The 112903-nt window shown below is 71.1% G+C and carries 94 protein-coding genes, 10 pseudogenes and 1 riboswitch (2 of these 105 only partly in view); of the genes and pseudogenes, 60 read left to right on the top strand and 44 right to left on the bottom strand.

What is annotated here, in order from left to right; all coding sequences use genetic code 11:
• The 3 genes and pseudogenes from AC5DRG_RS04100 to AC5DRG_RS04090 form a co-directional block, all read right to left on the bottom strand.
• A pseudogene (locus tag AC5DRG_RS04100) lies at nucleotides 1–290 on the bottom strand (FAD/NAD(P)-binding protein); its annotated part reaches 452 nt to the left of the window's first position; the annotation flags it as partial.
• Entirely contained in the window at nucleotides 287–745 is a 459-nt protein-coding gene (locus AC5DRG_RS04095; protein WP_491808106.1) for a Crp/Fnr family transcriptional regulator, read from the bottom strand. The pseudogene AC5DRG_RS04100 and the gene AC5DRG_RS04095, both read right to left, overlap by 4 nt.
• Nucleotides 742–1856, bottom strand: a pseudogene (locus AC5DRG_RS04090) (4Fe-4S dicluster domain-containing protein). The gene AC5DRG_RS04095 and the pseudogene AC5DRG_RS04090 overlap by 4 nt, the downstream one beginning before the upstream one ends.
• A gap of 248 nt (nucleotides 1857–2104) precedes the next feature.
• On the opposite strand from AC5DRG_RS04090, the pseudogene AC5DRG_RS04085 reads away from it, so the two are divergent.
• From AC5DRG_RS04085 to AC5DRG_RS04075, 3 genes and pseudogenes are all read left to right on the top strand, one after another.
• Nucleotides 2105–2263, top strand: a pseudogene (locus AC5DRG_RS04085) (MBL fold metallo-hydrolase RNA specificity domain-containing protein); the annotation flags it as partial.
• Between the two features lie 223 nt (nucleotides 2264–2486).
• Nucleotides 2487–2693, top strand: a complete 207-nt coding sequence (locus tag AC5DRG_RS04080; RefSeq protein ID WP_491808105.1) for a hypothetical protein — start codon at nucleotides 2487–2489, stop codon at nucleotides 2691–2693.
• Nucleotides 2694–2939: 246 nt separating this feature from the next.
• On the top strand, nucleotides 2940–3230 hold the full coding sequence (locus tag AC5DRG_RS04075; protein ID WP_491808104.1) for a 2-oxo acid dehydrogenase subunit E2: 291 nt from the start codon (nucleotides 2940–2942) through the stop codon (nucleotides 3228–3230).
• Here the strand turns inward: AC5DRG_RS04075 and AC5DRG_RS04070 are convergent.
• The gene (locus AC5DRG_RS04070) at nucleotides 3208–3720 is read right to left on the bottom strand and encodes a universal stress protein (protein ID WP_491808103.1); all 513 of its coding nucleotides are present in this window, start codon (nucleotides 3718–3720) and stop codon (nucleotides 3208–3210) included. The two genes, AC5DRG_RS04075 and AC5DRG_RS04070, sit on opposite strands and share 23 nt — an antisense overlap.
• A gap of 68 nt (nucleotides 3721–3788) precedes the next feature.
• Nucleotides 3789–6476: a bifunctional acetate--CoA ligase family protein/GNAT family N-acetyltransferase gene (locus AC5DRG_RS04065; protein WP_491808102.1), complete on the bottom strand. Its 2688-nt coding sequence runs from the start codon at nucleotides 6474–6476 to the stop codon at nucleotides 3789–3791.
• A 203-nt stretch (nucleotides 6477–6679) separates the two neighbouring features.
• Here AC5DRG_RS04065 and AC5DRG_RS04060 point away from each other — a divergent pair, with 203 nt between their 5' ends.
• From AC5DRG_RS04060 to AC5DRG_RS04050, 3 genes are read left to right on the top strand one after another with little or no spacing between them, the layout of a single operon-like run.
• Nucleotides 6680–7555, top strand: coding sequence for a universal stress protein (locus tag AC5DRG_RS04060; RefSeq protein ID WP_491808101.1), 876 nt, complete (start codon nucleotides 6680–6682; stop codon nucleotides 7553–7555).
• A gap of 43 nt (nucleotides 7556–7598) precedes the next feature.
• A complete protein-coding gene (locus AC5DRG_RS04055; protein WP_491808100.1) occupies nucleotides 7599–8375 on the top strand; it encodes an HAD family hydrolase in 777 nt (258 codons plus the stop codon).
• The gene (locus tag AC5DRG_RS04050) at nucleotides 8372–10741 is read left to right on the top strand and encodes a glycoside hydrolase family 65 protein (protein ID WP_491808099.1); all 2370 of its coding nucleotides are present in this window, start codon (nucleotides 8372–8374) and stop codon (nucleotides 10739–10741) included. The genes AC5DRG_RS04055 and AC5DRG_RS04050 overlap by 4 nt, the downstream gene beginning before the upstream one ends.
• Before the next feature lie 54 nt (nucleotides 10742–10795).
• Here the strand turns inward: AC5DRG_RS04050 and AC5DRG_RS04045 are convergent, their stop codons facing one another.
• From AC5DRG_RS04045 to AC5DRG_RS04025, 5 genes and pseudogenes are all read right to left on the bottom strand, one after another.
• Nucleotides 10796–11971 (bottom strand): ABC transporter permease, encoded by a 1176-nt coding sequence (locus AC5DRG_RS04045; RefSeq protein WP_491808098.1) that lies wholly within the window; start codon nucleotides 11969–11971, stop codon nucleotides 10796–10798.
• The gene (locus tag AC5DRG_RS04040; protein ID WP_491808097.1) at nucleotides 11968–13134 is read right to left on the bottom strand and encodes an ABC transporter permease; all 1167 of its coding nucleotides are present in this window, start codon (nucleotides 13132–13134) and stop codon (nucleotides 11968–11970) included. Before AC5DRG_RS04040 ends, AC5DRG_RS04045 begins: the two co-directional genes overlap by 4 nt.
• Nucleotides 13135–13140: 6 nt before the next feature.
• Nucleotides 13141–14118, bottom strand: coding sequence for an ABC transporter ATP-binding protein (locus AC5DRG_RS04035; protein ID WP_491808096.1), 978 nt, complete (start codon nucleotides 14116–14118; stop codon nucleotides 13141–13143).
• 147 nt (nucleotides 14119–14265) lie between these two features.
• Nucleotides 14266–16541: pseudogene (locus AC5DRG_RS04030) on the bottom strand (heavy metal translocating P-type ATPase).
• An 85-nt stretch (nucleotides 16542–16626) separates the two neighbouring features.
• Nucleotides 16627–17517, bottom strand: coding sequence for a universal stress protein (locus AC5DRG_RS04025; protein ID WP_491808095.1), 891 nt, complete (start codon nucleotides 17515–17517; stop codon nucleotides 16627–16629).
• 308 nt (nucleotides 17518–17825) lie between these two features.
• Between AC5DRG_RS04025 and AC5DRG_RS04020 the strand changes: the two genes are divergently transcribed.
• Entirely contained in the window at nucleotides 17826–18677 is an 852-nt protein-coding gene (locus AC5DRG_RS04020; RefSeq protein ID WP_491808094.1) for a universal stress protein, read from the top strand.
• 151 nt (nucleotides 18678–18828) lie between these two features.
• On the opposite strand, the gene AC5DRG_RS04015 is transcribed toward AC5DRG_RS04020, so the two are convergent.
• Together AC5DRG_RS04015 and AC5DRG_RS04010 are read right to left on the bottom strand one after the other, a co-directional pair.
• Entirely contained in the window at nucleotides 18829–20571 is a 1743-nt protein-coding gene (locus tag AC5DRG_RS04015) for a GAF domain-containing sensor histidine kinase (protein ID WP_491808092.1), read from the bottom strand.
• 272 nt (nucleotides 20572–20843) lie between these two features.
• Nucleotides 20844–21020 (bottom strand): annotated as a pseudogene (locus tag AC5DRG_RS04010) (pyridoxamine 5'-phosphate oxidase family protein); the annotation flags it as partial.
• A 600-nt stretch (nucleotides 21021–21620) separates the two neighbouring features.
• Between AC5DRG_RS04010 and AC5DRG_RS04005 the strand changes: the two are divergent.
• The 3 genes from AC5DRG_RS04005 to pflA all read left to right on the top strand — a co-directional run bounded on the left by AC5DRG_RS04005 (nucleotide 21621) and on the right by pflA (nucleotide 25963).
• Nucleotides 21621–22613, top strand: coding sequence for an Acg family FMN-binding oxidoreductase (locus tag AC5DRG_RS04005; RefSeq protein ID WP_491808091.1), 993 nt, complete (start codon nucleotides 21621–21623; stop codon nucleotides 22611–22613).
• 348 nt (nucleotides 22614–22961) lie between these two features.
• Nucleotides 22962–25220, top strand: coding sequence for a formate C-acetyltransferase (pflB, locus tag AC5DRG_RS04000; protein WP_491808090.1), 2259 nt, complete (start codon nucleotides 22962–22964; stop codon nucleotides 25218–25220).
• On the top strand, nucleotides 25217–25963 hold the full coding sequence (gene pflA, locus AC5DRG_RS03995; protein WP_491808089.1) for a pyruvate formate-lyase-activating protein: 747 nt from the start codon (nucleotides 25217–25219) through the stop codon (nucleotides 25961–25963). Before pflB ends, pflA begins: the two co-directional genes overlap by 4 nt.
• A 388-nt stretch (nucleotides 25964–26351) precedes the next feature.
• Here pflA and AC5DRG_RS03990 read toward each other — a convergent pair whose 3' ends face one another.
• Nucleotides 26352–27074: a CBS domain-containing protein gene (locus tag AC5DRG_RS03990; RefSeq protein ID WP_491808087.1), complete on the bottom strand. Its 723-nt coding sequence runs from the start codon at nucleotides 27072–27074 to the stop codon at nucleotides 26352–26354.
• Nucleotides 27075–27510: 436 nt separating this feature from the next.
• Here AC5DRG_RS03990 and AC5DRG_RS03985 point away from each other — a divergent pair, with 436 nt between their 5' ends.
• The 3 genes from AC5DRG_RS03985 (at nucleotide 27511) to AC5DRG_RS03975 (ending at nucleotide 29873) form a co-directional block, all read left to right on the top strand.
• On the top strand, nucleotides 27511–28206 hold the full coding sequence (locus AC5DRG_RS03985) for a response regulator (RefSeq protein WP_491808085.1): 696 nt from the start codon (nucleotides 27511–27513) through the stop codon (nucleotides 28204–28206).
• Nucleotides 28207–28333: 127 nt separating this feature from the next.
• Nucleotides 28334–29356, top strand: a complete 1023-nt coding sequence (gene gap, locus AC5DRG_RS03980; protein ID WP_491808083.1) for a type I glyceraldehyde-3-phosphate dehydrogenase — start codon at nucleotides 28334–28336, stop codon at nucleotides 29354–29356.
• Between the two features lie 73 nt (nucleotides 29357–29429).
• Nucleotides 29430–29873, top strand: coding sequence for an NAD(P)(+) transhydrogenase (Re/Si-specific) subunit beta (locus tag AC5DRG_RS03975; RefSeq protein ID WP_491808081.1), 444 nt, complete (start codon nucleotides 29430–29432; stop codon nucleotides 29871–29873).
• 159 nt (nucleotides 29874–30032) lie between these two features.
• Here AC5DRG_RS03975 and AC5DRG_RS03970 read toward each other — a convergent pair whose 3' ends face one another.
• The gene (locus AC5DRG_RS03970) at nucleotides 30033–30692 is read right to left on the bottom strand and encodes a CBS domain-containing protein (protein WP_491808079.1); all 660 of its coding nucleotides are present in this window, start codon (nucleotides 30690–30692) and stop codon (nucleotides 30033–30035) included.
• Between the two features lie 44 nt (nucleotides 30693–30736).
• The gene (locus AC5DRG_RS03965) at nucleotides 30737–31201 is read right to left on the bottom strand and encodes a cyclic nucleotide-binding domain-containing protein (protein WP_491808077.1); all 465 of its coding nucleotides are present in this window, start codon (nucleotides 31199–31201) and stop codon (nucleotides 30737–30739) included.
• A gap of 373 nt (nucleotides 31202–31574) precedes the next feature.
• Between AC5DRG_RS03965 and AC5DRG_RS03960 the strand changes: the two genes are divergently transcribed.
• From AC5DRG_RS03960 to AC5DRG_RS03950, 3 genes are read left to right on the top strand one after another with little or no spacing between them, the layout of a single operon-like run.
• Complete coding sequence (locus AC5DRG_RS03960) at nucleotides 31575–34268, top strand: bifunctional acetate--CoA ligase family protein/GNAT family N-acetyltransferase (protein WP_491808075.1); 2694 nt, start codon at nucleotides 31575–31577, stop codon at nucleotides 34266–34268.
• A 12-nt stretch (nucleotides 34269–34280) separates the two neighbouring features.
• Nucleotides 34281–35012, top strand: coding sequence for a CBS domain-containing protein (locus AC5DRG_RS03955; protein WP_491808073.1), 732 nt, complete (start codon nucleotides 34281–34283; stop codon nucleotides 35010–35012).
• Nucleotides 35013–35033: 21 nt separating this feature from the next.
• Nucleotides 35034–35543, top strand: coding sequence for a flavodoxin domain-containing protein (locus AC5DRG_RS03950; RefSeq protein WP_491808071.1), 510 nt, complete (start codon nucleotides 35034–35036; stop codon nucleotides 35541–35543).
• Between the two features lie 111 nt (nucleotides 35544–35654).
• Here AC5DRG_RS03950 and AC5DRG_RS03945 read toward each other — a convergent pair whose 3' ends face one another.
• The 5 genes and pseudogenes from AC5DRG_RS03945 to AC5DRG_RS03925 all read right to left on the bottom strand — a co-directional run.
• Complete coding sequence (locus AC5DRG_RS03945; RefSeq protein WP_491808069.1) at nucleotides 35655–37841, bottom strand: MMPL family transporter; 2187 nt, start codon at nucleotides 37839–37841, stop codon at nucleotides 35655–35657.
• 6 nt (nucleotides 37842–37847) lie between these two features.
• Nucleotides 37848–38009 (bottom strand): hypothetical protein, encoded by a 162-nt coding sequence (locus AC5DRG_RS03940; protein ID WP_491808067.1) that lies wholly within the window; start codon nucleotides 38007–38009, stop codon nucleotides 37848–37850.
• 136 nt (nucleotides 38010–38145) lie between these two features.
• Nucleotides 38146–38814 carry a response regulator gene (locus tag AC5DRG_RS03935; RefSeq protein WP_491808065.1) on the bottom strand — a complete coding sequence of 223 codons (669 nt, stop codon included), beginning with the start codon at nucleotides 38812–38814 and terminating at the stop codon, nucleotides 38146–38148.
• A complete protein-coding gene (locus AC5DRG_RS03930) occupies nucleotides 38811–39971 on the bottom strand; it encodes a sensor histidine kinase (protein WP_491808063.1) in 1161 nt (386 codons plus the stop codon). The genes AC5DRG_RS03935 and AC5DRG_RS03930 overlap by 4 nt, the downstream gene beginning before the upstream one ends.
• Before the next feature lie 70 nt (nucleotides 39972–40041).
• Nucleotides 40042–40353 (bottom strand): annotated as a pseudogene (locus tag AC5DRG_RS03925) (hydrogenase maturation protease); the annotation flags it as partial.
• Between the two features lie 137 nt (nucleotides 40354–40490).
• Here AC5DRG_RS03925 and AC5DRG_RS03920 point away from each other — a divergent pair.
• Together AC5DRG_RS03920 and AC5DRG_RS03915 are read left to right on the top strand one after the other, a co-directional pair.
• Nucleotides 40491–41393: a universal stress protein gene (locus AC5DRG_RS03920; protein WP_491808061.1), complete on the top strand. Its 903-nt coding sequence runs from the start codon at nucleotides 40491–40493 to the stop codon at nucleotides 41391–41393.
• 66 nt (nucleotides 41394–41459) lie between these two features.
• A pseudogene (locus AC5DRG_RS03915) lies at nucleotides 41460–41978 on the top strand (PEP/pyruvate-binding domain-containing protein); the annotation flags it as partial.
• A gap of 57 nt (nucleotides 41979–42035) precedes the next feature.
• Here AC5DRG_RS03915 and AC5DRG_RS03910 read toward each other — a convergent pair.
• Nucleotides 42036–42413, bottom strand: a complete 378-nt coding sequence (locus AC5DRG_RS03910) for a winged helix-turn-helix transcriptional regulator (protein ID WP_491812964.1) — start codon at nucleotides 42411–42413, stop codon at nucleotides 42036–42038.
• Nucleotides 42414–42454: 41 nt separating this feature from the next.
• Here AC5DRG_RS03910 and AC5DRG_RS03905 point away from each other — a divergent pair, with 41 nt between their 5' ends.
• The 5 genes from AC5DRG_RS03905 to AC5DRG_RS03885 all read left to right on the top strand — a co-directional run bounded on the left by AC5DRG_RS03905 (nucleotide 42455) and on the right by AC5DRG_RS03885 (nucleotide 46490).
• On the top strand, nucleotides 42455–42817 hold the full coding sequence (locus AC5DRG_RS03905) for an SDR family oxidoreductase (RefSeq protein ID WP_491808059.1): 363 nt from the start codon (nucleotides 42455–42457) through the stop codon (nucleotides 42815–42817).
• Between the two features lie 34 nt (nucleotides 42818–42851).
• Nucleotides 42852–44264: a dihydrolipoyl dehydrogenase gene (gene lpdA, locus AC5DRG_RS03900; protein WP_491808057.1), complete on the top strand. Its 1413-nt coding sequence runs from the start codon at nucleotides 42852–42854 to the stop codon at nucleotides 44262–44264.
• A gap of 352 nt (nucleotides 44265–44616) precedes the next feature.
• On the top strand, nucleotides 44617–45588 hold the full coding sequence (locus AC5DRG_RS03895; RefSeq protein WP_491808055.1) for an ATP-grasp domain-containing protein: 972 nt from the start codon (nucleotides 44617–44619) through the stop codon (nucleotides 45586–45588).
• 10 nt (nucleotides 45589–45598) lie between these two features.
• The gene (locus AC5DRG_RS03890; RefSeq protein WP_491808053.1) at nucleotides 45599–46042 is read left to right on the top strand and encodes an RpiB/LacA/LacB family sugar-phosphate isomerase; all 444 of its coding nucleotides are present in this window, start codon (nucleotides 45599–45601) and stop codon (nucleotides 46040–46042) included.
• Nucleotides 46043–46121: 79 nt separating this feature from the next.
• A complete protein-coding gene (locus tag AC5DRG_RS03885; RefSeq protein WP_491812963.1) occupies nucleotides 46122–46490 on the top strand; it encodes a four-helix bundle copper-binding protein in 369 nt (122 codons plus the stop codon).
• Nucleotide 46491: 1 nt separating this feature from the next.
• Here the strand turns inward: AC5DRG_RS03885 and AC5DRG_RS03880 are convergent, their stop codons facing one another.
• Nucleotides 46492–47067, bottom strand: a complete 576-nt coding sequence (locus tag AC5DRG_RS03880) for a histidine phosphatase family protein (protein ID WP_491808051.1) — start codon at nucleotides 47065–47067, stop codon at nucleotides 46492–46494.
• 122 nt (nucleotides 47068–47189) lie between these two features.
• Nucleotides 47190–47324, top strand: a riboswitch (cobalamin riboswitch).
• Between the two features lie 35 nt (nucleotides 47325–47359).
• Between AC5DRG_RS03880 and AC5DRG_RS03875 the strand changes: the two genes are divergently transcribed.
• From AC5DRG_RS03875 to AC5DRG_RS03865, 3 genes are all read left to right on the top strand, one after another.
• The gene (locus AC5DRG_RS03875; RefSeq protein ID WP_491808049.1) at nucleotides 47360–47581 is read left to right on the top strand and encodes a CbtB domain-containing protein; all 222 of its coding nucleotides are present in this window, start codon (nucleotides 47360–47362) and stop codon (nucleotides 47579–47581) included.
• Between the two features lie 25 nt (nucleotides 47582–47606).
• The gene (locus tag AC5DRG_RS03870) at nucleotides 47607–48374 is read left to right on the top strand and encodes a CbtA family protein (protein ID WP_491808047.1); all 768 of its coding nucleotides are present in this window, start codon (nucleotides 47607–47609) and stop codon (nucleotides 48372–48374) included.
• Between the two features lie 370 nt (nucleotides 48375–48744).
• Nucleotides 48745–49923 (top strand): acyl-CoA dehydrogenase family protein, encoded by a 1179-nt coding sequence (locus tag AC5DRG_RS03865; RefSeq protein ID WP_491808045.1) that lies wholly within the window; start codon nucleotides 48745–48747, stop codon nucleotides 49921–49923.
• Nucleotides 49924–50146: 223 nt separating this feature from the next.
• On the opposite strand, the gene AC5DRG_RS03860 is transcribed toward AC5DRG_RS03865, so the two are convergent.
• The 3 genes and pseudogenes from AC5DRG_RS03860 to AC5DRG_RS03850 all read right to left on the bottom strand — a co-directional run.
• Nucleotides 50147–51589, bottom strand: coding sequence for a peptidoglycan-binding protein (locus tag AC5DRG_RS03860; RefSeq protein WP_491808043.1), 1443 nt, complete (start codon nucleotides 51587–51589; stop codon nucleotides 50147–50149).
• 539 nt (nucleotides 51590–52128) lie between these two features.
• Nucleotides 52129–52518, bottom strand: coding sequence for a hypothetical protein (locus AC5DRG_RS03855; protein ID WP_491808041.1), 390 nt, complete (start codon nucleotides 52516–52518; stop codon nucleotides 52129–52131).
• 26 nt (nucleotides 52519–52544) lie between these two features.
• Nucleotides 52545–52951, bottom strand: a pseudogene (locus AC5DRG_RS03850) (transposase family protein); the annotation flags it as partial.
• Nucleotides 52952–53194: 243 nt separating this feature from the next.
• On the opposite strand from AC5DRG_RS03850, the gene AC5DRG_RS03845 reads away from it, so the two are divergent.
• The 7 genes from AC5DRG_RS03845 to AC5DRG_RS03815 all read left to right on the top strand — a co-directional run bounded on the left by AC5DRG_RS03845 (nucleotide 53195) and on the right by AC5DRG_RS03815 (nucleotide 62841).
• Nucleotides 53195–54361, top strand: coding sequence for a sensor histidine kinase (locus AC5DRG_RS03845; RefSeq protein WP_491808039.1), 1167 nt, complete (start codon nucleotides 53195–53197; stop codon nucleotides 54359–54361).
• Complete coding sequence (locus AC5DRG_RS03840) at nucleotides 54358–55026, top strand: response regulator (protein WP_491808037.1); 669 nt, start codon at nucleotides 54358–54360, stop codon at nucleotides 55024–55026. The genes AC5DRG_RS03845 and AC5DRG_RS03840 overlap by 4 nt, the downstream gene beginning before the upstream one ends.
• A 225-nt stretch (nucleotides 55027–55251) precedes the next feature.
• Nucleotides 55252–56109, top strand: coding sequence for an oxygenase MpaB family protein (locus AC5DRG_RS03835; RefSeq protein ID WP_491808035.1), 858 nt, complete (start codon nucleotides 55252–55254; stop codon nucleotides 56107–56109).
• 63 nt (nucleotides 56110–56172) lie between these two features.
• Nucleotides 56173–58428, top strand: coding sequence for a serine/threonine-protein kinase (locus tag AC5DRG_RS03830; protein ID WP_491808033.1), 2256 nt, complete (start codon nucleotides 56173–56175; stop codon nucleotides 58426–58428).
• 51 nt (nucleotides 58429–58479) lie between these two features.
• Nucleotides 58480–60048: a phytoene desaturase family protein gene (locus AC5DRG_RS03825; RefSeq protein WP_491808032.1), complete on the top strand. Its 1569-nt coding sequence runs from the start codon at nucleotides 58480–58482 to the stop codon at nucleotides 60046–60048.
• A 103-nt stretch (nucleotides 60049–60151) separates the two neighbouring features.
• A complete protein-coding gene (locus tag AC5DRG_RS03820) occupies nucleotides 60152–61279 on the top strand; it encodes an NAD(P)H-dependent flavin oxidoreductase (protein ID WP_491808031.1) in 1128 nt (375 codons plus the stop codon).
• Complete coding sequence (locus AC5DRG_RS03815; protein WP_491808029.1) at nucleotides 61276–62841, top strand: acyl-CoA synthetase; 1566 nt, start codon at nucleotides 61276–61278, stop codon at nucleotides 62839–62841. The genes AC5DRG_RS03820 and AC5DRG_RS03815 overlap by 4 nt, the downstream gene beginning before the upstream one ends.
• A 92-nt stretch (nucleotides 62842–62933) precedes the next feature.
• Here AC5DRG_RS03815 and AC5DRG_RS03810 read toward each other — a convergent pair whose 3' ends face one another.
• Entirely contained in the window at nucleotides 62934–65369 is a 2436-nt protein-coding gene (locus AC5DRG_RS03810) for a penicillin acylase family protein (RefSeq protein ID WP_491808027.1), read from the bottom strand.
• A gap of 94 nt (nucleotides 65370–65463) precedes the next feature.
• Between AC5DRG_RS03810 and AC5DRG_RS03805 the strand changes: the two genes are divergently transcribed.
• Complete coding sequence (locus tag AC5DRG_RS03805) at nucleotides 65464–66969, top strand: acyl-CoA synthetase (protein WP_491808025.1); 1506 nt, start codon at nucleotides 65464–65466, stop codon at nucleotides 66967–66969.
• A 22-nt stretch (nucleotides 66970–66991) separates the two neighbouring features.
• On the opposite strand, the gene paaK is transcribed toward AC5DRG_RS03805, so the two are convergent.
• On the bottom strand, nucleotides 66992–68296 hold the full coding sequence (paaK, locus tag AC5DRG_RS03800) for a phenylacetate--CoA ligase PaaK (protein ID WP_491808023.1): 1305 nt from the start codon (nucleotides 68294–68296) through the stop codon (nucleotides 66992–66994).
• A gap of 220 nt (nucleotides 68297–68516) precedes the next feature.
• Between paaK and AC5DRG_RS03795 the strand changes: the two genes are divergently transcribed.
• Nucleotides 68517–69242 carry an alpha/beta fold hydrolase gene (locus AC5DRG_RS03795; RefSeq protein WP_491808021.1) on the top strand — a complete coding sequence of 242 codons (726 nt, stop codon included), beginning with the start codon at nucleotides 68517–68519 and terminating at the stop codon, nucleotides 69240–69242.
• 28 nt (nucleotides 69243–69270) lie between these two features.
• On the opposite strand, the gene AC5DRG_RS03790 is transcribed toward AC5DRG_RS03795, so the two are convergent.
• Nucleotides 69271–71052 (bottom strand): alkaline phosphatase family protein, encoded by a 1782-nt coding sequence (locus tag AC5DRG_RS03790; protein WP_491808019.1) that lies wholly within the window; start codon nucleotides 71050–71052, stop codon nucleotides 69271–69273.
• Between the two features lie 187 nt (nucleotides 71053–71239).
• Nucleotides 71240–72859 carry an acyl-CoA synthetase gene (locus tag AC5DRG_RS03785; protein ID WP_491808017.1) on the bottom strand — a complete coding sequence of 540 codons (1620 nt, stop codon included), beginning with the start codon at nucleotides 72857–72859 and terminating at the stop codon, nucleotides 71240–71242.
• A 185-nt stretch (nucleotides 72860–73044) separates the two neighbouring features.
• Here AC5DRG_RS03785 and AC5DRG_RS03780 point away from each other — a divergent pair, with 185 nt between their 5' ends.
• The 7 genes from AC5DRG_RS03780 to AC5DRG_RS03750 all read left to right on the top strand — a co-directional run bounded on the left by AC5DRG_RS03780 (nucleotide 73045) and on the right by AC5DRG_RS03750 (nucleotide 81127).
• Nucleotides 73045–73845, top strand: a complete 801-nt coding sequence (locus tag AC5DRG_RS03780; RefSeq protein ID WP_491808016.1) for a crotonase/enoyl-CoA hydratase family protein — start codon at nucleotides 73045–73047, stop codon at nucleotides 73843–73845.
• Between the two features lie 116 nt (nucleotides 73846–73961).
• Nucleotides 73962–74909 (top strand): Zn-ribbon domain-containing OB-fold protein, encoded by a 948-nt coding sequence (locus AC5DRG_RS03775; protein WP_491808015.1) that lies wholly within the window; start codon nucleotides 73962–73964, stop codon nucleotides 74907–74909.
• Complete coding sequence (locus AC5DRG_RS03770; protein WP_491808014.1) at nucleotides 74910–75989, top strand: thiolase family protein; 1080 nt, start codon at nucleotides 74910–74912, stop codon at nucleotides 75987–75989. It abuts the gene before it with no gap.
• A complete protein-coding gene (locus AC5DRG_RS03765; protein WP_491808013.1) occupies nucleotides 75986–77152 on the top strand; it encodes a thiolase family protein in 1167 nt (388 codons plus the stop codon). Before AC5DRG_RS03770 ends, AC5DRG_RS03765 begins: the two co-directional genes overlap by 4 nt.
• Nucleotides 77153–77234: 82 nt before the next feature.
• Nucleotides 77235–77477, top strand: coding sequence for a DUF397 domain-containing protein (locus AC5DRG_RS03760; RefSeq protein ID WP_030927201.1), 243 nt, complete (start codon nucleotides 77235–77237; stop codon nucleotides 77475–77477).
• Nucleotides 77478–77668: 191 nt separating this feature from the next.
• Nucleotides 77669–80575 (top strand): ATP-binding protein, encoded by a 2907-nt coding sequence (locus AC5DRG_RS03755; protein ID WP_491808012.1) that lies wholly within the window; start codon nucleotides 77669–77671, stop codon nucleotides 80573–80575.
• A gap of 54 nt (nucleotides 80576–80629) precedes the next feature.
• The gene (locus tag AC5DRG_RS03750) at nucleotides 80630–81127 is read left to right on the top strand and encodes a hypothetical protein (RefSeq protein ID WP_491808011.1); all 498 of its coding nucleotides are present in this window, start codon (nucleotides 80630–80632) and stop codon (nucleotides 81125–81127) included.
• On the opposite strand, the gene AC5DRG_RS03745 is transcribed toward AC5DRG_RS03750, so the two are convergent.
• A complete protein-coding gene (locus AC5DRG_RS03745) occupies nucleotides 81066–83078 on the bottom strand; it encodes an N-acetylmuramoyl-L-alanine amidase (RefSeq protein ID WP_491808010.1) in 2013 nt (670 codons plus the stop codon). The genes AC5DRG_RS03750 and AC5DRG_RS03745 overlap by 62 nt on opposite strands.
• Before the next feature lie 270 nt (nucleotides 83079–83348).
• Complete coding sequence (locus AC5DRG_RS03740) at nucleotides 83349–84485, bottom strand: aminoglycoside phosphotransferase family protein (protein ID WP_491808009.1); 1137 nt, start codon at nucleotides 84483–84485, stop codon at nucleotides 83349–83351.
• A 233-nt stretch (nucleotides 84486–84718) separates the two neighbouring features.
• Here AC5DRG_RS03740 and AC5DRG_RS03735 point away from each other — a divergent pair, with 233 nt between their 5' ends.
• The gene (locus AC5DRG_RS03735) at nucleotides 84719–86221 is read left to right on the top strand and encodes a DNA-binding protein NsdB (protein ID WP_491808008.1); all 1503 of its coding nucleotides are present in this window, start codon (nucleotides 84719–84721) and stop codon (nucleotides 86219–86221) included.
• A gap of 57 nt (nucleotides 86222–86278) precedes the next feature.
• Here AC5DRG_RS03735 and AC5DRG_RS03730 read toward each other — a convergent pair whose 3' ends face one another.
• Together AC5DRG_RS03730 and AC5DRG_RS03725 are read right to left on the bottom strand one after the other, a co-directional pair.
• Nucleotides 86279–87712 (bottom strand): PP2C family protein-serine/threonine phosphatase, encoded by a 1434-nt coding sequence (locus tag AC5DRG_RS03730; protein ID WP_491808007.1) that lies wholly within the window; start codon nucleotides 87710–87712, stop codon nucleotides 86279–86281.
• A gap of 265 nt (nucleotides 87713–87977) precedes the next feature.
• A complete protein-coding gene (locus tag AC5DRG_RS03725; RefSeq protein ID WP_491808006.1) occupies nucleotides 87978–88661 on the bottom strand; it encodes a hypothetical protein in 684 nt (227 codons plus the stop codon).
• Between the two features lie 223 nt (nucleotides 88662–88884).
• On the opposite strand from AC5DRG_RS03725, the gene AC5DRG_RS03720 reads away from it, so the two are divergent.
• Both AC5DRG_RS03720 and AC5DRG_RS03715 read left to right on the top strand, forming a co-directional pair.
• Nucleotides 88885–89298, top strand: a complete 414-nt coding sequence (locus AC5DRG_RS03720; RefSeq protein ID WP_491808005.1) for an SsgA family sporulation/cell division regulator — start codon at nucleotides 88885–88887, stop codon at nucleotides 89296–89298.
• 196 nt (nucleotides 89299–89494) lie between these two features.
• A pseudogene (locus AC5DRG_RS03715) lies at nucleotides 89495–90000 on the top strand (alkaline phosphatase family protein); the annotation flags it as partial.
• On the opposite strand, the gene AC5DRG_RS03710 reads toward AC5DRG_RS03715, so the two are convergent.
• Together AC5DRG_RS03710 and AC5DRG_RS03705 are read right to left on the bottom strand one after the other, a co-directional pair.
• Entirely contained in the window at nucleotides 90001–91017 is a 1017-nt protein-coding gene (locus AC5DRG_RS03710) for a Gfo/Idh/MocA family protein (RefSeq protein WP_491808004.1), read from the bottom strand.
• Nucleotides 91018–91089: 72 nt separating this feature from the next.
• Nucleotides 91090–92187: a baeRF3 domain-containing protein gene (locus AC5DRG_RS03705; RefSeq protein ID WP_491808003.1), complete on the bottom strand. Its 1098-nt coding sequence runs from the start codon at nucleotides 92185–92187 to the stop codon at nucleotides 91090–91092.
• A gap of 139 nt (nucleotides 92188–92326) precedes the next feature.
• On the opposite strand from AC5DRG_RS03705, the gene AC5DRG_RS03700 reads away from it, so the two are divergent.
• Nucleotides 92327–92929 carry a GOLPH3/VPS74 family protein gene (locus tag AC5DRG_RS03700; protein ID WP_491808002.1) on the top strand — a complete coding sequence of 201 codons (603 nt, stop codon included), beginning with the start codon at nucleotides 92327–92329 and terminating at the stop codon, nucleotides 92927–92929.
• An 11-nt stretch (nucleotides 92930–92940) separates the two neighbouring features.
• Here AC5DRG_RS03700 and AC5DRG_RS03695 read toward each other — a convergent pair whose 3' ends face one another.
• Nucleotides 92941–94095: a winged helix DNA-binding domain-containing protein gene (locus AC5DRG_RS03695; RefSeq protein ID WP_491808001.1), complete on the bottom strand. Its 1155-nt coding sequence runs from the start codon at nucleotides 94093–94095 to the stop codon at nucleotides 92941–92943.
• Nucleotides 94096–94127: 32 nt separating this feature from the next.
• A complete protein-coding gene (locus AC5DRG_RS03690; protein ID WP_491807999.1) occupies nucleotides 94128–95690 on the bottom strand; it encodes an alpha/beta hydrolase in 1563 nt (520 codons plus the stop codon).
• Nucleotides 95691–95961: 271 nt separating this feature from the next.
• Here AC5DRG_RS03690 and AC5DRG_RS03685 point away from each other — a divergent pair, with 271 nt between their 5' ends.
• Nucleotides 95962–96630: a chaplin gene (locus tag AC5DRG_RS03685; protein WP_491807997.1), complete on the top strand. Its 669-nt coding sequence runs from the start codon at nucleotides 95962–95964 to the stop codon at nucleotides 96628–96630.
• 272 nt (nucleotides 96631–96902) lie between these two features.
• Here AC5DRG_RS03685 and AC5DRG_RS03680 read toward each other — a convergent pair whose 3' ends face one another.
• The gene (locus AC5DRG_RS03680; protein WP_491807996.1) at nucleotides 96903–98102 is read right to left on the bottom strand and encodes an MFS transporter; all 1200 of its coding nucleotides are present in this window, start codon (nucleotides 98100–98102) and stop codon (nucleotides 96903–96905) included.
• Nucleotides 98103–98162: 60 nt separating this feature from the next.
• Between AC5DRG_RS03680 and AC5DRG_RS03675 the strand changes: the two genes are divergently transcribed.
• The 3 genes from AC5DRG_RS03675 to AC5DRG_RS03665 are packed head-to-tail and all read left to right on the top strand — an operon-like array spanning nucleotide 98163 to nucleotide 100334.
• Entirely contained in the window at nucleotides 98163–98543 is a 381-nt protein-coding gene (locus AC5DRG_RS03675; RefSeq protein WP_491807995.1) for a MerR family transcriptional regulator, read from the top strand.
• A gap of 48 nt (nucleotides 98544–98591) precedes the next feature.
• A complete protein-coding gene (locus AC5DRG_RS03670; RefSeq protein WP_491807994.1) occupies nucleotides 98592–99368 on the top strand; it encodes a GNAT family N-acetyltransferase in 777 nt (258 codons plus the stop codon).
• Nucleotides 99369–99407: 39 nt separating this feature from the next.
• The gene (locus AC5DRG_RS03665) at nucleotides 99408–100334 is read left to right on the top strand and encodes an NAD-dependent epimerase/dehydratase family protein (protein ID WP_491807993.1); all 927 of its coding nucleotides are present in this window, start codon (nucleotides 99408–99410) and stop codon (nucleotides 100332–100334) included.
• Nucleotides 100335–100621: 287 nt separating this feature from the next.
• Here AC5DRG_RS03665 and AC5DRG_RS03660 read toward each other — a convergent pair whose 3' ends face one another.
• Entirely contained in the window at nucleotides 100622–101503 is an 882-nt protein-coding gene (locus AC5DRG_RS03660; protein ID WP_491807992.1) for a GNAT family N-acetyltransferase, read from the bottom strand.
• A gap of 114 nt (nucleotides 101504–101617) precedes the next feature.
• On the bottom strand, nucleotides 101618–101893 hold the full coding sequence (locus AC5DRG_RS03655) for a GlsB/YeaQ/YmgE family stress response membrane protein (RefSeq protein ID WP_491807991.1): 276 nt from the start codon (nucleotides 101891–101893) through the stop codon (nucleotides 101618–101620).
• A 218-nt stretch (nucleotides 101894–102111) separates the two neighbouring features.
• Here AC5DRG_RS03655 and AC5DRG_RS03650 point away from each other — a divergent pair, with 218 nt between their 5' ends.
• Complete coding sequence (locus tag AC5DRG_RS03650) at nucleotides 102112–103554, top strand: hydrolase (RefSeq protein WP_491807990.1); 1443 nt, start codon at nucleotides 102112–102114, stop codon at nucleotides 103552–103554.
• On the opposite strand, the gene AC5DRG_RS03645 is transcribed toward AC5DRG_RS03650, so the two are convergent.
• Complete coding sequence (locus tag AC5DRG_RS03645; protein ID WP_491807989.1) at nucleotides 103547–104134, bottom strand: hypothetical protein; 588 nt, start codon at nucleotides 104132–104134, stop codon at nucleotides 103547–103549. The two genes, AC5DRG_RS03650 and AC5DRG_RS03645, sit on opposite strands and share 8 nt — an antisense overlap.
• Before the next feature lie 100 nt (nucleotides 104135–104234).
• Here AC5DRG_RS03645 and AC5DRG_RS03640 point away from each other — a divergent pair, with 100 nt between their 5' ends.
• Together AC5DRG_RS03640 and AC5DRG_RS03635 are read left to right on the top strand one after the other, a co-directional pair.
• A complete protein-coding gene (locus tag AC5DRG_RS03640; protein WP_491807988.1) occupies nucleotides 104235–104972 on the top strand; it encodes a phosphotransferase in 738 nt (245 codons plus the stop codon).
• A gap of 67 nt (nucleotides 104973–105039) precedes the next feature.
• Entirely contained in the window at nucleotides 105040–105801 is a 762-nt protein-coding gene (locus tag AC5DRG_RS03635; protein ID WP_491812962.1) for an ArsR/SmtB family transcription factor, read from the top strand.
• Between the two features lie 71 nt (nucleotides 105802–105872).
• Here AC5DRG_RS03635 and AC5DRG_RS03630 read toward each other — a convergent pair whose 3' ends face one another.
• Nucleotides 105873–106313: an SPW repeat protein gene (locus AC5DRG_RS03630; protein WP_491807987.1), complete on the bottom strand. Its 441-nt coding sequence runs from the start codon at nucleotides 106311–106313 to the stop codon at nucleotides 105873–105875.
• A gap of 225 nt (nucleotides 106314–106538) precedes the next feature.
• On the opposite strand from AC5DRG_RS03630, the gene AC5DRG_RS03625 reads away from it, so the two are divergent.
• The gene (locus AC5DRG_RS03625) at nucleotides 106539–106706 is read left to right on the top strand and encodes a DUF8839 family protein (RefSeq protein WP_491807986.1); all 168 of its coding nucleotides are present in this window, start codon (nucleotides 106539–106541) and stop codon (nucleotides 106704–106706) included.
• A 3-nt stretch (nucleotides 106707–106709) separates the two neighbouring features.
• On the opposite strand, the gene AC5DRG_RS03620 is transcribed toward AC5DRG_RS03625, so the two are convergent.
• Entirely contained in the window at nucleotides 106710–107645 is a 936-nt protein-coding gene (locus tag AC5DRG_RS03620; RefSeq protein WP_491807985.1) for a LysR family transcriptional regulator, read from the bottom strand.
• Nucleotides 107646–107960: 315 nt separating this feature from the next.
• Here AC5DRG_RS03620 and AC5DRG_RS03615 point away from each other — a divergent pair.
• From AC5DRG_RS03615 to AC5DRG_RS03600, 4 genes and pseudogenes are all read left to right on the top strand, one after another.
• A pseudogene (locus AC5DRG_RS03615) lies at nucleotides 107961–108272 on the top strand (hypothetical protein); the annotation flags it as partial.
• A gap of 62 nt (nucleotides 108273–108334) precedes the next feature.
• A complete protein-coding gene (gene ssuE / locus AC5DRG_RS03610) occupies nucleotides 108335–108889 on the top strand; it encodes an NADPH-dependent FMN reductase (RefSeq protein ID WP_491807984.1) in 555 nt (184 codons plus the stop codon).
• Nucleotides 108890–108894: 5 nt separating this feature from the next.
• The gene (locus tag AC5DRG_RS03605) at nucleotides 108895–110079 is read left to right on the top strand and encodes an SfnB family sulfur acquisition oxidoreductase (protein ID WP_491807983.1); all 1185 of its coding nucleotides are present in this window, start codon (nucleotides 108895–108897) and stop codon (nucleotides 110077–110079) included.
• 25 nt (nucleotides 110080–110104) lie between these two features.
• Nucleotides 110105–111250, top strand: a complete 1146-nt coding sequence (locus AC5DRG_RS03600; protein WP_491807982.1) for an LLM class flavin-dependent oxidoreductase — start codon at nucleotides 110105–110107, stop codon at nucleotides 111248–111250.
• Here the strand turns inward: AC5DRG_RS03600 and AC5DRG_RS03595 are convergent.
• On the bottom strand, nucleotides 111247–112281 hold the full coding sequence (locus AC5DRG_RS03595; protein WP_491807981.1) for an acyl-CoA dehydrogenase family protein: 1035 nt from the start codon (nucleotides 112279–112281) through the stop codon (nucleotides 111247–111249). The two genes, AC5DRG_RS03600 and AC5DRG_RS03595, sit on opposite strands and share 4 nt — an antisense overlap.
• A gap of 98 nt (nucleotides 112282–112379) precedes the next feature.
• Between AC5DRG_RS03595 and AC5DRG_RS03590 the strand changes: the two genes are divergently transcribed.
• Together AC5DRG_RS03590 and AC5DRG_RS03585 are read left to right on the top strand one after the other, a co-directional pair.
• Nucleotides 112380–112733, top strand: a complete 354-nt coding sequence (locus AC5DRG_RS03590; protein WP_491812961.1) for a YciI family protein — start codon at nucleotides 112380–112382, stop codon at nucleotides 112731–112733.
• Nucleotides 112733–112903, top strand: partial view of an RNA polymerase sigma factor gene (locus tag AC5DRG_RS03585; protein WP_491807980.1) — the start only. 1044 nt of this gene lie beyond the right edge of the window; 171 of the gene's 1215 nt are visible here — the first part of the coding sequence; it begins with the start codon at nucleotides 112733–112735; its stop codon lies beyond the right edge, outside the window. Before AC5DRG_RS03590 ends, AC5DRG_RS03585 begins: the two co-directional genes overlap by 1 nt.

Genomic DNA, 112903 nt, shown 5'->3' with positions numbered 1-112903 from the left:
AGCCGGTGCCGAAGGGGTCACGGAGCCCGACCGTGGCTCCCGGACTCAGGGCGCACAGCGCCGCCGACACCGCGCCGACGGAGCGGATCGTGTGCACGATCTCGTGGTGGTCGATGCCGGAGACGGAGACGGGGATCTCGCCCACTCCGAAGGCGTACACCATGGCGAACTGCCCGGGAGAGAAGTGCGCGAGAGCCCGCCGCGCCCGCCGGAGTCAGGGCGAGCGTGACCGTGTCGGCGGTCTTACGACGCACCCGGGTCACCCGGTACGGCAGCGGGACGTCGGTCATGACGGCCCGCCGCTGCCGTAGGGGGCGTACAGGTCGAGCAGTCGGATGCGGGTCGCGTGCAGCCGGTGGGCGACCACCTGGCCGACCCAGGTGGCGACGGAGCGGCCGAACTCGGGGTCCTGCGCGCACATCTCACGGACTGCCACCGCGTCGTACTCCCAGGCGCGCACCGGATGCAGGGCCTCTGCGCCCAGTTGCCACACGTAGGGCGGGAAGTGCCAGGACCAGCCGATCAGTTCGCCATGGCCCAGTGACTCGACGACGGGGGCGCGGCGACCGGGTACGTGGAGGTCGAGGGCGACGACGCCGGTCCGCACGACCCAGAACCGGTCGGCCCGCCCGCCCTCCTCGAAGAGGCGGGTGCCCGTCTCGAAGGAGGCCTCACGGGCGATCTGGATGAGTCGCTCGCGATGCTCTGCCGGGAGGGCCGCGGCCATGGTCGGGGCAGATTTCATCGCTTCGTCTCCCTTTGTTCCGGTCGCTCCTGGTGATCCTGGTGGCGCAGCCTGGCCTTCAGCTCGTCGTGCAGCGCCGAGGCTTCTTCGGTGATGTCGATGCCGACCGGGCACCACGTCACGCAGCGCCCGCAGCCCACGCAGCCGGAGCTGCCGAACTGGTCGTACCAGGTGGGGAGCTTGTGGGTGAGCCACTGCCGGTAGCGGCTTCGCGGCGAGGAGCGCACCGGGCCGCCGTGCAGACACGAGAAGCCCAGGTCGAAGCACGACTCCCAGCGCTGCCACCGCTCGGCGTGGTCGCCGGTGAGGTCGGTGATGTCCTCGGTGCTGGTGCAGAAGCAGGTGGGGCAGACCATGGCGCAGTTGCCGCAGGTCAGACAGCGGGCGGCGACGTCGTCCCAGCGGTCGGCCGCCAGGCTCTCGCCCATCAGCGTGCGCAGGCCGACGGGCGGCATGGACCGGCCCATCCGGTCCCGGGCGCCGTCCACCGCCTCGCGGGCTGCCGTCTGCGTGCCCGTGTCGGCAGGGCGGTGCGGGACATGGGAGAGGACCTCTTCCCCGGCCTCGCTGCCGACGCGGACCAGGAAACGGTGACCGGACGCAGAAGGAGGTGGCTCCCGGTTCGGTGCACTCGGCGGCGATCAGGAAGGCCCCGGTGCGGCGTGCCGCATAGCCGCTGTCCTGGAAGCGGCCGCCGGTCAGGACCTTGTCCTGGAACGCGATGGCGCGCAGATCGCAGGGGCGCACACCCAGGAAGGCGTACGACGCCGGCTCCGGACGCTCCTCGACGACCGACAGGTGCCCGTCGGCCGTACGGTCGGCGCTCCACAACTTCTCGCGCTGCGGATGGAGGAACGTCTTCCAGGACTACGGGCCCGCAGTGTGCGCGAAGGCTGCGCCGTCCTCGCGAGGGACGAGCCGGTAGCGGCCGGCCTCGACCTCGGTGGCCCAGCCGAAGGGCAGTTGGTCGGCCGAGGGCGAGCTCGGCCAGGACCACGGCGCCGTCCCGTACGGTCGGGCCGACGACGGTACGTCCCTGACCGGCCAGGTGCTTGACCAGGGCGTCGAGCCCGTTCCGGTCCAGGACGGCGGTCGTGAGGCTGTCTGTCATCGTTCCCCTCCGGTATTCCGTGGGGCTGCTCATCCCAGCGTGGGCCAGGAACCGGCCGGACACCACGGGCCGCCCAGACCCGTCAGGAGGGCCCATCGGCCCCTGTGCACGGTGTTCCGGGGTCGAACAGCACCATGACTGTCTCCACGCGAATCGCCGGCATCGCCGTCGTCCTGGAGTCCGCACACGCCTGTCCGGGCGCCCGCTCGCCATGACGGGGCGGGAGGGGCTCGGCCGCCGACGCCGCGCGGATCATCAATTGGCTGCGGGATGCTCCTGCCCCGCACACCACCTATCTGGTGCACGGTGAGCCCGACGCGGCCGAGGCGCTGCGCGAGCGCATCGACCGAAATCTGGGCTGGAACGCCGTCGTGCCGAGCTCCGGAGAACGTGTGCTCGATCGGTGACGGCGGGTCTCGCGTCCGCCGGGGCGGCGATCAGCAGGGGAGAGGCCGCCCGGAGGGTGTCGGCCCAGGGAACGGGCCGAACGTCCCGCGTGCCTGCCGGAAGGCGCCTGGCACAAGGGTCGCTTGAGACCTGCGTCCGGGCCGGTCGGCTCATGCGCCGGGCTCTGTACCCGGGTTGGATGGAAGTGAAGGGAAAGACGCCGACCAGAAGGGAGCGAGGGCAATGGGTACCAGTCTCACACCGGAGTTCTGGGAGAGGTTCGCGGTCCTGCTGGTCGCGGCCATGGGCGTGACGTTCGTCCTGACCGCGGCGCTCGACGCACTCGCCGTTCGCGTGCTGCGCCGGCGGGCAGGCAGGTCGCCGGCGACGTCATCGCCGACACCGCCCCGGCGGGCGACTGCGGACGATCGCATGTCCGCCCACTGCTGAGGGGGCATCGCTGCGGAGGGCGGCCGGCTCAATTTCGGGACGGTCAGCGATCCGCCGATCCGTGTGCCGTCCTTGGACGGCGAGCGCTGGACTCTGATCGAGGAATACCACCGCACGCCCGTGTCTCCTGCTCGCCAGGTCCGTACGGCTGAGGCAGCGGGCGGGAACCGTCACGGTCACGGCGGTCGTCATGTTCGGCGCCGGCGCCGGCGCCGGCGGCGGTTCGGGAACGCCCTGCTCACCCTGATGCCCTTGCAGGTGGTCGTCGGCGGAATGACCCGTCGGCCCCGCGTCGTGGACGGTCGGATCGAGGCCCGCGACCTGCTGGACATCACCGTCACCCTCGACCACAACCTGATCGACGTCGCACCCGCCGCCCGGTTCATGGCGGACCTCCGCCGCCTCGTCGAGAACGCCATGCCGCTGCGCTTCGACCTCTTCGGGTGGCCGCGCGAGCGGATGCCGAATGATCACGTTGGCCCTGTCCGAGGGCCGCAGGCCCAATTCGCGCCTGCTATGCGGCGCCGCTCCGGATGAGAGGGGGTGCCTCGGCAACCCCGAGTGGCGATACAGGCCGGGCCGCGGCGGGCACCGCCAGCACGGGGACCGTGGCGTTCCGCAGGCATGCGCGGCCGACCGCGCCGATCGCGGGCTGCCCGCACTGTCCATGGGCCGTGCGCCCCAGGGCGAGCAGCAGCGCGCCGCGCGCCTGGTGCACCAGCACTCGCTCGGGCGGGCCCTCCACCAGGACGGCGCGTACGGCGTTGTCGATCCTCGGTCCGAACACCTCACGCAGCGTCGAGGCGAGCAGTTGCGCGGCCCGGTCCCGTTGCTCGGCGGCAGTCGGACGCGCGGAGGCAGGGGCATAGGGCGCGAGCCGGGGCTCGGCCGGCTCCCAGGCGTGCACGGCGACGATGTCCGCCTCCAACGCCCGGGCCTGCCGGGTCGCCCAGAGCAGCGCGGCCATGGACGCCTCGGATCCGTCGACGCCCACCACGATGCAGTTACCGGCGGCGAGTCGAGTCATGGCGTCCTCCGAGGGCGCCGATCTTCGTGAGTTGCATGGCTGATCCCTTCTGAGCGGTCGGGACCCGGTCAGCGCAGGCGGCGCAGATAGGGGTCTTGGGCATGGCGTGGCATGATCCGCACGCGGACGTCGAGTGCGCAGACGCCGTGACGCCCGGCCAGCACCGGATTGAGGTCCGCCTCCGCCAGTTGCGGCAGATCGCAGGCCATCCGCGACAGCCGGTGCAGCAGCTGCTCCAGGCTTTCGAGGTCGGCTGTGGGGCTGCCGCGGTATCCGAAGAGCAGCGGGGCGCACCGCGGGGACGTGATCAGGTCGTGGACGTCGCGGTCGGTGAGCGGGGCGAGACGTCCGGCGTGGTCGGCGAGGAGCTCGGTCGCGGTTCCGCCGAGTCCGAAGAGGACCAGCGGGCCGAAGACGTCGTCCTGGACGAGTCCGGCGAACAGCTCGGTGCCGCGCTCGGCCAGCGGCTGGATCACCACGCCGGTCAGCCGGTCGCCGAAGCGGGTGACCAGATCCCGGTGGGCGGCCCTGACCTGGGAGGCGTTCTGCAGGTCGAGATGGACGGCGTGCTGTTCGCTCTTGTGCAACAGTCCGGGCCAGTGGGCCTTCATCACGACGCGCCCGTCGGGGCCCGCCAGCCTCTCGGCCGCAAGGACCGCCTCGTCCTCGTTGCGGGCCCAGGCCCAGGGGATCTGCGGAATCTGGTAGCAGCCGAGGAGTGCGGCGGTTGTGCGCGGGTCCAGCCAGCCGCCGTCCGGGTTCCCGTCCAGGAACGAGGCGACGAGTGCCCGGGCCCGCTCGGTCTCCACATCCGTCAATTCCGCTGCGGACCCGGGAGGTTGGGCGAGCCAGTGGGCGCGGTCGGCCGCGTGGGCCAGGGCGCGGGCGGCGTCCTGGGCGTCGGAGTAGGCGGGGACACTGCCGTCGCCCAAGGACTGGAGCAGTTCGACGCGGGCCGCCTGGGCGGGCAGGACCGCGACGACGGGGCGGGGTAGCGGGCCGGGATCGTGGGTGAGGGCACGGACCAGGTCGTCGCCGGTCGCGACGGCGACCGCGGTGGGCACGAGGGCCACCAGAACGGTGTCGACCGCACCGTGCTTGGCCAGGCGGTCCACGCAGGCGCGCAGCTGTTCCTCGCCCACGGCGGCGGTGGCGTCGACGGGGTTGGTGGCGGTGGCGCCGTCGGGCAGGAGCGTGAGCAGTTCGTCGACCAGTGCGGCGGGCAGCGGCGGCACGACGAGCCCGGCGTCGGCGCAGGCGTCGGCGGCCAGTACGCCCGTGCCGCCCGCGTTGCTGACGACCGCGACCTTCGTCCCCGTCGGCAGGGGCTGGGAAAGCAACAGAGCCGCGGTGTCGAGCAGTTCGCCGATCGTGCGGGTGGCCGTGATGCCGGCCTGGGTGAACAGGGCCTGCCGGGTCATGGTGGGGGTGGCCGCGGCGGCGGTGTGCGAGGCCGCGGCGCGCCGCCCGGCCTGCGACCTTCCGGCGTCCACGGTGAGCACCGGCATGGTGCGGGTCACCCGGCGGGCGGTGCGGGAGAAGGCGCGCGGGTTGCCGAAGGACTCCAGGTGGAGCAGGGCCAGTTCGGTGTGTCCGTCGCTCTCCCACCACTGCAGCATGTCGTTGCCGCTGACGTCGTACTTGTCGCCGAGCGAGACGAAGCTGGAGACGCCGATGCCGAGCCGGGCCAGTCCGTCCAGCAGCGCGATGCCGACCCCGCCGGACTGCACGGCGACTCCGGCCGTGCCGGCGCCCGGGTGCCGGGCGGTGAAGGTCGCGTCCAGGCGGGTGTCGTCCTCGGTGTTGGCCAGGCCCAGGCAGTTGGGGCCGGCCAGGCGCATCCCGTGGCGGCGGCAGGCGCCCTTGAGGGCACTGGCCTGGTGGGTGTCGAGGCCGGCGGTGACGACGAGCAGGGCGCTCACGCCCGCGGCCCCGCACTCCTCGGCCACCTGCGCAACGAGAGCCGCGGGAACGGCGACGACCGCGAGTTCGGGCACCTGCGGCAGCGCGGCGAGGGACGGATAGGCGTGCACTCCGGCGATCAGCGAGACCTCCGGATGCACGGCGAACAGACGCCCGGTGAAGGACCCCGTGGAGATGTTCCGCAGGATGGCGCGCCCGAGGGAGCCGGGCTTGCGGCCCGCGCCGATCACCGCGACGGACCGGGGCCGCAGCAGCGGCCGCAGGCTGACGATGTCGGCGAGCCGGCCGCGGGCGTCCACGGCGCTCAAGTAGGCCTCGTCCTCGGAGAGTTCGACGAGGCAGTACACCTCGGGACCGTCGAACTGCCGAGTCACACGCAGCCCGAGATCGGTGAAGACCTTCAGCACCTCGTGGTTTTCGGCCAGGGCGCGGGCGCTGAACGCGGTGATGCCCGCACCGCGGGCGGCATCCGCGAGGTGTTCCAGGAGCAGGGTGGCCACACCGCGGTGGTGCCAGTCGTCGGCGACGGCCATCCCGACCTCGGCCTGGGGGGACTTGGGCAGGGCGTCGTACTCTGCCAGGCCCACCAGACGGCCGTCCTGCTCGGCAACGAGGGCGCAGTAGTCGGGGCGTCGGGCGTCGGCGGCGCGGTCGGCGGACTGGCGGGCGGAGGCCTCACTGGCGGCGAAGAACCGCAGCCGCTGGTTTTCCGGCGACATCTCCTCGTACAGCCGCAGCACTTCGCCGCGGTCACCGGGACCCGCCCGCCGTATCCGAACGGTCGTGCCGTCCGTCAACAGGGCATGCACCGGCGCTTGCCGGGTGTCGGTCATTGCACGTCTCCCCTCCGGGCCTCGACTCCAGCGTCCGGCTCGGCCTCCAGGGCGGCCCATGGGCTGAGTGGGCAGCCGGCAGGGCCGAACCTCCCCCGCGAGGGCCGAATCGCCCCTCCTGCCGCCCTGCCGGGAGTGTGACGCTGAGCGTGGACCCCTCTGCTGCGGGATCCGCAGCAGTCCGACGGAAGGCGGTGGCGATCGTGGAACTTCCCTTGGCCGTGGGCGTCGACGGATCGGAACCGAGCCTGGTGGCGGTCGACTGGGCGGTGGACGAGGCTGCCCGGCGCGGCGTGCCGCTGCGGCTGGTGTACGCCTCTTTGTGGGAACGCTACGAAGGTGTGCTGCTGTCCGGCAGCTTGGAGCGCCCGTCGGAGCAGGTCATGGCGGAGAACATCGTCGGAACTGCGGCGGAGCGCGCCCGACGGCGCAACCCGGAGGTGAAGGTCTCCACCGAGATCGTCTCCGAGGACGCGGCGTCCGCCCTCCTGCTCGCAGGCAACAACGCCTCGGCTCTGGTGACGGGTTCACGCGGACGCGGCGAGCTGAAGGGCCTGTTGCTCGGCTCGGTCGGCCTGGCCGTGGCGGCCCGTGCGCACTGCCCGGTGATCGTGGTCCGGGGTGACAAGGCCGGCCTGGCCGGCACCCACGAACGGATCCTGCTGGGCGCCGGCGAGCCGGCCACGAGTGGTGAGGCGGTGCGGTTCGCGTTCCGCGAGGCCGAGGCACGCCAGTGCGTCCTCGACGTCGTACGCGCCTGGCGCTGCCCCGCGCACGAGACCGCCGACCATCCGCTGCTGGCCGGGGACCCGGCGCATCAGCACGAGGATCAGGCGTCCGCCCAGCTCGACGAACTGCTCGGCGACGCCGTGGCGGACCATCCGGGTGTCCAGGTACGCCGCAGCACGGTTGAAGGACCGGCTCGCAAGGTACTCCTGAACCGTTCCGGCGCCGCGGACCTGCTGATCATCGGGGCCCAGCGCCGGCACGGTCACTACGGCCTTCAACTGGGCCGTGTGGCGCACACCCTGCTGCACCACACGGAGTGCCCGGTTGCGGTCGTGCCCCACCGGACCTGACCAGCCACGCCATCCCCCGACCTGTTCACCGAGGAGCTGATCCATGAACTCCCGGGCCGGCCGTTCCCCGGCGTCCCGCAGCGTGCTCGCATCCGAGCTGCGGGACGCCGAGGCCGTCGTGTTCGACACCGACGGAGTCATCACCGACTCGGCGCGGGTGCACGCCGCCGCGTGGAAGACCGCCTTCGACGCCTTCCTGCGCGACCATCCGCCGGCTGACCCGTCACAGCGCCGACCGTTCGACGTCCGTGACGACTATCTGCGGTACGTCGACGGCAAGTCCCGCGTCGACGGCGCCGCGGCCTTCCTCGCCTCGCGCGGAGCCGAGCCGTCCGCCGGGCGGGTCCTCGCCGTGGCCGCGGACAAGGAGCGGCTGTTCACCGAGCGGCTGCGCGAGCACGGCATCGACGCCTATCCGGGCACGGTGCGCCTCCTGCACGCCCTGCGCCGGGCCGGGCTCCCGGTGGCAGCGGCCTCAGCCTCCCGCCACGCCGGAGAACTCCTGACCAGGGCCGGCGTGCTCGACCTCTTCGACGCCCTGGTGGACGGCGGCGAGGCGGCCCGACTGGGCCTGCCGGGCAAACCCGCGCCCGACCTGTTCCTGGAGGCGGCGCGCCGCCTCGGCGTCCCCGCAGGCCGAACCGCCGTCGTGGAGGATGCCCTGGCGGGCGTGGAGGCAGGCCGCCGAGGCGGTTTCCTCCTGGTCGTCGGCGTGGATCGCGCGGCCGGTCCAAAGACCCGGGAGCGACTGCTGGATCACGGCGCCGACATCGTCGTACGGGATCTCGACGAACTGCTCACCCAAGGAGCACCGGCGTGACCTCCTCGACCTGGGAGTACGAAGGCTACGCAGCCGAGCAGGAGCGGCTCAGGGAGTCGCTGTGCACGCTGGGCAACGGCTACTTCGCCACCCGCGGGGCGCTGCCCGAGAGCGCGGCGGACGACGTGCACTACCCGGGCACGTACGCCGCCGGCTGCTACAACCGTCTGACCTCCGAGGTGGCGGGACGCCGGGTGGAGAACGAGGACATGGTCAACGTGCCGAACTGGCTGCCGCTGCGCTTCCGGCTCCCCGGGCAGCCGTGGCTGACGCCGGACACGGCGCCGGTGCTGGACCACCGGCTGACCCTGCACCTGTCCTCGGGGATGCTGGAGCGCCGGACGCGGTACGGTCTTGGGCAGGGCCGTGTGCTGGCGGTGCGCCAGCAGCGCATCGTGCACATGGCCGACCCTCATCTCGCAGCGCTGCGCACCGAGTTCACGTCCGAGGGTTTCGACGGCGAGCTGGAGGTGGAGGCGGCCCTCGACGGCGGGGTCACCAATGCCGGCGTGGCACGGTACCGGGACCTGGACGGCCGCCATCTGACCCACGTGCACACCGGAGACGCCGCGCCGGACACCGTGTGGCTGCGCTGCCGTACCCGCGCCTCCGACATCCGCGTCGGCATGGCCGCCCGGCTCACCGCCGACGCGCCGGTGTCGGACCGTCACGAAGCCCTGCGCGCCACCCAGTCGGTGCGCCTGCACCTGACCTCCGGCCGCACCGCGACCGTCGACAAGACCGTCGCGCTGCACACCTCCCGTGACCCGGCGATCAGCGACCCCCTGGCCGCCGCGATCGACCGGGTGGGCCGTGCCCCCGGTTTCGACGAGCTGCTGGACTCGCATCTCACGGCCTGGGACCAACTGTGGCGACGGGCCGCGCTGGAGGTGCCCGGCGAGGCGGGAGACATCCTGCGCCTGCACCTCTTCCACGTCCTGCAGACCCTCTCCCCGCACACCGCCGACCTCGACGTCGGCGTCCCGGCCAGGGGCCTGCACGGTGAGGCTTATCGAGGGCACGTGTTCTGGGACGAGCTGTTCGTCCTGCCCTACCTCAATCTGCACTTCCCCGAGGTGTCCCGGGCTCTCCTGCGCTATCGCCACCGGCGTTTGGAGAGGGCCTGCTCCGCTGCCCGCACCATCGGTCGCAGAGGGGCGTTGTACCCCTGGCAGAGCGGCAGCGACGGACGCGAGGAGACCCAGCAGCTCCACCTCAACCCGCGGTCGGGGCGCTGGCTCCCGGACCACTCACACCTCCAGTGGCACGTCGGTTCCGCGATCGCGTACAACGTGTGGCAGTACTGCGAGGCGAGCGGGGACGCCGAGTTCCTGCACACCAAGGGTGCCGAGATGTTGCTGCAGATCGCCCGATTCTGGGCGGACTCGGCCGTCTACGACGAGGGCCTGGGGCGGCATCGCCTTCGCGGGGTCGTCGGCCCCGACGAGTACCACGAGTCTTATCCCGGTGCCGAGCAGCCCGGCCTCGACGACAACGCGTACACCAACGTCACAGCCTCCTGGGTGCTGTCCCGCACGCTGGAGCTGCTGGACGCCCTGCCCGAGCCCCGCCGGCGCGAACTCGTCGAGCGCACCGGGCTCGACGGCGGCGAACTGGAGCAGTGGGAGGACGTCTCCCGGACCCTGCTCGTGCCCTTCCACGAGGGCGTCATCAGCCAGTTCGAGGGCTACGGCGATCTCGCCGAGCTCGACTGGGAGGCTTACCGCAGCCGGTACGGCGACATCCGGCGCCTGGACCGGATCCTGGAGGCGGAGGGTGACACGGTCAACCGCTACCAGGCCTCCAAACAGGCCGACGTCCTGATGCTCGGCTACCTCTTCTCGCCGGCCGAACTCCAAGGCCTGTTCGGCCGGTTGGGCTATCGGCTGGACGAGGAAACGTGGCACCGTACGGTCGACTACTACCTGGCGCGCACCAGCCACGGCTCCACCCTCAGCGGACTGGTCCACGGCTGGGTGCTGGCCCGGGCGCGGCGAGCGGAGGCGTGGAAGTTCTGCCAGGAAGCCCTCCAGGGCGACATCGCCGATGTGCAGGGTGGCACCACCGGCGAGGGCATCCACCTGGGCGCGATGGCAGGCACCCTCGACCTCGTCCAGCGCGGACTCACCGGCCTGGAGACCCGCCAAGGTGCTCTGTGGCTCGACCCCGTGCCGCTTCCGGAGCTGTCCTCCTACGGCTTCGCGCTGCGCTACCAGGGCCACTGGGGCGTACGACTGCGCCTGGAGCGCGCCCAGTTGGAGATCGCCGTACCCACCTCCGACCGGTCCCCGATCGACGTGCGGCTGCCGGATCGCGCGGTGTCCGTGCAGCCGGGGGAGACATGCAGGCTCGTGCTTCCGGAGTGACGGTCACGCGGGTACGACGGACACCGTGCGTCATACCTCGCATGTGATGCGTCGTCACATCCCTGGTGACGTGGTGAGACGACGACGCAGAGCCAGGGACGCGCACGTGATGAGCACCGTCGCGAAGACCGTGAGGACGACGAGGTCGCGCAGGATCGCGCTCAGGTCGCCGTCCCGGGACAGCAGGGTGGTCCAGGCGTCGACGGCCCAGGCGTGCGGGACCGCATGTCCTGCCTGGCGCAGCCAGTCGGGCACGAGGGCCAGGGGCCACATGCAGCCGCCGAGCATGCCGAGCGAGATGCCCAGCGTCGGGCCCACGGCGTGCACTTGTTCCGGCGTGCGGAACAACGCCCCGGCCAGGACCCCGGCGCCCGTGCCGACCAGCGCCCACACGGTCACGAGGACCCCGGCGGCGAGCGGATCACCCCAGGCGACGTCGAAGGCGAGCGCGCCGATGCCGACGATCAGCAGCGACTGCAACAGGGCCAGCACGAGATAGGCGACGGTCTCGCCCAGCACCAGGGTGCGGGCGGAGACGGGTGCCGCGAGCGCGCGGGCGTACACGCCCATCCTGCGGGTCTGCACGATGGCCGCGCCGCCGGCCAGGGCGTTGATGAACACGAACAGCACCAGCATGGTGGGGGTGCTGTAGCTGTAACCCAGCGGGAGATAGTCGCTCTCTCCATTCACCGTCTCCGCGCGTACGACGATGGGGGAGGTGGCTTGTTCGGCGCGGTGCGCCAAGGCGAGGCTCTCGTCGAAGTCCCCGCCGGTCTCGTCGGCCGAGAAGCGGGCGGCCTGCAGGCGTGCCGCATGCTCGGCGACGACGGCCGACACCGAGGACACGGCCGAGTGGCCGGCGCTGCCCGAGGGCTCAACCAGGACCCGCACCGTGACAGAGCGGCCGTCCCGCATCGCCTCGTCGAGCCCCGACGGCACCAGGACCACCGCGTCCAGTTCCGCCCGGCGCAGGGCGGTGCGGGCGTCCGCCACGGTGTCGTACGTACGGCTGCGCAGACCGGGCGCCTCCTCCAGATCCGCCGTCAACTCCTGCGCCACGGGGCCCGATTGCGCGGCCGGGACGAGACCGATCCGGAACTGGTCGAAGCCGCTGACCGTCACACCGATGACGACGATGATGGCGACCGGCAGCAGCACCATGAAGAACAGTGCCGTACGGTCGCGGAAGACCCGTGCGACGGTGGCCCGGGTCACGGCGAGCGCGGTCATGTCGTCCTCCTCAGCCGCAGAAGCAGAACCGTCACCGCCGCCACGGCCGCGGAGAAGGCGGCGATACCGAGCAGCGGCGCGCCGACCGCCTCCCAGCCGCGCATGCCGGTGGCCAGGTCGGTGAACCCGCGCAGCGCCCATCCGTTGGGCGTGAACAGGGTCAGACGGCGCATCAGATCGGTGCCGGACGCGAACACGAAGTTGCCGCCCAACAGGGCGAGCGCGAACACCACGATCGACGCGAGCCCCTCGGCCTGCCGCTCCGTCCGGGCGAGCGAGATGACCAGCGCGGTCAGGCACACCACCGCCACCGCCATGCCCACGCTGAGCACGGCGACGCCGACCGGGTCCGCCCAGCGGGCACCGAAGGCGAGCCAGGAAGTGACCGTGACCGTGGCGAGCCCGGCCAGGCTGTAGACGAACGTGGACAGCGACTTGCCGAGCAGCATCGCGCCCCGCCCGACCGGAGCCGCCGCGATCCGGTCGAGGGTGCCCTGTTGCTGCTCGATGAAGTAGCCGCGGGCCCCGAACCCGACGGTGAACAACACGAAGAACATGCCCATGCTCGGCCCGAAGTAGCTGATGGCCTTCAGCGGGTCGTCGGCGAGCCCCTGCGGCTGGACCTGTTCCGGCAGCCGCAACAGGGCTGCCTTGGCGGCGAGTTCGGGGATGTCCCGCTGCGGGGCGCCCGCGATCACGGCGGTGGCGACGGACAGACGGTCGGCGTTGACCTGGGCGACGTACGACTCGGTGACCGCGCGCGCCAGCTGCGCCGCCAGTCCGTAGTCGACGCTGTCCAGGACCGTCACCGGTGACGGGTCGCCGCCGCGCAGGGCCGCGGTGAACCCCTTCGGCACGACGATCGCGGCATGGGCGCTCCCGGCGTTCACCGCTTGCCGGGCCGCGGCCTCGTCGTCGTACGACCGCACATGAACCGTCTCTTCGAGCTGCGGGCTCTTCAGCACCTGGACGAGACCGGCGGCGGCCGTGCCCCGGTCCAGGTCCACGATCCCGATGTCGGCGCGCAGCTCGGTGTTGTCAGTGAACGCCAGCGCCATCAGGCCGGAGATCAGCACCGGCGCGAGGAACACGATCACCCAGGCCGACCGGTCGCGCAGGCGCTGCCGCAGGTCCTTGGCCGCGATGGCGAGTACGACACGCACGGCGCCTCACTCCCTCAGGGCGGTGCCGGTCAGATGGAGGAAGACCGCCTCCAGGTCGGGTTCGTGGATCTCGACGCTCCGGACGTCGACGTCCTGCTCGTGGGCCAGGTCGAGCAGGTCCGGCAGCAGACTGCGGGCGTCCTTGACCACCACCTCGACCACGTCGCCCCGTTCACCGGTGCGGGCCGCACCCTCGACGCGCGTGAGCCGGCGACAGGCGTCCGCGTACGCCGTCAGGTCGCCGCCGGCCGTCAGCAGCACCCGGTCCCGCTCGGCCACCAGCGCCACCAGCTCCCGGGGGCTGCCCTCGGCGACGAGTCGGCCCCGGTCGATGATGCCGACGCGGTCGCACAGCCGCTCGGCCTCCTCCATGTAGTGGGTGGTGTAGAGGACGGCCATGCCCTCCTCGCCGAACCGGGTGACGCTCTCCAGGATCGCGTGCCGGCTCTGCGGGTCGACGCCGACCGTCGGCTCGTCGAGCACCAGCAGGGTCGGCGCGTGCACCAGTCCCGCCCCGATGTTGAGGCGCCGGCGCATGCCGCCGGACAGCGAGTCGACGCGGTCGCCCGCCCTGCCGCGCAGGTCGATGAGGTCCAGTACCTCGTCCACCCGGCGCTCCAGACGACGGCGCGACAGCCGGTACAACCGTCCGAAGAAGCGGAGGTTCTCGCGAACGCTGAGGTCCGGGTAGAGCGCCACGTCCTGCGGCACGAAACCGATGAGTTGTTTGGCCGACCCGGCAGCCGTGGTCACCGGCAGTCCCGCCACGCGCACGGTCCCGGCGTCGGGTCGCAACAGGCCGCACGCCATCCTGATCGTGGTGGTCTTGCCCGCGCCGTTCGGCCCGAGCAGGCCGTACGTCTCGCCCGGCGCGATGCTCAGACTCACGTCGTCGACGGCGGTACGGTCGCCGAACCGGCGGACGAGATGTGCGCAGTCGAGCACGGCCCGCCCGGCGTCCGGGTGTCCCGCGGGGTCGTTCATGACATCACCTCGTCGGTCGTCGCGAGGGTCTCCGCTTCGAGGCTCGTACCGGCGCCCGGTCCGGCACAGGGACCGGACGGGCCGAGGAGAGGGCCACCCGGCCCGGTCCGCCTTCCGGCCTGACATGTACGACGGCTCGACGACGGTTCACGGTGCGAGGGAGAAGTAGTTCTCCTCCTCCTGCGTGAAGTGCAGACGCAGGACGGTGTGCAGCCCGTAGAGACAGGCACGCAGGTCGTCGAGCTGCTCCGGTGCCGGAACCCCGTCACTGTCGACGAGCGTGAGGTGGGTGGCGATGCGTCGGGAGAGCCGGTCGATCTCGGCATGGGCGCGGCTCATGGTGGCGGTCGCCTCGGGTCCGCCGAGGGTGGGCGCGAGCGCCGGGTAGAGCTGGTGCTCCTCGGCGTACTCGTGCGGCAGCAGCCGCTCGGTGAGCAGCCGATGTGCCTCGGCCACCGCCGCGAGGGCTTCCGGGCCGGGTTCCGAGAGGCGGTCGGCGGCACCACGGACGGCTTCGAGGACGTCCTGCAGGTCGTCGTGTTCGGCCGCGAAGCGATGGATGAGGGCTTCCGTGGCGGGCTGCAGCACCGGCTGCGCCGCCCGGTCGTCGCGCAGCGCGCGCAGGGCGTTGAGGATGACCGCCGCGTCGATTGCCTCCTGGAGCAGGGCGCCGGCGGCCGGCGGGAGCAGACCGAAGGCGGCCGCGGCCACCGCGGCGAGCGACATCAGCATGCCGCCGAGCGCGCTCTGTACGGCGATGCGCCGCGAGCGTACGGCGATACCGACGGCGTCGGCCAGGCGATCCACCCGGTCGGTGGTCAGGACGATGTCGGCGGCCTCGGAGGAGGCGGTGGAGCCGCGCGCACCCATCGCCACACCGACGTCCGCGGCGGCGAGCGCGGGGGCGTCGTTGACGCCGTCGCCCACCATCACGGTGACCGCCTGGGCGCGTTCGGCGCGTACAACCTCGACCTTGTCGGCCGGGGTGAGCTCGGCGCGCACGTCGTCCAGGCCCAGGACGGCGGCGATCTCGCGGGCGGGGGCGGGGCGGTCGCCGGTGAGCATGACGAGCCGGTCGATGCCCGCCGCGCGCAGGCGGCGCAGCGTCCGGGGTGCGTCGTGGCGCAGCGGGTCGCGCAGCAGGACGGCGTCGACGGGGCGGCCGTCGACGGTGAGCCAGGCGACGGCCGCCCCGTCCAGGAGCGCGCGTTGTCCACCGAGCGCACCCGGGCCGGCCTTCCGGCACGGGTGTCGAGGCGTCCGATGGTCATCCGGCGCCCTTCGACGGTGCCGGTCGCCCCCCTGCCGGACTCCTCGGACACCTCCTCGGGCACGGACAGGCCGAGCCCACGTCCGCGCGCCGCGTCGACGACAGACTGGGCCAGGACATGCGGCGAGAACTGGTCGAGCGAGGCGGCCAGCCGCAGGACGTCGGCCGGTGTCCAGCCGGGGGCTGCCGTCACGTCGAGGACACGTGGGCGGCCACGGGTGAGGGTGCCGGTCTTGTCGAGGAACAGGGTCCGGGCCCGGCCGAGGCTCTCCAGGGCACCGCCGTTGCGGATCACCACACCGAAGCGGGAGGCCGCGAGAGTCCGGAGACGATCGCCACGGGTGCCGCGAGCAGCAGCGGGCACGGCGTGGCGACCACCAGGACCGCCACCGCCCGCACGGCGGAGCCGCTGACCAGCCAGGCCAGCCCGGCCGCCGCCAGGGACAGCGGCAGGAACCAGGCCGCGTAGCGGTCGGCCAGGCGGACGACGGGGGCGGATTCCGCTCCGGCCTGCTGGGCCAGCCGGACGATCTCGGCGTAGCTGCTGTCCTGTTCGGTCGCCGAGGCGTGCAGTTCGAAGAAGCCACCCGCGTTGACCACTCCGCTGCGCACGGTCTGGCCCGGCGCGCGTTTCCACGGTCAGGGGCTCCCCGGTGAGCACCGATTCGTCGAGAACGGCCGTGGCACCGGCCACACGTCCGTCGACGGGGACGACCTCGCCGGAGCCCACGACGAGCAGATCGCCGACAGCGACCTCGGCGAGTGGCACCGTGCGCACCTCGGTGCCGGTGCGGCGTCGCGCCGAGCGGGGCGCGTGTTCCAGAAGTGCGCGAAGGTCACGGGAGGCACGCCGCTGAGCCGCGGCCTCCAGGGTGCGGCCGGTGGCGAGCATCAGCGCGATCAGGGCGCCGGCCAGGTATTCGCCTACGGCCAGGGTGCCGCCGAGTGCCAGAACGGCGATCAGGTCCACACCCGCGTGACCGCGCCGCAACGCCGCCAGCACCCAGCCCACGGCGGGTGCGACGGCCACGACGGTGCCCAGACCCCAGCACAGGTCGGCAAGGCCGGGAGCACCGACGAGCCTGAAGACGCCACCGGCCGTCAGGGCCGCGGCCGTGACGGCCAGGAGAGCAGGTTCGAGTCTGGGCGGCAGGAAGAGCGCCGCGAAGAGGCGGCGCCGTGGCTTTCGTGGAGTGGCGAGGTCTATGGCAGCCCTCGCTCGGATACCCTGCCGGGCCTCAGTCGTGCGGGACGACGGCGACGGGGCACGGCGCGTGGTGGAGTGCCGCGTGCGCGACGGGGCCGAGCTTCCAGGTGTGGCGGGACGGATGCCGCCGCCGTCCCACGACAACGAGTCGGCCGTGCGTGGCCGCAGCGGCCGGCACTATCTGCGCGGCCGAACCGGTCGTGACCTGTTCCACGACCGCGACTTCGGGGAACTTCTCACGCCACGGCGCGAGCGCGGCCGACAGTCGTATGCGTTCCTCCGCCTCGTAGCGGCTGTGGGCGTACCCGGCGATCGTGTGCGGCTGGGGCACCAGGGTGGAGACGGGGAGGGCCCGTACCGCGCGCACGCCGATGCCGCGCAGGTCGGCAGTGGTGAACGCGAACTCCAGCAGAGGATCGGTGGCCTCCCCCGGCGTCTTCACGCCGACCACGACCTTGTCGCGGTCCACCGCCGACGGGTGTCCCCAGCCCGCCCCGACGGTGGGGTCGCCGGCCCGGACGGTGACGGTCGGGCACTGGGCACGCCCCAGGACGTGCAGGCTGATGGAGCCGAGCAGGAAGCTCGCGACGGTGCCGTGTCCGCGGGAGCCGAGCACGAGCATGCTCGCGTTCTGGGCACGCTCCACGAGGGCCTGCGCCGCGGGGGCGGACACGAGTTCCGTGGTCAGGGCCAGATCGGGGTGACGGTGGAGAAGCTCGGCCTCGGCCCGCTGCAGCACCTCCCACCCGTACAGCCGCTTGCTGTGGGCTTCCTGGGCGATGGGCACGCTGAGCGGCTGGGCGGTCCAGGAGTGCAGCAGATGGAGGGGCAGCTGCCTGTCCACGGCTTCGCGGGCGGCCCACCACGCGGCCGTCATGCCTTCGGGGGAGCCGTCGAGACCGACGACCACAGGCCTGGCCATGGTGCACCTCCGATGCCGGAGCGACGGGCACGGGTCCCGGCGTCGCGCGGGGGTCCCAACTCCGTCACTTCCAGGGTCGTCGCCGGACGGCCGTCGGAGCGAGGGCCGGACGGTTCGCTCCTGGGGACCGTCCGGCCCTGTGTGATGTGCGGCCACCGGGAAGAGGCTGGGTCCCGAACAAGCGAGCCGAAGGCCGTCCGGCCGTTGCCGCCCGGCTAGAGTGCCCGGCCGCGCGAGGCTGCCGTCACTCCGTCCCGTGTGGAGTCCGGATCCCGGCCTCGGGACCGTAACGGGAGGGGAGAAGATCGATGAGCAGTCCGGTTGTCGTGGGTGTGGACGGCACGTCGTCGAGCCTGACCATTGTGGAGGTGGCGGCGCGGGAGGCGGAGCGGCGCGGGGCGGGACTGCTGCTGGCACACGCCATCGGCTGGTCGTCCGACCACGTGCCGCCATGGGACCCGGACGGTGCCGGGCTGGGCGCGTCCGTGAAGGGCGCGCTGGCCGAAGCCGAGCGCAGGGCTCATGGCGTCGCGCCGGGTGTGGAGGTCACGAGCGAGGTCCTCGTCGGTGAGCCGGAGACGGTGCTGGGGATCGAGTCGAGCACCGCGTCGCTCACCGTGGTCGGCAAGCGCGGACCGACGGGACTCGTCGGTCGGTTACGAGGTTCGGGCGCCGGGTGTCCGGTCGCCTCCTGCCCGGTCCTCGTGGTGCGGGGCAGGCCGGACCCGACAGGTTCGGTGGTGGTGGGGATCGACGGGTCGGCGACGGTCCGGGATTCCCTCGCGTTCGCCTTCCACGAGGCCTCGCTGCGCGGTGTGGACCTGGTGGTACTGCAGACGCGGAACGTTTGGACCCGGTGGCCCCACAAGGGATCCCACCATGCGTCCTACGACGGGAACCGGCCGCGTACTGACGGGCAGCGCGTACCCGCCGAGACGTTGGCCGTTCTGCAGAAGACGTATCCGGACGTCCGCGTACACCACCGGCCGGCCGGAAGCCGTATCGGCAGTGCCCTGGTCCATGCGAGCGCCGAGGCGCAGCTCGTCGTGGTCGGCGCGCGGAAACGGGGCCTCGCTCGGGCGGCCCGTACCGGATCGGCCGAAGCGGTCCTCCGTGAGGCGTACTGCCCCGTCGCCGTGATCGGCACGGGGAAGGAGTGACAAGGACGACCTCGTCGAGCAGGTCCAGGGCATCATCACCGTCGGCGAGTTCTACGAGCGCGCGGCGGGCGGCCAGATCATCTACACGTGACCGTCAGTAGGCCACGGGAGCCGGCATGGCCGTGGGGAGCGGCGCAGGGAGGGCCCGGCGTCAACTGTCGGCATCCAGCGGCACCGTCCATTCCAGGATGGTGCCGGTGTGCTGATGGGGGGTCAGGGCGAAGGTGCCGCCGAGTTCCTCGGCGCGGGTGCGGATGTTGGCCAGGCCGCTGCGGCGGGTGGCGGAGGGGTCGACACCGCGGCCGTTGTCGGCCACGCGCAGCCGAAGGGCGCCGTCGGCGGCCTCGGCCGTGACCTCCACGGCGGTGGCGTGGGCGTGCCGGGCGGCGTTGGACAGGGCCTCGCGGAGCACCGCGAGGAGATGGTCGGCGTGGTCGTCCGATACGTCGGTGTCCAGCAGACCACTCATCCGCAGGGAGGGAGTGAAGCCGAGAGTCTGTGCCGCCTGGCTCACCTCGGCCACGAGCCGGGCGCGCAGGCCGGCGGTGTCGAAGCGGTCGTGCTCACGCAGGGCGTAGATGGTCGACCGTACGACCTTGATCGTGTCGTCGAGGTCGTCCACCACCCGCTGGACGCGCTCGGCGACGTCGGGGCGGTCGGTCAGGCGGTTGAGGACGGACTGCAGGCTGAGTCCGCTGGCGAACAGGCGCTGGATGGCGAGGTCGTGCAGGTCGCGGGCGATGCGGTCGCGGTCGTTGAGGACGAGCAGCTGTTCGGCGTCGCGGCGGTGCTCGGCGATCTCCAGGGCGAGCGCGGCATGGTCGGCGAACCCGACGATCATGCCGACGGTGGCGTCGGGGAAGGCCGGGCCGCCCTGCCGGTTCGCGACCTGGAGGACACCATGAACATGCTCGTGGGTGCCCAGGGGGATCAGGAACGCCGGGCCGAGGTCCAGCACGGCGGCGCTCCCGGATTCCGCGCGTGGGTCCTGGCTGAGGGAGTCGCTGACGATCGTCTCGCCGGAGCCGAACACCTTGACGGCCAGGCTGGTGCTGTCCTGCAGGGCCAGACCCCGTACCCGGTCGGCGCCGTCCCCGTCAGCGACCTCGATCACCAGATTCCCGGTGCCGGCCACCGGAACGGCCAGTGTGACCAGGTCGGCGTCGGCCAACGCACGGACCGTGGCCGTGAAGGACTTGAGTGCCTCGGCGGGGTCGGCGCCCGACAGCAGGGTGCGGGTCAGCTCGCTGCTCGCCGTCAGCCAGCGCTCGCGGCGGCGGGCGTCGTCGTAGAGCCGGGCATTGTCGATCGCCACGCCGGCCGCCGCACCGAGGGTGCGCAGCACCGCCTCGTCCTCGGCGTCGAACTGCTTCCCGCCGGCTTTCTCCGTCAGGTACAGGTTGCCGAAGACGCGGTCGCGGACCTGGACCGGGGTACCGAGGAACGTGGTCATCGGGGGATGCCCGGGCGGGAAGCCGACGGAGGCTTGGTGCTCGCCCAGATCCGCGAGCCGCAGCGCGCGGGGCTCGCGGATGAGCAGGCCGAGAATGCCCTCGCCGCGCGGGTAGTGACCGATGCGCGCGATGATCTCGTCGTCCACCCCGACCGTGACGAACTGCTTGATGCCGCCCTCTTCGCCGAGGACCCCCAGGGCGCCGTAGCGGCAGTCGACGAGCTGGACCGCGGACTCGACGATCCGCTGCAGCACCACGTTGAGGTCAAGGTCGCTGCCGATCGTCAGCACCGCGTCCAGGAGTGTGTGCACCCGGTTCTGCGTGCCGTGCACGCGCTGCACCTGCACCTGCAACTCCTCCAGCAGCACGTCCAGCCGCAACGGAGGCGCCGAGGAAGCGGAGGCCGACTGATCCTGCGGATCGTGGCTGCCGCGGTCCATCCCTGTCGCCCTCCCTCGCTGCCCTGTGCTTCTCCATGATGCCCGAACGATCTCGGGCCCAGCCGTCCGGCCCGGCCCGGCCCGGGTGCGGATGTCGTCTCAGGTCGTTGAGGTCGCCTCGGGGCGGGCAGCATGGTCAGCGGCATCACGGTCGGCCCGGTGGCGTGCGGACTGTCGGGCAGCCTCGCGGGCAGGTGGATCCGGCAGTCGGGGAGCGCAGTGGCCGGGCATTCGGGCGGGGTCCAGGCCGCCTGTCCGTCGCCGGTCCTGCGTCAGTTGCTGCCGCGGGGTCCCCCGAGCTCGCGCCCGGTGACCATCTCCGACTCGATCCGCACGAACACGCCGTCCCGCATGGGCATCCAGGAACGCGGGCCGGTGCGCGACAGCCGCTCGTGCTCGGCGGGATCGGTCACCACCGTGGCCCGGCCGGTGACCACCACGCTCCAACCTGGCGGTCGAGTACGCGAAAGCCGTCGTCGGGGAACATCAGTCCATCCTCCGCTTCACCGACACGCCGTGTTAGGGCCGGTCGGCCCTGTTGCGCGGTACGCGACACGGTCCGGAACCGGGGACCGTCGGACCAGTCGGTGAGGACTGATCGACTCACATCGGCAGAGTCCTCGCATGCGGAGAGTGGCCGGGGACCCCGGCGCGCGGTGCGCGTACGGAGGCTGCGGGCGGCCTCGGCGGGTTCGTGCCGCCGCTGGTGAGGGGATCGCTGGAGGCGCTTTCCCGGTTGCGCTGGCGACGCTGTCGCCCGGAGAAGGGGAAGCCGTCGAGGCCGTACGGGCCGAACGGACCCGGATACGGGACAATAGGGACCTTGCATGTCAGGTGCCGTCATGTTGGGCTCTGACATGTGTCCGGGGTTTACGGGACATAGGGCCCGGGCGGGTGGCCCACCCGGCCATCGACTCGTCGGCTGTGGGCCGACCGGGAGCCGGCCGAAGCGACCACCACTCAGCCGTCCTGGAACGTGCATCCGTTCCGTCGTCCGGGTACCCGGGTGATTGCACACCGCGGTGGGCTCGGGGCGTGAGGAGAATGCGATGGCGCTGCGAAAGCTCGACGAGAGTACGGTGATCGCGCTGGTCGCCGAGGCCACTGCGGCCCCGTCCATGCACAACGCGCAGCCGTGGCGTTTCCGCTTCGTCGCCGACGAGCGTCTGATCATGCTGCGTGGCGATCCCGAGCGGGCCATGCCCCGGTCCGACCCCGACAACCGTGCGCTGCACATCGGATGCGGGGCGGCGTTGTTCAACCTGCGTGTCGCTGCCGCACACACGGGCCTGGCCCCGCAGATCCGGCTGTTGCCCGAGCCGGGGGACCCGCTGCTGCTGGCTGCCGTCCGTCTGGCCGACCCCGCCGGGTCGGCGGAGGGCGATGACCCGGCGCGGTTGCACCCCGCGATCCGGCAGCGGCACACCAGCCGCCACCCCTTCGCGGAGAAGGACATCCCCGCGGACGTACAGGCCACCCTTCGGGAGGCCGCGGCCCGAGAGGGCGCCGTGCTGCTCTTCCCCGGCTCCTGGCATGCCGAGACCGTGCTCGACCTGGCCCATGACGCGGAGAGCCGTGATGCCCAGGACCCCGAAGCCAGGGCGGACCTGGAACGATGGACCCGGCTCGGGCCAGAGGCGGACATCGCAGTCGACGGCGTTCCCGAGTACGCGTTCGGGCCGCGCAAACGGGACGGCAAAGCCCCCTTGCGGGACTTCGCGGGACGTCGGCCGGTGGCCGACCGCGGTACGACCGGCTTCGAGCACACACCCCACCTTGCCCTGTTGAGCACCCCCGGCGACGGACCCGCCGACTGGCTGCGCGCGGGCCAGGCGCTGGAACGCGTGCTGCTTGAGGCCACCCTGGCCGACCTGGCCACCTCCCTGACCTCCCACCCGCTGGAAAGCGCCGACCTGCGCCGACTGGCCCGCGACCCGGTGGCCGGCACTGGCCAGGTGCAGATGGTGCTGCGCCTCGGCTACGGCCCCCGCGGCCCGGCCACGCCCCGCCGCTCTGTCGCCGACGTACTCGACATCGTGTGACGGGAGACCCGGCGGGGACGGGGGTGTCGCCGAGCGTGGAACTGCGCGGTGGTGCCGAGGATTGCGCCGACCGCGATGCACACCCGTGACGGCGTCTCGGCCAAGACCTCGCGTCCGTATGACCACGATCCCCGACGGTGCTCCCGCTGCGCTCGCCGACGACGAGGGCGCGCGGCCGCCGGCGGCCTCAAGGCGGCCAGGACAGGGGTGCTGGGCCGAACGGCCCCATGGCCCGAGGGACGGATGGCGCCGTTCATGGGCCCTGTCCGGCACTGCCCGCGATCAGTGGGGTGGACGAGCATCTGAAACGACAAGCGCACGCGTGGAGTAGTGAAGGGACATCCGGCGATGACCGCAACGGTGACAGCTGGCAGCCGAGGGGCCGAGGCATGGCGTGGTTTCGCCGGGACACTCTGGCGTGACCGTGTCGACGTACGTGACTTCATCCAGGCCAACTACACGCCGTATGAAGGGGATTCGGGGTTCCTGGTCGGTCCGACGGAGCGGACCCTGGCGGTCTGGGGCAAGGTCAGTGTTCACTTCCCCGAGGAGCGGCGTAAGGGAGTCTTTGATGTCGACCCGGGCACCCCGTCCACCATTACCTCGCACCGGCCGGGTTTCATCGACCGTGACCGGGAGTTGATCGTGGGCTTGCAGACCGATGCCCCGCTGCGGCGGGCGATCATGCCGGGTGGCGGGCTGCGGATGGTGGAGAACAGTCTGGAGGCGTACGGCTACCAGGCGGATCCCTTCGTCACGCGTGTCTTCGGGACGTATCGCAAGACCCACAACGACGGTGTCTTCGACGCGTACACCCCTGAGATGCGGGCCGCGCGCAGGGCCGGGATCATTACCGGTCTGCCGGATGCCTACGGTCGTGGCCGGATCATCGGGGACTACCGGCGGGTCGCGCTGTACGGTACCGACCGGCTGGTGGAGGCCAAGCGGGCCGAGCGTGCTGTGCTGGATGGGCGGCTTTCGAGCCCGGATGTCATCCGGGACCGTGAGGAACTGGCCGAGCAGATACGGGCGTTGGGTGAACTGGGCCGGATGGCCGCCTCGTATGGCTGCGATGTCAGCCGGCCCGCCGCCACCGCCCATGAGGCGGTGCAGTGGCTCTACCTCGGTTTCCTGGCGGCGGTGAAGGAGCAGAACGGTGCCGCGATGTCGCTGGGGCGCACCTCCACGTTCCTGGATGTCTATCTCCAGCGGGATCTGGCGGAGGGTGTCATCGACGAGAGGCGGGCGCAGGAGCTCATCGACGACTTTGTGATCAAGCTGCGGATCGTGCGGTTCCTGCGCACCCCGGAGTACGACGCGCTGTTCTCCGGTGATCCGACCTGGGTGACGGAGTCCATCGGCGGTATCGGCGGTGACGGGCGCACGCTGGTCACCCGCACGTCGTTCCGGTTCCTGCAGACGCTCTACAACCTCGGCCCGGCCCCGGAGCCCAACCTGACCGTGCTGTGGTCGCCTCGACTGCCGTCTGCCTTCAAGGAGTTCTGTGCCCGGGTGTCCATCGACACCAGCGCCGTGCAGTACGAGTCCGATGACCTGTTGCGGCCGCGGACCGGCGATGACACCGCGATCGCGTGCTGTGTGTCGGCGATGACGGTGGGCCGGCAGATGCAGTTCTTCGGGGCGCGGGTGAACCTGGCCAAGGCGCTGCTGTATGCGGTCAACGGCGGCCGGGACGAGATGACCGGTGAACAGGTCGCGCCCCAGGCTCGCGCCCTGTCCGGCGAGTACCTGGAGTACGGGGAGCTGTCGGCCGCGTACGACCGGATGCTGGACTGGCTGGCGCAGACGTATGTGAACACCCTCAACGTCATCCACTACATGCACGACAAGTACGCCTACGAGCGCATCGAGATGGCGCTGCACAACCACCCGGTGTACCGCTACATGGCCTGCGGCATCGCCGGACTGTCGGTGGCCGCGGACAGCCTCTCGGCCGTCAAGTACGCCCGGGTGAAGGTGGTCCGGGACGACACCGGCCTGGCTGTGGACTACGAGACCGAGGGCGAGTTCCCGGCGTTCGGCAACAACGACGACCGTGTCGATTCCATCGCGGCCGGCCTGGTGAAGTCCTTCATGTCCAAGGTCCGCCGCCACCCCGCCTACCGGGACGCCGAACACACCCAGTCGGTGCTGACGATCACTTCGAACGTCGTCTACGGCAAGCACACCGGCAACACCCCCGACGGCCGGCGCGCCGGGGAGCCCTTCGCGCCCGGCGCCAACCCGATGAACGGCCGTGACCGGCACGGGGTCGCCGCCAGCGCGCTGTCGGTCGCGAAACTGCCCTACGAGCAGGCCCGTGACGGCATCTCGCTGACCACGACGATCACTCCCGAGGGGCTGGGGCACCACCCGGAGGAGCGGCCGGGCCACCTGGTCGGCATCCTCGACGCCTACATGGCCTCCGGCGGCTTCCACATGAACGTCAACGTCCTGGACCGGGCGACGCTGGAGGACGCCATGGACCACCCCGACAAGTACCCGGAGCTGACCATCCGGGTGTCCGGTTACGCCGTCAACTTCGTCCGGCTGACCCGTGAGCAGCAGCTCGACGTGATCAGCCGTACCTTCCACGGATCGCTGTGAGCACCACGGTCGCGCCGGTGACGGGCCGGATCCACTCCTGGGACCTGTCCACCGGCGTGGACGGTCCCGGGACGCGGTTCGTTCTCTTCCTCAGCGGTTGTCCGCTGCGCTGCCTGTACTGCGCCAACCCCGACACCTGGCACATGCGCGACGGTCGGGAGGTCACGGCCGGCGAGGCGATGGCGGAGATCGACACGTACCGGGCCTTCGTCACCACCGCCGGGGGAGGGGTCACCATCACCGGCGGGGAACCGCTGCTCCAGCCCGCCTTCACCGCCGCCGTGCTGCGCCGCTGCAAGGAGGCCGGACTGCACACCGCCCTGGACACCTCCGGCTTCCTCGGCGCCCGCGCCACCGACCGACTCCTCGCCGACACCGACCTGGTCCTCCTGGACATCAAGTCCTTCGACATCACCACCTATCGGGAGCTGACCGGCGGCGAACTCGCCCCCACCCTCAACTTCGCCACCCGCCTGGACCGACTCGGGATCCCCGTGTGGATCCGCTACGTCCTGGTGCCCGGCTGGACCGATGACGAGGCCTCCGTCGACGGCCTGGGCGCGTTCCTCGCCGGTCTGCCCAACGTCGACCGCGTGGACGTCCTGCCGTTCCACAAGCTCGGAGCCCACAAGTACGACTCCCTCGGCATCCCCTTCGCGCTGCGTGACACTCCCGTACCGGACCCGGACCTCATCGAGCGGGTGCGCGAGCAGTTCCGGGCGCACGGCCTGCGGGCCGTGTGACAGAGCGGGCGGCGGCGCGCGGGGAGACGTCGCCCGAGCACTCCGGCGGGAACGCCGCCACCAGCACGGTGGTCACGACTGGCGTGCGTCACCAACCGGTCAACGGCGATGGCGGTGTCCGACGGTGCGTCGGCGGCGGCTGCTGTCCGGGTGCGGTCGTCGTGGCGGGTCATGGGAGCGTGCGTCCGTGGGAGGGAGCTGAAGCCGCATGGTCGGTGGTGCGGGGTGGGAGCGGCACTGCGGGGGATCGGTACCGCTCCCACCAGCAGCGTTCCTCGCGCCGGGATCCGTCAAGGAGGTCCCGTTGGTCCCTGCGAGGGCCTGACCGGCCCCAGCCCGGACGGGCCGGGGGCCCATCCGTGACAGCCGTCTCCGTGTTGCCCGAAGGTCAGCGCTCGGGCAGCCAGTGGTGCTCGATCCTGCGTGACGGGTGCTGCTCGGGCGGGCGGGTGTCATCGATGCGGAACGTCAGGCTGTTCACCACGCCGACCACTCCGTCCACCCGGTACGCCGACCGGATCACCGGCGGGATGTCGCTGCGGTGTTCCAGTCGCCCTTCCAAGGTGACCATGCCGTCCCGCACCGAGACGATCACGGTGTGGGGAGGCAGAGACATGGCGCGGGTCAGCACGTCGTCGAGGATCTCCCCGCGGATCTCCTCGTCCGTGCGCAGGAAGACACGCAGCAGGTCGCGCCGGGTGGCGATGCCGATCAGGCGGTCCTCCTCGTCCACGACCGGGAGGCGTTCGACGCCGTGGCGCTCCATGACGCGCGCGGCGTCCGCGACCCGCTGTTCCGGGTGAACGGTGATCGCGGGCGTGGACATCAGGTCCTCGGCGGTGGTGGCGTGGGCGACGGCGGCCGCGCGACGGGCCCTACGGCGCAGTGCGGGCATCCGGAACCGGCGTGTCCGGTCGTCGGCGGAGCGGGCTGCCTGGGAGCGGATCAGATCGGTCTCCGAGACGACCCCCAGGACCTTGTCGTCGTGGTCCACCACGGGCAGCCCGCTGATCCGGTGTTCGTCCAGCAGTCGAGCCACGTCCTTGAACGGTGTCTCCCGGCGGGCTTCGACGACCTCGCGGGTCATCACCTCGCCGACGATGCGGGTCATCACGCTCACTTCCTTCCTCGTCCGCAGTCCACAAGCGGAGTGCGACGGAGTGCTGCTGGGAGTCCTGCGGAGCACGGCGGCCTGCGGGACGAGGCATCGGGGCCGGTACGCACGGGCCTCAGCGGCCGCAACGGCCGTTGCCGTCCCTTCGGACCTTCCCGGGGAGCCGACCCCCGATGCTCCTTCAGCCTCCCTCTCGGACACCGGTCGGGGCAGGGGCCGAGCGTCCTGCGAACGGGGGCCGAAACGCCCCACCACCGGTCGGGTGAGCGGCCGGGCATCAGCGTCCAGTCGGCGAATGCGGGTACCGGGAAAGGCTGGGCGCACGGGAAACAGGGCCGACCGGCCCTGGCATTGGGACCCGCGAACAGGAAGGATCCCGGTTTTGACGCCGGATTCTGGACATCGGCGCGGAACGCACTTCGAGGAGCAACAGATGGCGGACAGCCGGCAACCCGGACCCGAGAGCCCGATCCGGGTCTTTCTGCTGGACGACCACGAGGTCGTACGCCGCGGGGTGCACGACCTACTCAACGACGAGCCGGACATCACCGTGGTCGGCGAGGCGGCCAATGTCGAACAGGCACTGATCCGTGTACCCGCGCTGCACCCCCACGTTGCGGTCCTCGACGTGCGCCTGCCCGACGGCGACGGCGTGACCGTGTGCCGGGAGCTGCGCTCGCGCATGCCGGAACTGGCCTGTCTGATGCTGACCTCGTTCGACGACGAGGACGCCCTGCTGGACTCGATCATGGCAGGGGCCTCCGGGTACGTGCTGAAGCAGATCCGGGGCTCGGACCTGGTGTCGGCCGTCCGTACGGTCGCCGCGGGCCAGTCGCTGCTCGACCCGAGCGCCACCACGCGGCTGATGGCCCGCCTGCGCGACGGTCAGCAGAAGGAAGAGGAGGAGCCGGACGCCCTGCCGGGCCTGACCGGCCGGGAACGGGAGATTCTCGCCCTGATCGGCGAGGGGTTGACGAACCGTCAGATCGGGGAGCGGCTCTTCCTCGCGGAGAAGACCGTGAAGAACCACATCTCCCGCCTGCTGGCCAAGCTCGGTGTGGAGCGCCGCATCCAGGCCGCCGTCATCGCCACCCAGGCCCAGGACAGGCTGAAGCAAGAAGGCCACTGACACCACTCGGCGAGCCGTGGGGCCGAACGTCCCCCGGCTCGCCCCCGTACGGCCCAAGCCCGATCGCATCCCCGGCCAGCAGGCTGGCAGCGCATACAGCCGCGAATCGATCGGGAGGACGACGGACATGAGCGTGCGCGTGGGCATCAACGGCTTCGGACGCATCGGGCGCAACTACCTGCGGCTCGTGCTGGAGCGCGCGGAGACCGGCACCGGCACACCGGTGGAGGTCGTCGCCGTCAACGACATCACCTCGCCGGCGGCACTGGCCCATCTGCTGGCTTACGACTCGACGTACGGCCGCATCGGCCGCCCCGTCGAGCACGACGAGGACTCGATCACCGTGGACGGGCACCGGATCGCCGTGACCGCCGAACGCGACCCGGCCGCCCTGGCCTGGGCCGATCTCGGCGTCGACATCGTCATCGAGTCCACCGGCCGCTTCCGCACCCGGGAGCAGGCCGGAGCACACCTGAAGGCGGGCGCACGCAAGGTGCTGCTCTCCGTGCCGGGCAAGGACGTCGACGCCACCGTCGTGATGGGCGTCAACGAGGGCACGTACGACCCGGCGAACGACCACGTGGTCTCCAACGCCTCCTGCACCACCAACTGCGTGGCCCCCATGGTGAAGGTCCTCGACGAGAACTTCGGTCTGGTCAAGGGGCTGATGACCACCATCCACGGCTACACCAACGACCAGGTCGTCCTCGACGGCCCGCACAAGGACCTCCGTCGCGGCCGTAGCGCCGCCGTCAACATCATCCCCACCAGCACCGGGGCCGCCCGCGCGGTCGGCCTGGTCCTGCCGGAGCTGGCCGGGACCCTGGACGGGATCGCCGTACGTGTCCCGGTCGAGGACGGCTCGCTGACCGACCTGAGCGTCGTCCTGGAGCGGTCCGTGACCGCGGACGAGGTCAACGCCGCGTTCCGGGAGGCCGCCGACGGGCCGCTGAAGGGTGTGCTGCGGGTGTCCGACGCCCCGATCGTCTCCCGGGACATCGTCGGCGACCCGGCCTCCTGCGTGCTGGACGCGCCGCTGACCCAGGCGCACGGCGACCTGGTCAAGGTCTTCGGCTGGTACGACAACGAGTGGGGGTACACCAACCGGCTCCTCGACCTCACCGAGTACGTGGCTGCCCGGCTCCGGTAGAGCTGACCGTGCGCAGCCTGGTGGCCGAGTCGTGGCGGCGTTGCGCCGCGACCGGGGTGCGTCGCGACGGCGGATGCCTGCCACCCCTGCCCAGGAGCTCCCAAGAGCTGGTCGCGTACCGGCGCACCCGGCCGTACGGCGGGCCGAGCGGATGCACTTCGTCGAGGGGGCCGTGTGGTCCGAGGCGCAGGCCGGGACGAAGGCCCCGGGCACCGCGCAGCTGAAGGAGATGGACGACGTCAACCCCGAGTTTCCGCAGGCGGACGTGGCACTCGTGATCGGCGCGAACGACGTCACCAACCCGATCGCCCGCCGGCCCGGCAACGCGATCTCCGGCATGCCGATCCTCGACGTCGACAAGGCCAAGAGCGTCGTCGTCATCAAGCGCTCGATGGGCCACGGCTACGCCGGGATCGACAACGAGCTCTACACCGACCCGAAGACCGGCATGTTCTTCACCGACGCGAAGAAGGCACTGTCCGAACTCAAGGCGGCCGTCACGGAGTTCGTGGGCTGACACACAGACACGGACACAGAGGGTCCCCGCACGCGGAGTGCGGGGACCGACGCGCCGACCCCGGAGATGTCCGGTTCGGCGTCGAGCAGGTCGGCCAGGTCGCGTCGGACGACCCAGTGGCCGATCAGCAGGAAGACGCGGATCGGGTTCCGCGGCCGGTCACTGCGAGGGACGGCCGGACTCGTCCAGCTCGAACTCCACGTCCACGACACCCTCGACAGCCCGTACCAGGCGAGCGGCCACCGGGACCAGGGACGCGTCCCCGACCCGGCCGCTGAGTGTCACGACGCCCTCCCGCACCGCCACCCGGACGTCCGACGCCGATGTGGGGAACAGGTACGCCACCACCTCGCGGCGTACTTCCTCGGCGATGTCCTCGTCGGCCCGCAGGAACACCTTGAGCAGGTCGACACGGCTGACGACACCCTCGAGCCTGCCCTGGTCGTCGACGACGGGCAGGCGCTTGACCCTGGCCTGTGCCATGGTGCGTGCGGCCTGCGCCAGCGTCGCGTCCGCCGGGACGGTGAGGGCGGGGGAGGTCATGAGCTCCCTGGCTGTCACCGAGCCGGCCTTGGCGAGGTCGGACAGGCGCCGCAGCTGGGTGTATCGGTCGGGGTCGCTGTCGCGGAACTCCTCCTTGGGCAGCAGGTCGGCCTCGGAGACGACGCCGACGACGCGGTCGCCGTCCTCCACCACTGGCAAGGCGCTCACCTTCCGGTCCTGCATGGTCCGCACGATCTCCTTGAAGGCGGCCTCGCGGCCGACGACGGCCACGTCCCTGGTCATCACGTCGCTCACGATGTGTGGTGTCGCGTGCACGGTGCCTCCTGCGTCGTGTCGGTTGCTCGGCTGTGCGGGCGAACTCATCGCAGGCCTCCGCTGCCGTACGGGGCGTACAGGTCCAGGAGGCGGGTGCGGGTCGCGTGCAGCCGATGGGCGACGATGCCACCCACCCACTCGGCGACACTCACGCCGAGTGTCCGGTCGGCCTGGCACATCGCGCGGACGGTCACCGCGTCGAACTCGTAGGCGCGCACCGGTGTCGCAGCCTCGGCGCCGAGATGCCACACGTGCGGCGGGAACAGCCAGGACCAGCCCACGAGTTCGTTGTGCCCGAGGGACTCGATCACGGCCGGCCGGCGGCCGGGCACGCGCATGTCCAGGTCGACCGTGCCGGTACGGATGATCCAGAACCGGTCGGCGTGACCACCCTCCGCGAAGAGGCGTGTTCCCTGCGGGAAGGACACCTCCCGGGCGATCCGCATCAGTTGCTGCCGGTGTTCGGCGGGCAGTGCCCGTAGCATGCCGGCCCTGGCGGGAGCGTTCATGACGTGCCTCCAGCACAGACGGGTGGACCTTCCGTTCCAGGGTGTGTCCTCCCCACGCCCCGGACCATGGGCCACCCGGCCCCGGAGTCGGGCCACCCGGCACCACAGGGAGTGCCCTTGGAGGCCGTGCGGGCGCTGATGAACGCCTCACACGGTGCCGACTGCAGATCGCGCGGCGGGCGCTCCCGCGGCTTGAGAGCAGTTCGTCGTTTCCGGCACCGACGCGCGGTCGGCCCTCACGCCCGCCGACCGGACCGGAAACAGCGCGGGTCTTAGGGCCGACCGGCCCTGATGCCGCGCCCGGACAGCCCATGGGGCCGCTCCCCGATCCGCTGGATGCTGAAGGTGTCGAGAGGCTTGGAGGAGACCTGCGATGACTGACGACGTGCTCCGCGGACCCACCGTCCACGCCCTGCTCGCGGACGGCACCACCGTGTGCATCCGCCCCGTGGCGCCGGGGGACCATGACCAACTGCAGGGGCTGTACGAGGAGATGTCGCCGGAGAACCTCCGGCTGAGGTTCTTCGCGGCGAGCCGACGCTCCGCGGAAATGGCCGCCGACCGGGCCTGCCGCCCTGTGCACCCCGGCTACCGGGCGCTGCTCGCCGAGACGCAGGGCCAGGTGATCGGCCTCGCCGAGTACGACACCGGCGGCGACGGCGACACGGCCGACATCTCCATTGCCGTCGCGGACGGGCTGCACCACCGGGGTGTGGGAACCCTCCTGGTCGAGCACCTCGTCTCGGCCGCGCGCACGGACGGCATCACGACGTTCACGGCCGACGCGCTCAGTGAGAATCACGAGGTCCTCCGCCTCTTCGCCGACCTGGGACTGCGTACGGCCCGCCGTTTCGAGGGGCCCGAGGTGCGCTGCACCATCGAGCTCGGTGAGGACGACACCTACCTGACGGCGGTGGAGGAACGCGGCCGGGCCGCCGACGTGGCCAGCCTGGAGCCGTTGCTGCGGCCGGAGGCGGTCGCTGTCGTGGGCGCCGGGCGCAAGCCGGGTTCGGTGGGCCGGGCGGTCCTGCACCAGTTGCACGCGGGTGGCTACACCGGGCGGCTGTTCGCGGTGAACCCCGCCGCGCACTCGATCCTCGGCGTGCCGTCCTACCCGTCGGTCAGCGCCCTGCCCAGGACTCCCGACCTCGCGGTTCTCGCCGTACCCGCCGCCGCGATCCCGGAGACGGCGGAGGAGTGCGGCAAGGCGGGCGTGCGGGCCCTGCTCGTCGTCACCGCCGGCCTGGACGCCGACCAGGCCCAGGCCCTGCTGGCGGCCTGCCGCTCGTACGGTATGCGGCTGGTGGGCCCCAACTGCCTCGGCATCGCCCATACCGATCCGGAGTTGCGTCTCGACGCCACCTTTGCCGCCGGCCATCCCTGCCCCGGCAGCGCGGGTGTCGCCGTGCAGTCCGGCGGGGTGGGCATCGCGCTGCTTGATGGCATGTCCCGGCTCGGTATCGGCGTCTCCTCGTTCGTGTCGCTGGGTGACAAGTATGACGTCAGCGGTAACGACATGCTCCAGTGGTGGGAGAGCGACGGCCGTACCGACCTCGCGCTGCTGCACCTGGAGTCGTTCGGCAGCCCGCGCGCGTTCTCCCGTACCGCCCGGCGGGTGACCCGTCGTATGCCGGTGCTGACGGTCGACGCCGGCCGCACCGAGGCCGGCCGGCGTGCCGCGGCCTCGCACACCGCGGCGGCCGCCACCCGCACCATGACGCGCGGCGCGCTGTTCACGCAGGCGGGCATCACCGCTACGCGGTCGGTGGGTGAACTGCTGGAAGCCGCAGCCCTGTTGCACTCCCAGCCCCTGCCCGCGGGACCCCGGATCGCGATCGTGACCAACGCGGGCGGCGCGGGCGTCCTCGCGGCCGACGCCTGCGCCGAGGCCGGGCTGTCGCTGCCGGCACTCACGCCTGAGCTCGTCGATGACCTGCTCGCCGTACTGCCCGCCGGGGCGGCCGCAGGCAACCCCGTCGATGCGACGGCCGCGGTCTCCGAGGCGCAACTCACGGACTGTGTGGACCGGATCATGCGGCACGCCGGTGTCGACGCCGTCCTTGTGGCCCTGGTTCCCACGGCGGTCGCCGCGGCGACCGGCGACGACCTCGTCCGGGCACTCACCGGCGCCCCCGGTCGGCGTCCCAAGCCGGTCGCCGTGGTACGGCTGGAACAGGGCCTGCCCGTGGAGCTGTTGCCCACCGCCCAGGGCGGCACCCTCCCGTCCTACGCCGAACCCCAGGCGGCAGCCCGGGCGTTGGCCCACGCGGCCCACCGCGCGGCCTGGCTCGCCCGGCCCGCGGGAACGGTGCCCGCGCTGCACGGAGCCGACACGGCGCGCGCCCGCTCCGTCGTCGACACTTTCCTCGCGGCTCACCCCGACGGGGCTTGGCTCGACCCGCGCACCTGCGCCGAACTCCTCGACTGCTACGGCATCTCCCAGCTTCCGTGGGCCTGGGCCGAGACCGAGGACGACGCCGTCCTCGCCGCCGACCGGCTGCGCGGCTTCGACGGCCGGGTGGTCATGAAGGCCCACTGGCCGGGCCTGCTGCACAAGACCGCCGAGCATGCCGTCCATCTCGACCTGCGCGGGGATGCCCAAGTCCGTGCCGCGTACCGTGACTTGGAGACCCGGTTCGCCGGCCTGCTGACCGGTGTGGTGATCCAGCCGCTCGCCGACCGCGGCACCGAGCTGTTCGCCGGCGTCGTCCAGGACCAGGTCTTCGGACCGCTCGTCCTGTTCGGGCTCGGCGGCACCGCGACCGAGGTGCTCGCCGACCACGCGGCCCGCCTTGCCCCGCTGACCGACCACGACGTGCACGACCTGATCACGGCCCCGCGCTGCGCCCCGCTCCTGTTCGGCGCGCACGGCAGCCGGCCCGTCGACCTCGAAGGCCTCGAACAGCTGCTGCTGCGGCTGTCCCGCATGGCGAGCGACCTGCCGCAGCTGGCCGAGGCCGACTTCAACCCCGTTCTCGCGACACCGGGCGGAGTCACCGTGCTCGATGCGCGCGTACGCCTGCTGCCCTGCAGGCCCCAGGATCCGTATCTGCGCCGACTCCGCTGAGGAGGGACAACCATGAAGCACAACAAGGTCGGCTCCGTGATGACCACGGAGGTCGTCCGTGCCACGTACGGAACGCCGTTCAAGGAGGTGGCCCGGCTGCTGGGCGAGCACCGCATCAGCGGACTGCCCGTGGTCGACGAGGACGACAAGGTCATCGGCGTCATCTCCGAGACGGACCTGCTGGTCCGGCAGGCCGAGACGCCCGACCCGTACGAGCCGAGGAAGCGCTTCCGGTTCGCCCGGCTGACGCCCAGCGCGAGGAGGCAGGCGGCCAAGGCCAGGGCCCGCACCGCCGGCCAGTTGATGACCGAGCCGCGGGTCACGGTGCATGCCGACGCCACCATCGTCGAGGCCGCCCGCACCATGGCCCAGCACCACATCGAACGGCTTCCCGTCCTCGACGAGGAGCACCGGCTGGTCGGCATCGTCACCCGCCGCGACCTGCTCCAGGTCTTCCTGCGGCCCGATGCCGAGATACGGGGTGAGGTCATCGACGAGGTGCTGGTACGGGCCCTGTGGGTGGCCCCGCTCAGCATCGACGTCTCCGTGGTGGAGGGCGTGGTCACGCTCTCCGGCCACATGGAACGCAAGAGCGAGACGGAGATCGCCGTCTCCATGACCCGACAGATCGACGGTGTCGTCGCCGTCGTCGACAAGCTCACCTTCCGGCTGGACGACTCGCACCTCAAGCCGGACGAGGCGGCCCTGCACGGTGTCACCGACGACTGGCTGCGCAGGCTGTGAGATGAGAGGAGGCGGACCGCGATGACCGGCAACGTGTTGGTCGCCTACGGGACGACGAACGGATCGACCGCGCAGATCGCCGAGGCCGTGGCCGAGGTACTGCGCAAGGAGGGCTTCACCGCCGAAGCGTCGCCGGCCGGCAGCGTCTCGCGCGTGACGCCGTACGACGCCGTAGTGCTCGGTGGCGGGTTGTACGCCGGACGCTGGCACAAGGACGCCCGCCGGTTCCTCCGCCGGCACGGCAAGGATCTGGCCGGCCGGCCGCTGTGGCTGTTCAGCAGCGGCCCGCTCGACGCCTCGGCCTCGGAGCGGGACATACCGCCCGTGCCCGGCGTGCAGAAGGCCATGGACCGGCTCGACGCCCGGGGACATGTCACTTTCGGCGGCTGCCTGGAGGAGGGCGCGAAGGGGTGGGTCGCCCGGATGATCCTGCGCAACGGAAAGGGGGGTGACTTCCGGGACTTCGCCCGGATCGAGGAGTGGGCGGCAGACATCGCCACGGCGCTCACCAGCGGCACGGACAGGAACTGAACGGCCCTGCGGGGCAGTAGGCGATCCGGGGCGGGTCGGCACCTGGTGGCGGGCCCGCCCCTCAGCCCGCCCAGTTGTCACGGGCGTGGCTCCTCGGTTCCGGGGCGGTCGTCAGCTGTCCGCGGGGCGTTCGAGTGCCACCTTGGGCAGCCGCCGGGCGAGCGGGGCGGGCAGCCACCAGGCCCACTTGCCCAGCAGTTGCATGATGGCCGGGACGATCAGGCAGCGGATGACCAATGCGTCCATCAGGATCGCCACCGCAAGGCCCAGGCCGAACTGCTGGAGCATCCGGTCGGCACTCAGCATGAAGGCGCCGAACACCACGATCATGATGGCCCCGGCCGCCGTGATCACCTTGCCGGTGGAGGCCAGTCCTTCCCGTACGGCGAGGGAGTGGTCCTTCGTACGCTCCCACTCCTCGTGCATGCGCGAGACCAGGAACACCTCGTAGTCCATGGAGAGCCCGAACACGATCGCGAAGATCAGCACGGGGAGGAAGGCCTCGACCGGGCCCGGCTGCACCCCGAACAAGCCGTGTTGGAACACGAGGGTCATCGCGCCGAGCGCGGCGGGGATCGAGATCAGGTTCAACAGGGCTGCCTTGACGGGGATCAGGATCGACCGGAAGACCAGCATCAGCAGCAGTGACGACAGTCCGACGACGACGGCGACGAAGAGCGGCAGCCGCTTCGAGACGGTGTCCGCGAAGTCCTGGGAGGCGGCGGTGGCACCGCCGACCAGGATCCTGGCGCCGGTGTCGCTCTCCAGGTCCGGGACCACGTCGTCGCGCAGGTGGTGCACGAGGTCGGTGGTGCCCTCGTCCTGCGGTGCTGTCTTCGGGTAGACGATCACGGTGGACAGGGCGCCGTCCTCGGAGGGCATCGCGGGGCTGGCCGCGGCCACGCCTTCGGCCTTGGCCAGCTCCGCCTGGACGGCCTTGCCGGCTCCTTCGTCTCCTTGCGCCAGGACGATCAGCGGACCGTTGAAACCCGGGCCGAAGCCCTCGGCGAGCAGGTCGTACGCCTGCCTGGAGGTCGTGGACTTCGGGTCGTTGCCGGCATCGGCGAAGCCGAGGCGCATGCCAAGTGCCGGTGCGGACAGGGTCAGCAGGGCTAGGACGGCGACCATCAGGGACGGCAGCGGACGGCGCTGTACGGCTGAGGCCAGGGACCGCCAGCGGCGGCCCTCGGTCCTGCCCTTGGCCGCGGTCCTGGCCGCGTCCTTGAGCACATGGCGCTGGATGCGTTTACCGAAGACCGCCAGCAGCGCGGGCAGCAGTACCAGCGAGGCGGCCATGGTGGCCAGCACGGTCAGTGCCAGGGCGAGAGCCACACCCTGCAGTGAGCCGAGACCGAGCGCGACCAGGCCGAGCAGGGCGATGATCACGGTGCAGCCGGCGAAGAAGACCGTGCGGCCGGCGGCGTCCAGGGCCCTGCGGCCGGCTTGGTCCGGGCCGGCGCCGTCGGTGAGTTCGTGCCGGTAGCGGTAGAAGATCAGCAGGGCGTAGTCGACGCCGACGCCGAGCCCGACGAGCATCGTGATGGGCGGAGTGAAGTCGGCGATGGTGAAGACGTGCGAGGCGAGAACGATCAGGCCGAGGGCGGAGCCGACCGCGAAGAGGGCGGTGAGTAGCGGCACGGCGGCCGCCACCAGGGAGCCGAAGAGCAGCCCGAGGATGACCACGGCGGCCACGATGCCGGCGAGTTCCGCGGTCGGGCTGCCCTTCTCCTCGGCGCCGCGCACGGCATCGCCGCCGAGCTCGACCTGGAGCCCGTCCGCCTGGGCCCCCTTGGCGGTGTCGATGATCGCGGCGACGTCCTCCTTGGGCACGGCCTCGGCCTTGCCGTCGAGCGTCACGGTGGCGTAGCCGATCGTGCCGTCCTTCGACACCGCGGAGGCATCGGCGTACGGGCTGCGTACATCGGCGACGCCCGGCAGTCCTCTCACCTCGGCCAGCATCTTCTCCACGGCGGCCTCGCGGCTGTCGATGCCCTGGCTGTCCTTGAGCACGATGTCGACGCTGTCGCCGGCCTGGGCGGAACCATGCTGCGTGAACAGGTCGGTGGCCGCTTGGGAGTCGGTGCCCGGCAGGGCGAAGTCGTTCCTGTACGCGGAGCCTGCGGCCTGCGACCCCAGCGTGACTGCGGCCAGGACGGCGACCCAGATCAGCAGGGCGGCCCAGCGGTGACGCTGCGCCCAACCGGCCAGGGCGCCGAACCGGCCGCCGCGCGGCCGATCCGGCCGATCCGGTGGTGCGGGCGGGGCAATGGGCGCGGCTTCGCCGCGGGTGGAAGACATGGGTGACTACCTCGGATTCGAGCGTGAGTGGCCTGGCTGAAGAAGCGCGCCCACCACGGCGCCGCACAACGTGGGCGTGCCGATCCCCAGGGCGGCGAACACGCTGCCGACCGAGAAGGCCAGGGCCCCGGCGGCCGTGGCCCGTCCGGGGAAGAGGGGTGCGTTCATGCCCTTGAGCGTGCCTGTGCGAGGGGTGCCGAATCGTCAGCCTGCGGCTGACACCGGGCGTACCCCAGCGGATGCAGGCCGCCGCCGCGTCGTACCCCAGCGGTGCCGGGTCGCGCCGTCCGTCCCGCCGACGGGGCTACTCCGCCAGCCAGCCCGGGCTGACCATTCCGGACTCGTACGCCAGCACCACGACCTGCGACCTGTCCCGCGCCCCCAGCTTCGACATGATCCGGCTGACATGCGTCTTCGCCGTCGACGGGGAGAGCACCAGCCGCGCCGCGATCTCGTCGTTCGTGAGCCCTGCGGCCACCAACCGCATGACCTCACGCTCCCGTTCGGTGAGCACGTCGAGCCGGGGATCCGGCTCCGGGCCCTTCACCCGGCCCGCGAACTCGGCAATGAGCCGCCGGGTGACCGACGGGCTGATCAGGGCATCGCCCCGGGCGGCGACCCGTACCGCCTGCAGCAGTTCCTCCGGCTCAGTGTCCTTCACCAGAAAGCCCGTCGCCCCGGCGCGCAGCGCCCCGTACACGTAGTCGTCCAGATCGAAGGTCGTCAGGATGACCACCTTCACGGACGCCAGCCGCTCATCCCCGGCGATCGCCCGGGAGGCATCCAGACCGTCCATCCCCGGCATCCGGATGTCCATCAGGACCACATCCGGCCCCAGCTCGTGGCAGGCCGAGACCGCGGCCTGCCCGTCCGCGGCTTCCCCCACCACCTCGATGTCGCCCTCGTCCTCCAGGATCGACCGGAACCCGGCCCGGACGAGCCGCTGGTCATCCGCCAGCAGGACCCTGATCATCGGTCGCTCCGCTCCATCGGCTCTCCTGTGGTCCCGTACGGTAGCCGGGCCCGCACCGCGAATCCGCCCTCCGGCCGCGAGCCCGCCGTCAGCTCGCCACCCAGGGCCCGCGCCCGCTCGGTCATGCCGCTGATCCCGCTGCCGCCACCGGACCCCGCCGGGCGGGCCGTCGAGCCCTTGCCGTCGTCCTCGACGGTCAGGGTCAACTCCCCGTCCCCGTAGGCGAGTCGGATCGTGACCCGGCGGGCGCCGCTGTGCTTGGCGGCGTTGGTCAGCGACTCCTGCACGATCCGGTACGCGGCCAGGTCGACCGGGGCGCCCAGCGAGCGTTCAGTCCCGGTCCGCTCGATGCGCACCGGGAGCCCCGCCAGCTTCGCGGAAGCCACGAGCTCATCCGCCCGGGCCAGCCCCGGCGCGGGTGCCGTGGGCGCCTCCTCGTCGACGCGGCGGAGCACGCCGAGGGTGGCCCGGAGTTCCCGCAGGGTCGCCCGACTGCTCGCCTTGATCGCGCCGAGCGCCTCTTCGGCCTGGGCAGGATCCTTCTTCAGCCGGTGCAGTGCCGCACCCGCCTGCACGTTGATCAACGAGATGTTGTGCCCGATCACATCGTGCAACTCCCGAGTAATGCGCAGCCGTTCCTCGGTGGCACGCAGCCGCGCCTCCTCCTCGGCGTAGGCCATCCTGCTGCGCCGCACGCTGCCGAGGGCCACCACGGCGACCAGCCAGCCGGCCAGCATGAACACCGCCGTGCCGGTGACATCGCTGCTGCCCACGAAGGTGCCCGCGAACATGCCGATCGCCATCGCCGCCGCGATGGCGACCGCGGCCCGCATCCGGCCCTGGGCCGCGATGGCGTACAACGCCACGATCGGTACCACGACCAGCGGACCATCGGTGTCACTCAGCAGGTAGTAGCCGCCAGTGGCCAGTGCTGAGAACCAGCCCACGGCCACCGGATACCGGCGCCGGAACAGCAGTGCTCCGCACACCGCGACGATCAGCAGCCAAGACGCGATGAGCGCGGGCATCGGGCCCTCTCCGCTGCCCAGCAGCTGCCCCTCCGCGAGCGCCACCAACACGAACGTCCCGAAGGCCAGTGCAGCGTCGGCGCGGACGCCACGGGGCAGCCGGAAACGGACCGGGTCGAATGGGGGCACGCGTCCATTCTGCCCGCGATGCCGACCGAAGGAGGACGGAGCCACCAGCGACGTGCGCCGCGGGTTCTGGGACCTTGGCGTGGAGGCCGCTGCCGAAGGAGCCGTCGGCGCCCTCCACGGCATAGACGACGAGACGTGCCGGCAGCCGGCCCAGGACGCGGGCCGGCTCGACGGCCTCGCCGAGCCCCAGACCGTGCGAGACGGGCGTGCTCCCACAGGCCGATGAGTCGTCCGGGTTCGCCGTCACAGATGGCGAGCACGATGTCGGCCGGAAGGGACTGGTCCGCGCCTCGCTCTCTCAGCCGGGCGACGACCGCCCACCCCGCGCCGTCGTCCCGCCGGACTCGTTCCCGACGCCGATCACGACAATGCGCGTCCTCATACCTCCTACCGTGCCGCCTTCGGGCCCTCCCGGCATGGGCCGAACGGCCCCTGGCCAAGCCCTGGGGGCCCATACCTGCCTGGTGCCCGCGGCGGGACGCTGGTGCCAGGAGCAGACCGAGCCCTGGAGGTGGCACGATGCTTCCCCCCGTCATCGTCGGAGTGGACGGATCCGCCGAGAGCCTGGCCGCCGCGGAATGGGCGGCCCGCGAGGCCATGCGTCGTGAGCGCCCTCTGTGGTTGCTGCACGCCTGGAACTGGCATCCGCGTCAACAGGACGATGTGACCGCGAACGCAGTCCAGCGGCATCTGGCACACCGTTCGTTGCGTCAGGCCGAGGAGCGCATCCGTCAGGGATGCCCCGACATCCGCCTCTACGACGAGCAGGTCGAGGGTCCGGCGACCGCGGCCCTGCTGAAGGAGGCCGAACGGGCCGAGGTACTGGTGCTGGGTTCCCGCGGGCTGAGCGGGTTCACGGGATTCCTGGTGGGTTCGGTCGCGCTCGGCGTGGTGGCGAAGGCCACCCGGCCAGTCGTCCTCGTACGGGCGGGGGAAGAGGCGGCGGACGAGCACCTTCCGGCGGAAGACGGGAGCGCTTCCACCCGTACCGGATACCGGGACGTGGTGCTCGGCATCGATCTGGGCGACGCATGCGACGAGGTGATCGAGTTCGCCTTCGAGGCGGCCAGGATCCGCCGCGCCCGGCTGCGCGTCGTGCACGCCTGGCAGCAGCCGTCACCGCTCGGCCTCGGCAGCGGGGACATCGGGCTGGTGGCAGAGCCGCAGCAGGCGCAGGAGTGGCTGGGCTTCCTCTCAGCCGTGCTGCAGGTGTGGCGTGACAAGTACCCCGAGGTCGAGGTCGCCGAGTCGGTGGTTGAGGGAAAGGCCTCCAACGTACTGGTCCGGGCCGCCTTCGGGGCGAGCCTGCTTGTCGTAGGCCGCCGGATCGCCGAGCGACCCGCGCTCGCGCGCACCGGGCCCGTCACCCACGCCGCCGTCCACCACGTCGGCTGCCCCGTCGCCGTCGTCCCCCACGAGTGAGAGGCCCGATCCGAGATGAGCACGCCCGTCAAGTACGTGTAAGAGTTCGCCGAGGGCAGCCGGGACATGGCCGCCCTCCTCGGCGGCAAGGGAGCCGGTCTCGCCGAGATGACGCGGCTGGGCCTGCCCGTCCCACCGGGATTCACCGTCACCACCGAGGCCTGCAAGGTCTACCTGGAGACAGGCCAGGAGCCGCCCGAGCTCGGCGTCGAGGCGGCCCGCGCCCTGGCGGGGCTGGAGCGGTCGATGGGCCGCACGCTCGGCGCGGCCGACGACCCGCTGCTGGTGTCCGTACGCTCCGGTGCCCGCTTCTCCATGCCCGGCATGATGGAGACCATCCTCGACATCGGTCTCAACGACGCGTCCGTCACCGGGCTCGCCAAGGCGTCCGGGCAGGAGCGGTTCGCCTGGGACTCGTACCGCAGGCTGGTCCAGATGTTCGGCCGTACGGTGATGGGCGTGGACGGTGATTTGTTCGAGCAGGCCATCGCCGCGCACAAGGCCAAGCGTGAGGTCAAGGGCGATCATGACCTCGACACCGGCGAACTCGTCCTGATCACCGAGGAGTTCAAGGACATCAAGAGGGGATGTTCCAGCAGGCCGGCCGTGATGTCAGGACCCCCCGGCCCAAGGACTTCGCCATCACGCCCGACAGGCTGGCCGAAGCCGCAGAGAAGTACGGGCAGATCCTCCTCGGCCCGCCGCGGTGAGCCGTCCCGGATCAGGTGTTGCTCGGCTCCGCCTTGCGCTCGTCGGCCTCCGTGTGCGGAAGCGGCCGCCCCAGTTCGTCGACGGGGGCGCCGGCCCAGACGCGTGGGCGTCCATGGCGGGGCCGAGTCCCATGCCGCGCTCGGTGAGGCGGTAGGTGACGTCGATCGGGGGACCGGGGGAGACCTCGCGCGCGACGAGCCCGACCTCCTGGAGCTCCGAGAGGCGGTCGCTCAGTACGCGCTTGGACAGCGCCGGGAGCGCGGAGTTCAGCTCGCTGAAGCGGGCCGCTCGCCTGTGTTGATGAGGCACCGTTACTTTCCTCCGTCCTGATCCGCCGGACAGGCCCGCGCATGGCGCTCGCCCGCTCCTTCCTGCCCCGTCTGGCGGAGGACGGCAGCTACACCGCCATCGCCGGTTTCTCCGCGCAGAAGCCGTACCCGGCCGCCGGAATCGTCAGCATCCAGGGCGCCGCCCAGCTCATGATGCGCGAAGCCCTCAGCGCCGAACTGAAGGGGCAGCGGCGTGTCAACGACCTCATCCTCGGCCCCGTCATCAACCGCAGCCGCCCGGGCGGCGACCCGAACTGGCTCACCGCCGAACAGGTCGGCGAAGCGGCGGTCGCCGTCGCGCGTACGCCCTCGATCGCCGACGAGCACGTCATCCTGGACACCGTAGAGGACCTGAAGAAGACGCTGGCCCGCACGGCCGGCTGACCGTTCGGGTCACCCTGTGAGAGAGGAACTCCCGATGGTCGAGCAGGACGAGCGCTTCGACGTGGTGGTACTCGGTGCGGGCCCCGGCGGATACGTGGCCGCGATCCGGGCCGCCCAGCTGGGCAAGCGCGTCGCGGTGGTCGAGGAGAAGTACTGGGGCGGCGTGTGTCTCAACGTGGGCTGCATCCCGACCAAGGCCCTGCTGCGCAACGCCGAGCTGGCGCACATCTTCACGCGCGAGGCGAAGACCTTCGGCATCAAGGTCGACGGGGAGGTCTCCTTCGACTACGGCGAGGCGTTCCGCCGTAGCCGCCGGGTCGCGGACGGCCGGGTCAAGGGCGTTCACTACTTGATGAAGAAGAACAAGATCGCTGAGATCGACGGCCGTGGCACGTTCCTGGACCCGCACACGCTCCAGGTGGCCGGCTACGACGGCGACACCCGCACGATCGGCTTCGATCACTGCGTCATCGCCACCGGAGCGACTCCCAAGCTGCTGCCCGGTACTCGCCGCACCTCGCGCGTGGTGACGTACGAGGAGCAGATCCTCGCCGAGGACCTCCCGCAGTCCATCGTCATCGCGGGCGCCGGCGCCATCGGCATCGAGTTCGCCTACGTGCTGCACAACTACGGCGTGAAGGTCACGATCGTGGAGTTCCTCGACCGCGTCGCCCCACTGGAGGACGCGGAGGTCTCGGCCGAACTGGCCAAGCAGTACCGGAAGTTGGGGATCGACGTGCTCACCTCCACCCGGGTCGAGTCGATCGACGAGTCCGGCCCGCAGGTCCGCGTCACGGTCGCCGGCAAGGACGGCGCCCAGCAGGTCCTGGAGGCCGACAAGGTGCTCCAGGCCATCGGCTTCGCGCCGAACGTCACCGGCTACGGCCTGGAGAACACCGGCGTGCGGGTCACCGAGCGCGGCGCGATCGACGTGGACGGACGCTGCCGCACCTCTGTCCCGCACATCTACGCCATCGGCGACGTCACCGCGAAGCTGATGCTCGCGCACGCCGCCGAGGCGATGGGCGTGATCGCCGCCGAGACCATCGCGGACGCGGAGACGATGGAGCTTGACTACGTGATGATCCCGCGCGCCACGTACTGCCAGCCCCAGATCGCCAGCTTCGGCTACACCGAGGCCCAGGCCCGCGAGCGCGGCCACGACGTCAGGGTGGCGAAGTTCCCGTTCACCGCGAACGGCAAGTCCCACGGCCTCGGCGACACCACCGGCTTCGTGAAGCTGATCAGCGACGCGAAGTACGGCGAGCTCCTCGGCGGCCACCTCATCGGCCCCGACGTCACCGAACTGCTGCCCGAGCTGACCCTGGCCCAGCAGTGGGACCTGACCGTCCACGAGGTCGCCCGCAACGTGCACGCCCACCCGACCCTGGGCGAGGCGGTGAAGGAGGCGGTGCACGGACTGGCCGGTCACATGATCAACATGTGACATTCCGTCGGGCCGCCGGGCAGGCGCACGGGCGGGGGCGGACGGCGCAGAGGCGGGAGCAGGAGGGGCCGGTTCGTGCGCCCTGGTGAGGGGTCCGTGGCGCGCCTACAGTGTGGCGCCACGGCCCTGCGGCACTTAGGTCGACAGGGCGGGAAAAAGCCCCATCCGTGGTCAACGGCTTTCCAGGCCCGGCCACCGTCCGGTTCCGGCGTGGCAGCTCGCAGACCGGTGCGGCTTCCCGAGCGATGGGCGCCGACGACCGCTCGCGCGACAGACACCCCGTGAGACCGCCCGGGCCGCGGCACCGAGAGCGCGTGGCACCGGCGCGTGTCGCGAACCGCTGGAGGCCGCTGTGTCCCGACCGTGCATCGCCCTGATCACCGACCCCACCTCGCCCGAGGGCTGCTGGGAGTACCTTGCCCAGGCGGTGGAGCTGCTCACCGGCACGCCCCCGGTACGCATAGACGCCCGGCACTTCGCGATCGGCGGAAGTGGCCGCGGTGTCCCCGACGGAGGCCGCTTACGTCTCCAAGTCCCGCAACAGGGAGTGGACTTGGTGCCGGATGTCGTCGTGCTCTACGAGATCCCGCCGCACCGCCGGCGCTCACTCGCCGCCTTCCAACGCCTCCTGGAACGCCATGACATCGTCACCCTCGGCACCGGCGTGGCCGCCTGGCGGACGGCGACGGAGAAGCACCGCATGGTCGAGCGCTTCCTGCGCGACGGGATCGCCCAGATGGAGACCGTCGTCCTGTCCCGGCCCGGGAGGAGCGAGGCGGCGGCCGCCTTCGACAAACTCGGCGGCGACACCTGGGCCCGGCCGGTGATCGGCACGGGCGGCAACGACACCTTCCACATCACCACCCTCGCCCAGCTGGAACGCGCCACCGTCTTCTACGCGGGGCGCCGCACCGCGTGGCTCCTGACCCGGGACGCGGGCAACGTCACCGCCGACGGCGACCGCCACCAGTTCCGGGTGTTCGTCCTGGACGGCAGCGTGATCCACGCCCGCGAGCACATCCAGCCCGAGCCCGACACCCCGTGCAACACCTGCCGAGGCGCGACCCCCCTCCACATCGCCCCCGCCGACCTCTCCCCACGCCTCGCGGAACTCGCCGTCGCCGCCACCGACTCGGTCGGACTGCCCTTCGCCGGCGTCGACCTGGCCGTCGAGAACGGCGGGGTCGTCTTCGAGGTCAACGTCCAGCCCGCCTTCGTGGACGGCGAACTCGACACCGTGGCCAAGCCGTACATCCAGGCCCACCTGAACGCCCTCAACCGCACCGCCGACACCGGCCCGGGCGTGGGGGCCCGGCCGCTGTAGGCTCCGTGACATGCGGATCTCCGTCTCCTCCGACATGGACGAACCCGTGGCCCGCGCCCTCGTCGCAGAGCTGCGCGACCGTGGCCACGACGTGGTGACGCACGGGGCGTTGCGCCCCGGGGACGACCCGCAGTGGGCGGTGTGCTCGGAGGCCGCGGCCCGTGACGTCGTCTCGGGGACGTCCGAGCAGGCGGTCGTGTGCTGCTGGACGGGCACGGGCGCGTCGATCGCCGCGAACAAGGTGCCGGGTGTACGAGCGGCCCTGTGCACGGACGCCTACACGGCGGACGGAGCGCGCCGCTGGAACGACGCCAACGTGCTCGCCCTCAGTCTGCGTCTGACGTCCGAGCCGCTGCTCAAGGAGATCCTGGACGCCTGGTTCGCCGGCGAGGCCAGCCAGGATGCCGAGGACCGGGCGAACGTGGACCGCGTCGGCCGCCTCGACCTGGGCTGAGCCAGGCCCGGACGCGATCGGTGTCTGTCCTCAGGGGTTTGACGCACGCGCGTCCGGCTACTCGCCCGGTGTGACTGACATGCTGCCTTCCGAGCAGGAGCTTTTCCGGTTCCTGGAGGACCGGTTCGCGTGTGCGCAGGCGTGCTCCGACTGCGCGCGGGCCTGCGCGCTGAGCGCGAGCCTCGTGGATCCGGACGGGACCGCGGCACAGGAACTGGTGCGGCGCCAGGGCATCATGTGCGCCGAGGTGTGCGACGCGACCTGCCGTGTGCTGTCCGAGCAGGGCGGTCAGGACGAAGTCGGCATCCGGGTCCAGCTGGAGTGGTGCCGCACCGTCTGCCTGGAGTGCGCGCTCGTCTTCGACAGGCAGCCCGGCGCGGAGCAGGGCGCGGCCGCGTGCCGTGCGTGCGCACGGGCCTGCACCGACTTCATCGCGACGCTCAACTGACTCATCGCGTGTCGCCCAGCGCCTGCCCGATCCGCAGGTTCCACCGCCCCGACCTGCCACTGACCTCCACCGACGTCAGCGGCGGTACGTCCGTGCGCCAGAACGCCGACTCCGGCGCCCCGAGCACCCGTACCACCACGGCCCGTACGACCTCGGGCTCGACCACGGCGACGGTGCGGCCCGTCACCAGGGCGGCCGATTCCAGCCAGCCCGCGACCCGTTCGCACAGCGCCCGCACCGACTCCCCGCCGTGCGGCGCGCATCCGGGATCCGTCAGCCACCCGGCCAACGCCTCGGGCTCCCGCGCGCCCACCTCCGCCAGGGTCGCGCCGCGCCAGCGTCCCGCGTCCATCCCCGCCAACTCCGGTACGTCCACGGCGTCGAGGCCCAGCGCGCCGGCCGTCTCGCGGCAGCGCACGGTGGGGGAGCACCACACCCGCTCAGCTGTCGGAAGGGTGCCCGCGGCCGCCCGGGCGAGCCGCAGCCCGGAGGCGTCCAGCGAACAGCCGTCGTCGAAGCGGGCCTCCCGCAGCGTCGCCGTGATCGCCGGTGAGATCAACATCACTCGGCTCGTCATACGTCCACTCCCGCGCTCAACATCCCTACCAATCCCGCCGTTTCACGGCGTACGCAAGCGCACAGGAGCACACCCGCGCCCTCCGTGCGCTCTTGGCCGTACCCCCACTTCGCGGTACGTTCTCGGTCGATATTGACGACGGTTCGGCGGAAGCCGGTGAGAATCCGGCACGGTCGCGCCACTGTAAGCCTCTACCGCACCTCTCCCTGGTGCGGGCCCGGGCAAGTCAGACCCGCACCCGTCGTCCTGTGCACCACCGAGACGGGACGCGAGTTCCCCAGGAGGTCCTGCCATGGCGCAGTCCGCCGTCCAGCCCACCGCTGCCCCCACAGCCGTACCCGCAACGCTGCCGATCGGCGCGATCGTCCCCTGGGCGGTCTTCTTCGGCATCCTGATGCTGGTCCTGCTCTACTTCGTCGGCGCCGAACAGGGCGCCACCTCCCTGGTGTCCGGCGAGGGCGTGCACGAGTGGGTGCACGACGCCCGCCACATGCTCGGTTTCCCCTGCCACTGACACCGACAGGGAAGAGCACGAGCACATGAACTCAGCAACTGTCAGAAGCCTCCTGGTCCGCGGCATGCTCGCGGGTCTCGCCGCGGGACTGCTCGCGCTGGTCGTCGCCTACTTCCTGGGCGAGCCGCGCGTGGACGAGGCGATCGCGTTCGAGGAGGCCCATTCCCACGAGCACGGGGGTACCGAACTCGTCAGCCGCACCATGCAGTCCACCGCGGGCCTGAGCACCGGGGTCCTGGTCTACGGAGTCGCGTTCGGCGGCATCGCCGCCCTCGCGTACTGCTTCGCGCTGGGCCGGATCGGCCGCTTCGGGCCGCGGGCGAGCGCGCTGCTCCTCGCGGCGGCGGGTCTGGTCGCCGTCTATGTCGTCCCGTTCCTGAAGTACCCGGCCAACCCGCCGGCCGTCGGTGACCCCGACACCCTCAACCAGCGCACAGTGCTGTACTTCCTGATGATCGTCCTCAGCGTGCTGCTGGCAATCGGCACGGTGATCCTGGGCAAGCGCCTCGCGCCGCGCCTGGGGAACTGGAACGCCACCCTCGCGGCGGGCGCCACATTCGTCCTCCTCGTCGGCCTGGCGTACGCCTTCCTGCCGTCGTTCAACGAGGTCCCGGAGGGCTTCCCGCCCACCCTGCTGTGGCAGTACCGACTGGCCGCGCTCGCCATCCAGGCGACGCTGTGGACCGCGTTCGGGCTGGTCTTCGGGCTGTTGGCCGAACGGCTGCTGGTTCCGCGACCGGCATCCGCCGGGCAGAGGAAGGCCGCCGCACCGGCAAGTCCCGTCGCACACTGAGCGATCGAACGACGGAAAGGCCCCCGGCTTGCCGGGGGCCTTTCCCGTGTGCCGTCCCGCTCCGCGTGTTCCCAATTTCTGAAACACGTTCTACTGTGTGCGCCGTCGGGACCGGCCTTGGGGAGCGTCTCTGATCGGCCTAGTGATCCTGGGTGTCGCTCAGGGATGTGAGCCGATCGTCTTCGTGCCCTGGTGCTGAACGGCCGGAGCCGGCAGCCCGCGTGGCACGTCCCTCCGGACGCTGGTCGGCCAGGTCTGACGACCTCGCCGAGGAGGGCGCCCGACGTCGCCTGGGCGCCGGGCATGCGCGTAACACTCTGCCATGAGGAAACTACGTTTCGCTAATCCGACCGATGAGCCTGGAGGCGCCGTGCATCTCGAATACACGCCCGAGCAGCAGCGGCTGCGTACCGAACTGCGCGCCTACTTCGCCAAGTTGGTGCCGGATCACGCCCACGCCCGGTTCGCGGACCCGGCCGCCCAGAAACGCTTCTACCGCGACACCATCCGCAGGCTCGGCACGGACGGCTGGCTCGGCGTCGGCTGGCCCGAGGAGTACGGCGGGCGCGGCCTGACCCCGATGGAGCAGTTCATCTTCTTCGACGAGGCCGCCCAGGCAGGCGTACCGCTGCCGCTCATGGCGCTCAACACCGTCGGCCCGACGATCATGCGGTTCGGCACGGACGAGCAGAAGGCGTACTTCCTGCCGAAGATCCTCTCCGGCGAGATCGACTTCGCGATCGGATACAGCGAGCCCGACGCGGGCACCGACCTGGCGGCGCTCAAGACGCGTGCTGTGAGGGACGGTGACGAGTACGTCGTCAACGGACAGAAGATCTGGACGACCAACGGCGACACCGCGGACTGGGTGTGGCTGGCCGTGCGCACCGACCCCGAGGCCCCGCCGCACAAGGGCATCACCATGCTCCTCGTGCCGACCACCGACCCCGGCTACTCCTGCACCCTCATCACCACCCTCGCCTCCCACGACACCACCGCGAGCTACTACGAGAACATCCGCGTCCCGGTCGCCCGCCGCGTCGGCGCGGAGAACCAGGGCTGGCGCCTGATCACCAACCAGCTCAACCACGAGCGCGTCACCCTCGCCGCCCACGGCACCATGGCCATCCGCGCCCTGCACGACGTCCAGCGCTGGGCCATGGAGACCAAACTCGCCGACGGCCGCCGCGTCGTCGACCTCCCCTGGGTCCGCCGCCTCCTCGCCCGCACCCACACCAAACTCGACGCGATGAAACTCCTCAACTGGCAGATGGTGAACGCCGTCCAGACCGGCACCCTCACCCCCCAGGACGCCTCCGCGGTCAAGGTCTACGGCTCCGAGGCCCGCCGGGACGCGTACGCCTGGCTCATGGAGATCGTCGCCGCCGCGGGCGCCCTGAAGGAGGGCTCGGCGGGCGCGGTGCTGCAGGGCGAGCTGGAGCGCGGCTACCGCTCTGCGGTGATCTTCACCTTCGGCGGCGGGAACAACGAGATCCAGCGGGAGATCATCTCGTGGATCGGTCTGGGGATGCCGCGGGTACGGCGTTAGCCGGCACCGGGGCCGGCTCGGCGTGAGCGACGACCGGTCCGGATGCACCGAGGGCCGGCCGGCCATGGTCCATCCTGTGGTGACTGATGGAGCACGGTCGGCCGCCTGCCGACGAGGCCAGATCTCGCGGCGGCACCCGGCATCGCAGGTACGGACTCCGGCCGCGGGATGAAACGCCCGGACGAAAACTCTCATCCGAGCACCTGAGCACCCGGTCAGCCGGTCAGCGGACTCGGATGAACGTCACGTCGTATCCGCTGTTCGTACCGCGGGTCTTGACGTAGACACCGTCCGACCCGCCATTGGGGTTGCCGGTGTTGCCTTCGACGGTGGTGAAGCTGGAGCCGCCGCTCACCGTTCTCACGATGCCTATGTGCGCCTGGCCGCCGTCGTAATCGTTGCCCCCATCCCAGTCGAAGGCCACGATGTCGCCCGGCTGCGGGTCCGTCGTCACCGAGAGGTGGTAATTGCCGGCCCGCGCCTGGTTGACCCAGTGCTCGACCCAGGTGCTGCGGTAGGAGGAGGCCCCGGTCTGTTTGGCCACCCAGCTCACGAAGGTCGCGCACCAGGCGTAGTCGCTGGTGGACAGCGACACGCCCACGGCCGATCCGTAGCTGTTCGCCCGAGCGCTTCCCTCGACCGTGCCGACCTCGGCCGCGGCCACATCGAGGATCTTGCTGTATCCGCCACCGGGCGGGGGCGAGGACGGCGGGGTGACCGTGCCGTACAGAGCGGCCTTGGTGTTCGGACCCACCTGGCCGTCGACCGACAGACCCTTCTCGGCCTGGAAGTCCCGCACCGCGCTGTCGGTCAACGGTCCGAAGTCGCCGTCAACGGCAAGATCGGCTCCGTGGTGGTTGAGCAGGCTCTGCAGTTCGGTGACACAGCCGCTGCGCTGGCCCTGCACGATATTGCTCGGGCACGAGCTGGAGTTCAGGTTGATCGGCGCCGGTGCGCCGCTGCCGCCTCCCGTGCTGATGTTCGAGTACAGGGCGGCCTTGGTGTTCGGGCCGACTTCGCCGTCGACGGAAAGGCCCGCCGCCGACTGGAACGACTTCACAGCCGCCAGGGTCAGGGGACCGAACTCACCGTCCACGTCGAGGTGTTGCCCCTTGCCGTTGAGCAGGGCCTGCAGCGTCGCGACACAACCGCCGCTCTGCCCCTCCACGATGTTCGACGGGCAGGACGCCGATCGCAGGTCCAGGGCGGTGGACGGCGACTCGTCGGTGTCGTAGAGCTCCCGCTTGGTGTTCGTGCCGACCTGGCCGTCGACCGAAAGGCCGTGCGCGGACTGGAAGTTTCGGACCGCGCTGTCCGTCGCCGGTCCGAAATCGCCGTCCACGTCGATCGAGTAGCCGAAGTGGCGGAGCAACCGCTGCAGTTCGGTGACGCAGCCTCCCTTGTTGCCCTGGACGATGTTCGCCGGGCACGACGAGGACGTGAGCTTGATCGGTGCCGGGGCCGAACCGCCGGTTGCGTACAGCTTGGCCTTGGTCTGGGGGCCTACCTGTCCGTCCACGGCGATCGCGGTGGAGGACTGGTACTCGCGCACCGCGTAGAGCGTGTTCGCCCCGAAATTGCCGTCCACCACCAGACCGGCGCCGTGGGCGTTGAGCAGGTTCTGCAACTCCGTGACGCAGCCGCTCACCTGGCCCTGCTGGATCACGTTGGGACAGGATGAGGAGGTCAGCTTGATCGCCGCAGGCGCCGCCGACGCCGGACTGGCACCGAGCAGCGTGGCCGCCGAGAGGAGCGCCGCTGTAGCGGCGAAAACGCCGGTTCTGACCCTCCAACCCGGTCTCGCGCTCATGGTGACCCGATGCTGGATGGACGCTTTGTCGGTGTGAACACGAAATGAACTCTTTCTCATGACTGTGAAACGTCTCCTTCGCTGGATCTGCGGATCACGGTCGGACTGGTCGGCCGACCCGAGACCGCGGAGAAGTTGGCATTTTGGCCAGGTCGGCACGACTGCGCACCAACGGCCGTACGTGGCAACAGAGTCGAGGTCCTCGAAAGTCATGATCGGGCTGTCATTCCGCGCACGACGGTGACAGTTCACGCTCCTGCGCACAATGTCAGCCACACAACTGGCTTGATGAAGACCGTGTCCTACGTGGTGACGCGGATCGACCATGCCGGTTCAGGCAGAACCTGGCCCCCCGCCTCCCCGGCGGGCGGGCGGCCACGGAGCGTGTGACGTTGTCAGCTGCAGCTGGAGGCGGTCTGGATCATGATGCCGGTCACCGTGTAGTTGGAGGGGTATTGGCGCCCTGTGTTCGGCTCGAGGCATTCGTAGCCGGTGTCGCCGTTGTAGAGGTACCTGAGAATCGCCCGGTCGTCGTTCCGGGTGTTCATCACGTAGTTGGCGCCCCTGCTCTTCGAGCCCAGGTTCTGGAAGACGTCGGTGATGTCCTGGTACGCGGCGGTGGGCGTGCTCGCTTGCCAGTCGGCGTCGGTGAGGTAGAAGCAGACGCGGGGGTACACGCATCCCTTGTAGGAACTGGCGTAGGCGGGGGGCGCGGTGAAGACCGCCGTTCCGGCAACCATGGCGACCGCCATGGCGAAAGTGCGCTTGAGAAGCGGAATGCGCATTTATGCCTCCTCCTGTTGAAGAGATGTCACGGTGGGGTGGGATAAGCAGTGCGGCCTAAGACGTCATCTCCTTTGGCGAGTCTGCGGTAGCAGATCAGGGTGCAGGCGCTACTGGTGAAGGCGAGGAAATGGTCGGCTTTGCGTTCGTGGCGGCGGTGCAGACGTCGGCATCCGGCGAGCCAGGCCATGGTGCGTGGCGGCCGAGTCGTTGCGAGGTCTCGATGCCCTTGCGGGCGATGCGGTGCCGGATGCCTCGGCCGGAAATCCATCGCCGCAGGTGGTTGTAGTCGTAGCCCTTGTCGGCGTGGAGTTTGTACGGCCTGCGTCGCGATCCTCGGCGGGAGCGGATCGGCGGTATGCCCTTCACCAGTGGGATCAGTGCCTGGCAGTCGTGCGTGTGGGCGCCGGAAACGCCGATGGTCATGCTGGCTCCTTCCGGCCGCGAGCCGGGTAGCGCCCCCGTTGGGTTCCTCCGAGCAGCCCGCGAGCTGTATGGCTCCGCTGGTCGGGCGGCGCCACTGTGCCATGACCGTAAGGGCGGCGGCGCACCCTCCGCGTCGGGCAGTGGGTGGAACTCCCGCTCCACTGTGTGCGGTAGCCGTGGAGGTACCTGCAACTTCCGCGGTACCACGGAAGGTTGACGCTGCCGCGCGCGGCTTGGGCATACGCTGCGGCGATGCGCATGCGTACGCCCCGGCCGCTCACTGTCGACACGCTGATCGCGCTTGCCATGACCGCGACGGCTGTCCGGCTGGGACAGTCGTCAGTGGCGCAGGGCTGGCCCGAACTCGACGCGAGCGCTTATGTGCTCCTCGTCCTGGCGCATCTGCCCGTCGCCCTGCGGCGCAGGGCGACGCTGGTGGTCTTCGCAGTCGTGCAGGTGGCCGGCATCGCCTACATCAGTCTGGGGTTCTGGCCGGTGGCGTCCGCGTTCGGCTCGATGCTCGCCCTGTACACGGTGGCGTCGGTGCACCCGGCACGGATCGCCGTCGGCTGCGCGGCCGTGATGACGGCCAAGTGGGTGTACGCCGGTGTGATCAGCGACAGCCTGTCCACGGGGCTGGTCGTGGGCCAGGCGCTGCTGTACTGCTCGGTGCTGGTGTGGTCCGGCACCCTGGCCCGGCGATCCCACGCCCTCGGCCGGCAGCTGAGGGCCGAGCAGGCCGAACGGGCCCGCCGTGAGGTCGCCGCCGAACGCGGGCGCATAGCCCGCGAACTGCACGATGTCGTCGCCCACCACATGTCGGTGATCTCCGTCCAGGCGGGCCTGGCCCGGTTCGTCCTCGACTCCGATGCCGAAACGGCCCGGGACGCGCTCACCACCATCGAGGACACCAGCACGGAGGCGCTTGAGGAGTTGCGGCGCATGCTGAAGGTCTTGCGGGAACACGACCTGGGCGGCGCCGAGTCTGCCGCCCCCATGCCCACCCTCGCCCGCCTCGACGACCTGGTGCAGCGGGTCCGGGCCGGCGGCGTCCCCGTCGAGCTGAACATCCAGGGCACCGCGCGCCCTCTTCCGCCCGGCGTCGAGCTGTGCGCATACCGCGTCCTCCAAGAAGCCCTCACCAATGTCCTCAAACACACCCACCACGCCGCCACGCAGGTGCAACTCCATTACGCCAAGCACGAACTGACCGTCAGCGTCACCGACGACGGAGAGGGGAAGATTCCGGCCATAGTCTCGCCGGGCGGCGGACACGGCTTGATCGGCATGCGGGAGCGGGCCAAGCTCTACGGCGGGACCATCAGCGTCGGCCCACGCGCCGAAGGGGGTTTCGCGGTCCGCCTGACCCTGCCGACATCGGCAACTGGCGCACGGTGGAGGGACGAACGCACCAGATGACCAGAGTCCTCGTCGTCGACGACCAGTTCCTCATCCGCGCCGGGCTCGTCAGGCTGCTCGACGCCGCGCCCGGCTTCGAGACCGTCGGTGAGGCCGGAGACGGCGAGGAAGCGGTGCGACTGGCCGCCAAGACGCGGCCCGACGTGATCCTGATGGACATCCGCATGCCCGGCATGAACGGCATCGAGGCCACCGAGCGCATCCTCGCCGAGGCGGCCGCTCCCGCGCCCCGGGTGCTGGTGCTGACCACCTTCGACCTCGACGAATACGTGTATGGGGCGCTGCGGGCCGGAGCGTCGGGGTTCCTGCTCAAGGACTCAGGGCCCGAGCGACTGTTGGCGGCGGTAGCCGCGGTCGGCGGCGGCGACGCCCTGTTCGCACCCACCGTGACCAGGCGCCTGGTCGAAGCCTTCGCCCACCAGGCCCGCTCCGATCCCGGCGCCCCACCCCCGTGCGACCTGGATGCGTTGACCTTACGCGAGGTCGAGGTCCTCAAGCTCACCGCGCGCGGCCTGTCCAACCTGGACATCGCCGACCGGCTCTGCATCAGCGAAGCGACGGTCAAGACCCACCTCAACCGCACCATGAACAAACTGGACCTGAACAGCCGGGCCCAGGCGGTGGTGGTGGCCTACGAGACAGGACTCGTGACACCGGGACCGTAGGCCGGCACGGCCTACGGTGTCGACGTTTACTCGTCCATGACGATGCCACCCTGGTGAGACCGAAGAAGGCGCTCTGCCGGGCCCAGCAGAAAGATGTGTGAATCTGTACCATTGTGCCAGGAATCCTCGGCAGACCGCTCCCCGTACTGCTGAAGCTGGTTGGCAAAAGCGCAGGTCAACGTGATGCTCTGGAGACACCTAGCGGCTGTGGTCACACCTGCCGGTATGAATGCCGTGTGGGCGGGAGACCCGGGGCTGTTCGGCCCGGGTTCCGTGACCTGGCAGATGCACGGCGACCCGATGATGTGGGTCGCCGGAGTCCGCGCGCTCTACCTCCAGGCGCTGCACCCGCGTGCCGTACGCGGCGTCCTGCAGAACTCCGACTTCCGCCAGGACGCGTGGGGCCGGCTGATGCGGACCGCCGACTTCGTCGGCACGATCACCTACGGCACGACCGAGGCGGCCGAGAAGGCCGGCGCCCGCGTCCGGAAGATCCACAGCATGCTCGGGGCGACCGACCCCGACACCGGAGAGCGGTACGCCGTCGACGAACCCGAGCTGCTGCTGTGGGTGCACTGCGCGGAGATCGACTCCTATGTGCACGTCGGTCGACGCTCCGGATTCCACCTCACCGACGCGCAGGCCGACCGTTACATCGGCGAACAGCGGGTCAGTGCCGGCTTGGTGGGCCTCCACCCCGACGTCGTACCCGCGAACCGGGCCGAGTTGGACACGTACTTCGCGAAGGTCCTCCCCGAGCTGGCCGCCGGAGTCGAGGCACGCATGGTGGACGACTTCCTGCTCCACCCGCCGACGCATCCGCTGCTCGTCCCGGCGCGCGAGGTGTTGTGGCGGCGCGTGGCGCAGCTGGCGTACGCCTCTCTGCCGCCGTACGCCCACGAGCTGTACGGCAGACCGGCCCCGGCACCTGCCGTGGTCACCCGGCGACTGCGCGCCACGGGTACCCTGCTGCGCTGCGTTCCCGCACGTGTACGGTGGCAACTCCCGCCCAAACACATCATCCGTGCCATGTCACGGCTTGGCCCCGGCTCCCGCCCGGCGCCGTACAAAGTCGGACCATAGGTCGCCATACTGGGACCGGCAAGGGGGTGGCGGGGCGAGGAGCGACGGGGGCGACTGCACCAGATGGCGGAGACCAGGCTGATCCAGGGCCGGTACCGGCTGCTCGATCTGATCGGGCGCGGTGGCATGGGCGAGGTGTGGCGGGCGCGCGACGAGTCGCTGGGCCGCCATGTCGCCGTGAAGTGCCTCAAGCCGCTCGGCCCGAGCCACGACCAGGCCTTCACCCGCGTCCTGCGCGAGCGGTTCCGCCGCGAGGCACGCGTGGCCGCCGCGCTCTCGCACCGCGGGGTGACCGTCGTCCACGACTTCGGCGAGTCCGACGGAGTGCTCTACCTGGTCATGGAGTTGCTGGAGGGCCGCAACCTCAGCCAGCTCCTGGAGGACAACAAACACCACCCGCTGCCGGTCGGAGACGTCGTCGAGATCGCCGACCAGGTCGCCGGCGCGCTCGCCTACACCCACCAACAGGGCATCGTGCACCGGGACCTGAAACCCGCGAACATCATGCGGCTCACCGACGGCACGGTGAAGATCTGCGACTTCGGCATAGCCCGCCTCGGCCACGACATCGGCTTCACCTCCCGCCTGACCGGCACCGGCATCGCGATGGGCACCCCGCACTACATGTCGCCGGAACAGATCGGCGGCGACCAGGTCGACCAGCGCAGCGACCTGTACTCGCTGGGCTGCGTGCTGTACGAAATCGCCACCGGGGCACCGCCGTTCGACCTCGAAGACGCGTGGGCGATCCTCGTCGGGCACCGGGACACCCCGCCCGAACCGCCGCGCACCCATCGCGCAGAGCTGCCCGCGTATCTGGAGAAGGTCATCCTGGACCTGCTCGCCAAGCTGCCCGAGCAACGGCCGCACGACGCACGCGAGTTGGCGCGCCGGATCAATCTGGGCCGTACGACACCGACGTACGTGCCGACCGTGGTGACACCCCAGCCCCAACTGCAACCACCGCAACCCCGCCAGCCGGAGCCGGCGCCCCGTGAGCCGCGCCTGCCGTCCTGGACCCGGGGGATGACCACCGGCCACAAGGCGACCGGCGCGGCCGGGATGCGCATCACTCCGCCGGACGCGGGCGCCGGGCTCACCGGCGAGTGGATCGCCCGCCCCGTCACCGGCCGGGTCGAGGAACCCGTACCGGACGAACCGCCCACCCCCTCCCACGAGGCGGTCACCGCGCTGGCCGGCCGCCACAACGCGGGCCTGAGCCTGGGGCGGCTCGGCCGCTGGGCGGAGGCGGGCGAGGTGCACCGCGCGGTCGCCGCCGAACGCGAGCACCTCCTGGGCCCGGACCACCCCGACACCCTCGCCAGCCGCTACGAGGTCGCCTTCACCCTCAGCCGCACCGGCCGCGCCTCCGACGCCCTGCGCGAATACACTCACGTAGCCCGCGCCCGGGACCGCGTCCTGGGCGCCGACCACGCCGACACGCTCGCCGCCCGCCAGGAAATGGCCTACGTACTCGGGCAGTTGGGCCGCCACTTCGACGCGCACCAGGTGTACACGTCGGTCCTCGCGGCGCGGGAGCGCACCATGGGCCCCGACCACCCCGACACGCTCCGCTGCCGCCACAACCTCGCCTTCAACCTCAGCCGCCTGGGACGCTTGGAGGACTCGTACCGCATGGCGTACGACGTGGCCGTCGCCCGCGCCCGGGTGCTCGGCCCCGGCCACCCCGACACCCTCGTCACCCGCTACGAAGTCGCCTACGCGCTCGGCCAGTTGGGCCGCTGGCCGGAGGCGCTGCAGACCTACCACGAGGTCGCCGAGGCCCGCGCCCAGGCCCTTGGGCCCGACCACCCCGATACCCTCGCCGCCCGCTACGAGGTCGGCATCAGCCTCGGCCGCCTCGGCCGCAGCGCGGACGCCCTCAAGCTGTACCGCGACCTGATCGACGACCGTACCCGCGTCCACGGCCCCGCCCACCCCGAGACCCTGCGCGCCCGCCATGGCCTCGGCGTCAACCTCGGCCGCCTCGGCCGCTGGGAGGAGGCCCTCGCCGAATCCCGCGACGTGTGCGCGATCCGCGAGCGGGTCCTGGGCGCGGACCACACCGACACCCTGGTCAGCCGCCGCGAGGTCGCCGTCAGCCTCGGCTGGCTGGGCCGCTGGGCGGACGCGCTGACCGAGTACCGCCGCGTGGCCGCCGCCCGCGAGCGTGTCCTGGGCGCCGACCACCCCGACACCCTCGCCAGCCGCAACGACGAGGCCCACTGCCTGGAACAGCTCGGCCGCGGCCCCGAGGCCGTCGAGCTGTACCGCAGAGTCGCCGTACTACGACAGCAGCGGGCCTCCGGCGGGCAGTGACCCACGCGCTCACCTCTGGGCGACCTGGATCATCACGTGTTACGAAGAACCATGCCTGCACACGAGGGACACCGTACGTACGACGCCGTCATCGTCGGCGGAGGCCACAACGGCCTGGTCGCCGCCGCCTACCTGGCCCGGGCCGGACGGTCCGTCCTGGTGCTGGAACGCCTGGACCACACCGGAGGCGCCGCCGTCTCCACCCGCCCCTTCGCAGGCGTCGACGCACGACTGTCGCGCTACTCGTACCTGGTCAGCCTGCTGCCCAAGAAGATCGTGCGGGACCTCGGCCTGGACTTCCGCGTCCGCGGGCGCACCGTCTCGTCGTACACGCCCGTGGAGCGGAACGGCCGACCGACCGGACTGCTCGTCGGCGGCGGCGAGCGCCGCACCCGCGAGGCGTTCGCCCGGCTGACGGGCGGCGACCGCGAGTACGAGGCCTGGCAGCGCTTCTACGGCATGACCGGCCAGGTCGCCCAGCGCGTCTTCCCCACGCTCACCGAGCCGCTGCCCACCCGCGACGAGCTGCGCCGGCGGGTCGACGACGACGAGGCCTGGCGGACCCTCTTCGAGGACCCGATTGGTGTCGCCGTGGAGGAGCGCTTCACCGACGACCTGGTGCGGGGCGTGGTCCTCACCGACGCGCTCATCGGCACGTTCGCCGACGCCCACGACACCTCGCTGGCCCAGAACCGCTGCTTCCTCTACCACGTGATCGGCGGCGGCACCGGAAACTGGGACGTGCCCGTCGGCGGCATGGGCGCCCTGACCGACGCGCTCGCCACCGCCGCGCGCACCGCGGGCGCCGTCCTCGCCACCGGGCACGAGGCGGTACGGATCGACACGGACGGCCGAACCGCCGAGATCACCTACCGGACGGCCGACGGGGAGGGCGTCGTCGGCGCCCGCCACGTCCTGGTCGGCGCCTCACCGCAGCAACTCGCCGCCCTCACCGGCGACGAACCGCCCACCCCCGCCGAGGGCGCCCAGCTCAAGGTGAACATGCTGCTCAAGCGGCTGCCGAAGCTGCGCGACACCTCCGTCGACCCGCGCGAGGCGTTCTCCGGGACCTTCCACATCGCCGAGGGCTACGACCAGTTGGCCGCCGCCCACGCCCAGGCCGCGGCCGGTGAGCTCCCCGCCGCGCCGCCCTCCGAGATCTACTGCCACTCGCTCACCGACCCGACCATCCTCGGGCCCGAGCTGGTGGACGAGGGCTACCAGACGCTGACCCTCTTCGGTCTGCACACGCCGGCCCGCCTGTTCGAGCGGGACAACGACGCCGTACGGGACGAGCTGCTGAAGCTGACCCTCGCCCAGCTCGACTCCCACCTGGCCGAGCCCCTCACCGACTGCCTGGCGACCGACGGGGACGGGCGGCCGTGCATCGAAGCGAAGACCCCGCTCGACCTGGAGCGCGACCTCCGGCTGCCCGGCGGCAACATCTTCCACCGCGAGCTCACCTGGCCGTACGCCCAGGAAGGCACGGGCCGTTGGGGCGTGGAGACCCGGCACGCGAACGTCCTGCTGTGCGGGGCCGGCGCGGTGCGCGGGGGCGGGGTGAGCGGCGTCCCCGGGCACAACGCGGCGATGGCGGTACTGGAGAGCCTCGACGGCTGACCCCACGGCTGAGGCCGTGCGAGTCGGCGGACGCAGTCCAGAAATCTGACGGAGCATCAGAAAAAGGCTTCCGTCGTCCGGGTGACTGCGGCATTCTGCGGCCATGCAGACGGAGCTGAGCAAGAAACTGGGAGTCGAGCACGCCGTTTTCGGCTTCACGCCGTTCCCCGCCGTCGCCGCGGCCATCAGCCGGGCCGGCGGTTTCGGAGTGCTCGGCGCGGTCCGCTACACGGCCCCCGACGACCTCAAACGCGACCTCGACTGGATGGAGGCGCATGTCGAAGGGATGCCGTACGGCCTGGACGTCGTCATGCCCGCCAAGAAGGTCGAGGGCCCAAAAAATCAAACACTGACCGAGGCCGATGTCGAGGCGATGATCCCCGAGGGGCACCGGAAGTTCGTGACGGAGACCCTCGCCAAGTACGGGGTGCCCGAACTCGCCGAGGGTGAGGCGTCCGGGTGGCGCATCACCGGGTGGATGGAGCAGGTCGCCCGCAATCAGCTCGACGTCGCCTTCGACTATCCGATCAAGCTGCTCGCCAACGCCCTCGGCTCCCCGCCCGCCGACGTCGTGGCGCGTGCCCACGACCAGGGCGTGCTCGTCGCCGCACTCGCGGGCAGCGCCCGGCACGCCCGCAAGCATGTGGAGGGGGGCATCGACATCGTCGTGGCACAGGGCTACGAGGCGGGTGGCCACACCGGTGAGATCGCGTCCATGGTGCTCACGCCCGAGGTCGTCGACGCCGTCGACCCGCTGCCCGTGCTGGCGGCCGGCGGCATCGGGAGCGGGCGACAGGTGGCCGCCGCGCTCAGTCTCGGGGCCCAGGGTGTGTGGCTGGGCTCCATGTGGCTGACCACCACAGAAGCCGACCTCCACTCACGCGCCCTGACCCGGAAGCTGCTCGCCGCCGGCTCCGGCGACACCGTCCGCTCCCGCGCCCTGACCGGCAAGCCCGCACGCCAGCTGCGCACCGAGTGGACCGACGCCTGGGACGACCCCGACGGACCCGGCACCCTCCCCATGCCCCTCCAGGGGCTGCTCGTCGCCGAGGCCGTGTCCCGCATCCAGAAGTACGAGATCGACCCACTGCTCGGCACGCCGGTCGGCCAGATCGTCGGCCGGATGAACAGCGAACGCAGCGTCCAGGCCGTCTTCGACGAGCTCACCCGCGGCTTCGAGGAGGCCGTCGACCGCGTCAACCGCATCGCCGGAAGGAGCGCCCAGTCATGAGCACGCCGGACGCGAGCACACCCCCCACCGGATTCTGGGCCCAGGCCACCCAGGACCCCGACCGCACGGTCCTCATCGCACCCGACGGCGAGCCGTGGACCGCGGGACGCCTGCACGCCGCCGCCAACCGGCTCGTCCACGGTCTGCGCGCGGCCGGGCTCGAACACGGCGACGCCTTCGCGGTCGTCCTGCCCAACGGCGTCGAGTTCTTCACCGCCTACCTGGCCGCCAGCCAGGCCGGCTTCTATCTCGTCCCCGTCAACCACCACTTCGTCGGACCCGAGATCGCCTGGATCGTCGCCGACTCCGGCGCCAAGGTGCTCATCGCCCACGAGCGCTTCGCCGGCCCCGCACGCCACGCCGCCGACGAGGCCGGCCTCCCGGCCACTCACCGGTACGCGGTCGGAGCGGTCGAGGGCTTCCGGCCGTACGTCGAACTCCTCGACGGACAACCCGATTCGGCGCCCGCCGACCGCACGCTCGGCTGGGTGATGAACTACACCTCGGGCACCACCGGCCGTCCGCGCGGCATCCGGCGCCCGCTGCCCGGCAAGCTCCCCGAGGAGGCCTACCTCGGCGGCTTCCTCGGCATCTTCGGCGTCAAGCCGTTCGACGACAACGTGCACCTGGTGTGCTCGCCGCTCTACCACACGGCCGTACTGCAGTTCGCGGGCGCGTCCCTGCACATCGGCCACCGGCTGGTCCTGATGGACAAGTGGGTGCCGGAGGAGATGCTCCGGCTCATCGACACCCACAAGTGCACCCACACACATATGGTCCCGACCCAGTTCCACCGCCTGTTGGCGTTGCCGGAGCACGTAAGGCAGTCGTACGACGTCTCCTCCATGCGGCATGCCATCCACGGTGCCGCCCCCTGCCCCGACCATGTGAAACGGGCCATGATCGACTGGTGGGGCCACTGTGTGGAGGAGTACTACGCGGCCAGCGAGGGCGGTGGGGCCTTCGCGACCGCCGAGGACTGGCTGAAGAAGCCCGGAACCGTCGGCAAGGCCTGGCCCATCAGCGAACTCGCCGTATTCGACGACGACGGCAACCGCCTCCCGCCCGGTGAACTCGGCACCGTCTACATGAAGATGAGCACCGGAGGCTTCGCCTACCACAAGGACGAGGCCAAGACGAAGAAGAACCGCATCGGCGACTTCTTCACCGTCGGCGACCTCGGCTGCCTCGACGAGGACGGCTACCTCTTCCTCCGTGACCGCAAGATCGACATGATCATCTCGGGCGGGGTCAACATCTACCCGGCCGAGATCGAGTCCGTCCTCCTCGCCCACCCCGCCGTCGCCGACGCCGCCGCCTTCGGTATCCCGCACGACGACTGGGGCGAGGAGGTCAAGGCCGTCGTCGAACCGGCCCCCGGCCACCAACCCGGCCCCGAGCTGGCCGCCGCCCTCCTCGACCACTGCACCGAGCAACTCGCCGGCTACAAGCGGCCCAAGAGCGTCGACTTCATCGCCGAGATGCCGCGCGATCCCAACGGCAAGCTGTACAAGCGACGGCTGCGGGATCCTTACTGGAAGGGCCGCGCGCGCCCCCTGTGAGCGGCCACATGCATGCTTGACGTGATGTGTGGTCCGGCGCCATGTGGTCCCGCCCCGTGGAGGACGGGACCACATCTGTGTCAACTTCTGTGTCAGCGCCGGTCGGTGACCCGGACGACCTTCAGGGCGGGGGAGGACAGGATGTCCTTCTCGCAGAAGCGGGACGCCACCCACTTCTCACCGGAGAACAACCGGGTCTGGTCGCTGTAGTGCGGTGAGTTCGGGTTCGAGGACTGGGAGTACGTCAGCAGCGTGCGGGCCACCGGGCAGTGGCCGCCGTCCCAGCCCACGGCCTGGATGTAGCTGGAGCCGGTGGTCACCTCCGTGTAGCCGCCGTTGGCCGGGTCCCACACGGGCTCGACCTTGCTCCACACGCCCAGCGACTCCGTGCCGCCGGGGACGGCGATGCGCTGCCCGTTCCGTACGACGAACTGGTGCTCCCCGAGGCGTGAGTCGAGCGGAATGCCCGCCGACCGCAGTTCGGCGACCGCGTCCGCGAGAGCCTTGGCGAACCCGGGGGCATCCGTGTTGAGCGTGTTCGGTGTGCGGACCGGATCCGCCGCCGAGAACGGCACCTTCCAGAGCTGCGCCGCCGGCACAAGCGCGGTCAGCTTCCGCCAGAAGCGGTCGAAGAGCAGCGCACCGCGGCTGTCGGTGTTCATCGAGTGGTCCCACGTACTCAGGACAGCGCAGGCACCGCCGACGTCAACGACCGTGCCGTCGCTGCCTGTCGCGGTGCCACCCGGCAACGCGGCGCACGCCTTCGCCGCGTCGTCCGCGGTCAGGTCGGCCGCCGGGACGCGATGCGCGAACTGCTGCCGTTGCAGATCCCGGACCGTGAGTCCACCCTGTGCGGCGAGCGCCGCCACGTCCTCGATCGCGCCCCGTGTCCGCATCGAGCGCGTGGTGCCGATGGTGCCGAAGATCCGCTCGTAACCCGTCAGCGGTTGCCCGGCGTTGGCCAGCCAGGCGCTGTCGTTGGAGTTCTCCGCATACGGCGCGTCCTTGAGGACCGGCATCCGCGCGGGCCCGAAGATGCCCGGCTGCACGGCGTCGGGGTCGCTGCCGAGGGCGCAGTCGCCGCGCGACCCGTCAATGATCGCGAGCCCGGTCGAGGGGTAGGTGACCCTGCCGAGAGGGGTGGAGCAGCTCTGGGCCAACTCGTTGGTGATGCGGGGGAGTACCTGCGACTGGGTGAACAGGGTGTGCCCGCCGGAGTCCGCGGCGATGGTGTTCACCCATGGCAGCCCCTGCGTGCGCTTCAGGGAGTCGAGGACGTCGTCGGTGTCGCGGGCCTTGCTGAAGCCGAGCGAGGTGTCGGAGGCGCGCAGATTGGTGGCGTTGGGGTCGCCCAGCGCGTACGCCGTCGTGGCCGTCCACGGCAGGGGCAGCGCGGAGCCGAGCGAGGTGACCACGGGCCCGTACCGGGTCCACCACTGGGTCCGCGTCACCGGAGTGCCGTCCAGCACGTCGACGGTGACGCTCCGCTTCGTCATCCGCTCCGGCGTGCCGTCCACGAGGTACACGGTCGGGTCGGAGGGATCGAGGGTCAGCTGGTGGAGGTTGAGGGTGATGCCCGTCGCCACGGTGTGGCTCCAGGCCACATGTGCGTTGTGACCTATGGAGACGGTGGGCGTGCCGAGCAGTGAGCCGCCGGAGACGTTGAGCCTGCCGGGGATGGTCTGCTGGGACTGCCAGAATCGGCGTCCGCCATGCCACGGGTAGTGCGGGTTGCCCAGCAGCAGCCCGCGGCCGTTCGCCGTCGTGGAACCGCTGAAGGCGACCGCGTTGGAGCCCATGTCGGCGGAGTCGGTGGTGAGGAGGTCGCGGGCGGCCTGGGTGAGCGCCTGCGCGTCCGGGGCACTGGTCGAGGCCGCTGCGGACGACGTGGCGCCCGCGGCTCCCGCCGGTGGTTGTGCGGCGGTGATGCCGTCGACGCCCCGTCCCTGACCGCCGAGCACGGCCAGCGCGAAGCCGCGCGCCGCCACGTCCACCGAGGTGATCGGCCGCACCCAGTCGGCGCCCGTGCACGCCGGATCGCTGATCCGGTTCTGCTTCAGCCACGCGTTGTAGCCGGACGCGAAGCCCCGCATCAGGTCCTTGACCTCACGGCTCGGTCCGCGTGGCGCCGGTTCGGCGAGCAGTTCCTCCACCGTGCCGGCCTCGCGCACCCCGCGGAAGTACAGGTCGCTGGAGAGGTTCTTGGCGGCAGACGAGAGCGAGAGGTCGGGTGCCGCGTCGGGCCCGAAGAACCGCGAACGCTCGCCGCGCACGGTCAGGAACCCGTCGGCGAGTGTGCAGACTTGATCGGCGGCCTGCGCCCACCCCGTGCCGAAGCCGAGGTTCGTGTAGTCCTTGGCGACGATGTGCGGAATACCGTACTCGGTATAGCGGATGACGGCCGACAGGCCGCCCTGTGACGGGTGTTCCTCGGGGCCCTGCTGTGGGACCGCGGCGGCGGGCAGCGCGGCGGTGGCGGTGCAGAGTACGACAGCCGTGACGGCGAGCTGTCTCAGGCGGGTGCGCATGGTGCCTCCCAACTTCATTGGGGGAAGGAGCTGTTGAGCGTAACAACGGCAGGCGACTTGACCTGGTTCGGTGGCGAACGGAGGATCATGTCTCATGACGCCCGGACACGGCAGTACGGTTGACGGGTTGCTGCGGCGCAGCGCCCGACGCACCCCGGCGCGCGTGGCGGTGGACTACCGCGACCGCTCATGGACGTACGAGCGACTCGACGACGCCGTCTCCCGCGCGGCGACCTTCCTGCTCGGCCAGGGGCTCACGCCCGGCGACCGGGTCGGCTCCTACGGCCACAACTCCGACGCCTATCTGATCGGCTTCCTCGCCTGCGCCCGCGCGGGCCTGGTGCATGTGCCGGTCAACCAGAACCTGACCGGCGACGACCTGGCGTACATCGTCGGCCAGTCGGGCAGTGCGCTGGTCCTGGCGGACCCGGATCTCGCGGGCCAACTCCCGGATGACGTACGGTCGTTGCCCTTGCGTGACGCCGACGAGTCACTCCTCGCGCAGCTGGCCTCGGCGTCGCCGTACGACGGTCCCGAGGCGCGCGGCGAAGACCTCGTGCAACTGCTCTACACCTCGGGTACGACCGCCCTGCCCAAGGGCGCGATGATGACCCACCGGGCCCTGGTCCACGAGTACTTGAGCGCGATCACCGCCCTCGACCTGAGCGCGGGCGACCGGCCCGCGCACTCGCTGCCGCTGTACCACTCGGCGCAGATGCACGTGTTCCTGCTGCCGTACCTCGCGGTCGGGGCCACGAACATCATTCTCGACGGGCCCGACGGCGACCGGCTCTTCGACCTCATCGAGGCCGACCGCGTGGACAGCCTCTTCGCCCCGCCCACCGTGTGGATCGGCCTGTCGAACCGTGCAGACTTCGCGACCCGCGACCTCGGTGGGCTGCGCAAGGCGTACTACGGGGCGTCGATCATGCCGGTACCCGTCCTGGAGAGGCTGCGCGAGCGGCTCCCGAAACTGGCCTTCTACAACTGCTTCGGGCAGAGCGAGATCGGCCCCCTGGCCACGGTCCTGAGCCCCGGTGAGCACAAGGGGCGGATGGACTCCTGCGGCCGGCCCGTGCTGTTCGTCGACGCGCGGGTGGTCGACGAGGACGGCAAGGACGTGCCCGACGGTACGCCCGGCGAAATCGTCTACCGTTCCCCGCAGTTGTGCGAGGGCTACTGGGACAAGCCCGAGGAGACGGCCGAGGCCTTCCGTGACGGCTGGTTCCACTCCGGTGACCTCGCCGTGCGGGACAAGCAGGGCTACCTCACCATCGTCGACCGGGTGAAGGACGTCATCAACTCCGGTGGCGTACTGGTCGCTTCACGGCAGGTGGAGGACGCGCTGTACACCCACGAGGCCGTCGCCGAGGTCGCGGTGATCGGCCTGCCCCACGAGCACTGGATCGAGGCCGTCACCGCGGTCGTCGTCCCGCGCGGCGAGGTCACCGAGGCCGAACTCCTCGCCCACGCCCGCGAGAAGCTCGCCCACTTCAAGGCCCCGAAGCGGGTCCTGTTCGTGGACGAGCTGCCGCGCAACGCGAGCGGAAAGATCCTGAAGCGGGAGCTGAGGGACCGGTTCGGGGCGAGTACGGCGTGACCTGACCCGCATCCGTGAGGGCCTAACGCGGACGCAGGTCCACAATGCGCCTGATCTTGCCCACCGACCGCTCCAGCGTCTCGGGGTCGACGATCTCAACGCTGACCGTCACACCGATACCGTCCTTCACGCCGGCGGCGATCGCACGGCCCGCCGCGTCCCGGGCCTCGGGAGAGGCGCCGGCGCGGGCCTCCGCCCGTACGGTCAGCGCGTCGAGGCGGCCGTCGCGGGTGAGGCGCAGTTGGAAGTGCGGGGCGACGCCCGGCGTCCGCAGGACGATCTCCTCGATCTGGGTGGGGAAGAGATTGACCCCGCGCAGGATCACCATGTCGTCACTGCGGCCCGTGACCTTCTCCATCCGTCGGAAGACGCGGGCTGTACCGGGCAGCAGACGCGTCAGGTCCCGTGTCCGGTACCGGATCACCGGCATGGCCTCCTTGGTGAGCGAGGTGAAGACGAGCTCCCCCTCCTCGCCCTCCGGCAGCACCTCGCCGGTGACCGGGTCGACGACCTCCGGGAAGAAGTGGTCCTCCCACACATGGAGTCCGTCCTTGGTCTCCACACACTCCTGCGCCACACCAGGACCGATCACCTCGGACAGCCCGTATATGTCGACCGCGTCGATGGCGAACCGCTCCTCGATCTCGCGGCGCATCTGCCCGGTCCAGGGCTCGGCACCGAAGACGCCCACGCGCAGCGAGGTGGCGCGCGGATCAACACCCTGGCGCTCGAACTCGTCGAGGAGCGTGAGCATGTACGACGGTGTCACCATGATGATCTCGGGCCTGAGGTCCTGGATCAGCTGGACCTGGCGGGCGGTCATGCCGCCGGACGCGGGGATGACCGTACAGCCCAGCCGTTCGGCACCGTAGTGTGCGCCCAGGCCACCGGTGAACAGCCCATAGCCGTAGGCCACATGCACCTTGTCCCCGGGCCGGGCGCCCGCCGCCCGGAGCGAGCGGGCCACCATGTCGGCCCACATGGAAAGGTCGTTCTCCGTGTAGCCGACGACCGTGGGGCGTCCGGTGGTGCCGCTCGACGCATGGATACGGCGGATACGGTCCTGGGGGACGGCGAACATCCCGTACGGATAGTTCTCGCGCAGGTCCGACTTGGTGGTGAACGGGAAACGGGCCAGGGAGGCGAGGGAGACGCAGTCGTCCGGGCGGACTCCGGCCTTGTCGAAGGACTCCCGGTAGAACGGCACGTTGTCGTACGCGCGCCGTAGCGAGGTCCGCAGCCGCTCCAGCTGCAGCGCCCGCAGGGCCTCCGGTTCAAGCCGCTCGCCCGCGTCGAACAGCCTCTCCGCGTCACCCGCCACCGCCATGGGAACCCTCCTTCACGAACCACAGCAATCTTACCGACCGATCATTCGGTCGTCCTGCTCTGGATCAGTAATCCAGGCCGCCCGGCCGCAGGCAAGACCCCGGTCGACACTTTCTCGACTTCTCGGCCGGACAGCCTGTCCGTGCGTTGCGTGACGTGCGCCCCTCTGCCGTCGGCAGAGCGGAGGCCCGCTCCGGGGCCCTCCGGCTACGTTCGCCCGTATGGACACCGAACCGCGCACCGTCAAGGCGAACGGCATCACCCTCGCGTACCGTGTCTGGGGTCCCGAGGACGCGCCGCCCGTGCTCCTGCTCCACTGCCGGGGCGCCGACGGCGCGGACTGGGCGCGGGTCGCCGAACGGCTCGCGGCCGGGCCCCGTGCGCGCCGGGTGTACGCCCCTGACCTGCGCGGTCACGGGGTCAGCGACTGGCCCGGTGCCGAGGGCGGGGCGGGCCCGGACGTGTACTCCTACGAGGTGATGAGCGAGGACGTACGAGCCTTTCTGGCCGCGCGTGGCATCGAGCGCGTCGACGTCGTGGGGCACTCGCTCGGTGGCGCTGTCGCCTATCTGCTCGCGCAGCGGGAACCCGGTCTCGTACGGCGTCTCGTCCTGGAGGACGTGCCCGCGCCGATCCCGCTCGACCCGCCCCGGCCGCCCGCCGAACGGCCCGACGGGGAGCTGCCGTGCGACTGGGCGATGGTGCTGGCCACCGATCTGCAGCGCAACGCCCCCGATCCTGTGTGGTGGGACCACATGGGGCGGATCACCATGCCCACGCTGCTCGTCGGTGGGGGCCCGAGCAGTCTGATCCCGCAGGATCAGATCGCGACGCTCGCCGGCCTCATCCCCGACGCCCGGCTGGTGACCGTGGACGCGGGGCACCTGGTGCACGAGACCCGGCCTGAGGAGTTCCTGGCGGAGGTGGAACCCTTCCTGGCCGGGTGACCGGGGTACCGGCGTACTGGCCCAGGCGTCAGTGCGCGTAGGCCGTCATGAAGCGGTCCCGGAACTTGTCCATCGACCAGACCGGTCCGTCCGCGGCCGGCTTCAGGCCGTCCGCCCAGCCCCAATCGGAGATCCTGTCCAGCACCTTCGGGTCGCGGGCGACGATCGTGATCGGAACGTCCTTGTTGGTGGTTCCGCCCGTGACCGTGGGGACCGGCTGGTGGTCGCCGAGGAAGACGAGGACCGTGTTGTCGTCGCCGTAGCGCTGGACCCACTCGGTGAGGCTGTGCAGGGAGTACTCGATGGCCTTGCGGTACTCGGTGCGCACACTCTTGGGGCTCTTCCAGACCTCCTTGGGGTCCGTGCCCTCCTTCTTGATCTGCTCGAAGATCGAGCCGTCGCCCAGCTGGTCCCAGTCGACCATGCGGGCGATGGGGGACCAGGGGTTGTGGCTGGAGGCCAGGATGATCTCGGCCATGATCGGATCGCGGTTCTTCTTGCCGTGCTCCAGCCGCTCGAACGCCTCCAGGCTGAACTGGTCGGGCACCGGCGTCCAGCTGAAGTACGGGCCCTGGTAGCCGAGGTGCTCGGAGTCGTAGATGTGGTCGAGGCCGAAGTACTTGCCCTCGGGCCAGGCCTTCCGCACGCCCGGGACGATGCCGACCGTGCGCCAGGCGCCGGTCTTCTGGAAGTAGCTGGTCAGGGTCGCGCGGTCGCCGGTGGTCAGGCTCCGGTACCGCTGCTGGTTCTTGACCCACAGGCCGGACAGGAACGTCGAGTGGGCCAGCCAGCTGCCGGCCCCCGTCACGGGCGACCTGAGCCAGCCACTGCGCGACGCGAATCCGGCCGCCTTGAGCGTGCTCGTGCCCTCCTGGAGCGCCGCGTCGATCTGCGGCGCCATCGCCGGATCGTCGATCGCGACACGGCCGTAGCTCTCGACGAAGGTGAACAGGACGTCCTTGCCGCGCAGTCCGGTCAGCAGCTGGTCGGGCGGTGTGTCGGCGAAGGCGTCGACGGCGGCCTGTTTCTCGAAGACCTGGGCGTCGAACAGGCCGTCGCGCACCTGCTGCACCCGGTTGGCGACGTACACGGTGTTGCCCTTGGTGGCGACCGGGACCCCGCCGAACTGCACGCCCACGGTGAAGCAGACGATCCACACGATGCCGAGGACGAGTGTGGTGCGGACGGCCATGGGGCGGTGCCGGGCCATGACGTTCGTCAGCCGCACCATGGCGAGCGTGCTCAGCGCGAGCACGGCGACGAGCAGGACGATCACCCCGGTCACCGCGAGGACCTGACCCGAGCGGCCGAACGACTCCCTGACGAAGTCCGCCGCGTCGTCCAGCAGAATCCAGTCGAAGACCAGGTCGAACGGCCGGGCCAGGGTCTGGTAGAAGCCCATGTCGAGGAACTTCAGGGAGATGAACAGCCCCAGGAACAGCCCCGAGCCGACGGCCGTGATCCGCCGAGGCTTCGGCGGCAGCACGAGGAGCAGACTCGCGAGGAGGATCGCCTCCACGGGGAGGCGGAGGAACGCGAGAGGCGAGAGCCGGTCGAGGCGGTTGGGCACGAGGAGAGCGAACAGGACGAGGGCCCCGGCCAGGACCGTGGTCGTGATGGTCACGCCGCGTGCCGTGCGCGGGTACTTGTGCCGCCAGCCGAACCAGCCGCCGCGTGTCGGAGCGGCGCGTCGACCGGCCTCCTCGTCCTCGGCTTCGGCGCCGAGGGGCGCGCCCTCGTCCCCGATGTCCCCGACCGCTGTGTCGGTGTCGGTGTCCGGCAGTTGACGAGGGGGTGTGACGTGCGGCACCCGAAGGTCCTTCCGTGCGAAACCTGGCGATGGCACGGCGGACCAGGCTCAGGAGACCGGGCCGCCAACCTCCGTACGGCCGGACTTCACTCCCCGTTCAACGCCCGGTCCAGCAGTGCTCCAGCCGAGCGCACAGCGTACGCCCAGCCCGGCCCACCCCGCGGGCACCCGCACGCGCACCCGTGTCCTACCGGTCCGCGGCCACCGCCATCGCCCGGGCCCACCGGTAGTCGGCCTTGCCGCTCGGCGACCGCTGGATGGACTCCGAAAGCACCAGCTGGCGCGGGACCTTGTACCCCGCGAGCCGGGAGCGGCAGTGCGTCTGGATGTCCTCCAGGGACGGCCGCTGGGCGCCCTCGCGCAACTGCACCACAGCCGCCACATGGTTGCCCCACTTCGCGTCCGGCACCCCGGCCACCAGGGCGTCGTACACGTCCGGATGGGACTTGAGCGCCTGCTCGACCTCCTCCGGATACACCTTCTCGCCCCCGGTGTTGATGCACTGGGACCCGCGGCCGAGGACGGTGACGACGCCCTCCTCGTCGACGGTCGCCATGTCGCCCAGGAGGACCCAGCGCTCGCCGTCCTTCTCGAAGAAGGTCTCGGCGGTTTTCCCCGGGTCGTTGTAGTAGCCGAGCGGCACATGGCCGCACTGGGCTATCCGGCCCACCTCGCCGACGGCGACCGGTTCGTGCGTGGCCGGATCGACCACCTGTGTACGGGAGTTGACGCGGATACGGAAACCCCGCTCGGGGCCGGAGTCGGCCGTCGCCGTGCCGTTGAAGCCGGATTCCGACGAGCCGAAGTTGTTGAGCAGCGTCACGTTCGGGATCAGCGCCTGGAACTGTGCGCGCACCGTCTCCGACATGATCGCCCCGGATGACGAGACGCTGAACATCGACGAGCAGTCCGTACCCTTGAGGGGTCCGTTGAGCGCGTCGATGAGCGGCCGCAGCATCGCGTCGCCGACCAGCGACATGCTGGTGACCTTCTCCTTCTCGACGGTCCGCAGCACCTCCTCGGGCACGAACTTGCGGTGGATCACGATTCGTTGGCCGAAGTTGAAGCCGATGAACGCCGTCAGGGTGGACGTGCCGTGCATCAGCGGGGGAGTGGGGAAGAAGGTGATCCCCGCGCCACCGGCCGCGACGCGCTCAGCGAGTTCCTCGGGCGTCTTGACCGGCTCACCGGTCGGCGCGCCGCCGCCCAACCCCGAGAAGAACAAGTCTTCCTGACGCCACATCACACCCTTGGGCATCCCGGTCGTCCCGCCGGTGTAGATGATGAACTGGTCGTCCCCCGACCGCACCGGGAACCCGCGCTCGGGCGACCCCGCGGCCTCGGCGTCCGTGAAGTCCACCGCCGTCAGCGCGGGCGCGTCCGACGCCGGCGCCCCCACCCGCACCAGATGCCGCAGCTTCCGAGTCTGCGGCAGCGCCCCCGCCACCCGCTCGGTGAACTCCGCGTCGAAGACGAGGGCCACCAGATCGGCGTCCCGGTAGAGATACACCAACTCGTCTTCTACGTAGCGGTAGTTGACGTTGACCGGAACGACACGCGCCTTCAGACAGCCGAGCGCTGTCTGCAGGTACTCGATCCCGTTGTAGAGGTGCAGCCCGACGTGCTCACCGGGACGTATCCCGCTGTCGATCAGATGGTGGCCGATGCGGTTCGCGGCCGCGTCCAGCTCCGCGTACGTCAGCCGGCGCTCGGCGCCCGTACCGGGGTGGTCGATGTACACGAGCGCCTCGCGGTCGGGGACCACGTCGACGACCGACTCGAACAGGTCGGCAATGTTGTACTCCACCGCTCCTCCTGACCCCGGGCAGCCCTGACGTCCATGGCATCGATCGGTTCGTCGGTCATCTGAGCAAAGGTGGCCGTGACTGTGAAGGGGCCGCGCACAATAAATCTGACTGAGTGTCAGAAAACTCTTGTACTGGCCTGGCCGCTCCTGCAACCTGTTCTCGTTCCTGAGACGGGAGGACGGCAATGAGCGGGACGGAACACCTCACCGCCCGGCGCGAAGGCGCCACACTGGTGCTCACGCTCAACAGGCCCGAGGCGAAGAACGCGTTGTCGCTGCCGATGCTCGTCGGTCTGTACGACGGCTGGGTCGAGGCCGACGAGGACGACGCGATCCGCTCGATCGTGCTGACCGGCGCCGGCGGCGCGTTCTGCGCGGGCATGGACCTCAAGGCCCTGGCCGGCAAGGGGATGGAGGGACAGCACTACCGGGACCGGCTCAAGGCCGACCCTGATCTGCACTGGAAGGCCATGCTCCGCCATCACCGCCCCCGTAAACCGGTGATCGCCGCCGTCGAGGGGCACTGCGTGGCGGGCGGCACGGAGATCCTCCAGGGCACCGACATCCGCGTCGCCGGCGAGTCCGCGACCTTCGGGCTCTTCGAGGTGAAGCGCGGGCTCTTCCCCATCGGCGGCTCCACGGTCCGGCTGCAACGGCAGATTCCACGGACGCACGCCCTGGAGATGCTGCTCACGGGGCGCCCGTACAGTGCCCGCGAGGCCGCGGGCATCGGCCTGATCGGACATGTCGTCCCCGACGGTACCGCCCTCGCCAAGGCCTTGGAGATCGCCGAACAGATCAACGCCTGCGGCCCGTTGGCCGTCGAGGCCGTCAAGGCCTCCGTGTACGAGACCGCCGAGCTGACCGAGACGGATGGGCTGGCCGCCGAGCTCAAGCGGGGCTGGCCGATCTTCGATACGGCCGACGCGAAGGAGGGTGCCCGCGCCTTTGCGGAGAAGCGGCCGCCCGTCTACAAGCGCGCGTAGCGCTCTGCCGGGTGCGGCGGTTTGGCGACTGCGGGCCGTCAGTGGCTGGTCGCGCAGTTCCCCGCGCCCCTTTGTGGCGCTGTTCACTGACCTTCCTCCGAAGGAGGCAAGCCCCGATGCCCGAAGTCCTCAAAGCCCCCCTCGTCGTCGAGTTCCCCTTCACCCGCTCCCTTGGCCCCGTTCAGAGCGCGTTTCTCACTGGCCTGCGCGAACGTGTCGTCCTCGGGGTGAAGACCGGTGACGGACGCACCCTCGTCCCGCCCGTCGAGTACGACCCCGTCACCGCCGAGGAGATACGCGACCTGGTCGAGGTCGCCCCCACCGGCACCGTCACCACCTGGGCCTGGAACCACGAACCCCGCCGCGGCCAGCCCCTCGGCACCCCCTTCGCCTGGATCCTGGTCCGCCTCGACGGCGCCGACACCGCCCTCCTGCACGCCCTCGACGCCCCCGGCCCCGACGCCGTGCACACCGGTATGCGCGTGCGGATCCGCTGGGCCGGGGAACGTTCCGGTGCCATCACCGACATCGCCTGTTTCGAGCCGTACGACGGCGATCCGCGCGAGGGCGAACTGGCAAGCCACAACGGCGAGTTCGAGGACATGGTCACCGGCATCGTCGCCCCCGCCCGCCTCGACTACACCTACTCGCCCGGCCGAGCCCAGTCCGCCTACATCGAGGCCCTCTCCGGCCGCCGCACCGTCGGCGAGCGCTGTCCGTCCTGCCGCAAGGTGTACGTCCCGCCGAGGGGTGCGTGCCCCACATGTGGTGTCGCCACATCCGAACAGGTCGAAGTGGGTCCGCGCGGCACAGTCACCACGTTCTGCATCGTCAACATCAAGGCGAAGAACCTCGACATCGAGGTGCCCTACGTCTACGCCCACATCGCCCTCGACGGCGCCGACCTCGCGCTGCACGGCCGCATCGGCGGCATCCCCTACGACCAGGTGCGCATGGGCCTGCGCGTCGAACCGGTGTGGACGGAAGGGGCCCGCTTCCCCGACCACTACCGCCCGACCGGCGAACCCGACGGGGACTACGAGACGTACAAGGAGCTGTTGTAGATGCCGTCCAACAGGGATGGCGCGAGGGACATCGCCGTCGTGGCCTTCGCGCAGACCGACCACCGGCGCACCAGCGACGAGCACTCCGAGGTGGAGATGCTCATGCCGGTCCTGCACGAGGTCCTGGCGCAGACCGGCCTCAAGACCGGCGACATCGGCTTCACCTGCTCCGGTTCCTCCGACTACCTCGCCGGCCGCGCCTTCTCCTTCACGCTCGCCCTCGACGGGGTGGGCGCCTGGCCGCCGATCTCCGAGTCGCACGTCGAGATGGACGGCGCGTGGGCGCTGTACGAGGCGTGGACGAAACTGCTCACCGGGGACGCGGACACCGCGCTCGTCTACTCCTACGGCAAGTCCTCACCCGGCTCCGTACGCGACGTACTGACCCGCCAGCTCGACCCGTACTACGTCGCACCCCTGTGGCCCGACTCCGTCGCCCTCGCCGCCCTCCAGGCCCAGGCCCTCATCGACGCGGGCGACACCGACGAGCCCGCACTCGCCACCGTCGCGGCCCGCAGCCGCTCGGCCGCCGCGTCCAACTCCCATGCGCAGCTGAAGGGTTCGGTGCCGGGCTCGGTGCCCCAAGGGGACTACGTCGTACGGCCCCTGCGCACCGGCGACTGTCCGCCCATCGGCGACGGCGCCGCCGCGGTGATCCTCGCGGCGGGGGAGCGGGCCCGGGAACTGTGCGAGCGGCCCGCCTGGATCCGCGGCATCGACCACCGCATCGAGGCCCACAGCCTCGGCGTCCGCGATCTCACCGACTCGCCGTCCACGCGGCTGGCCGCGGAGAACGCCGGTGCCTTCGAACGGCCCGTGGACACCGCCGAGTTGCACGCACCCTTCACCTCGCAGGAGGTCGTGCTGCGCAAGGCGCTGAAGCTCGGCTCCGGTGTGCGTGTCAACCCGTCAGGCGGAGCCCTCGCCGCCAACCCGGTCATGGCCGCCGGACTCATCCGCATCGGCGAGGCGGCCGTACGCATCCATCGCGGAAAGTCGGACCGGGCCCTCGCGCACGCCACGTCCGGCCCCTGTCTGCAACAGAACCTGGTCGCCGTACTCGAAGGGGATCCGCGATGAGCAAGGAGCCCGTGGCCGTCGTAGGGATCGGTCAGACCAAGCACGTCGCCGCGCGCCGGGACGTGTCGATCGCCGGGCTGGTGCGGGAGGCCGCCGGGCGGGCGCTCGACGACGCCGAGTTGACGTGGGCCGACATCGACGCCGTCGTCATCGGCAAGGCGCCCGACTTCTTCGAGGGCGTCATGATGCCGGAGCTGTACCTGGCCGACGCGCTGGGCGCTGTGGGCAAGCCCATGCTGCGGGTGCACACGGCCGGGTCGGTCGGCGGATCCACGGCGCTCGTCGCCGCCAACCTCGTCGCGGCCCGTGTGCACGACACCGTGCTGACCCTCGCCTTCGAGAAGCAGTCCGAGTCGAACGCCATGTGGGGCCTGTCCCTGCCGATCCCCTTCCAGCAGCCCCTGCTCGCCGGGGCGGGCGGCTTCTTCGCGCCGCACGTGCGTGCGTACATGCGGCGCAGCGGCGCGCCCGACACCGTCGGCTCCCTGGTGGCGTACAAGGACCGGCGCAACGCGCTCAAGAACCCGTACGCGCATCTGCACGAGCACGACATCACGCTGGAGAAGGTCCAGGCCTCGCCCATGCTGTGGGACCCGATCCGCTACTCGGAGACCTGTCCCTCCTCGGACGGCGCCTGCGCGATGGTCCTGACCGACCGTGCCGGGGCGGCCCGTGCGCCGCGGCCGCCGGCCTGGATGCACGGGGGCGCCATGCGCAGCGAGCCGACGCTCTTCGCCGGCAAGGACGCCGTGTCACCGCAGGCCGGCAAGGACTGCGCGGCCGACGTGTACCGGCAGGCCGGGATCGCGGATCCGCGACGGGACATCGACGCCGTGGAGATGTATGTGCCGTTCTCGTGGTACGAGCCCATGTGGCTGGAGAACCTCGGGTTCGCCGACGAGGGCGAGGGCTGGAAGCTCACCGAGTCCGGGGTGACCGAGTTGGACGGGGACCTGCCCGTGAACATGTCCGGGGGCGTCCTGTCCACCAATCCCATCGGCGCCTCAGGCATGATCCGCTTCGCGGAGGCGGCGCTCCAGGTCCGTGGACAGGCCGGAGAACACCAGGTGGCAGGGGCCCGCAGGGTACTCGGACACGCATACGGCGGCGGCTCCCAGTTCTTCTCCATGTGGCTCGTGGGGTCCCAACCCCCGACCTCCTGAAACGTCCCCCTCACGTGGCCTGTTGGCGCCAGGAACCGATCGCTAGGCTGGCCGCGGACGACGAATCGGGAGGAGCACGGACGTGGCCGAGAGCACCATCCAGCAGCACCCGCTTGCGGGCTGGGACAAGCCTGAGCTGGACCTCAGCACCGCCGACTGGCACTCGAGCAGCCGCGGCCTGGGGGATGTCCAGATCGCCTTTGTCGAGGGGTTCATCGCGATGCGCAACAGCGGCCGACCGGAAAGCCCTTCCTTGATCTTCACACCCGCTGAATGGGGTGCGTTCGTGTCGGGGGCTCGGGAAGGGGAGTTCGACCTGACGTGACCCGGAGGTGACGCGGCTTTCGCGCTCCTCGCGGGGTGCGAAGGCCGCTGATGGAGGCTGTCGGGATCGCGTCGGCCGGTACCGGCAAGTCCCCCTCCGGTGACCCCCGTCGGGCGTACGCTGAGGTGCCTGAAGTCATGGTGCCGCGCCCGCTCCCCGCGCCGGTTCGCCACCGTGACAGGGGGTGGGGCATGGTGCAGCGCGTTGTCAGGAACCGGAGGACTCTCTTCGAGCGCGAGAGTGAACTCGCCGCCGTCGACGAGGCGTTGGGAGAGCTCACCGGGCTGCGCGCGGACGGTGTGGGACCGCCCGACCGGCCCCGCGGCGCCCTGCTCGCCTTCGCAGGGCGCGCGGGCATCGGCAAGACCACCCTCCTCGCCGAGGTCCGCCGCCGTGCCACCGCCAAGGGCTGCACCGTACTGTCCGCCCGCGGTGGCGACCAGGAACAGCGCGTCGCCTTCCACGTCGCCCGCCAGCTCCTCCAGCCGCAGCTCGCCGGGTCCGCCGAAGCCGATCTCCGTTCATCGCTGGGCAGTTGGTACGACATCGTCGGGCCCGCCCTCGGCCTGTGCGCCCCGACCGAAGGCGCCCCGCCCGACCAGCAGGGCCTGCGCGACGGGCTCGACTGGGTGCTCACCCACCTCGCCGTGCAGCGCGCCCCCATGGTCCTCGTCCTCGACGACGCCCACTGGGCCGACTCCGAATCCCTGAGCTGGCTCGCCGCGTTCGCACCTCGGGCCGACCAACTCCCGCTGCTGGTCGTCGTCGCCTATCGGCCCGACGAACTCCCCGACCACGCCGAGTCGTTCAGAGGACTGCCCGGACGCGCGGGCGGGCGCCCGCTCGATCTGGAGCCGCTCAGTGCCGTCGCCGTCACCCGCCTCGTCCGGGAGGCGCTCGGCACACACGCCGACGACGCATTCTGCCGCGAGTGCTGGGCCGTCACCGCAGGAAACCCGTTCGAGGCGGTCGAACTAGCGGCGAAGGTGCGGGACCGGGGCGTCAGCCCGACCCAGTCCGGGGCGCACCTGCTGCGCGACCTCGCCGCCGCCGTCAAGGGCAGCGGCCTCGTCGCCCGCCTCGAACGCCTCGGCACCTCGACCGTGCGCTTCGCCTGGGCCTGCGCCGTCCTCGGCACCGAGATCCATCCCGCGCTGGCCGCCGCCGTCGCCGGACTCGGCCACGAGGAGGCCGCCGACGCCGCCGACGCCCTGCGCGGCGCCCGCATCCTCACCGGCGAGGAAACCCTGGAATTCGTCCATCCGCTCATCGCCACCGCCGTCTACCGGGCCATCCGGCCGGGCGCCCGGGTCGCCCTGCACGGCCAGGCCGCCTGGTGCGTGATCAATGCCGGCCAGGGCCCCTCCGCCGCCGCCCGCCACCTCATGGAGACCCACCCCGACGGCGACGCCTGGGTCGTACAGCAGTTGCGCGCCGCCGCCGGCGAAACCCTGCGCGCCGGCGCCCCCGACGCCGCCTGCCGCTACCTCGCCCGCGCCCTGCGCGAACCGCCGCCCTTCGAGGACCGGGCCGCCGTCCTGTACGAGCTGGGCTCCGCGTCCCTGCTCACCGAACCGGCGACCACCGTCAACCACCTGCGCGCCGCCCTCGAAGAACCCATCGCCGACCCCGAGCTGCGGCACAACATCGTCTACCGCCTCTCCCAGGTCCTCGCCCACAGCGACCGCCTCGTCGAGGCCTCCGAGACCCTCGCCCGCGAGATCCGCGTGAGCGACGACGCCCGGGTGAAGCTGCGCATGGTCGCCGAACAGTTCATGTGGGACGCCTTCCGCGCCGATGAATCCGACCACCCAGCGCGCTCCCGCCGCCTCGCCAAGCTCGCCGACCGCCTGCAGGGCCGCGACCTCACCGAGCGGTACGTCATCGGCCTGCGCACCTGGGACGCCGTCCTGCGTGGCGAACCCGCACATGTGGCCCTCCACCATGCCGAACGTGCCCTCGCCGGCGGCCTCGGCTGGGCCGAGCCCGACCGTGGCTTCGAGGTGCCCGTCCTGGTCGCGCTCGCCTTCATGTACGCCGACCGCCCCGGCCGCACCGAGGAGCTGTTCGCCACCGGGATCGCGGACTTCGAACAGCAGGGCTGGCGCGGCGCCCACCTCTCCTTCGGCTACACCCTCCTCGCCTACGTCCGCTACCGCCGCGGCAGGCTCGCCGAGGCCGAGGACTTCGTCCGCGCGGGTCTGCGCCTCGCCGAACGCGTCGGCCCCGGCACCCCGGCCCACTGGTACGCCGTCGGCATCCTCATCGAGGTGCTGCTGGCCCGCGGCCGGGTCGCCGAGGCCGCGCGGATCGGCGAGGACTACGCGTTCGAGGCGCCCTTCCCCGCCGCCGTCGTCTTCCCCGACGCCCAGACCGTGCACGGCGAGCTGCTGCTGGCCCGCGGCCTCGCCAAGGACGCCGCCGCCGAGCTCGCGGCAGCGGGCCGTCGCCTGGACCCACGCGGCATCCGCAACCCGGCCTGGTGCCCCTGGCAGCTCCACCTCGCCCGCGCCGAGAGTCACGACGCCCCCGAACGCGCGGTCGCCACCGCCCACGAAGCCCTCGCCAGGGCCCGTCAGTTCGGCACCCCGTCCGCCGTCGGCCAGGCCCTGCGGATCACCGCCGAGGTCTCCTCCGGCGCGGCCCGCGTCAAGCACCTGGAGGAGTCGGTCGCCCACCTGGAACGCTCCCCGGCCGCCTACGAGCTGGCCTGCGCCCTGGTCGCCCTGGGTACCGAGCTGCGCCGCACCGCCCGCCCCAGGGAAGCCGCCGAACACCTCTACCGGGGCCTCGACGCGGCCGTGCAGTGCGGCGCCGACGGCCTCGTCGAGGCGGCCCGCGACGAACTGGCCGCCGCCGGACTGCGCCCGCGCCGGCTGCACAGCACCGAGACCGACACCCTCACCGCCCGCGAGCGCACCGCGGCGACCCTTACCGTGCGTGGCCGCGCCACCGCCGACATCGCCGCGGAACTGCACACCGACGAGCAGACCGTCGTACGCCTGCTGTCGGCGGCCTGCCGCAAGCTCGGCACGGACGACACGGGGCTCGGAGCGGCGCTGGCCGAACGGTCACCGGGACAGCCTCCCACCCGGTGAGGAGACGCCCGCCCGCACGTCACGGAGCGGCCCGGGGCACGTACCATTGGCGGCATGTCGTTCCTCCGCCGCCGCAGTGCCACGCCCGCCGGGCCAGACTTCGACGTACTGGCCATGGATCCGGGCGACTGGCCCGGCAATCTGGGCGCGGGCCTGCTGCCCGCCCCCGACGGCACCTGTCAGGGCGTGTTCCTGCGCTACGACCTCTTCGGCGGGCGCGGTCCCGCGATGGTCATCGGCAATCTGCCCGAGGGCTCTCCGGCCCGTGAGGTCGCCGAGGACGAGATCCCCTTCGAGGTGGCGCAACTGCTGCTGGCCCTGGAGAACGACGAGGAGGTGACGGTCGTGGGCACCGAGGACATGCCGGTGATGCAGGGCGACAACCTCCTGATCGTGCGCCGCCTCAAGCTCTCCGAGAGCCGGATCTCCTGCGTGCAGTTCGACCGCAGCGACAACGTCCTGGTGACCATCGCCGCCTGGGACCGCCCGATCACCGACGACCTGTACGCCCTCCTGAAGCCCCTGCCCGCGGAGCTGTTCCAGCAGGGCTGAGCTCGACGTCCGCCGCCCGGACGAACGCCACCCGGTGGCCGAACTGGATCTCGTAGTAGAGGTCCTTGCCGACCACGACCTTGTGCGAGTCGGTGGTGAAGGTGACCGCGTAGTAGTACTCGCCCGGCACTTTGTCGCCGACCACGTACTTCTGGTCCTGGAGCAGCTTGTACGGCAAGGGTGACACCGACTGCGCTGGCACTCCCGTCGGGTAGGCGGAGGCCTCGGGGTACGCGCGCCCGTACACCGGGATGCTGTCCAGGCCCGCCTTGGGCGTCAGCACGAGGCCCGTCGCGTTCACCGCGGTCGGGTCCTTCGCCGGGTTCTTGAACCAGGCCTCCTGGCCCAGGTACCAGATCGCCGTCCAGTCGCCGTCGCGCTCGGCGACCGCGTACTGCTGGCCGGTGGAGACCCGCGAGGAGATGTCGTTCACCCCGGTGCCCGGCGTCGTGCCCAGGCCGATGTCCTTGATCAGGGGGTAGGACTCGCCGGGCCCGGAGTACAGCCGCACCTCGCTCGAACCGTGCGCCGCGCACGGCTCGCCCTTGGTGACGCAGCCGGTGTACTCCGGCTGGTTCGTCGCGTAGTCGGGCCGGATCGTCACCAGCCCGCCGGCCTTGGTGGCGGTGGCCTCGAAGGGGCGGCCGAGCAGCTCGAAGTAGTGGCGCCAGTCCCAGTACGGTCCGGGGTCGGTGTGCATGCCGGCGATGGTCGACGTGGTCGGGCCCGGCACGTTGTCGTGGCCCAGGATGTGCTGCCGGTCCAGCGGGATGCCGTACTTCTTGGCGAGGTAGTTCACCAGCCGGGCCGACGAGCGGTACATCGCCTCCGTGTACCAGGCGTCCGGGTTGGCCAGGAAGCCCTCGTGCTCCAGGCCGATCGACTTCGCGTTGACGTACCAGTTGCCCGCGTGCCAGGCCACGTCCTTGGCCTTCACATGCTGGGCGACATGCCCGTCCGTCGAGCGCAGGGTGTAGTTCCAGGACACATAGGTGGGATCCTGGACCAGGTTGAGGACCCCGTCCCAGGCGCCCTCCGTGTCATGGATGACGATGTACTTGATGCTCTGGGAGACCGGCCGGTCCCCGAGGTCGTGGTTGCCGTAGTCGTTGTCCCCGAACTCCTCGTACGGCGCCGGGATCCACTCGCAGGACACCGTCGTGGGACACTCCGTACCGGCCGCCGAGACGGTCCGAAGGCCCGTCCTTGAGAGCTGCGCGGTGTCGGGGGAGAGGTCCGGGCGGGCGGCCAGGGCGACCAGTTGCCCGGCGTCCGTGGTGCGCTCCTCGCCGGTGCGGATCACGTCGTACACGTCGTTCGCGTACGCCGCCGCCGTCGCGCTGTCGTCCGCGCCCGAGAACCCCGCCACCGCGCCGTACCAGTCGGCCGGGTCCTCGCTCAGCGGCTCGCCCAGGTCCTTCTGAGCGGCGGCGAGGAGGGCGGCACCGCCGGCCACGTTGGCGGCCGAGTCCGTACGCAGGTCCGCGGCCGGGAGGCCGGTCAGCTCGGCCGCTTTCGTCAACGTCTTGAGCCGGGCCGGGAGTTCGGTGCTCTGCGGCACCTCCGCGTCGGGGTGCAGGGCGGCGCGGGCGCTGTCGCCGCGGGCGTCCTCGGTGCCCTCGCTGTGGTGCGGTGCCCCGGCGAGCGCGGTGCGGGCGTCGGTGAGGTGCATCGGCCCGTAGCCGCCGGTCACGCTCGGCGCCCCGGCGTGTGCGTCCCAGCGGGACTGGAGGTAGGAGACGCCCAGGAGCACGCTCTGCGGGACGTGGTACTCGGCGGCCGCCGACGCGAACGCCCGCTGGAGACGCCCTCCCGACGACCCGGCCGCGCTCTCGGACGGCGCCGCGCCGAGCAACGGCAGCACAAGCGCCGCACAGGCCACGGCACCGGCCGCTCTGCGCGTAGGCCTGTGCCCGGCGGCCCGAGTCTGGACGGTGGCGGATCCTCGCAAAGCAGCCTCCTGGGACGGTCGAGCGTGATGAGCCGTACGGGGCCGGGCGTGCGTCAGTGGTACCGGCTTGCCGACGATCCGTCAATGATGCCCAGAGGCTGGTGATTTCCCACGTCAAGAGGGGGCGGAAGGAGTTTCGTGGCGGAGGCTCCCGGCCTGCGGGGCGTCAGTGGACTACACCAATGCGCCGACTCGTGAGACCGGGAGATCCGGACATACGAAGGTCCGCGGTGCGCCGTTGACCAGGCGCACCGCGGACCACCATCCCCGTCAGCGAGTGCCGACCGCCGCTCGTACGGCCCGTCGGGCCAACTGGCAGTCGTCGTGCAGCCGCCTCAGCAGCAGCCGCTGTTCCTCGCCGGACGGCGCAGCACTCGGGTGGGCCACCCCCGATGCCGCCGGGGTCGTGTCGTGCATCGAACGCTGCACGGCCATCTCGTAGGTACGGATCTCGCGGGTCAGGACGAGCATCAGGTTCACCAGGAAGGCGTCCCGTGAGGCAGGTCCCGCCGACTGGGCGATCTGGCTGATCTGCCGCCGGGCCACGGGTGCGTCCCCGAGGACCGACCACAGCGTGGCCAGGTCGTATCCGGGGAGGTACCAGCCCGCGTGCTCCCAATCCACCAGCACTGGACCGGCCGGTGAGAGGAGGATGTTCGACAGAAGAGCGTCGCCGTGGCAGAACTGGCCCATGCCCTGGCGGCCGGCCGAGTGCGCGATGCCGTGCACCAGCTTCTGCAGGTCGCCCATGTCACGGTCGGTGAGCAGCCCCAGCTCGTGATAGCGGGCGATACGGGCCGCGTAGTCGAGCGGGGCGTCGAAGGTGCCCGCCGGCGGCCGCCAGGCGTTCAGCCGGCAGACCGCACCGAGTGCCGCTCTGATGTCCGCCCGCGGCGGGGCCTCCGCCGGGTGCCGCTGGAGCGCCGCCACCCGGCCCGGCATCCGCTCGATCACCAGCGTGCAGTTGTCCGGGTCCGCCGCGATCAGCCGGGGCACCCGCACGGGCGGGCGGTGCCGGACGAACGAGCGGTACGCAGCTATTTCGTGGCGGATCCGCTCGGCCCACGCGGGTGAGTGGTCCAGTAGACACTTGGCGACGGCCGTGCTGCGTCCTGTCGTACCGACCAAGAGCACGGACCGTCCGCTGCGGCGCAGCACCTGCACCGGAGAGAACTCCGGACAGATCCGGTGCACCGACGCGATCGCCGTGCGCAGCTGGGCGCCCTGGGGGCCGGACAAGTCGAGTCTCCCGCTGAGCGGTTGGGTGCCGAGCCCCGGCACACGCCGCGTCCTGCCCGTGCCGAGCACGGGGGCCGTGGGACGCGCGGGGTCGAGGTAGGGGCCGCCGCCCGGGCGGGGGTGCAGCGGCCGGGGCGGGGCGGACACGGAGGACGATGCTGTGTACATGGGCGAAACAGATCCCTTCGTGTGCCTGCGAAGACAGTGCGCTACCCGTCCCGGTCACCCGGGTGCACCCTGGGGAATGTCCCTCGGCGACCGGGTCGGGGTGGCGCGTTCCTACCTGACACCCGTTGGCCAGTAGCACACCATCTGGCGCACCCTGGCGAAGCCTGGCGAATAGTCCCGCTGCAACTGACAGAGGGTTACTGTCAACTCAGCCGAGAACCTGGGGGCTTGACGTGAGCGGACAACAACCCAACACCCGTCTCTCGGATCTGTTCGGCCTGGCCGGCTGGTCCAAGGGTGAACTCGCGAGGCTGGTCAACCGGCAGGCGGCGGCCATGGGCCACCCCCAGCTGTCGACCGACACCTCACGGGTACGGCGTTGGATCGACACGGGAGAGATCCCGCGCGATCCGGTTCCGCGGGTGCTGGCTGCCCTGTTCACCGAGCGTCTCGGCCGTGTCGTGACCATTGAGGACCTCGGTCTGGTCCGGCACGGGCGTGCGGGGAAACGGCAGAGCGGCGGGAATGTTGAACATCCCGACGGTGTGCCGTGGGCGCCCGAGCGGACTGCTGCGGTCCTCACCGAATTCACGGGAATGGACCTCATGCTCAACCGACGCGGCTTGGTGGGCGCGGGTGCCGCGCTCGCCGCGGGATCAGCACTCAGCAGCGCCATGCACGACTGGCTGCACTCCGATCCGGTCCTCGTGGCCGACTCCCCTCAGTTCGACGATCCTCTGCACGCCGACCCCGCTGGGTTCGACCGCTATGAGGCCGCCCCTATCGGGTCACAGGAGATCGAGGAACTGGAACGCTCGGTAGAGGTGTTCCGAGCCTGGGACGCGGCCCGCGGCGGCGGGCTGCAACGCAAGGCAGTCGTGGGGCAGCTCAACGAGGTGGGCGGCATGCTCGCCTACCGACACCCCGACCATCTCCAGCGGCGCCTGTGGGGCGTCGCCGCCAACCTCGCCGTACTCGCGGGCTGGATGTCGCACGACGTCGGCCTCGAACCCACGGCCCAGAAGTACTTCGTCATCGCCGCCCACGCGGCCCGTGAGGGCGGCGACCGGCCCCGCGCCGGGGAGGCGCTCTCCCGAGCGGCTCGCCAGATGGTGCACCTGGGCCGGCCCGACGACGCACTCGACCTGATGAAACTCGCCAAGTCCGGCTCGGGCGAAGAGGTGCTGCCGCGCACCCGGGCGATGCTCTACACCATCGAGGCCTGGGCACAGGCGTCGATGGGCAAGGGCCAGGCGATGCGCCGCACCCTGGGACAGGCGGAGGACCTCTTCGTCTCCGACCGGGGCGACGTGCCGCCGCCGAGCTGGATGCAGATGTTCCGGGAGGAGGATCTCTACGGCATGCAGGCCCTGGCCTACCGCACGCTGGCCGAGCACGAGCCGGGCGCGGCCGTGCACGCCCAGCACTTCGCGGAGAAGGCGCTGGCCCTGCGGGTCGACGGACGGCAGCGGTCGAAGATCTTCGACTTCCTGTCCATGGCCTCCGCCTGCTTCATCGCGGACGATCCCGAACAGGCGGACCGGTACGCGCGGTTGGCGCTCGTGTCGATGGGCTCGAACTCCTCCCATCGCACCTGGGACCGGCTGCGCGAGATGTACCGGCTCACCGGCGAGTACTCCAACTACCCGAAGATCCACGAACTGCGTGAGGAGATCAAACTGGCGCTGCCGAAAGGGCAGCCGAAGGGCAGTGGTGGCAACAGCGCACGGGCATAGGGGGCTTGTGCCGCTGCTGTTTCACTCTCGATAAGTCACTGATGAGCCACTTCGGCTTCAGTGCGTCACTCTGGCGATGAGCACGCAGGCGTCGCCCTCGCGCTCGGTCTCGCCGAACTCCTCCACGACCGTCCGTACGCAGTCCTGTGCGGACCGAGCCTCGCCGAAGCGGGGGGCCAGGTCGAGGAGGCGCTGCACGGCTGGCCCCCGGCTGCCCCTGGGCACCAGTCCGTCCGTGTGCAGCAGAAGGAGGTCGCCGACCTCAAGTGCCTCTTCGGCCTGTCCGTAGGCGGCACCCGAGGTGGCGCCGAGGAGGACGCCGTCCGGTGCGCTCAGCATGCGCCCCGTCCCGTCGCGGAACAGCAGCGGGGCGGGGCGTCCTGCCTGCGCCCACTGGAGTGTGCGGGTCTGGGGCCGGTAGCGGCAGCAGACCGCGCTGCCCAGGGCCGGCTGGACCGTGGAGTCCAGTAACTGGTTCAGCATCCCCATCAGTTGGCCGGGCTGCGCACCGGCCATCGCCATGCCGCGCACGGCGCCCAGCAGCATCGCCATGCCCGAGGTCACGCTCACGCCGTGCCCGGTCAGGTCACCGACGCTCAACAGGGTGTCGCCGTCGGACAGTTCGAGGGCGTCGTACCAGTCGCCTCCGATCAGCGCGCTCGTCGACGACGGCAGGTAGTGCGACGCCAGGTCCAGCGTCTGAGGTCCCCCGTGCGGGAGCCGCAGGGAACCGCGCCACGGCGGCAGCACGGCTTCCTGCAGCTCGACCGCGAGCCGGTGCTCGGTCTGCGCGAGATGCCGGTGACGCTGCAGCGAGTCACGGGTCTCGCTCACCGTCCGCTGGCTGAGGCGCAGTTCGCTGACGTCGCGCAGCACCGCCCACATCGAGGCGGTGCTGCCGTCGGCGTCGAGCACGGGCTCGCCCATCATGTGCACCGACCGTACGGCGCCGTCGGGCCGGACGATGCGGACCTCGCCGTCGATGGGCTTGGCGTCCACGAGACAGTCCGTGACCATCGCCGTCAGCCTCGGCCGGTCCTCGTCGAGCACCAGGGACGGCAGCTCGTCGAGGGTGAGCGGGGGAGCGGCGGGGTCGCGGCCGAGGATCTGGAAGAGCTCCCCGGACCAACTCGCCTCGTCCGTCAGGAGATTCCACTCGGCGCTGCCGACCCGGCTGAGCAGCGAGCCGCGCCGGGGAGCGGTCGGCACGGAAAGGGCTGCGGGCTCGGTCTCGGTGGCCGCAGGCGCGGGCGGCGGGCCGTCCCGGAGCTGGGCCAAGTGCTCGTCGAGATCGCTCAGTTGGTGCAGCGCCAGGTCGCACAGCGCGCGCTGCCACCGTCCCTGCGGGTCCGAACCGTCGTCACTCTGCGCGTCCCGCCGCACGGCGTCCACGTCGCCCTTGAGCCGGCGCGTCTGCGATATGAGCGCGTCGACCGAGCCGCGTCCTGGCGGCTGGGCGGGTGGGCGGTCCGCAGAGAGATGGGACGGCATGACGCACTCCGATGCGGGGACGGTTCGACCAAGGCTGACGGAAGGACCGCTACGACTGTCGCACAGCCCGCGACGCCCTGTAAGGGATTTGGCAACACACGATACGGTGGTGCACCTGGCATATGCCACCGTCTTCACGGAGTGCTCTGGCGGCACCAATGATGTACGTGGGAGGCCAGGTCAAGTCGTACTCAGAGTACGTGGCTTGACGGATCGTCGAGGGTTTTGGCCGGTGATTCCGGCACGTGTTCGACGGGCTTGTGTTCTAGGGGGCCGTGCAGATGTAGATGGGCCCGTGCCAGGGCTCGCACTCCGGGTCGTTCGCGGTGGGCATGGGCGTCGGGGTCGGTGCAGGAGTCGGCTCCATCGTGACCGGAGCCGGGCTTACCGGGGCGGTGCTCGGGGTGGCCGACTGGGGCTTCGCGCTCGTCGACGAGGTAACCGTCGCCTCGGGAGTCGGAACATCACTGGCCGGAGCCGATCCCGCCACCGACGGCTCGGACACCTTCACCGAAGCGCTGCTGGGCGCCCGCAGCGTCGTCGAGCTCTCCGCCGTGACCGCCCGTTGCTGCGGCACCGAGGGTGAACCCCCGGCGCTGAGCATGATCCCGGCCGCCACGGCGGCGCCCGTCACGGTCACCCCGATCGCGGTGATCGCGGCAGCAGGCACTTGCCCGCGCCGCCCAGCACGAAGACCAGCAGAGTAGGCGGGCATGCGGTCCCAGTGCGTCGCGCGGGCAGGGTCGTCCGGCGCTCCGGGGTGGGTGCGCAGGAACGCCTGCCGCATGCCCTCGCGGGCACGGTGCGGGAGTACGGCCGTGGCGCCCTGCTCGGCGCCGATGCGGGCGCCGATGTCCTCCAGGGGCCGGCCCTCCGCCTCCGCCGGCCACGGCGCCGTCACCCAGCGTTGCGGGAGCTGGCCCAGTGCGCGTACCAGCACCGGGGACATTGCCGACCTCGTGTCCCGCGGACAGCCGCCGCCAGACTTGGTCTCCCGATTCTCTCCGGTGATTTCGCGCGAATTTGCAACTCTAAATGACCAATGCACCATTTGGGTGTGACGCAGGTCACATCGACAGTTTCCGGGTTCCGCGTAATGAGAGCGGCACCTGCGCGGTCGTACAGGCGCCGGCAAACGCGGCAGACCTCTCACCCGCAGTGGAGACCCGACCATGGACATGACCCTCGACCAGCCCGCCCGCGCCCGACTGATCACCGCCGACGAGCGGCAGCTCCCGGTGTCCGCCACGCTCCGCTACAGCTCTCTCGACCCGCTGGCCGTGCACATCGAGTTCCCGCCCGAGGTCTCCCTCGACGGCACCGGAGTCACCTGGACCTTCGCCCGCGCCCTGCTGGAGGAGGGCCTTGCTCAGCCCGCCGGGAGCGGGGACGTGCACCTGTGGCCGTGCGGCCGGGCCCGGACGGTCGTCGAGTTCCACTCGCCGTACGGTCTCGCCCTGCTCCAGTTCGACACCCCGTCCCTGCGTAGCTTTCTGCTGCGCACGTACGCCGTGGTGCCGGCCGGGGAGGAGGACCTCGGCTCGGCCGTCGACCGCGGTCTTAGCTCGCTGTTCGGCAGTGTCTGAGGGCAACGCGCCCGCCGGGCGGCCGCTTTGACTTTTGTTCATCTCCGGCTCACCACGCAGGTATGGACCTTGACGAACGCCCCGTGCAGCCTTGCGCGCGGTGTGCCGCAGGGGCACGCCCGTGACGAGGACGGGGCGAATGACACCGATCAGCCGAAGAGACTTCGTGGGGCTCGGCGCTTCCCTGACGGCGGGCATGGCGACGATCGCCGGTTCGCGCACGGGCGTCTGAAGGGCGTCCGCGGCTTCGGCGACCGCAGCGGCATCACACTCAGTGGCGGCCGGTCGGTCTTCAACCAGTCGAACGGCACGGGCTGTCAGTACCCGTGGAAGCTCAGCGCCACCCCGGACGCGGGCGGCACGGACGGCGAGACCCTCGCCCAGTGCAACGGTGACCTGCCGCACTCCTGGGCCTCGCAGCACTCCGCGTGGAACAAGGGCCGCCTCGACAACTGGGTGTCCGGCGTGGGCAACGTCCGCTCGCTCGGCTACCTGGACCGCTCCGACATCCCGTTCCACTACGCGCTCGCCGACAACTACACGATCTGCGACGCCTACTTCTGCTCCACGCTCAGCGCGACCGGCCCCAACCGCACCTACCTGTGGAGCGGCAAGGTCGACGGCTCCAGCTACGACGGCGGTGACGAGTCCGGCCTGACCTGGCAGAACTACGCCCAGGCGCTCCAGAACGCGGGAGTGACCCTACGCGGCGTAGAGCTCCGGGCGCGGGGCGAGTTCGACGGCCATGCGGCCGCCGCTCTCCAGCGCCCGGACCCCGGCCTCGGCGACAACGGAGGCCGCGTAGCCGTCCCAGGCGCTGGGGCCGGTGACCCGTCCCTGCCGGGTGGCGTCGACCCAGGCCTGGAGCTCGCGGTCGTAGGCGTCCGTGAACCGCACGAGGTAGTCCTGCGGCACGTCCGCGCCCGCGCTGCCCCGTGTGGTGACGACCATGCCGTGCTCGTCGCCGATCCGGGCGCTGCCCGCCTCGCAGACGGCCTCGCAGCGCACCTGGTAGCCGAAGCCGGAGTTGACGAAGACCTCCACGTCCACGAGGGCGCCCCGCTCGGTCTCGAACAGCACGAACTGCGGGTCGAGCAGGCCCTCGGGGGCGTTCGCCGACGGCCGGGGGCGGAGCACGGTCACCGCGGTCAGCTCCTGGCCGAGCAGCCAGCGGGCCGCGTCGATCTCGTGCGAGACGGAGCTGTCGATCAGCTCCGCGGAGGTGAAGCCGGGCGGGGAGGAGACGTTGCGGTGGACGCAGTGCAACATCAGCGGACGCCCCAACCGCCCCTCGTCCAGCAGCGACTTGAGGCGCCGGTACTCGACGTCGTAGCGCCGCATGAACCCGATCTGCGCCAGCCGCCGCCCGAGCCGCGCCTCCGCCTCCACCACGCGGAACGCTCCCGCGGAGTCCGGCACCATGGGCTTCTCGCACAGCACCGGCAGCCCTCGCGCGAACGCCTCGAGCAGCGCCTCCTCGTGCGCGGGACCTGGCGAGGCGATCAGTACGGCCGCCACCCCGGGCGCGTCGAGTGCGCTCACCGTGTCCGTGTGCACCGAGACCCCGTCAAGGCCGGCGACCGCTTCCTTGGCCCGCTCGGGATCCGGGTCGGCCACCGCGGCGACCCTGGCGCCGCTCACCACCTGGCCGAGTCGGCGTATGTGGTCGGCGCCCATGTGCCCCGCACCCAGCACGGCCACGCCCAGCAGGTCATCCACGTGCGCACTCCCTCGCGGTCGACTGTCCCGCCGTAGCGTAACCGCGAGGGAACGGGCCAAACCCGGATGCTCTCAGTACCGCAGCACACCTGCGATGCCCGCCGCGGCGCCCAGTGTGCCGTCCGGGACGAAGCGGACGTCGGCGCCCGTCTCCAGGCACTGTTCGACGATCTCGTCCACGATGTCCTCGCGGGCGTCGAGATCGCCGCTCGTGGCCGGGATCAGATGGTCGCCGTCGCTGTCGCGGACCGTCACGCGGTAGTTCTCCTCGACGGCCAGGAGACGGACGCGGCCCTCGCGCGCGTTCTGCCAGAGCTCGTCGACACCGGCCGCGAACTCCTTGCGCCCGCGGGCCGATTCGAGTTCCCGGGCCACGGCGTCGGTGTTCTTGCGGGCCTCCGCGTCGACCAGTGGTCGTACGGCCTGCCACACGGCGTCGGGAGTGCCGTTCGCGAGGCCGCCGTGCGCGACGTGCACGGCGTCCTTGGTGACGCTGCCGACCTCGTCCAGCAGGGACAGCGCCGCCTGCTCGCCGGTGACGTACAGCGGCCGCGGCTGCTCGCGCAGCACCCTGCTCAGCACGGTGTCCGCCTCGCGCAGGAAGTGGCGGGTGCCCTCGTCCCGGTAGGTGCTGGGCAGATCGCCGATGCGCTCCATGCGCTCGGCGTCGAAGTTCTCGACGTCACGGGTCAGCGGGAAGCCGCCGGTGCGCTCCTCGGTGACACGGTCGACGCCGCCGCTCCACAGGGTGACGCGGTCGGGGGCGACGGAGAGCACCCAGAACGGCTGCTCGGCGGCCTGCGCGGAGACGAGGTTGCGGGTCAGGAAGGTGTCCGAGAGCACCACGCGCTCGGGCACCGTGCGGGCCAGTGACCACACCTGGTGCTCACCGGGCGCCGCGAAGATCACCAGACCGTCCTCCGTGTGCGCCAGGTCCACCTCCGCGAGAGCGCGGTCGAGCTGCTGGAAGAGATCGACGCGCCGCTCGCGGGTGACCGAGGGGTCGGCCTCCAGCTGCTTCTTGGCCTCGGCCACGACATTGCGCAGCCGGACCGGATCCTGGGCCTTGTCGGGGTCACGGCGATGTGTGGGCGTCAGCACGGACACCGCGGGATAGGTGCGCGGGCGCCGCAGTTCGGTGAGGGTCGCGGGACTCAGTGCGTGCTCCATACGAGCACGATAGGTCCGATCGGCCTATCGGGCACTCGGGGCATTTCGGTGCCGTCACCATGGAAACGCCGACGTGGGGCAGACTGTCCCAGGCCCAGCGATCGATTCGGCCGTCAATGCCTCTGATACGGAGCAGCTCGTGAGCACACCGCGGGACTTGATGATCGTCGCCCTCGCCGGGGTGCCCGGAGGCCCCGTGGAGCCCGGTGATCTGTCCCTCGCCCTCGCGGGAGCCGAGCTGATCGACCTCGTCGACGCCGAGGCCCTCACGCTGGCGGGCGACCGCATCGTGCCGAAGCCGCAACCGCCCATCTCCGACCGCCTGTTGGACGAGGCCGCGGCGTTGCTGACGCGGCAGCCGCCGTACGAGTCGGTCGAGGAGTGGCTGTGGCGCAGGGGCCGTGACCTGTCCTTGGCCTACGCGTCCGCGCTGGAGGAGGAGGGCCAGGTCATCCGGCAACGGGGCCGCTGGACGCCCTTCCGGACGGGCCGCACCATCCTGGCCGATTCCGCCGCCCGACGGGGCGCGGAGGCTCGCTGGGTGTCGGAGGAACCCGTTCTCGCCGCGCTCGCGGCGGCCGCCGGACTGCGGGACAAGGCGGCCGCGAACCTCCCGGACACGGCCGAGGACGCGGTCACCGTGGTCGCCGCCGTCCACGACGCGGTGATGGAGCTGGAGGCCGTCCGGCGCCGGCGCGCCATCGAGGAAGCGGCGTTCGACAACGTGTGGCGCGGCGCGTAGGGCCTGTCGTCTCAGCTGTCGGGGCGGAGCAACCGGGTCTCCGCGACGGGCAGTTTGCTCCACCAGTGGCCGTAGCGGCTGTAGACCTCCGGTTCGCGGTCGGCGAGGAACGTCGTCAGCGCCCGGGCCTCCGCGGCGAGCGTCTCCCACACCGTGGCCGTGAGCGGGTGGAAGGCGGTCACCTCGATGCCTCCCTCGGTCGGCCGCCACACGCCGGCCACATAGCCGTCGACCAGCACGGTCGGCAGTACGTCACCGTTCCTTCGGGCGACGAGCGTGCGGTACTCCGACGGTATGACCCGCGTGCGGTCGAAGTAGGCCAGCAGGACGCTGTCCCACATGCCCAGCAGCCGCGCCGGTGCCGGTACGTCCTCGTCGGGGCGCGGTGCCCCGGGGACGTCGAACAGCTCCTCGCCGCCCGGCCCCGCCAGCCGGTCGAGGCCGTCGGCCAGCGCCTGGAGCGCCTGCAGCGCCTTCCTGGCCCTGGCCCGCTGGACCAGCGCGAACTGCGCCACGTCCGCCACCGAGGCCGGCCCGAACCCTTCGAGATAGCGCAGGACCAGCGTCCGCAGAGCCGCGTCGGACACCTCCGGGCCCGCAAGGACCGGCCGGGCGGCGGGAGCGACGTAGGAGGGGCGCTCGCCGAACGACCACGGGGGCGTGGTGGGAGCGTGCAGCAGCGGCGCATAGTGCCGCAGCCCCCACCAGGCACCGGGTTTCGGCGGCGCACCGAACCGCTGTTCGAGCCAGGCCTCGTAGTCGGCCGTCGTCCGGGGCTGGTCGGCGAACGCCAGCAGTTCCGGGATCACGGCGTCGGCGTCCTCGGCGGTCAGCCCGGACGCCGTGAACCGGTCCCCGAGCCGGGCCGCGCGCAACGACGGCTGCACCGCCTCGTGGAAGGGCCGGTGGTCGTCGGCGTGCACGGCGTGCAACGTGATGCGCATCAGCGTCGACTTGACGACCGTACGGCCGGTGAAGGCGGCGTCGAGGTCGGCCGGGTCGAAGCCCGCGAGGCGGTTCCACAGCGCGAGGTAGGGCGAGGCAGCCTGCTGGGCCTGGAGCGCGACCACCTGCCGTACCGCGTCGGGAACGCCGAGCGTCTCCCGCCGCAACAGCAACTGCCGGGCCAGCGTGGCACGGTTGAGCTCCCGGGCGGTGACCTTCATGCGGTCACTTTAGTGTTCAGTCGCCTTGGTGTTCAGTCGTCGTCCGCCGCACAGGAGCTGCCGTCCGCAGGCAGGGAGCCGTACAGCAGGAAGTCGTCGACCTTGCGGTGCACGCACTTCGAGGAGCCGTAACCGGTGTGGCCCTCACCTTTGTTGTCGAGCACGACGGCCGAGGGGCCGAGCCGCTTCGCGGTCTCCACGGTCCAGCGGTACGGCGTCGCGGGATCGCCGCGTGTGCCGACCAGGAGCATCTTCGACGTGTGTACGTCCTTCACCTCGTCGCGGATGAAGTCGGTGCCCTTGGGGCGGCCATAGCACATGAGCACCTGGGTGAGCCGGTACTCGCCGAAGACCGGCGACGCCTCCTCGTAATCGGCGCGCAGCCGGTCGAGGTCCTCGGTGACCTGGTCGGCGGTGGGCCGGTCGGGGTCGTCCGCGCAGTTGATCGCCATCAGCGCCGCCGGGAGGTTGTCGAAGGGGACGTCCTCCTCGTCGACGAGCCCGCCGTCACCGTCCCCTTGCGGCCGGGCGGCCCCGCCGGACGAGAACGCCATGATCCCGCGCGTGTCCCCGTCCTCCACCAGCGAGGCGAGGGCGCGTTCGAGCAGGGGCCACGTCTGCTTGCTGTAGAGGCCCTGGCCGATGGCGCCCACGAGATCCTGCCCGGCGAACTCGTCACCGAGGTCCGTGGGCACCGGGTCCTCGTCGAGCGAGTCCACCAGCCGTACGACCTCCTCCCGGGCCGTGCGCGGATCCTGCCCGAACGGACAGGCGATGTCCTCGGCGCACCAGTCGATGAAGTCGTCCAGCGCGGTCTGCTGTCCCTCGGCGCCCACGATCCCCTGCTCGGACAGCGGTTCGGTGAGGGTGTCGACGCCGTCGAAGGCCAACCGGCCGACCTTCTTGGGGAATTGGGCCGCGTACACCGCGCCGAGCCGGGTTCCGTAGGAGAAGCCCAGGTAGTTGAGCTTCTTGTCGCCGAGGGCCTGGCGCATCACGTCCATGTCCCGTGAGGCGTTGACGGTGCCTATGTGGGGGAGAACCGGGCCGGAGTGCTTGGCGCAGGCGGCGGCCGCCTCCCGCAACTGCTTGAGCACGGCCTGCGGATCGACCTCGTCCGCACTCTCCTCCGTGGCGGCGTAGGCCTCGTCGGCACCGTCGCCGCAACTGACCGGCGAGGACCTGCCGACACCGCGGGGATCGAAGGTGACCACGTCGTAGCCGTTGGTCAGCCCCATGAACTCCTTGCCGCCGAAGCCGAGTTGGCTGATGCCCGCGCCGCCGGGACCGCCGAAGTTCAGCAGTACCGAGCCACGTGACTTCCCCGTCGCCCGGTAGCGGGCCAGCGCCACGTCGAGCGTTGCGCCGCCGGGCCTCGCGTAGTCGAGGGGCACGGTCACCTTGCCGCACTGGAGATCCTTGGGCAGGTACAGGCCCTCGCAGGCCGACCACTTGACCTTCTGCCGGTAGAACCGGCTCAGGTCGGGCTCGCCGCCCGCCGCGGGCAGCCCCGCTGCCAGCAGGGCCAGCGTGACGGCTGAGACGTACGCGCAGCGCCGGACGGCCGCGGGCCGCGTTGACAGCAGGGCCGGCATCGATGCCTCCAGGGACGTCGCGCTGCGGACGGGGACCAGTGCCCTCGATCACGATAGGCGGGCCCCTGCGACCTCGCCTCCGGGCGAGCGGAACGGTGCCGGGTGTCCTACCCTGCGCGCGTTCATTGCGCATACAAGTGATTTGGCGCCAGTTCGATAACCGTGACGCTCGATGGAGTGAAAGGCCGATAAGCCATAACTCGGATGGTTCGCCTGCGTTTTAACCGGTGCGGGCGAGTGCCCGTGACCATGTCTGGAAGGCAGGGAACCTATGAGAAGGGTTACCCGAAACGGTGTGATCGCCGTCGCCGCCGCATGCGGCGCGATGGCTGTGACGATGCCGGTGACCGCCGCATTTGCGGCTGAGGGGGGCGCCGCGGCGGACGGCGCCGCGGCAGGCTCGCGGGGGCTGATCTCCGGCAACACCGTCCAGCTCCCGGTGCACGTCCCCGTGAACGTGTGCGGGAACACCGTGAACGTGGTGGGGCTCCTCAATCCCGCCGCGGGCAACGAATGCGCCAATGAGGACACGGGGCAGGCCCCGGATGGCACGCCTGGTGGGGCTGCTGCTCAGGGCAGCGGAAAGGATTCACCCGGTGTGATCTCCGGCAACGGGGTGCACCTCCCCGTCCACCTCCCGGTGAACGTGAGCGGCAACACCGTGAGCGTGGTCGGCGCCGGCAACGCGGCTGTCGGCAACCAGTCCACGAACACCCCCGGCGACCGCCCCCACCACCCCACGAAGCCGGCCCCGAGGCCGCCCGCCCCGCCCAAGGCCCACCCGGAACCGAGGTCGGTCCCGCACGCCGGGCCGCAGCCGCCGGCCTCCCTCGCCCACACGGGCACGGACGCGACCCTGCCGGCCGTCGCCGGAAGCGCGGCGCTGGTCCTGGGCGGAGCCGCCCTGTACCGCCGCTTCCGCCCCGGCGCGGAGCGCTGACACCGCCCTCCGAGCCGCAGGACGGAGCACGGAAGGCCCCACCGGATCCGTGACCGGTGGGGCCTCCGCGCGGGTCGCGGACGACGCAACTCGCGCACCTCCCACGTCAGTTCGGGCACCGTTCCGTCGCTGCCCACCAGAACCGAACGGCTCGTCCCCGGACTCCGGAGCCTCGGCCGCCAGCTCCACGCAACGGCACAGGTACGGCAGTTCGGTGACCTGCACGGCCACGACGTGCAGCCCTTCTCGCGAGGTGGTCTCCGATGCGCAGGCTACGTCCGTCGACGCCCGGCCGGAAACGCGTACCGCCGCCCGAGCACAACCGCGGCGAGCGCGACCAGGATCAGGGGAAGTGCCGTCCAGGGCAGTACCCCCGCGCCCCCGCCCGCCAGGGCGACGCCCCCGGTGAGCGAGCCCGCCGCGATGCCCGCGTTGTACACCGTGGTCTGCAAGGACGTGGCCACATCGGCGTTCGCGGGCCCCGAGGCGTCGACCAACGCGGTCTGGATCAGCGTCGGCGCACCACCGAAGGCGGCACCCCACAGCGCGACGCAGGCCAGGAGCACGCCGGGAGCGCCGGAGCGGTGGCCGAGTACGAGCATCACGGCCGCGATCAGCGCCAGAGCAGCGAGCAGGGTCGGCCGCAGCCACCGGTCGACCAGCACCCCCGTGATCCAGATGCCGACGACGGTCGCCATCCCGAACACCAGCAGCACCAGCCCCGTACGGCCGAACCCGGCGTGCTCCGCGAACGGCGCGACGTACGTGTACATCACCTGATGGCCAAGGAGCAGGAACAGCGTGACGGTCAGGACGGCGGGAATCCCCGGCAGCACGGCCACCCGCACGAGCGGCACGCGCGCGTCCGGCGCCTCACCCGGGAAACCGGGCACCCGCCACCGCACCCAGCCCGCCAGCAGCAGCGCGAGCCCGGCCAGCAGGCCGAAGGCCGCGCGCCAGCCGAACACCCCGGCCAGCGCGGTGCCGGCCGGCACGCCCAGGGACAGCGCGAGCGTGATCCCGGCCAGCACGACCGCGATCGCCCGGCCGCGCCGCTCGACGGGCACCATCCGTGCCGCGTACCCCACGAGCATCGCCCACAGCGTGCCGCCCATGGCCCCGGCCAGGAGCCGGGCCGTGAAGACGAGGGCGTACGACGACGACAGCGCGACCACCGCGTTGGCGCACGCGAAGCCGAGCAGCGCGCCGACGAGCACGGGCCGGCGCGGAAGTCCGCGCAGCAGGGCGGTGAGCGGGATCGCGGCCGCGAAGGAGGCGAGCGCGTAACCGGTGACGAGGAAACCGGCCCGCGCCTCGGAGACGCCCAGCGCCGGTGCCATCCGGGGGAGCAGGCCGGCGGGGAGCAGTTCGGTCACGACGGCGGTGAAGGCGGCGGTGGACAGGGCGAGCAGCCCGGACCACGGCAGCGCGGCCGGCACGGCGGTGCCCTTGGCCAAGGATGCGGAGGACATGCGACCATGCTGAAACCTTCACATCAGTGTGAAAGGCAAGGGCGACCGCCGGAGGCAGTCATGAAGATCGGCGAGCTCTCGCGGCGCACCGGCGTCCCCACGCGGCTGCTGCGCTACTACGAGGAACAGGACCTGCTGCACCCCGAACGGGCCGAAAACGGCTACCGCTCCTACGGCGAGCAGGCGGTCCGGGACGTCCAGCAGATCCGCGGACTGCTGGACTCGGGGCTCACCACCGAGATGATCCGAGCCATCCTGCCGTATCTGTCCGGCCCCGAGGAGATCCACCTCCACCCCGAGTGCCTGACCCCGGAGACGGCCGCCCTGCTGCGCGGCGAGGTCGACCGCATCCAGGCCCGCATCGACTGCCTGGCCCGCAACCGCGACCGGCTGCGCGCGTATCTGGCGGCGGTGCAACCGGACGACGCGATTCCGTCGTAGTGGTCTTAACCCATTGCCACGATTGGCCCCGGATGATGGAGTGATCCCATGGATCATGCCGGGGTACTCGCTCTCTTCGATCGCGACATCCGTGAGGGGGCGCAGCCCGACGGCCCCGGAGCCCGGATCGAGCGGGTCGGCAGGGTGGTGCGCCAAGTCGCCTCCGAGCAGGGCTGGAACGGTGTCGTCTGGTCCGACCTGGACGAGGCCGGCGCCGACGAGGCGATCGCCGCGCAGGTCGCGTACTTCACCGGGCTCGGCCTCGAATTCGAGTGGAAGCTCTACGGTCACGACCTGCCGATGGACCTCGGACACCGGCTCGCGGCGGCCGGCTTCACCCCCGAGCCAGAAGAGACGCTGATGATCGCCGAGGTCAACGCTCTCGACCTGGACACCGACCCGCCCGAGGGCATCCGCGTCCTGCCCGTCACCGACCGGGCGGGCGTCGACCTCGTGGCGGACGTGCACGAGAAGGCCTTCGGCACGGACAGCACACGGCTGCGGCACCAGCTGCTCGCCCGGCTCACCGCCGAACCGGACACGGTCGTCGCGGTGGTCGCCCTCGACGGCGACGTGCCGGTGAGCGCGGCCCGCATGGAACTCGTGCCCGGCTCCCGTTTCGCCGGCCTCTGGGGCGGCGGCACCGTGGAGGCCTGGCGCGGACGAGGCATCTACCGCGCCCTGGTCGCCCACCGCGCCCGCGCCGCCGTGGACCGCGGCTACCGGTACCTCCAGGTCGACGCCATGAGCCAGAGCCGCCCCGTCCTGGAACGCCTCGGCTTCGCGCCCCTGACCACGACGACGCCGTACGTGTACGTCCCGTAGCGCCGCGGATGTCACATCCGCGCCCGCCCGATCCGTCGCATGGTCATGACGACGAACCAGAGCAATCAGAGCATCCTCCTGGCGGGCGCGAGCGGTGTCTTCGGCCGGCACATCACCCGGGCCCTGACCGACGCCGGACACAAGGTCACCGGCCTCGGCCGGTCGGCGACGAGCGGAGTCCGGGCCGACCTCATGGACCGCGACGCGCTGCTGCGGGCCGTCGACGGACACCACTTCGACACCGTGATCCACGCGGCCACCGGCCTGCGCAAGCCGCCCCTGCGCCACCGCGACATGCACGCCACGAACGCGCTGCGCACCGACGGCACCGCACACCTCATCGAGGCCGCGCAGGCGACCGGCGCCCGCCGTTTCGTGTCCGAGTCGATGATCTTCGGTTACGGCTACGGCGACCACGGCGACCAGGAGATCACCGAGAACGACACCTTCGGCCCGCACGGCACCTCGCCCGAACTGGAACGGCACGTCGGTGCCATGCGCGTCAAGGAGCAACTGACCTTCGAGGCGGCCGGGTTGGACGGCATCGCACTCCGCTTCGGCCTGTTCTACGGCCCCGGCGGCACCGACGCCATCCTGTCCATGCTGCGCAAGCGTCAGTTGCCCCTTCCGAACGACCGCGGCCGGGTCCTGCCGTGGATCGAACTGACCGACGCGGCGAGCGCGGTCGTCGCCGCCGTCGAACGCGGGCGCCCGGGCGAGGCGTACAACATCGTGGACCGCGCCCCGCTCGGCTTCCGGTCCCATGTGCTGTGCGTGGCCGAGGAGTTCGGGGTGCCGAGGCCGATGTCCGTACCGCTGTGGCTGGTGAAGCCGATGTCGTACGTCCACACGGTCATGGAGTCGTCGATGCGGGTGTCCGCGGCGAAGGCGGAACGGGAACTGGGCTGGCGTCCCGCCCATGCGTCGGCCCGTGACGGTCTGGCCGCGATGAAGAGGGGGCGTTGAACGCAGTCGCGGTCCGCATATGCCCAGCGGGGGCCGAACGGGCCCTCGCCGAGGGCCGGTTGGCCCCGCGCGCCCGCTCGGTGCCGCTGCGACTCTGATGGCATGGGGTGCACGGACCACCCCACGGGGGACAGCCTCCCGCGGCGCCTGGTCACTCCCGCTCGGGTTGGGGCGCACGGTAGAGGCGGCTGGCCCGCCGATGACGTGGGGAGCAACATCGGCGGGCCTGACCCGGACACTCCCGTATTCCGTCACCGTAGTCCTGCGCGGTGCGCGGAGGAACGGGCTCAGAGGCCGAGTTGGTACTCGACCGCCCGGTGCGTGGGCAGGTACCCGAGCGCGTCGTTCACCGCGCGCATCGGCGCGTTGCCGTCCGCGGTGTCGGTGAGGAGACCGGCGAGCAGCGGGTGGCGCTGCCGGGCCCGCAGGATGGAGGCCGCCTTCATCCAGCGGGCGAGGCCGTGTCCACGGTGTTCGGGGAGCACCGCCGTGCCGTAGTGCTGGGCATCGCCCAACCCGTCGCCGGGCACGACGAGTTCGGAGAAACCGACCACGGTGCCGTCCACCGTGTCCACCGCGGCGACGGTGTGCAGCAGGTCCCCGCGCCCCGCGACCGCCTCGGCCGCCGCGACCACCCGTTCCACATCCCAGACGACCGTGCCGTAGTCGGTGTCCTCCATGGGCATGTCGTCCATGGCGCGCCGCGAGGCCGCGTACGACTGGGCGAGCTCGTCGGGCACCGTGCCGTCCCAGTCCGTCAACCGGTAGGCCGGGTGGGGCCGTTCGGTCAGTTCCCCGATCGCCGCGAGGTCGGCGTCGGCCAGGGACAGCCTGGCGTACGTGAGGGAGAGCACCTGTGTGAAGCCTCGCGCCGCCAGGAACTGGTCGGCGGGGGAGCCCTGTTCGGCCTGGGCGAGGAGTGAGCGACGACCGTCCGCCCGTGCCGCCGCGACGGCCGCCTCCAGCAGCCGGGTGCCGACCCCCTGACGCCGCTCGGCGCCGTGGACCGCGATCTCCAGTTCGGCCAGGTGCTCCTGACCCGCCCTCAGAAACAGCCGCAGGAAGGCGGAACCGACCGGCACTCCGTCGGCGCCGGAGGCCAGCCAGGCCAGACGGCGGCCGGAGGCGCCGGGTTCGGGATCGGTCAGCGGCGTGATGCGCAGGGTCAACGGGGCTCCGTCACGGTCGAGTGGGGCGGCGAGCCCGCAGAACCTAGCCGCGGCTCGCCGCCGTACGCAACGGAATTAGTCGGGCCGGCCCTGCGCCGTCGCCCAGGCGTGCCGTCAGCGGCGCGTCCTCGGCCTTGACCTCGTCCGGTCCAGCGCGGCGACGCCCAGTGCGGCGAGGCCGATCTGGATGAGCCACTCGACCCAGTCCACGCCCTTGGTGTCCTGCACGTCGAACCCGGCCGCGATCGCCGAGCCGAGCAGCGCGGCCACGATGCCGACGCCGATCGTCCACAGGATGCCGATGCGCTGACGGCCCGGTACGACGAGCCGCCCCAGCACACCGATGATGATGCCGATAATGATGGCGCTGATGATGCCTGAGATCTCCATCTCCGCCCCTCTTTGTCGTAACCCCCGATGAGTTGCGTGTTCCCGCTGGAGCCGCAGGCAGTCCGCCCCGCTTTCGTGGGCGATTCTCTGTTCACCGCCCCGACATGCCATGTACCTTTCAATCGTTCCACGCGTGTAGAACAGTCGATCACCGTTCTACGCGCGCAGACTTGGCGCCCCGCACCGCCTCTCTTCCACCCCACACGGAGGTTCGTCGGATGCTTGGATCCGGAAGATCCCGCCGCAGACTGACCAGTGCTCTGGCCGGGTTGGGGCTGCTCGTCACAGGAGCCGCCCTCCAGGTCTCCACCAGTGCCACGCCGGCCCACGCGGCCACCCCCTATCGCATCCTGTTCGACAACGCCCACGCCGAGACGGCCGGCAACGCCGACTGGATCATCTCCACCAGCCAGCCAGACCCGCTCGGTGAGGACTCCTCGCCGTCCTCCGAGAGCGACTGGACCGGCGCCATCTCCTCGTGGGGCGTCGCCCTGCAGCAGACCGGCAACTACAGCCTCAAGACACTGCCTTCGGGCAGCTCGATCACGTACGGCACCTCGGCCGCCACCGACCTGTCGAACTTCGACACGTTCGTGCTGCCCGAGCCCAACACGCTGTTCACGACCGCCGAGAAGACCGCCATCATGACGTTCGTGCAGAACGGCGGCGGGCTGTTCATGGTGTCCGACCACACCGGCGCCGACCGTAACAACGACGGCGAGGACGCGGTCGAGATCCTCAACGACCTGATGACCAACAACAGCGTCGACTCGACCGACCCGTTCGGTTTCTCCGTCGACTCGCTGAGCATCAGCTCCGACTACCCGTCGGCGATCAGCGACAGCACGAACGCCGTCCTCCACGGCTCCTTCGGCACGGTCACCAAGAGCCTCATCGCCAGCGGTACGACGGCCACCCTCAAGCCCGCCGACAACTCCAACGTCAAGGGCCTGCTCTACCGCACCGGTTACTCCGGCAACACCGGGGCCTTCTTCGCCACCAGCACCTTCGGCAGCGGCCGGGTCGCCTTCTGGGGTGACAGCTCCCCGATCGACGACGACACGGGCCAGTCCGGCAACACCCTGTACGACGGCTGGAACGACACCGGCGCCACCAACGCCGAACTCGCCCTCAACGCCACCGAATGGCTCTCCGGTGCCACCGACAGCGGGGGCGGTGACGACGGTGGAGACGACGGCGGCACGTGCACCGCGGCCCAGCTCCTCGGCAACAACGGCTTCGAGTCGGGCAGCAGCACCTGGACCGCCACCAGCGGCGTCATCACCAACTCCAGCAGCGAGTCCGCCCGCACCGGCTCCTACTACGCCTGGCTCGACGGCTACGGATCGGCCCACACGGACACGCTCTCCCAGTCGGTGACCATCCCGTCCGGCTGCACCACGGCCACGCTCAGCTTCTATCTGCACATCGACACGGCGGAGACCACCACCAGCACCGCGTACGACAAGCTGACGGTCACCGCCGGATCCACCACCCTGGCCACCTACTCCAACCTCAACGCCGCAAGCGGATACGCTCTCAAGAGCTTCAGCGTCTCCTCGCTGGCCGGCACCACCGCCACCATCAAGTTCACCGGCGTCGAAGGCTCCACCCTCCAGACGTCGTTCGTCATCGACGACACCGCGCTCAACGTCAGCTGAGCCGTACGACGGTTTCGCCGGTGGCGCCTGGACGCGGCCACCGGCGATCCACCACCCACCCGGTGGCGGCGACCACCTCGTCCGTGATGTCGACGACTGTGCGCCCGTCGGTCGCCACCCGCAGGGTGCCGTCGGACGCCCGCTCGTCCAGGAGCCGCGCCTTGCGCGCACTGCCAGCCAGCTCGTGCGCCAGCTCGGACCCGAGTTCCCGCCCGGTCAGCCGTAGTTCGGCCGTCTCGTCGGTGGCGGTCAGCAATACACGCACCATCCGTACGTCGTCCCCCATCACCCGCCGGAACATGGCCCCCGCCTCCTCCAACACGCATACGGTGTTGGTGTAGACGAGCCGCCGGTATCCGAGCTCCGCGTAATTCCGCCAGACGGCGGCCAGGTTCCGCTCGCCGATGACAGCCCGTCGCGGATCGCCCTCGGGCGCCGGATGCACCTGCCCCATGAAGTCGCCGTCGATCACGGCATGGGCCACCTCGGCACCGCGCAGCCGCGCCGAAACCTCCCATCCCACCGTCGTCTTACCGACTCCCGCGCGTCCCCCGATGAGCAGTACCTCGGCCTGTGTCATCGAACCAGCGTGCCGGAGGGCACCGGCGCCGGGCGACCGGGTTTCATCGGTGCCAGGGGATGTCGGGCCCGCGCGGTCGGTGCTACGGAGAGGACGTCGGATGGACGAGTCGGTGCTGGGTGGCGGAGCGGTCAATGCCGTGGTCCGGGCGGGGGACACGGTGCGACGTACGGCGTCGGGCCGGTCGGGTTACGTACACGAGGTGCTCGCGCTCTTCGAGCGGCACGGTTGGCGCGCGGCTCCGCGCTTCCTGGGCTCGGACGAACAGGGCCGCGAGATGTACGGCTATCTCGAAGGACGGGCGGCCGTGAGCGCCGGGGAGCGATTCGCGGCGCGCACCGACGCGAGCCTGGTCCAAGTCGCCCGCCTCGTCCGGGAGTTCCACGACCTGACGCACGGTTCGGCGTTGGCGGGCGACGAGGACGTGGTCTGTCATAACGACCTGGCCCCGAAGAACACCGTCTACGCCGTCGACGGCGCGCGGTGGCGCCCGCTGGCTTTCATCGACTGGGATCTCGCCGCTCCGGGGGAGCGGGTCCACGATGTCGCCCATGTGTGCTGGCAGTACCTGGACCTCGGCCCGAACGTGTCCGACGTGCCGGAAGCCGCGCGTCGGATCCGGCTGATCTGCGACGCGTACGGCCTCGACACGACCGACCGGCTCCTCGACACGATCCTGTGGTGGCAGGACCGGTGCTGGAGGGGCATCGAGGCGGGTGCGGCGCGGGGCGAGCCGGGCATGGCAGGGCTGCGGGAGCGGGGCGTCGTGGACGCGGTGCGCGAGGCGTACGCGTGGGTGGCGGCCCACCGCGACGAACTCGGCGCGCGCCTCGGCTGACCCCGGCATTGACATGCAGGCAATTGCCTGCATAACGTTGAGTGTGCGATCAGATGACGACTCGGGGATGGACCAGGTCTTCAAGGCGCTGGCCGACGACACGCGCAGACGGTTGCTGGACCGGCTGCACGAGCACAACGGCCAGACCCTCGGAGAGCTGTGCGAGCGCATCGACATGAAACGTCAGTCGGTGACGCAGCATCTCGCCGTCCTGGAGGCCGCGAACCTGGTCAGCACAGTGCGGCGGGGGCGGGAGAAGCTGCACTACCTCAACCCGGTCCCGCTCCACGAGATCCAGGAGCGGTGGATCGACAAGTTCGAGCGCCCGCGACTGCGCGCGCTCGGCGCCCTGAAGCGACGAGCCGAGGAAACCATGACCGACAAGCCCACCTACGTGTACGTCACCTACATCCGCAGCACGCCCGAGAAGGTCTGGGAAGCGCTCACCGACGCCGACCTGACCGCCGCCTACTGGGGCCACCGCAACGAATCCGACTGGCGGACCGGCTCCCGCTGGGAACATGTCCGTACGGACGGCTCCGGCATCGCCGACGTGATCGGCACCGTCGTGGAGAGCGAGCCTCCTACCCGCCTGGTCACGACGTGGGGCGCGCCCGAGAACGAGGGCAAGGAGGGCACGTACTCCCGAGTCTCCTTCGACATCCGGCCGCACCAGGACATCGTGCGTCTCACCGTCACCCACGAGGACCTCGCCGACGCGGGCGAGCTCTCCGACGTGTCGTCCGGCTGGCCCGCCGTGCTCTCCAACCTCAAGTCCCTGCTGGAGACCGGCAGTCCGCTGCCCCAGGAGCCGTGGCTGGTGCCGTGACGTCGAACGGGCGGAAGAGGGCCGGTCCGCGCTGCGCGGACCGGCCGGGGCGCTTCCTTTCGGAGTGAGGTCTAGGCCTTGGGGGCGCTCTTCGCCGCCGTAAGGGCGCACATCAGCCCCAGGACCACAGCCAGGGCGCCGATGATGATGTTGTTGAGCACGACGCCCGCGTCCGGGCTCTCGCCGACGATCCACGGCGAGACGATCATCCAGACACCCAGGGCGCACGTGGCCCAGCTGAGCCCGTACATCCGCTCCGGAGTCGTGGTGAAGCCGAGAGCCAGCAGACCGATCGCGATGCCGACGATCAGGTTGTGCGGCACGAGGTCGGGCTGGCTTGTCGTGTAGTGGAGTATCCACGGGGATACGGCGCAGTACAGACCGAGCAGGAACACCGGTCCGTCCACGAGCGCCACATCGCGACCGCCGAGCATACGGGCGTAGCGTGCCCGCATTTCGGAAACATCAGGGTGGCTGGTTATGTCACCTCTGGTGGGCGAGACGTTGGCCATGACTCGTCTCCTTTGACTAGCAGGCCTGACCGCGTCTGGTGCGGTATGCGGTAAGCGCCGCGTACCTCCATTCTGCTCTTATTTCTCCTTTATGTGTAGAGGTCAGAGGGCAGGCAGAGACCGGAGTGGCGCAGACCCGCGCGCATGTCCCAGCGGATCGCGGGCAGACGGACCGAGAGTGAGCGGTCCGTTGCGGTCGACGATCGAGGTGGAGGTGCCTGCGCTATGGGCGCGAAGGTGTTGGAGCGGTTCCCCGCCGGAGCTCCGCGCGGATCGTGGCCCGCGGAGGAGTACGCGGCCCGCCGCCGTGCCGAGGGCCGGCCCGCGACCGTGGTGATGGACCTGAAGGCCGACGCGTTCCTGGTGGTGGAGCGCACCTCCGAAGACGACTGACGCCTACGACGGCTCTGGCGGGCGCGGATCCGTCAGCGCGCCGCCCAGCTCCCGGGCTCGGTGGACGAACGCCTCGTGCAGGTCCCGCGCCGCCTGCGGCACCGACTCCGCCCTGCGGCGCTGGAGCATCAGCAGCACCCGGGTCGTGTCGTCGGCGATCGGCCGGTAGGTGAGCGCGCCGCGTCGCTCCAGCGGGTCCCCGATCACACTGAAGTCCGGCAGGACCGTCGCTCCCAGCCCCTCCGCGACCATCAGTTTGCCCATCTCGGCGCCGTCCGTGGAGTACGCGAATGCCGGGCCGCGGCCGTCCAGGAGCCGGTGGATGTAGCGGTGCATCACATAGCCGGAACGCATGGCGATCAGCGGCTCGGTGAGCAGGTCGGACACCGCGACCACGGCCTGGGACGCCAGCGGGCTGTCGGGGCGCACACACACCACCGGCCGGCCGCGCAGCAGCTCGGTCGACTCGAAGTCGGCCGAGATGTCGTCGCCGTCCAGGTGGTTGACCAGACCGAGGTCGAAACCGCCCTCGGACAGGGCCCGGTGGATCTCCGCCTGCTGTGCGCCGACCACCTCGACCTGGGTGAGCGGGTGCTCGGCGCGGAAGTCGCGCACCACGGGAAGCAGGAGCGGCACGGTCGCCGCGTTCACGGTGCCGACGCGCACCATGCGGCTGATGCGGTGCTGTTCGCCCGCCGCGCCCCGCAACCGGTCCACCGCGTCCAGCACGTTGATGATGTGCGGCAGCAGCTCGCGGCCCTCCGCGCTCATCGTCGCGCCGGAGCGCTTGCGTTCCAGGAGATCGACGCCCAGCTCCCGTTCCAGATTCCGCACGGTTTCGCTCAACGCGGGCTGGGAAAGCCGCAGTTCCTCGGCGGCCCGGCGCAGTGAACCGAGCCGGGTGACCGCCGCGATGTATTCCAGTTGTTCAATCCGCACGCCCGCAGAATGCGAGCGAACTCCCCGCCTGTTCAAGGGTTTCCCTGTCACACGTTCGTGAAATTCGGTGGTCCGCGATACGAGACCGGTCGGGTTTTCCTTGACTGCCTTCCGAGACGGCTGCCACGATCGAAGGCATGATGATGCGACTGGACCTCACGCGGCGACGCCATGTCGACCTCGCGCGCGTCTCCAGCGCCTCCTGTTGCTGCGCGGCCTGATCCCCGTCCTGTGATCCGCCGCTCTCCCTCCCGCACCGCCTGAGTTCTCCACCGTCTTTCGGGCGGGTGGAATTCGGCGTGCCCGAAATCCCTCCGCAACAGGAGTTTCCGTATGTCGGCAGAGCCCGTGAAATTCGCCTACGCGCTCAGCCAGGGCGGCAACTCCACCGCCGCCCGGCGGATGGCCGGCTGGGTCTTCGACTGGTACTTCTCCAACGGCAAGGACTTCGACGGAGTCGTCGAGCAGATCGCCGAGCGCATCGTCGCCTACCGGCGGATCGGCGTCGACCTCCTGCTCCTCGGCTTCCTCCACTACCACGAGGAGGTTGAGTACTTCGGCCGCCGCGTCCTGCCCCTCGTACGCGAGCCGGAGTCCCGACTCCCCGAACCCGCCCGGTACTCCTGACCGTTCTCCCAGGGCGCCCACTCCGCACTTGCGTGGCGCCCCGGCCTCCCGAAAGAGGACCCATGGCCACCGTCCTGTCCGTTTCCGGCAGCCCCTCCGCCTCCTCCCGCACCAACCGTCTGCTGCGCCACCTGGACAAGCGGCTGATCGCGCAGGGCCACACGGTGATCCCGCTCGACGTCCGCGCCATCCCCGCCGAGGCGCTGCTGGGCGCGGACTTCCGGCACCCGAGCATCGCCGAGGCGACCGAGCTGTTCGCCCGGGCCGACGGGGTCGTGGTCGGTACCCCCGTCTACAAGGCCTCCTACTCCGGCGTCCTCAAGGCCCTCCTGGACCTGCTCCCGCAGTACGCCCTCACCGGAAAGACCGTGCTGCCCCTCGCCACCGGCGGCAGCAACGCCCATGTCCTGGCCATCGACTACGCCCTGCGACCGGTGCTCAGCTCCATGGGCGCGGCCCACATAGTCCAGGGCTGGTTCACCCTGGACAAGGACATCACCGCCCACGAGGACGGTACGATCACCGTCGCGCCCGCCGCCGGTGAGGCGCTCGCCCAGGTGGTCGACCAGTTCTCGACCGCCCTGGGCCGCACCCGGCACCTGGCCGCCGCGAGCTGAGCACGATGACCGCCCAAGTGATCGCGGACGACGCCGAGGCCCTCGCCGTCGCCGCCGCCCTGGCCGCCGAGTTCCGCTCGGGAGCCGCCGAGCGAGACGCCGAACGCAGGCTCCCGCGCGCCGAGTTGGACCGCCTGTCCGCCTCCGGGCTCCTCGCTGTCACCGTCCCCGCCGAGCATGGCGGCGCCGACGTCCGCCAGGAGACGCTCGCCGAGGTCTTCCGGCTGCTCGCCTCGGCCGACGCCAGCCTCGCCCAGATCCCGCAGAGCCACTTCGTCTACGTCAATGTGATCCGCCGTCAGGGCACCCCGGAACAGCGGAAGTTCTTCTTCGCCGAACTGCTCGCCGGCCGCCGCTTCGGTAACGCCCAGTCGGAGGCCGGCACCCGGCACGTCCAGGACATCCGCACCCGTCTGGAACCGGAGCCCGACGGCTCGTACGTCCTGACGGGTGTCAAGCACTACTCCACCGGGGCCCTCTTCGCCGACTGGATCCCCGTACTGGCCCGTGCCGAGGACGGCAACCTGCATGTGGCCTACGTGCCGCGCGACGCCCCCGGCCTCACGGTCGTGGACGACTGGGACGGCATGGGCCAGCGTACGACGGCCAGTGGAACCGTCCGCCTGGACGGAGTCCCGGTCCCCGCCGACCGCGTCCTGCCGCACCACCTCACCTTCCAGGGGCCGCAACTCCACGGAGCCGTCGCCCAGTTGCTGCACGCCGCCATCGACACCGGCATCGCCCGGGGAGCGCTGGCCGAGGCCGCCGAGTTCGTGCGGACGAAGAGCCGCCCCTGGTTCGAGAGTGGGGGCGAGACCGCCGCCGAGGATCCGCTGTTGATTCAGCGGTTCGGTGAACTCGCCATCCAGGTAAGGGCGTCCGAGGCGCTGCTGCGCGAGGCGGCCCGCGCGGTCGACGCCGCGCGCGCCGACCTGACCGAAGACTCGGCGGCCGAGGCGTCCCTCGCGGTCGCCGCCGCCAAGGTGCACTCCGCGCACACCGCCGTCGAGGTCGCGGGCGCCCTCTTCGAGGTGGCAGGCACCCGCTCCGCCCTCAACTCCCTCAACCTGCACCGCCATTGGCGCGACGCCCGCACCCACACCCTGCACGACCCGGCCCGCTGGAAGATCCAGCACATCGGCCGCCATGTGCTGAACGGGACGAAGCCACCCCGCCACGGCCTCCTCTAAGGAACTGTCCAGATCGGAGACCCACGTGTCCCTCACCTTCCACTGGTTCCTCCCCACCAACGGCGACAGCCGCCATGTCGTCGGCGGCGGCCACGGCACCCCGGTCACCGTCGCCGGACGGGACCGGCCGCCGACGGTCGCCTATCTGAGCCAGGTCGCCCGCGCCGCCGAGGATCTCGGCTTCGTCGGCGCGCTCACGCCCACCGGCGCCTGGTGCGAGGACGCGTGGCTGACCACCGCGATGGTCAGCCGGCACACCGAACGCCTGAAGTTCCTGGTCGCCTTCCGACCCGGCTTCGTCTCACCCACGCTCGCCGCGCAGATGGCGTCCACCTTCCAGCGGCAGAGCGGCGGAAGGCTGCTCCTCAATGTCGTCACGGGCGGCGAGAGCCACGAGCAGCGTGCCTACGGCGACTTCCTGGACAAGGACGCCCGTTACCGTCGTACCGGAGAATTCCTTGAGGTCGTACGGGAGTTGTGGGAGGGCAAGACCGTCGACCTGGCCGGAGAGCACCTCCATGTCGAGGACGCCAAGCTGGCCCGGGTACCCGATCCCGTCCCCGAGGTGTACTTCGGCGGATCCTCGCCCATCGCCGGAGAGGTCGCCGCCAAGTACGTGGACGTCTACCTCACGTGGGGCGAGCCGCCCGCCCAGGTCGCCGAGAAGATCGCCTGGATCAGGGGACTGGCCGCCGCACAGGGCCGCACCCTCCGCTTCGGGATCCGGCTGCACGTCATCACCCGCGACACGTCCGAGCAGGCGTGGGCGGAGGCCGAACGCCTCCTTGCGGGCTTCGACCCGGCGACCGTGAAGTCCGTACAGGCCGGACTCGCCCGCAGCGAGTCCGAGGGACAGCAGCGGATGCTCGCCCTGCACGGCGGCGGCAGCCGCGACGGCCTGGAGATCCACCCCAACCTGTGGGCGGGCATCGGCCTGGTGCGCGGCGGCGCCGGCACCGCCCTGGTCGGCAGCCACGACGAGGTCGCCGAGCGGATCAAGGAGTACCACGCCCTCGGCATCGACGAGTTCGTGCTCTCCGGCTACCCGCACCTGGAGGAGGCGTACTGGTTCGGCGAGGGAGTCCTGCCCCGACTCGCCGCGCAGGGCCTGTGGCGGCATCCGGCCGGCTCGCGGAACACCCCCGCGGCACAGGTTCCCTTCGCGAACTAGCCCGAGGTCAGCGAGCGGAGGTAGGCCCGCCGTACCTCGGCCGTCTGGCCCTGGACCAGCAGGAACATACCCTCGCGGGCGAGCCGTTGGGCCCGGCTGCTCAGGTCCAGGGACCGCCCGCCCCCGGCCACGACGGCCGCGGTCGTCACCGTCCGCATCACGTCGTACGCGCGCGTCCTGAGCGCCAGTCGTTCCTCGATGTACTCGTGCGGAACCGGATGGTCGGCCAAGGCGTAGGCCTGTCGCCTGACCTCTTCGAGGCGGGCGCGCAGGGGGCCGGCGGTGTCGTCGTCCAGCAGGGCGAGCGCCGCCTCGGCGATCCCGAAGACCGCCGGTGAGGTGTTCACGGACTTCGCGCGGTCGGTCGCGGCCCATGTCTTGTACGGCGCCCGCAGGGCTACCGTCTCCTCGGGCAGCCACAGTCCGTCCAGCTCCAGCGACACCGTGCGCGCGGCGGTGAGCGCCGCGAGCCGCATGGGCGGCGAGGCTTTGAGGCCGGGCTGCTCGCGGGCCTCCGTGAAGGCGAAAACCACCTCGTCCGCGTCGGTCGTCCCGGCGAGCAGCATGACGTCGTTGAGTCCCCAGCCGGTGTACCAGGGGACCATCCCGTCGAAGCGCAGGCCGCCGCGCTCGCGCGTGACCCGGACCGGGATGCGCGGGTGGGCGCGCAGGTGCGCGTACGCGACCCCGGACAGCAGCTCGCCACGGGACAGCGGGCCCAACAGCCGTTCCCGCACGGGGAGTTCACTCTTCGCCAGGGTCAGGACCGGTGTGTGGTGCTGCGTCTGCACGAACCACGTCGCACAGCACGCCCCGGCCAGGATCTCCGCGGTCTCCCGCGCCACCGCACCGGGTGCTCCCGCCCCGCCGTTCTCCTTCGGCGCGCTCACTCCGAGCAGTCCCGACCGTTTGACCGCGTCGATGTGGCTCGCGGGCACGCTCTCCTGGTCGACACGCTCGGCGTGCGGCGCGAGCAGGCCGTCGGCCAGCTGGCGGGCACGGGCGAGGAGGGGGTGCGGTGCGATGGTCATGGAAAGAATTCTCCCGATGTCGTCGTGCGCGGTGTCGATCCGGGCGTGCGCTGTTCGTGTAGGAGGTGAGAGAACACGACGACGCCAAGGAGGACGTCATGAAGTACTACCTGCTCAGCGTGGAGCAGCCGGTGGGAGAGCCGCCCGCGCCCGAGGTGCTGGCCGAGATCGGCAAGAACCTCGACGTCTTCCACGAGGAGCTGCGGGCAGCGGGCTCGTGGGTGTTCGCGGGCGGGCTGCACGGCCCGGAGGTGTCCACCGTGCTGCGCCCCCGCGACGGCGACGTACTGATCACCGACGGCCCGTACGCCGAGGGCAAGGAACACCTCGGCGGGATCTGTCTGATCAAGGCCCCCGACCTGGACGCCGCCCTGGAATGGGGCCGCAAGGCGGCGCTGGCGACCACCCTGCCGATCGAGGTGCGCCCCTTCCTGCACGCGGCCGAGGACTGATGGCGGCAGACGCCCCGGATGGACCCGCCCCGGACGTGGAGGCCGTCTTCCGTGCGGAGTACGGTCGCGCGGTCTCCGTCCTCATCCGCTTCCTCGGCGACATCGACCTCGCCGAGGAAGCGGTCCAGGACGCGTTCACCACGGCCGTCCAGCGCTGGCCGGAGGAGGGT

The organism is Streptomyces sp. JLBG701, assembly GCF_058544905.1.
The sequence above is the reverse complement of the archived record's forward strand: the minus strand, read 5'-3'. Positions and strand labels throughout refer to the sequence as shown.

What these genes read in the sequence shown, in the direction of transcription:
- AC5DRG_RS04035 (WP_491808096.1), bottom strand. Translation starts at nt 14,118, where the DNA reads ATGAACGACCCCGCGGGACACCCGGACGCCGGGCGGGCCGTGCTCGAC.
- AC5DRG_RS03670 (WP_491807994.1), top strand. Translation starts at nt 98,592, where the DNA reads ATGGATCATGCCGGGGTACTCGCTCTCTTCGATCGCGACATCCGTGAG.
- AC5DRG_RS03645 (WP_491807989.1), bottom strand. Translation starts at nt 104,134, where the DNA reads ATGACACAGGCCGAGGTACTGCTCATCGGGGGACGCGCGGGAGTCGGT.
- AC5DRG_RS04020 (WP_491808094.1), top strand. Translation starts at nt 17,826, where the DNA reads ATGAGCAGTCCGGTTGTCGTGGGTGTGGACGGCACGTCGTCGAGCCTG.
- lpdA (WP_491808057.1), top strand. Translation starts at nt 42,852, where the DNA reads ATGGTCGAGCAGGACGAGCGCTTCGACGTGGTGGTACTCGGTGCGGGC.
- AC5DRG_RS03920 (WP_491808061.1), top strand. Translation starts at nt 40,491, where the DNA reads ATGCTTCCCCCCGTCATCGTCGGAGTGGACGGATCCGCCGAGAGCCTG.
- AC5DRG_RS03830 (WP_491808033.1), top strand. Translation starts at nt 56,173, where the DNA reads ATGGCGGAGACCAGGCTGATCCAGGGCCGGTACCGGCTGCTCGATCTG.
- AC5DRG_RS03825 (WP_491808032.1), top strand. Translation starts at nt 58,480, where the DNA reads ATGCCTGCACACGAGGGACACCGTACGTACGACGCCGTCATCGTCGGC.
- AC5DRG_RS04055 (WP_491808100.1), top strand. Translation starts at nt 7,599, where the DNA reads ATGAACTCCCGGGCCGGCCGTTCCCCGGCGTCCCGCAGCGTGCTCGCA.
- AC5DRG_RS03815 (WP_491808029.1), top strand. Translation starts at nt 61,276, where the DNA reads ATGAGCACGCCGGACGCGAGCACACCCCCCACCGGATTCTGGGCCCAG.
- AC5DRG_RS03655 (WP_491807991.1), bottom strand. Translation starts at nt 101,893, where the DNA reads ATGGAGATCTCAGGCATCATCAGCGCCATCATTATCGGCATCATCATC.
- AC5DRG_RS03780 (WP_491808016.1), top strand. Translation starts at nt 73,045, where the DNA reads ATGAGCGGGACGGAACACCTCACCGCCCGGCGCGAAGGCGCCACACTG.
- AC5DRG_RS03805 (WP_491808025.1), top strand. Translation starts at nt 65,464, where the DNA reads ATGACGCCCGGACACGGCAGTACGGTTGACGGGTTGCTGCGGCGCAGC.
- AC5DRG_RS03880 (WP_491808051.1), bottom strand. Translation starts at nt 47,067, where the DNA reads ATGACGAGCCGAGTGATGTTGATCTCACCGGCGATCACGGCGACGCTG.
- AC5DRG_RS04095 (WP_491808106.1), bottom strand. Translation starts at nt 745, where the DNA reads ATGAAATCTGCCCCGACCATGGCCGCGGCCCTCCCGGCAGAGCATCGC.
- AC5DRG_RS03595 (WP_491807981.1), bottom strand. Translation starts at nt 112,281, where the DNA reads ATGACCATCGCACCGCACCCCCTCCTCGCCCGTGCCCGCCAGCTGGCC.
- AC5DRG_RS03840 (WP_491808037.1), top strand. Translation starts at nt 54,358, where the DNA reads ATGACCAGAGTCCTCGTCGTCGACGACCAGTTCCTCATCCGCGCCGGG.
- AC5DRG_RS03705 (WP_491808003.1), bottom strand. Translation starts at nt 92,187, where the DNA reads ATGGAGCACGCACTGAGTCCCGCGACCCTCACCGAACTGCGGCGCCCG.
- AC5DRG_RS03630 (WP_491807987.1), bottom strand. Translation starts at nt 106,313, where the DNA reads ATGGCCAACGTCTCGCCCACCAGAGGTGACATAACCAGCCACCCTGAT.
- AC5DRG_RS03990 (WP_491808087.1), bottom strand. Translation starts at nt 27,074, where the DNA reads ATGACCCGCATCGTCGGCGAGGTGATGACCCGCGAGGTCGTCGAAGCC.
- AC5DRG_RS03960 (WP_491808075.1), top strand. Translation starts at nt 31,575, where the DNA reads ATGACTGACGACGTGCTCCGCGGACCCACCGTCCACGCCCTGCTCGCG.
- gap (WP_491808083.1), top strand. Translation starts at nt 28,334, where the DNA reads ATGAGCGTGCGCGTGGGCATCAACGGCTTCGGACGCATCGGGCGCAAC.
- AC5DRG_RS03810 (WP_491808027.1), bottom strand. Translation starts at nt 65,369, where the DNA reads ATGCGCACCCGCCTGAGACAGCTCGCCGTCACGGCTGTCGTACTCTGC.
- AC5DRG_RS03955 (WP_491808073.1), top strand. Translation starts at nt 34,281, where the DNA reads ATGAAGCACAACAAGGTCGGCTCCGTGATGACCACGGAGGTCGTCCGT.
- AC5DRG_RS03885 (WP_491812963.1), top strand. Translation starts at nt 46,122, where the DNA reads ATGCTGCCTTCCGAGCAGGAGCTTTTCCGGTTCCTGGAGGACCGGTTC.
- AC5DRG_RS04070 (WP_491808103.1), bottom strand. Translation starts at nt 3,720, where the DNA reads ATGACTCGACTCGCCGCCGGTAACTGCATCGTGGTGGGCGTCGACGGA.
- AC5DRG_RS03725 (WP_491808006.1), bottom strand. Translation starts at nt 88,661, where the DNA reads ATGTCCCCGGTGCTGGTACGCGCACTGGGCCAGCTCCCGCAACGCTGG.
- AC5DRG_RS03755 (WP_491808012.1), top strand. Translation starts at nt 77,669, where the DNA reads ATGGTGCAGCGCGTTGTCAGGAACCGGAGGACTCTCTTCGAGCGCGAG.
- AC5DRG_RS03750 (WP_491808011.1), top strand. Translation starts at nt 80,630, where the DNA reads ATGTCGTTCCTCCGCCGCCGCAGTGCCACGCCCGCCGGGCCAGACTTC.
- ssuE (WP_491807984.1), top strand. Translation starts at nt 108,335, where the DNA reads ATGGCCACCGTCCTGTCCGTTTCCGGCAGCCCCTCCGCCTCCTCCCGC.
- AC5DRG_RS03950 (WP_491808071.1), top strand. Translation starts at nt 35,034, where the DNA reads ATGACCGGCAACGTGTTGGTCGCCTACGGGACGACGAACGGATCGACC.
- AC5DRG_RS03590 (WP_491812961.1), top strand. Translation starts at nt 112,380, where the DNA reads ATGAAGTACTACCTGCTCAGCGTGGAGCAGCCGGTGGGAGAGCCGCCC.
- AC5DRG_RS03675 (WP_491807995.1), top strand. Translation starts at nt 98,163, where the DNA reads ATGAAGATCGGCGAGCTCTCGCGGCGCACCGGCGTCCCCACGCGGCTG.
- AC5DRG_RS03665 (WP_491807993.1), top strand. Translation starts at nt 99,408, where the DNA reads ATGGTCATGACGACGAACCAGAGCAATCAGAGCATCCTCCTGGCGGGC.
- AC5DRG_RS04005 (WP_491808091.1), top strand. Translation starts at nt 21,621, where the DNA reads ATGGCGCTGCGAAAGCTCGACGAGAGTACGGTGATCGCGCTGGTCGCC.
- AC5DRG_RS03965 (WP_491808077.1), bottom strand. Translation starts at nt 31,201, where the DNA reads ATGAACGCTCCCGCCAGGGCCGGCATGCTACGGGCACTGCCCGCCGAA.
- AC5DRG_RS04025 (WP_491808095.1), bottom strand. Translation starts at nt 17,517, where the DNA reads ATGGCCAGGCCTGTGGTCGTCGGTCTCGACGGCTCCCCCGAAGGCATG.
- pflB (WP_491808090.1), top strand. Translation starts at nt 22,962, where the DNA reads ATGACCGCAACGGTGACAGCTGGCAGCCGAGGGGCCGAGGCATGGCGT.
- AC5DRG_RS03795 (WP_491808021.1), top strand. Translation starts at nt 68,517, where the DNA reads ATGGACACCGAACCGCGCACCGTCAAGGCGAACGGCATCACCCTCGCG.
- AC5DRG_RS03775 (WP_491808015.1), top strand. Translation starts at nt 73,962, where the DNA reads ATGCCCGAAGTCCTCAAAGCCCCCCTCGTCGTCGAGTTCCCCTTCACC.
- AC5DRG_RS03985 (WP_491808085.1), top strand. Translation starts at nt 27,511, where the DNA reads ATGGCGGACAGCCGGCAACCCGGACCCGAGAGCCCGATCCGGGTCTTT.
- AC5DRG_RS03605 (WP_491807983.1), top strand. Translation starts at nt 108,895, where the DNA reads ATGACCGCCCAAGTGATCGCGGACGACGCCGAGGCCCTCGCCGTCGCC.
- AC5DRG_RS03935 (WP_491808065.1), bottom strand. Translation starts at nt 38,814, where the DNA reads ATGATCAGGGTCCTGCTGGCGGATGACCAGCGGCTCGTCCGGGCCGGG.
- AC5DRG_RS03945 (WP_491808069.1), bottom strand. Translation starts at nt 37,841, where the DNA reads ATGTCTTCCACCCGCGGCGAAGCCGCGCCCATTGCCCCGCCCGCACCA.
- AC5DRG_RS03820 (WP_491808031.1), top strand. Translation starts at nt 60,152, where the DNA reads ATGCAGACGGAGCTGAGCAAGAAACTGGGAGTCGAGCACGCCGTTTTC.
- AC5DRG_RS04045 (WP_491808098.1), bottom strand. Translation starts at nt 11,971, where the DNA reads ATGACCGCGCTCGCCGTGACCCGGGCCACCGTCGCACGGGTCTTCCGC.
- AC5DRG_RS03650 (WP_491807990.1), top strand. Translation starts at nt 102,112, where the DNA reads ATGCTTGGATCCGGAAGATCCCGCCGCAGACTGACCAGTGCTCTGGCC.
- AC5DRG_RS03855 (WP_491808041.1), bottom strand. Translation starts at nt 52,518, where the DNA reads ATGCGCATTCCGCTTCTCAAGCGCACTTTCGCCATGGCGGTCGCCATG.
- AC5DRG_RS03870 (WP_491808047.1), top strand. Translation starts at nt 47,607, where the DNA reads ATGAACTCAGCAACTGTCAGAAGCCTCCTGGTCCGCGGCATGCTCGCG.
- AC5DRG_RS03845 (WP_491808039.1), top strand. Translation starts at nt 53,195, where the DNA reads ATGCGCATGCGTACGCCCCGGCCGCTCACTGTCGACACGCTGATCGCG.
- AC5DRG_RS03765 (WP_491808013.1), top strand. Translation starts at nt 75,986, where the DNA reads ATGAGCAAGGAGCCCGTGGCCGTCGTAGGGATCGGTCAGACCAAGCAC.
- AC5DRG_RS04080 (WP_491808105.1), top strand. Translation starts at nt 2,487, where the DNA reads ATGGGTACCAGTCTCACACCGGAGTTCTGGGAGAGGTTCGCGGTCCTG.
- AC5DRG_RS03640 (WP_491807988.1), top strand. Translation starts at nt 104,235, where the DNA reads ATGGACGAGTCGGTGCTGGGTGGCGGAGCGGTCAATGCCGTGGTCCGG.
- AC5DRG_RS03740 (WP_491808009.1), bottom strand. Translation starts at nt 84,485, where the DNA reads ATGTACACAGCATCGTCCTCCGTGTCCGCCCCGCCCCGGCCGCTGCAC.
- AC5DRG_RS03730 (WP_491808007.1), bottom strand. Translation starts at nt 87,712, where the DNA reads ATGCCGTCCCATCTCTCTGCGGACCGCCCACCCGCCCAGCCGCCAGGA.
- AC5DRG_RS03695 (WP_491808001.1), bottom strand. Translation starts at nt 94,095, where the DNA reads ATGAAGGTCACCGCCCGGGAGCTCAACCGTGCCACGCTGGCCCGGCAG.
- AC5DRG_RS03770 (WP_491808014.1), top strand. Translation starts at nt 74,910, where the DNA reads ATGCCGTCCAACAGGGATGGCGCGAGGGACATCGCCGTCGTGGCCTTC.
- AC5DRG_RS03875 (WP_491808049.1), top strand. Translation starts at nt 47,360, where the DNA reads ATGGCGCAGTCCGCCGTCCAGCCCACCGCTGCCCCCACAGCCGTACCC.
- AC5DRG_RS04075 (WP_491808104.1), top strand. Translation starts at nt 2,940, where the DNA reads ATGCCCTTGCAGGTGGTCGTCGGCGGAATGACCCGTCGGCCCCGCGTC.
- AC5DRG_RS03680 (WP_491807996.1), bottom strand. Translation starts at nt 98,102, where the DNA reads ATGTCCTCCGCATCCTTGGCCAAGGGCACCGCCGTGCCGGCCGCGCTG.
- AC5DRG_RS03905 (WP_491808059.1), top strand. Translation starts at nt 42,455, where the DNA reads ATGGCGCTCGCCCGCTCCTTCCTGCCCCGTCTGGCGGAGGACGGCAGC.
- AC5DRG_RS03625 (WP_491807986.1), top strand. Translation starts at nt 106,539, where the DNA reads ATGGGCGCGAAGGTGTTGGAGCGGTTCCCCGCCGGAGCTCCGCGCGGA.
- AC5DRG_RS03975 (WP_491808081.1), top strand. Translation starts at nt 29,430, where the DNA reads ATGCCTGCCACCCCTGCCCAGGAGCTCCCAAGAGCTGGTCGCGTACCG.
- AC5DRG_RS03635 (WP_491812962.1), top strand. Translation starts at nt 105,040, where the DNA reads ATGGACCAGGTCTTCAAGGCGCTGGCCGACGACACGCGCAGACGGTTG.
- AC5DRG_RS03940 (WP_491808067.1), bottom strand. Translation starts at nt 38,009, where the DNA reads ATGAACGCACCCCTCTTCCCCGGACGGGCCACGGCCGCCGGGGCCCTG.
- AC5DRG_RS03720 (WP_491808005.1), top strand. Translation starts at nt 88,885, where the DNA reads ATGGACATGACCCTCGACCAGCCCGCCCGCGCCCGACTGATCACCGCC.
- paaK (WP_491808023.1), bottom strand. Translation starts at nt 68,296, where the DNA reads ATGGCGGTGGCGGGTGACGCGGAGAGGCTGTTCGACGCGGGCGAGCGG.
- AC5DRG_RS03890 (WP_491808053.1), top strand. Translation starts at nt 45,599, where the DNA reads ATGCGGATCTCCGTCTCCTCCGACATGGACGAACCCGTGGCCCGCGCC.
- AC5DRG_RS04065 (WP_491808102.1), bottom strand. Translation starts at nt 6,476, where the DNA reads ATGACCGACACCCGGCAAGCGCCGGTGCATGCCCTGTTGACGGACGGC.
- AC5DRG_RS04015 (WP_491808092.1), bottom strand. Translation starts at nt 20,571, where the DNA reads ATGGACCGCGGCAGCCACGATCCGCAGGATCAGTCGGCCTCCGCTTCC.
- AC5DRG_RS03690 (WP_491807999.1), bottom strand. Translation starts at nt 95,690, where the DNA reads ATGCCGGCCCTGCTGTCAACGCGGCCCGCGGCCGTCCGGCGCTGCGCG.
- AC5DRG_RS03835 (WP_491808035.1), top strand. Translation starts at nt 55,252, where the DNA reads ATGAATGCCGTGTGGGCGGGAGACCCGGGGCTGTTCGGCCCGGGTTCC.
- AC5DRG_RS03685 (WP_491807997.1), top strand. Translation starts at nt 95,962, where the DNA reads ATGAGAAGGGTTACCCGAAACGGTGTGATCGCCGTCGCCGCCGCATGC.